Annotated in this window: 83 protein-coding genes, 1 tRNA gene, 1 rRNA gene, 1 riboswitch and 2 other annotated features (1 of these 88 running past the window's edge); of the genes, 66 read left to right on the top strand and 19 right to left on the bottom strand. The window is 45.8% G+C overall.

The features are described 5' to 3' along the window. Positions 1–10: 10 nt before the first annotated feature. Positions 11–127 (top strand): 5S ribosomal RNA (rrf, locus tag ACQCVH_RS16715). Between the two features lie 670 nt (positions 128–797). Here the strand turns inward: rrf and ACQCVH_RS16710 are convergent. Continuing rightward, positions 798–1,421 carry a LysE family transporter gene (locus tag ACQCVH_RS16710; RefSeq protein ID WP_426836765.1) on the bottom strand — a complete coding sequence of 208 codons (624 nt, stop codon included), beginning with the start codon at positions 1,419–1,421 and terminating at the stop codon, positions 798–800. 150 nt (positions 1,422–1,571) lie between these two features. Here ACQCVH_RS16710 and mgtE point away from each other — a divergent pair, with 150 nt between their 5' ends. The 4 genes from mgtE to ACQCVH_RS16690 all read left to right on the top strand — a co-directional run bounded on the left by mgtE (position 1,572) and on the right by ACQCVH_RS16690 (position 6,977). After that, entirely contained in the window at positions 1,572–2,918 is a 1,347-nt protein-coding gene (gene mgtE / locus ACQCVH_RS16705; protein ID WP_426836764.1) for a magnesium transporter, read from the top strand. Positions 2,919–2,984: 66 nt separating this feature from the next. Next, positions 2,985–3,164 carry an H-type small acid-soluble spore protein gene (locus ACQCVH_RS16700; RefSeq protein ID WP_224906367.1) on the top strand — a complete coding sequence of 60 codons (180 nt, stop codon included), beginning with the start codon at positions 2,985–2,987 and terminating at the stop codon, positions 3,162–3,164. 155 nt (positions 3,165–3,319) lie between these two features. Beyond that, positions 3,320–6,121, top strand: a complete 2,802-nt coding sequence (locus tag ACQCVH_RS16695) for a response regulator (protein WP_426836763.1) — start codon at positions 3,320–3,322, stop codon at positions 6,119–6,121. A gap of 64 nt (positions 6,122–6,185) precedes the next feature. Beyond that, positions 6,186–6,977, top strand: coding sequence for a CheR family methyltransferase (locus ACQCVH_RS16690; RefSeq protein WP_224906375.1), 792 nt, complete (start codon positions 6,186–6,188; stop codon positions 6,975–6,977). Between the two features lie 167 nt (positions 6,978–7,144). Here ACQCVH_RS16690 and ACQCVH_RS16685 read toward each other — a convergent pair whose 3' ends face one another. Next, the gene (locus ACQCVH_RS16685; protein WP_426836762.1) at positions 7,145–8,359 is read right to left on the bottom strand and encodes a SpoIIE family protein phosphatase; all 1,215 of its coding nucleotides are present in this window, start codon (positions 8,357–8,359) and stop codon (positions 7,145–7,147) included. 293 nt (positions 8,360–8,652) lie between these two features. Here ACQCVH_RS16685 and ACQCVH_RS16680 point away from each other — a divergent pair, with 293 nt between their 5' ends. The 4 genes from ACQCVH_RS16680 (at position 8,653) to ACQCVH_RS16665 (ending at position 11,618) form a co-directional block, all read left to right on the top strand. Beyond that, entirely contained in the window at positions 8,653–9,873 is a 1,221-nt protein-coding gene (locus ACQCVH_RS16680; protein ID WP_426836761.1) for an MFS transporter, read from the top strand. Positions 9,874–10,067: 194 nt separating this feature from the next. Further along, a complete protein-coding gene (locus ACQCVH_RS16675; protein ID WP_426836760.1) occupies positions 10,068–10,376 on the top strand; it encodes a hypothetical protein in 309 nt (102 codons plus the stop codon). A gap of 114 nt (positions 10,377–10,490) precedes the next feature. After that, the gene (locus ACQCVH_RS16670) at positions 10,491–10,754 is read left to right on the top strand and encodes a DUF2188 domain-containing protein (RefSeq protein WP_426836759.1); all 264 of its coding nucleotides are present in this window, start codon (positions 10,491–10,493) and stop codon (positions 10,752–10,754) included. A gap of 120 nt (positions 10,755–10,874) precedes the next feature. After that, complete coding sequence (locus ACQCVH_RS16665; protein ID WP_426836758.1) at positions 10,875–11,618, top strand: SGNH/GDSL hydrolase family protein; 744 nt, start codon at positions 10,875–10,877, stop codon at positions 11,616–11,618. Between the two features lie 87 nt (positions 11,619–11,705). Here the strand turns inward: ACQCVH_RS16665 and ACQCVH_RS16660 are convergent. From ACQCVH_RS16660 to ACQCVH_RS16650, 3 genes are all read right to left on the bottom strand, one after another. Next, positions 11,706–11,788 (bottom strand) — tRNA-Leu (locus ACQCVH_RS16660). A 77-nt stretch (positions 11,789–11,865) separates the two neighbouring features. Then, positions 11,866–12,237 carry a hypothetical protein gene (locus ACQCVH_RS16655; RefSeq protein WP_426836757.1) on the bottom strand — a complete coding sequence of 124 codons (372 nt, stop codon included), beginning with the start codon at positions 12,235–12,237 and terminating at the stop codon, positions 11,866–11,868. A 14-nt stretch (positions 12,238–12,251) separates the two neighbouring features. After that, positions 12,252–12,950: an aromatic acid exporter family protein gene (locus ACQCVH_RS16650; protein ID WP_426836756.1), complete on the bottom strand. Its 699-nt coding sequence runs from the start codon at positions 12,948–12,950 to the stop codon at positions 12,252–12,254. A gap of 158 nt (positions 12,951–13,108) precedes the next feature. Here ACQCVH_RS16650 and ACQCVH_RS16645 point away from each other — a divergent pair, with 158 nt between their 5' ends. The 5 genes from ACQCVH_RS16645 (at position 13,109) to ACQCVH_RS16625 (ending at position 20,004) form a co-directional block, all read left to right on the top strand. After that, positions 13,109–14,587, top strand: coding sequence for a response regulator transcription factor (locus tag ACQCVH_RS16645; protein WP_426836755.1), 1,479 nt, complete (start codon positions 13,109–13,111; stop codon positions 14,585–14,587). Positions 14,588–14,723: 136 nt separating this feature from the next. Further along, a complete protein-coding gene (gene hutU, locus ACQCVH_RS16640) occupies positions 14,724–16,403 on the top strand; it encodes a urocanate hydratase (protein ID WP_426836754.1) in 1,680 nt (559 codons plus the stop codon). Then, positions 16,400–17,662: an imidazolonepropionase gene (gene hutI / locus ACQCVH_RS16635; protein WP_426836753.1), complete on the top strand. Its 1,263-nt coding sequence runs from the start codon at positions 16,400–16,402 to the stop codon at positions 17,660–17,662. The genes hutU and hutI overlap by 4 nt, the downstream gene beginning before the upstream one ends. A gap of 1 nt (position 17,663) precedes the next feature. Further along, complete coding sequence (locus tag ACQCVH_RS16630; RefSeq protein WP_426836752.1) at positions 17,664–18,638, top strand: agmatinase family protein; 975 nt, start codon at positions 17,664–17,666, stop codon at positions 18,636–18,638. Between the two features lie 34 nt (positions 18,639–18,672). Continuing rightward, positions 18,673–20,004 (top strand): YjiH family protein, encoded by a 1,332-nt coding sequence (locus ACQCVH_RS16625; protein WP_426836751.1) that lies wholly within the window; start codon positions 18,673–18,675, stop codon positions 20,002–20,004. Between the two features lie 47 nt (positions 20,005–20,051). On the opposite strand, the gene ACQCVH_RS16620 is transcribed toward ACQCVH_RS16625, so the two are convergent. Beyond that, positions 20,052–21,161 (bottom strand): type I phosphomannose isomerase catalytic subunit, encoded by a 1,110-nt coding sequence (locus ACQCVH_RS16620; RefSeq protein ID WP_426836750.1) that lies wholly within the window; start codon positions 21,159–21,161, stop codon positions 20,052–20,054. Between the two features lie 213 nt (positions 21,162–21,374). On the opposite strand from ACQCVH_RS16620, the gene ACQCVH_RS16615 reads away from it, so the two are divergent. The 7 genes from ACQCVH_RS16615 (at position 21,375) to ACQCVH_RS16585 (ending at position 30,894) form a co-directional block, all read left to right on the top strand. Continuing rightward, positions 21,375–22,670 carry a Gfo/Idh/MocA family protein gene (locus tag ACQCVH_RS16615; protein WP_426836749.1) on the top strand — a complete coding sequence of 432 codons (1,296 nt, stop codon included), beginning with the start codon at positions 21,375–21,377 and terminating at the stop codon, positions 22,668–22,670. A 221-nt stretch (positions 22,671–22,891) separates the two neighbouring features. Continuing rightward, entirely contained in the window at positions 22,892–23,833 is a 942-nt protein-coding gene (locus tag ACQCVH_RS16610) for a carbohydrate ABC transporter permease (RefSeq protein ID WP_426836748.1), read from the top strand. A gap of 5 nt (positions 23,834–23,838) precedes the next feature. Further along, on the top strand, positions 23,839–24,675 hold the full coding sequence (locus tag ACQCVH_RS16605; protein ID WP_426836747.1) for a carbohydrate ABC transporter permease: 837 nt from the start codon (positions 23,839–23,841) through the stop codon (positions 24,673–24,675). A 39-nt stretch (positions 24,676–24,714) separates the two neighbouring features. Next, a complete protein-coding gene (locus ACQCVH_RS16600) occupies positions 24,715–26,058 on the top strand; it encodes an ABC transporter substrate-binding protein (protein ID WP_426836746.1) in 1,344 nt (447 codons plus the stop codon). 138 nt (positions 26,059–26,196) lie between these two features. Further along, positions 26,197–27,306 (top strand): glycoside hydrolase family 88/105 protein, encoded by a 1,110-nt coding sequence (locus tag ACQCVH_RS16595; RefSeq protein ID WP_426836745.1) that lies wholly within the window; start codon positions 26,197–26,199, stop codon positions 27,304–27,306. A gap of 242 nt (positions 27,307–27,548) precedes the next feature. Further along, positions 27,549–29,351, top strand: coding sequence for a sensor histidine kinase (locus ACQCVH_RS16590; RefSeq protein ID WP_426836744.1), 1,803 nt, complete (start codon positions 27,549–27,551; stop codon positions 29,349–29,351). Next, complete coding sequence (locus ACQCVH_RS16585; RefSeq protein WP_426836743.1) at positions 29,344–30,894, top strand: response regulator; 1,551 nt, start codon at positions 29,344–29,346, stop codon at positions 30,892–30,894. Before ACQCVH_RS16590 ends, ACQCVH_RS16585 begins: the two co-directional genes overlap by 8 nt. 136 nt (positions 30,895–31,030) lie before the next feature. Here the strand turns inward: ACQCVH_RS16585 and ACQCVH_RS16580 are convergent, their stop codons facing one another. The 3 genes from ACQCVH_RS16580 to ACQCVH_RS16570 all read right to left on the bottom strand — a co-directional run bounded on the left by ACQCVH_RS16580 (position 31,031) and on the right by ACQCVH_RS16570 (position 35,429). Next, positions 31,031–32,074 carry a ribonucleotide-diphosphate reductase subunit beta gene (locus ACQCVH_RS16580; protein WP_426836742.1) on the bottom strand — a complete coding sequence of 348 codons (1,044 nt, stop codon included), beginning with the start codon at positions 32,072–32,074 and terminating at the stop codon, positions 31,031–31,033. 17 nt (positions 32,075–32,091) lie between these two features. Then, positions 32,092–34,323, bottom strand: coding sequence for a ribonucleoside-diphosphate reductase subunit alpha (locus tag ACQCVH_RS16575; protein WP_426836741.1), 2,232 nt, complete (start codon positions 34,321–34,323; stop codon positions 32,092–32,094). A gap of 304 nt (positions 34,324–34,627) precedes the next feature. Beyond that, positions 34,628–34,824, bottom strand: a riboswitch (cobalamin riboswitch). A gap of 221 nt (positions 34,825–35,045) precedes the next feature. Continuing rightward, positions 35,046–35,429, bottom strand: coding sequence for a hypothetical protein (locus ACQCVH_RS16570; protein WP_426836740.1), 384 nt, complete (start codon positions 35,427–35,429; stop codon positions 35,046–35,048). Positions 35,430–35,650: 221 nt separating this feature from the next. On the opposite strand from ACQCVH_RS16570, the gene ACQCVH_RS16565 reads away from it, so the two are divergent. From ACQCVH_RS16565 to ACQCVH_RS16555, 3 genes are read left to right on the top strand one after another with little or no spacing between them, the layout of a single operon-like run. Further along, positions 35,651–36,403, top strand: a complete 753-nt coding sequence (locus ACQCVH_RS16565; RefSeq protein ID WP_426836739.1) for a DeoR/GlpR family DNA-binding transcription regulator — start codon at positions 35,651–35,653, stop codon at positions 36,401–36,403. Further along, entirely contained in the window at positions 36,400–37,311 is a 912-nt protein-coding gene (gene pfkB, locus ACQCVH_RS16560) for a 1-phosphofructokinase (protein WP_426836738.1), read from the top strand. Before ACQCVH_RS16565 ends, pfkB begins: the two co-directional genes overlap by 4 nt. Before the next feature lie 13 nt (positions 37,312–37,324). Next, the gene (locus tag ACQCVH_RS16555; RefSeq protein ID WP_426836737.1) at positions 37,325–39,199 is read left to right on the top strand and encodes a PTS fructose transporter subunit IIABC; all 1,875 of its coding nucleotides are present in this window, start codon (positions 37,325–37,327) and stop codon (positions 39,197–39,199) included. Positions 39,200–39,579: 380 nt separating this feature from the next. Here the strand turns inward: ACQCVH_RS16555 and ACQCVH_RS16550 are convergent, their stop codons facing one another. Next, on the bottom strand, positions 39,580–39,789 hold the full coding sequence (locus ACQCVH_RS16550) for a DJ-1/PfpI family protein (protein WP_426836736.1): 210 nt from the start codon (positions 39,787–39,789) through the stop codon (positions 39,580–39,582). Positions 39,790–39,948: 159 nt separating this feature from the next. On the opposite strand from ACQCVH_RS16550, the gene ACQCVH_RS16545 reads away from it, so the two are divergent. The 5 genes from ACQCVH_RS16545 to ACQCVH_RS16525 all read left to right on the top strand — a co-directional run bounded on the left by ACQCVH_RS16545 (position 39,949) and on the right by ACQCVH_RS16525 (position 42,564). Continuing rightward, positions 39,949–40,746, top strand: a complete 798-nt coding sequence (locus ACQCVH_RS16545; protein WP_426836735.1) for a DUF2935 domain-containing protein — start codon at positions 39,949–39,951, stop codon at positions 40,744–40,746. 92 nt (positions 40,747–40,838) lie between these two features. Then, a complete protein-coding gene (locus ACQCVH_RS16540; RefSeq protein WP_426836734.1) occupies positions 40,839–41,189 on the top strand; it encodes a hypothetical protein in 351 nt (116 codons plus the stop codon). A gap of 103 nt (positions 41,190–41,292) precedes the next feature. Then, complete coding sequence (locus ACQCVH_RS16535; protein ID WP_426836733.1) at positions 41,293–41,529, top strand: hypothetical protein; 237 nt, start codon at positions 41,293–41,295, stop codon at positions 41,527–41,529. Positions 41,530–41,672: 143 nt separating this feature from the next. Next, complete coding sequence (locus tag ACQCVH_RS16530) at positions 41,673–41,795, top strand: hypothetical protein (RefSeq protein WP_257991495.1); 123 nt, start codon at positions 41,673–41,675, stop codon at positions 41,793–41,795. A gap of 4 nt (positions 41,796–41,799) precedes the next feature. Continuing rightward, positions 41,800–42,564, top strand: coding sequence for an alpha/beta fold hydrolase (locus ACQCVH_RS16525; protein ID WP_426836732.1), 765 nt, complete (start codon positions 41,800–41,802; stop codon positions 42,562–42,564). 354 nt (positions 42,565–42,918) lie between these two features. On the opposite strand, the gene bcbE is transcribed toward ACQCVH_RS16525, so the two are convergent. After that, on the bottom strand, positions 42,919–44,190 hold the full coding sequence (gene bcbE, locus ACQCVH_RS16520; RefSeq protein ID WP_426836731.1) for a bacillibactin exporter BcbE: 1,272 nt from the start codon (positions 44,188–44,190) through the stop codon (positions 42,919–42,921). A 166-nt stretch (positions 44,191–44,356) separates the two neighbouring features. On the opposite strand from bcbE, the gene ACQCVH_RS16515 reads away from it, so the two are divergent. The 12 genes from ACQCVH_RS16515 (at position 44,357) to ACQCVH_RS16460 (ending at position 56,883) form a co-directional block, all read left to right on the top strand. Next, on the top strand, positions 44,357–45,001 hold the full coding sequence (locus tag ACQCVH_RS16515) for an MOSC domain-containing protein (protein ID WP_426836730.1): 645 nt from the start codon (positions 44,357–44,359) through the stop codon (positions 44,999–45,001). Between the two features lie 60 nt (positions 45,002–45,061). After that, positions 45,062–45,309, top strand: a binding site (T-box leader). A gap of 41 nt (positions 45,310–45,350) precedes the next feature. Beyond that, positions 45,351–45,598: a binding site (T-box leader), on the top strand. Positions 45,599–45,671: 73 nt separating this feature from the next. Then, entirely contained in the window at positions 45,672–47,075 is a 1,404-nt protein-coding gene (gene trpE, locus ACQCVH_RS16510) for an anthranilate synthase component I (protein WP_426836729.1), read from the top strand. Next, positions 47,059–47,670, top strand: coding sequence for an anthranilate synthase component II (locus ACQCVH_RS16505; RefSeq protein WP_426836728.1), 612 nt, complete (start codon positions 47,059–47,061; stop codon positions 47,668–47,670). Before trpE ends, ACQCVH_RS16505 begins: the two co-directional genes overlap by 17 nt. Further along, positions 47,642–48,667 (top strand): anthranilate phosphoribosyltransferase, encoded by a 1,026-nt coding sequence (gene trpD / locus ACQCVH_RS16500; protein WP_426836727.1) that lies wholly within the window; start codon positions 47,642–47,644, stop codon positions 48,665–48,667. Before ACQCVH_RS16505 ends, trpD begins: the two co-directional genes overlap by 29 nt. 1 nt (position 48,668) lies before the next feature. Further along, a complete protein-coding gene (trpC, locus tag ACQCVH_RS16495) occupies positions 48,669–49,457 on the top strand; it encodes an indole-3-glycerol phosphate synthase TrpC (protein WP_426836726.1) in 789 nt (262 codons plus the stop codon). Then, entirely contained in the window at positions 49,454–50,083 is a 630-nt protein-coding gene (locus tag ACQCVH_RS16490; RefSeq protein WP_426836725.1) for a phosphoribosylanthranilate isomerase, read from the top strand. The genes trpC and ACQCVH_RS16490 overlap by 4 nt, the downstream gene beginning before the upstream one ends. Continuing rightward, a complete protein-coding gene (gene trpB / locus ACQCVH_RS16485; RefSeq protein ID WP_426836724.1) occupies positions 50,080–51,288 on the top strand; it encodes a tryptophan synthase subunit beta in 1,209 nt (402 codons plus the stop codon). The genes ACQCVH_RS16490 and trpB overlap by 4 nt, the downstream gene beginning before the upstream one ends. Further along, entirely contained in the window at positions 51,281–52,069 is a 789-nt protein-coding gene (trpA, locus tag ACQCVH_RS16480; protein WP_426836723.1) for a tryptophan synthase subunit alpha, read from the top strand. Before trpB ends, trpA begins: the two co-directional genes overlap by 8 nt. 908 nt (positions 52,070–52,977) lie before the next feature. Then, positions 52,978–53,766 carry an ABC transporter ATP-binding protein gene (locus tag ACQCVH_RS16475; protein ID WP_426836722.1) on the top strand — a complete coding sequence of 263 codons (789 nt, stop codon included), beginning with the start codon at positions 52,978–52,980 and terminating at the stop codon, positions 53,764–53,766. Continuing rightward, positions 53,750–54,511, top strand: a complete 762-nt coding sequence (locus tag ACQCVH_RS16470; RefSeq protein WP_426836721.1) for an ABC transporter permease — start codon at positions 53,750–53,752, stop codon at positions 54,509–54,511. The genes ACQCVH_RS16475 and ACQCVH_RS16470 overlap by 17 nt, the downstream gene beginning before the upstream one ends. Before the next feature lie 11 nt (positions 54,512–54,522). Then, positions 54,523–55,518: an aliphatic sulfonate ABC transporter substrate-binding protein gene (locus tag ACQCVH_RS16465; RefSeq protein WP_426836720.1), complete on the top strand. Its 996-nt coding sequence runs from the start codon at positions 54,523–54,525 to the stop codon at positions 55,516–55,518. Between the two features lie 357 nt (positions 55,519–55,875). Beyond that, a complete protein-coding gene (locus tag ACQCVH_RS16460; protein ID WP_426836719.1) occupies positions 55,876–56,883 on the top strand; it encodes a YeiH family protein in 1,008 nt (335 codons plus the stop codon). A 131-nt stretch (positions 56,884–57,014) separates the two neighbouring features. Here the strand turns inward: ACQCVH_RS16460 and ACQCVH_RS16455 are convergent, their stop codons facing one another. Further along, the gene (locus ACQCVH_RS16455) at positions 57,015–57,623 is read right to left on the bottom strand and encodes a methyltransferase domain-containing protein (RefSeq protein WP_426836718.1); all 609 of its coding nucleotides are present in this window, start codon (positions 57,621–57,623) and stop codon (positions 57,015–57,017) included. A gap of 121 nt (positions 57,624–57,744) precedes the next feature. Here ACQCVH_RS16455 and ACQCVH_RS16450 point away from each other — a divergent pair, with 121 nt between their 5' ends. The 11 genes from ACQCVH_RS16450 (at position 57,745) to ACQCVH_RS16400 (ending at position 68,173) form a co-directional block, all read left to right on the top strand. Continuing rightward, the gene (locus ACQCVH_RS16450) at positions 57,745–58,554 is read left to right on the top strand and encodes an MBL fold metallo-hydrolase (RefSeq protein ID WP_257991480.1); all 810 of its coding nucleotides are present in this window, start codon (positions 57,745–57,747) and stop codon (positions 58,552–58,554) included. 18 nt (positions 58,555–58,572) lie between these two features. Beyond that, positions 58,573–59,181, top strand: coding sequence for a sporulation-specific diadenylate cyclase CdaS (gene cdaS / locus ACQCVH_RS16445; RefSeq protein ID WP_426836717.1), 609 nt, complete (start codon positions 58,573–58,575; stop codon positions 59,179–59,181). A 152-nt stretch (positions 59,182–59,333) separates the two neighbouring features. Further along, complete coding sequence (locus tag ACQCVH_RS16440; RefSeq protein ID WP_426836716.1) at positions 59,334–60,197, top strand: manganese catalase; 864 nt, start codon at positions 59,334–59,336, stop codon at positions 60,195–60,197. A 470-nt stretch (positions 60,198–60,667) separates the two neighbouring features. Then, positions 60,668–61,336, top strand: coding sequence for an SOS response-associated peptidase (locus tag ACQCVH_RS16435; protein WP_426836715.1), 669 nt, complete (start codon positions 60,668–60,670; stop codon positions 61,334–61,336). Between the two features lie 41 nt (positions 61,337–61,377). After that, positions 61,378–61,842 carry an STAS domain-containing protein gene (locus tag ACQCVH_RS16430; protein WP_426836714.1) on the top strand — a complete coding sequence of 155 codons (465 nt, stop codon included), beginning with the start codon at positions 61,378–61,380 and terminating at the stop codon, positions 61,840–61,842. A 19-nt stretch (positions 61,843–61,861) separates the two neighbouring features. Next, positions 61,862–62,200, top strand: coding sequence for a nuclear transport factor 2 family protein (locus ACQCVH_RS16425; protein ID WP_426836713.1), 339 nt, complete (start codon positions 61,862–61,864; stop codon positions 62,198–62,200). Positions 62,201–62,359: 159 nt separating this feature from the next. Continuing rightward, on the top strand, positions 62,360–63,883 hold the full coding sequence (locus tag ACQCVH_RS16420; RefSeq protein WP_426836712.1) for a gluzincin family metallopeptidase: 1,524 nt from the start codon (positions 62,360–62,362) through the stop codon (positions 63,881–63,883). Between the two features lie 83 nt (positions 63,884–63,966). Further along, entirely contained in the window at positions 63,967–65,682 is a 1,716-nt protein-coding gene (locus ACQCVH_RS16415; RefSeq protein ID WP_426836711.1) for an ABC transporter ATP-binding protein, read from the top strand. A 240-nt stretch (positions 65,683–65,922) separates the two neighbouring features. Continuing rightward, complete coding sequence (locus ACQCVH_RS16410; RefSeq protein ID WP_426836710.1) at positions 65,923–66,798, top strand: carbon-nitrogen hydrolase family protein; 876 nt, start codon at positions 65,923–65,925, stop codon at positions 66,796–66,798. A 4-nt stretch (positions 66,799–66,802) separates the two neighbouring features. Further along, a complete protein-coding gene (locus tag ACQCVH_RS16405; protein ID WP_426836709.1) occupies positions 66,803–67,480 on the top strand; it encodes a GNAT family N-acetyltransferase in 678 nt (225 codons plus the stop codon). 21 nt (positions 67,481–67,501) lie between these two features. Continuing rightward, a complete protein-coding gene (locus tag ACQCVH_RS16400) occupies positions 67,502–68,173 on the top strand; it encodes a GNAT family N-acetyltransferase (RefSeq protein ID WP_426836708.1) in 672 nt (223 codons plus the stop codon). A 297-nt stretch (positions 68,174–68,470) separates the two neighbouring features. Here ACQCVH_RS16400 and ACQCVH_RS16395 read toward each other — a convergent pair whose 3' ends face one another. Together ACQCVH_RS16395 and ACQCVH_RS16390 are read right to left on the bottom strand one after the other, a co-directional pair. Beyond that, positions 68,471–68,605 carry a hypothetical protein gene (locus ACQCVH_RS16395; RefSeq protein ID WP_426836707.1) on the bottom strand — a complete coding sequence of 45 codons (135 nt, stop codon included), beginning with the start codon at positions 68,603–68,605 and terminating at the stop codon, positions 68,471–68,473. Between the two features lie 16 nt (positions 68,606–68,621). After that, positions 68,622–68,783, bottom strand: a complete 162-nt coding sequence (locus ACQCVH_RS16390; RefSeq protein ID WP_426836706.1) for a hypothetical protein — start codon at positions 68,781–68,783, stop codon at positions 68,622–68,624. Positions 68,784–68,972: 189 nt separating this feature from the next. On the opposite strand from ACQCVH_RS16390, the gene ACQCVH_RS16385 reads away from it, so the two are divergent. Both ACQCVH_RS16385 and ACQCVH_RS16380 read left to right on the top strand, forming a co-directional pair. Then, positions 68,973–69,296: a MerR family transcriptional regulator gene (locus ACQCVH_RS16385; protein ID WP_426836705.1), complete on the top strand. Its 324-nt coding sequence runs from the start codon at positions 68,973–68,975 to the stop codon at positions 69,294–69,296. Between the two features lie 393 nt (positions 69,297–69,689). Then, on the top strand, positions 69,690–70,274 hold the full coding sequence (locus ACQCVH_RS16380; RefSeq protein ID WP_426836704.1) for a thermonuclease family protein: 585 nt from the start codon (positions 69,690–69,692) through the stop codon (positions 70,272–70,274). Positions 70,275–70,466: 192 nt separating this feature from the next. On the opposite strand, the gene ACQCVH_RS16375 is transcribed toward ACQCVH_RS16380, so the two are convergent. After that, on the bottom strand, positions 70,467–70,772 hold the full coding sequence (locus tag ACQCVH_RS16375; RefSeq protein WP_224898169.1) for an antibiotic biosynthesis monooxygenase family protein: 306 nt from the start codon (positions 70,770–70,772) through the stop codon (positions 70,467–70,469). Positions 70,773–70,936: 164 nt separating this feature from the next. On the opposite strand from ACQCVH_RS16375, the gene ACQCVH_RS16370 reads away from it, so the two are divergent. From ACQCVH_RS16370 to ACQCVH_RS16360, 3 genes are all read left to right on the top strand, one after another. Next, entirely contained in the window at positions 70,937–71,815 is an 879-nt protein-coding gene (locus ACQCVH_RS16370) for a MurR/RpiR family transcriptional regulator (protein WP_426836703.1), read from the top strand. A gap of 123 nt (positions 71,816–71,938) precedes the next feature. Further along, complete coding sequence (locus tag ACQCVH_RS16365) at positions 71,939–72,874, top strand: MBL fold metallo-hydrolase (protein ID WP_426836702.1); 936 nt, start codon at positions 71,939–71,941, stop codon at positions 72,872–72,874. 147 nt (positions 72,875–73,021) lie between these two features. Beyond that, on the top strand, positions 73,022–73,786 hold the full coding sequence (locus tag ACQCVH_RS16360) for a Cof-type HAD-IIB family hydrolase (RefSeq protein WP_426836701.1): 765 nt from the start codon (positions 73,022–73,024) through the stop codon (positions 73,784–73,786). Between the two features lie 102 nt (positions 73,787–73,888). Here the strand turns inward: ACQCVH_RS16360 and ACQCVH_RS16355 are convergent, their stop codons facing one another. Genes ACQCVH_RS16355 through fdhD form a run of 3 tightly spaced genes read right to left on the bottom strand, consistent with a single transcriptional unit; the run spans position 73,889 to position 76,184 of the window. Continuing rightward, positions 73,889–74,338: an OsmC family protein gene (locus ACQCVH_RS16355; protein WP_426836700.1), complete on the bottom strand. Its 450-nt coding sequence runs from the start codon at positions 74,336–74,338 to the stop codon at positions 73,889–73,891. Positions 74,339–74,371: 33 nt separating this feature from the next. Continuing rightward, positions 74,372–75,385 carry a GTP 3',8-cyclase MoaA gene (gene moaA / locus ACQCVH_RS16350; RefSeq protein ID WP_426836699.1) on the bottom strand — a complete coding sequence of 338 codons (1,014 nt, stop codon included), beginning with the start codon at positions 75,383–75,385 and terminating at the stop codon, positions 74,372–74,374. Positions 75,386–75,398: 13 nt separating this feature from the next. Then, positions 75,399–76,184, bottom strand: a complete 786-nt coding sequence (fdhD, locus tag ACQCVH_RS16345) for a formate dehydrogenase accessory sulfurtransferase FdhD (RefSeq protein WP_426836698.1) — start codon at positions 76,182–76,184, stop codon at positions 75,399–75,401. A gap of 236 nt (positions 76,185–76,420) precedes the next feature. Here fdhD and ACQCVH_RS16340 point away from each other — a divergent pair, with 236 nt between their 5' ends. Next, positions 76,421–77,680, top strand: a complete 1,260-nt coding sequence (locus ACQCVH_RS16340) for an L-lactate MFS transporter (protein ID WP_426836697.1) — start codon at positions 76,421–76,423, stop codon at positions 77,678–77,680. Positions 77,681–78,019: 339 nt separating this feature from the next. Here the strand turns inward: ACQCVH_RS16340 and ACQCVH_RS16335 are convergent, their stop codons facing one another. Then, the gene (locus tag ACQCVH_RS16335) at positions 78,020–79,150 is read right to left on the bottom strand and encodes an amidohydrolase (RefSeq protein WP_426836696.1); all 1,131 of its coding nucleotides are present in this window, start codon (positions 79,148–79,150) and stop codon (positions 78,020–78,022) included. Positions 79,151–79,333: 183 nt separating this feature from the next. Between ACQCVH_RS16335 and ACQCVH_RS16330 the strand changes: the two genes are divergently transcribed. The 8 genes from ACQCVH_RS16330 to ACQCVH_RS16295 all read left to right on the top strand — a co-directional run. Next, positions 79,334–79,780: an Lrp/AsnC family transcriptional regulator gene (locus ACQCVH_RS16330; protein WP_257991457.1), complete on the top strand. Its 447-nt coding sequence runs from the start codon at positions 79,334–79,336 to the stop codon at positions 79,778–79,780. Positions 79,781–79,806: 26 nt separating this feature from the next. After that, positions 79,807–80,868, top strand: coding sequence for a M42 family metallopeptidase (locus ACQCVH_RS16325; RefSeq protein WP_426836695.1), 1,062 nt, complete (start codon positions 79,807–79,809; stop codon positions 80,866–80,868). An 86-nt stretch (positions 80,869–80,954) separates the two neighbouring features. After that, entirely contained in the window at positions 80,955–81,803 is an 849-nt protein-coding gene (locus ACQCVH_RS16320) for a M55 family metallopeptidase (protein WP_426836694.1), read from the top strand. Positions 81,804–81,851: 48 nt separating this feature from the next. Beyond that, positions 81,852–82,778, top strand: a complete 927-nt coding sequence (locus tag ACQCVH_RS16315; RefSeq protein WP_426836693.1) for an ABC transporter permease — start codon at positions 81,852–81,854, stop codon at positions 82,776–82,778. A gap of 2 nt (positions 82,779–82,780) precedes the next feature. Continuing rightward, on the top strand, positions 82,781–83,725 hold the full coding sequence (locus ACQCVH_RS16310; protein WP_426836692.1) for an ABC transporter permease: 945 nt from the start codon (positions 82,781–82,783) through the stop codon (positions 83,723–83,725). Between the two features lie 12 nt (positions 83,726–83,737). After that, the gene (locus tag ACQCVH_RS16305; RefSeq protein WP_009795620.1) at positions 83,738–84,751 is read left to right on the top strand and encodes an ABC transporter ATP-binding protein; all 1,014 of its coding nucleotides are present in this window, start codon (positions 83,738–83,740) and stop codon (positions 84,749–84,751) included. Between the two features lie 2 nt (positions 84,752–84,753). Further along, positions 84,754–85,710 carry an ABC transporter ATP-binding protein gene (locus tag ACQCVH_RS16300; RefSeq protein WP_426836691.1) on the top strand — a complete coding sequence of 319 codons (957 nt, stop codon included), beginning with the start codon at positions 84,754–84,756 and terminating at the stop codon, positions 85,708–85,710. A 67-nt stretch (positions 85,711–85,777) separates the two neighbouring features. After that, a protein-coding gene (locus tag ACQCVH_RS16295) for a peptide ABC transporter substrate-binding protein (RefSeq protein ID WP_426836690.1) crosses the window boundary here: on the top strand, positions 85,778–86,029 show its 5' portion. The gene runs 1,368 nt beyond the window's last position; the window shows 252 of its 1,620 coding nt (coding positions 1–252); its start codon is at positions 85,778–85,780; its stop codon lies beyond the right edge, outside the window.

The following is an 86,029-nucleotide window of genomic DNA, read 5'->3' as shown; positions in this document are numbered from 1 at the left end:
ATCTAAATAGTCTGGTGGCGATAGCGAGAAGGTCACACCCGTTCCCATACCGAACACGGAAGTTAAGCTTCTCAGCGCCGATGGTAGTTGGGGGCTCTCCCCCTGTGAGAGTAGGACGCTGCCGGGCAAAACGAAGAACAGTCTGTGGGACTGTTCTTTTTTTGTGTTTTTTATGAAAAGGAGAAGATTTTAATAAGAAAAAGGTCCTGTGCTGAAATTATTGGCCGGGGCAGGCGCAAGAGCAAGGTTCCTGATTAAAATGGTGGGGAGAGCAGCTGCTTTGGTTGCGAATTAAATCATTTGGCTCGATAATCTACCAACTTGGCGATTTATTTAAACAAATCGCCCGATAATTTACCAATTTTCCCTATTATTTTACCATTTATCCTAAAAACAATGGGATCCATCAGCTTATCAACCGATATCATTGTTAATAGAAAGTCGATTGGACGAATGAGCAGTATTTTTGATTAGGATAATGGCGTGTGCTGCTGCTTAATAGCGAATTTAATTAATTGGCCGGATAATCTACCAACTTGGCAATTTATTTAATCAATTCACCCGATAATCCACCAACTTAACAATATATTCTACCAAATGCTGGCAGAATCCGTTTCCCAAGCCCCGGCAAAAGTACAGTCACCAATCTCCAGCAGAATCCCTTTTACCAAATCATCCAGAAAATCTGCCATCTATCCCAAACTATTTACTAACGGTATCCTCTGATTTCAACATTCAACGACTGCTGAATTTTCTACTGTTCAGGGGGACTTCACTTTCATGAATCGTATGTACTGTTAGAAAAACAGCTTATAGGCCTCATACCCGAAATAAAGTCCAAACCCAATAAGGGAGAGCCCGGATAAGGTTGAAATGAGTGCGAGTATCCTGCCTGTCATGAATCTTCTGAAACTGCTTGCTACCGCTGCCATCGTCAAATCCCATAACAGCAGACCTATAAAGATTGCACAGCTGTATATTAAAATTTGGCTTTTATCATATTCGGCGGCTGTTTTCGCCAATACAGAGCCATATATGCCAAGCCAGAAAAGAATTGTCAGAGGATTGGAGATGGACATAAGGAAGCCGGAAATAAAAGATTTTGCCGCCGATTCATCTTTAAGGCGGTCGTTGGATACTACCTTCCCTGCTGTTAAAAGGCTTTCAATTCCCGTATAAACGAGCACAAAAAAACCAAAAAGCCATAAAAATGATTTTACAAAAGGAAACTCCAAAAAATTCACTACCCCCATGTAGACGGCAATCATATATACTCCATCTGCTATCATGGCTCCAAACCCGACAAGCCAGGCATGAAAAAAGCCATTTTTTATGCCCTTGTCCAGCTGTGCTGCATTTATAGGACCAATAGGAGCTGCAAGGGAAAGCCCTAGAAAGATATAGCTTAAGAATATGCTCAAATAAAACAACTCCTTTTCATTTGCTGCTTGTACAATTCTATTCAGCATTTTAGGTTTGTACTACAGAAAAATGATTATAAATTGCTGATGGCTTTGCGAAAACAGAAATGGGGAATAGTAGTAGCGAGGCGAGGGGGAGGCTGATAATAGATGATTGACGAACAATATTTGGTCAAACTGATTAAACAACTAAAAGAAGCTGATAAACAGCAGTTCCAGGGAATGATTTCGGAATTGCAGCCTTATGATATTGCCAGGCTGTATGAGGAGCTTCCGGAGAAGCACCGGTCGCGATTCATTCTTCTGCTTGATCCCGAACAGATTGCAGATCTGCTTGAAGAGCTTGAAAGGGACGAACAGTACGGGGTACTAGTAAAACTTGGTGTGGAAAAATCGGGTCAGGTCATGGATCTGATGGATAATGACGATTTGGCCTTGCTTTTAGAAGGCCTCTCACCTGAAAGGATAGAAGAACTCCTGGCCGGGATGAAGCAGGAGGAATCCCAGATTGTCCAGAGCATCATGAATTACCCGCCTGAAACAGCGGGCAGGATTATGACGAACCGGTTTGTATGGATACCTGAAAGCTATACTGTCAGCGAAACGGTTGCCAAGATGAAATCATTTGCAGTATTTTCAGAAACAATCAACTACTTATATGTAATAGATGGAGACAAACGTTTAACAGGAGTTGTTTCTTACAGAGATTTGATTCTTGCAGAGCCTCATGAACAGATTAAAGATATTATGTTCAGCAGGGTGATTTCTGTGCAGGCGGAAACAGACCAGGAAGAAGCAGCCATGCTGATTGAACGCTATGACTTCCTGGCATTGCCTGTAGTAGAAGAAAATGATCGGCTGGTTGGCATCATTACGGTAGATGATATTATTGACGTGGTCATTAGGGAAGCCACAGAAGATATTGAGAAGCTCTCAGCTTCCGGAAAGTCGATTGATTTTGATACAAAAGCTTTTGTGGCTGCCTACCGAAGGCTACCATGGCTGATTTTGCTGCTATTTATCGGGCTTGTTTCAGGAACAATCATCAGCAGCTTTGAAGAGACGATTTCCAAGGTGGTTGCACTGGCATTTTTCATGCCGATGATAGCAGGGATGACCGGGAATACAGGAACACAATCCCTTGCTGTAGTTGTAAGGGGGCTGATCAGCAGAGAAGTCGATCGGGAGCTTGCAGCAAAGCTGATTCTAAGGGAGCTTGCTGTCGGGGTCATTATTGGGGTGACCTGCGGTATCCTCATATCTGTGATTGCATACATCTGGCAGGGTAATGCAATTTTGGGCCTGGTGGTCGGAAGCTCTCTGATTATTACCTTGATTATTGGCACTCTTGCAGGAACAATAGTGCCGCTTGTCCTCTATAAGCTGAATATTGACCCGGCAGTTGCATCTGGACCATTGATCACCACCTTGAATGATATTATCTCGCTATTCGTATATTTCGGCATTGCAACTGCCTTTATTTCAAAGCTGATGTGAATAGCGAATAAATTTCTTCCAGCTGCGAATGCTAAATCGACAATACTTATTTTGGAGGGATTGGCTTTGAACGCAAACCGGGTTAAACAGATCCTTTCTTCATCTGCGGACATAGAGGTTACTTATAATGGTGCGTCAGTATGGATCGATAGCCTCAATGAAGATGGCCGGACAGCAACAGTCCATTTGAGAGGTCCGCTAGAAGAAAGGTCGACTGTAGAAATTGGAGAATTGATGGAAAAATAAGATGGACGCCGCTCAGAAGTGAGCGGTGTTTTTTATATTTTTTTATATATTTTTAAAAAAGATGTTTAGAACATAAAAGAAAGGGTATAAAAATAGGTCGGATTCTGTCCGCTTTTCTAATATTAGGCAGCCAGTGCTGATGTGGGGGGGAAATCATGAGTTTTAGAAAGAAACAGTTCCTGGGTTTCGGAATCATTATGCTGTTTGTGGCAGCGATCCTATTCTTAACGGTCTTCTTTATGAATGGGATGAGAAGCAATCTTAGAGAAATCACTGAAGACAGATATGAAAAAGTCAAAACCGCAGCAGAAGTCAGGCAGGGATTCACCCAGGCTGACCAGGTGGTCCTGCAGCTGATTAACAGTGAAACTGACGCAGATGCAGAAAGCAAAGAAAAAATTGAGCAAAACAGAAACATGATTCTGCAGGGAATCTCCTATCTGGAGGACCGCCTCAACCGTGAAGAGGCTCGGGATCTCCTTATGCAGATACAGATTGAATACTCCTCTTTGATCAACACAGAGGATGATCTGTTAAGGGCGCAGGAGGGTGATGTCCCTGCAGCAGAAGTGCAGAGGCTTCTGGATAGCCGGCAGGAGCAGAGGGACAGCCTGATTAAACACTTGTCTGATTTCAGTGCTTTTCAGGAAAGCCTGATGGGTGCTGCCGTAGAGCAGTCCCGTGATACATATGATCAAATGATTATCAGCATTATCGCAGGATCAATCCTTTGTCTGGCAGCTGTCGTGGCAGCGGCTTTCTGGGTGATTAGAAGCACTTCTCTGAGCCTGAAAAAGATTATAGGTGTCATATCCAAGGTAAATTATGCCGATCTGTCCTCCCTTCCGAGGGTAGAAATTGATACAAAAGATGAAATAGGCGAAATCGGCCTTGCTTTCAACGGTATGGCTGCTTCGCTGGAAGATTACAGTTTAAAAGAAAAAGACTATACAAAGCATATTTCTGAACAAAACTGGCTGCAGACAAATATAGCTGAAATCGCTACGATGTACCAGGATATAACGGATATCAAGACGCTGGGCGAAAAATTTATTGCAGAAGCTGCTATTATTCTGGATGCTTCTGCCGGCGCATTTTATTTGCGCACTGGCGAAGGCAGAGACATGAGGTTTCTTAAGCAGGCAAGCTATGCTGGAGATGGAAAAGAAGCTGGCAGGGAAGAGTTCTACCTTGGCGAAGGCCTTATCGGCCAGGCAGCCCTGGATAAGCGGACCAGGGTGCTGAAGGAGATTCCTGACGACTACTCTCTTGTCAGTTCCGGACTGGGGCAAGTGAAGCCTAAGAGCATACTGATTGCTCCGGTTCTGTTTGAAGGGAATGTTACTGCAGTGGTAGAGTTTGCTTCCATCAGGGAATTCACAGCTCTTGAAGAAAAGCTTCTGACACAGCTGCTGGATACGCTCGGTATTACAGTCAACAGTGTTCTTGGAAGAATGGAAATCGAGCGGCTGCTAAAAGAATCCCAGATGATGACAGAAGAGCTTCAAGTACAGTCAGAAGAGCTTCAAACCCAATCTGAGGAGCTTCAGGTCCAGTCAGAAGAGCTTCAGTCGCAATCGGAAGAGCTTAGGATGATCAATGAACAGCTCGAAGAAAGAACTAGGGATGCAGAACAGAAATCCCGTGATCTTCAGCAGGCGAATAAGGACATTGAAGAAAAAGCAGAACAGCTCTTGTTAAGTTCAAAATATAAATCTGAATTCCTGGCGAATATGTCACACGAGCTAAGGACCCCGCTGAACAGCATCCTGCTATTGTCAGAAATGCTGTCAGAGGGGCAGGGTGAAGAAATACCGGAGGAACAGAAGGAAGTAGCCAAAGTAATCCATTCCTCAGGAAAAGATTTGCTTTCCCTCATCAATGATATCCTTGACTTGTCTAAAATTGAGGCAGGAAAGCTGGATATGCTTTTTGAAGAGATGAATCTGAGTGAATTGCCTTCATATCTGGAATATAATTTCAGCCATCTTGCACAAAAGAAGAACCTGGACTTTAATATTTCGATTGCTGAAGACCTCCCTGGAATCATGTATACAGATCAGCAAAGATTCCAGCAGATCATCAAGAACCTTCTTTCAAACAGCTTTAAATTCACAGAGAAGGGCTCTGTTTCAATCGAGGTAAATCTTGCTGATCCGGAAAAGACGAAAAATCTGCCATTAAAAGCAAAAGCAGATTTTTGGACAGAGATAAAAGTAGCCGATACAGGAATAGGCATACCTGAAAGCAAGCAATCCATCATCTTTGAAGCATTCCAGCAAGGAGATGGTGCATCTGTCAGGAAATACGGAGGAACGGGGCTTGGCCTTTCCATATGCCGGGAGTTTGCAAAGCTTTTGGGAGGCTGGATCTTTGTGGATAGCGAGGAAGGGAAGGGAAGTACTTTTACCCTGTTTATACCAAGCCTTCCTGATGGTCTCGAGGAAGAACAGCATACCCCAGCAGTACAGCTTGAAATAGCCGCTGCGGCTGCACCAGAAGAAACAATTCCGGAAACCGATGCAGAGGAACCAGAAGCCCCTGCAGGAGTTTCAAAGGAAATCCGTCATATCTTTAAGAATAAATCTGTGCTAATATGTGATGACGACAACCGTAATATCTATGCGCTTGAAAAGGCGCTTAAAGCTGAGGCGATGGAAGTTACCACGGTGCAGAACGGGCAGGAATGCCTGGAAATGGTCCAGCAGAAAAGGGATTTTGACATTATTCTGATGGACATCATGATGCCTGTAATGGATGGCTATGAAACAATGCATCGGCTGAGGTCCATGGATGGACTTGAACAAATGCCGATCATTGCATTGACAGCGAAAGCGATGAAAGGGGACAAGCAGAAATGTCTGGATGCAGGTGCATCCGATTATATCAGCAAGCCCCTGAAGCTTGATCAGCTTCTGTCCGTTATGCGGGTATGGCTGACAAAGGCTTCAAAGTAAATGGGAAAGGGGCATATGTGTGAAAAAGGATGTGCTTAAGGCGGATGAACGGGAAAAAATTGAGATGGATCTGCTTCTTGAGGCCGTCTATCTGATTTCCGGGTATGATTACCGCCAATATATGCGCTCCTCTGTGGAAAGAAGGATACAGCACAGGATGAGACTGGAGCAGATTCCGACAATCAGCAGGCTTACAGAGAAAATCCTGCACTATCCAGGTTTCATTAATAAGATATTGGACGACTTATCGATCAGTGTGACAGAAATGTTCCGGGATCCCTCTTTTTTTAAAGCATTTCGTGAGAAGGTTGTACCCCATCTCAGGAGACTCCCGGAAATCCGGATATGGCATGCAGGCTGTGCTACAGGGGAAGAAGCATATTCGATGGCGATTTTGATGGAAGAAGAGGGACTCGGCAATAAAACCAGGATTTATGCAACCGATATAAATGAAAATGTTTTGAAAAGGGCAGAGAGCGGGACATTTTCCCTTGCAAGGATGCAGACTTACACCAGGAATTACATCCAGGCGGGAGGAAAAAGAGCTTTCTCAGAATATTATTCAACTGACGAATTCAATGCCTATTTTCATCGTGATCTGGTGAAAAATGTAATCTTTGCCCAGCATAATCTCGTGACTGACGGCTCCTTCAACGAGTTCCATGTTATCATCTGCAGAAACGTAATGATTTATTTTACGCCTCATCTTCAGCAGGATGTACTTGACCTGTTCCATGAGAGCCTTTCTGATGGCGGGTTCCTGGGGCTTGGGAATAAAGAAACCCTGAGAATCGGACGTTCAAAGGAGAATTATGAGGAGTTTGATGGCAAAGAGAGATTATATACGAAAAAGTAAGGATTATTGCCCTGATCAGCAGGGCCTGAAAGTCATAATAAGGAGGGCGGAACCGATGCTGGTTCCGCCCTTCCTATTTGAATTTATCCGTAGCTTTTAGCAGGCCAGGGAATTTGGCCGCATAGAGAGAGAATTTGTTGAATGAGGTTTTGTTGACAGCTGCCTCTCTAAGCTAGTCCTGCAGCAGAATACTTCTCTGCGGCTTCAACAGCCGGATACTTCAGCACCTGCTCGCTTTCTGCCTTGGCTTTGATCATGACGACACACATATCATCCGGCTGGCACGCTTGGAGCTCTTTGGGAATGACCAGGTTGATGGGAGCATCAACTGTTTCTTTGTCCCATTTCTTGCCGGCAGCCTCTGCAAGCAGGGGAATGCCATCCTCAAACTTCCGTTCAATGGCTTCCATGACCCCGTCCGTGTATAACAGGATTTGAATGCTCTTTTCGTATTCAATAACAGATTTTTCGACTTTTATGTTATCCCAGAAGCCGATGGCGCAGCTGCCTTTTTTCATGGGGACCGTCTCACGCCCATCCACAAGGGCAAAGCATGGCGGATGCCCGGCGTTAACAAATTCCACTGTTTTCTTCTTCGTATCAATCACCAGATATACAGCTGTAAAATAGTAATGGAGGCCGCTCTTCTTTTTCTCAAGCATGACCATCCATTTATTCAGCTCCTTGATGACTCTTTCAGGATCACTGAAATTCCTGATGACGTCCCTCAGGACAGAAGAAATGAACATGCAGACCAGGGAGGCTGAAATCCCATGCCCCATCATATCCAGAACGATGGCTGCATATCTGTTCTCGTCGATTTTATGCCAGTAATACATGTCTCCAGCCAATTTAAAAGCCGGAATATAGGAAGCGTTAATATGTATGTGATCCTCCTGGACCATTTCGCTTAAAAGATTATGCTGGACCTGCTGGGCAAGGTCCAATTCATCCTTTATCTTCTTTTCGTGCTCTTTATGCCAGTCTTTTTCTTCCTTGAGCCTTAAGGCAACCCTTAATCTGGCTGTAAGCTCCACTTTGTTGATAGGCTTTGTTATGTAGTCAATGCCGCCCACATCCAGCGCTTCTGCGACCTTTTGGGAATCTTCTAAAGCAGTGACAAATATGACTGGAATATCCCGGTACAAGGGATTTTCCTGGAGGCGCCTGCAAGCTTCTAACCCGTCCATTTCGGGCATCATAATATCCATAAGAATAACATCCGCCTTGCTTTGAGGAAAAGCAGATTCAGCAGAATCCAGGTACTTGAACAGGTCTTTAGCTGACGTGAAGGACCGGTAATCCTCATATCCCGAATTTCTTAGGATCTTTTCAACGACAAACAAATTTACCTGGTTGTCATCAACTATTAAAATCGACATTCTCACTATCTCCTTTGGAAAGGAGCCTGGCAGCTCCTCATAAAAACAGTTTTAATTCTGACAGGCAGGGGAAATAACCTAACTGAATAAAATTATGTACGGTGGCGGTTCAGAAAAACCGTTCCGCTTTATATACCCCTTTCTTATAGCCGGCAAACATAATTTTCGGCATTTTTGTTATACTTTCCTGCTGCTGTACAAAGCATAAGTAATGAGAAGCCGTTTATTAGATAGTTATTTGACATTGCTGTAAAATAAAGGGTGATTTTTACACAGGAAGGAGAACCAATTATATGGATGAAGATCGCAGTAAAATGGGTCTCCAGCAGGATATAGGTAAGGACAAAATTTGGACGAGGGATTTTGTCTTAATATGCATCGCGAATTTTTTTGTGTTTTTAGGCTTTCAGATGACATTGCCAACAATTCCCCTATTTGTAGAAGAGCTTGGGGGCAACGATCAGCTGATTGGATTTGTGGTCGGCATATTCACGTTTTCTGCCCTGCTCCTAAGGCCGTATGCCGGACATGCTCTTGAAACAAAGGGCAGGCGCTGGGTGTACCTGCTTGGCCTCTTTATTTTTATGCTTGCAGTTGGTGCATTCGGATTTGTACCGGGAATCATATTTTTATTTTTATTAAGGATTATACAGGGAGTGGGCTGGGGGTTTTCCACCACTGCTTCCGGAACCATTGCAAGCGACCTGATACCGCCTAAAAGAAGGGGAGAAGGGATGGGCTATTATGGCCTTTCTGGCAATATCGCCCTTGCTCTCGGCCCATCGCTGGGACTGACTCTCGCAGGGGTACTTACATTCAAACAGCTGTTTTTAATATGCGCTGCACTGGGCGGAGCCGCCCTTTTGCTTTCATCCCGCATCCGCTATAAAAAAGTGGAAGAAAGCCCATCCGCTCCAGCTGCGGTTAAGTGGGATTTTTATGAGAAAAGCGCCCTGAAACCCTCAGTTCTGCTGTTTTTTATCACTGTCACATTTGGGGGGATTGCTTCCTTTCTCCCGCTCTATACAGCTCAGAAGGGAATCGGCGGAATTCAGTGGTATTTTCTGATTTATGCTCTATCCATCATGCTGACAAGGACCTTTGCCGGGAAGCTGTATGATTTAAAGGGTCATAAAGCTATATTTGTACCAGGCGCCTTTCTCATATTAATCGCCATGGTCCTGCTTTCATGGCTGCCGGGCACCGGCATCTTATATCTCGCTGCTGTGCTCTATGGGCTCGGATTTGGAAGTGTGCAGCCTGCCCTGCAGGCATGGTCAATTGAACAGGCACCAAAGAACAGAAGGGGAATGGCCAACGCAACATTCTTTTCTTTCTTTGATCTTGGCGTAGGAATTGGGGCAATGGCATTCGGCCAGATCAGCCACTGGTTCGGCTACAGCAGCATCTATTTAACAGCTGCAGTATCAGTATTGATATCAATGATCATGTATCTTATTTTTCTTAAAAAAGAGGATAAAGGGAAAAACGTAAAAGCTGGAGCGCTGCAATAGCAGGCACCAGCTTTTTTTGCTCTATAAATAGGCATTACCGTGTCTTAAGCTATGCTCCAGGCAGTAACGGCAGTATGATAATAACTTCAAAATCTTATTCATGGTTTTGGCAGAAGGAATTTGGGGAAAAGAAAAGCATAATGCGTCAATCTGAAAATTTCTGATGCGAAATTTATGTCCATGGGGGGATACATATGGCTAAAAGATTAATTCTTTTATCAATGCTGTCTGCTGTTTTATTTGTATTGATTTCCTCATTCGATTTCGATGCAAAAAAGACAAATGCCAACGTAGAAGAGAAAAAAGACTATGTTTCTTTTGAATATAGAATTACAAAGGTCGAAGAAGGGACATACTATGGGAAATCTGCTGATGGACTGGGCATTTCTTTTACACTGGATGACCTGGACCAGAACATCATCATAAAAAAAGAGGACATAGTAGTCTGTTATTTTGAGAAAGACAATATGAGGGACGGATTGGTCCGTGTAGAAAAGAAATAGCCAGTCGGTTGATTGGCTGTTTTTCTTTTGGCGGAATGATGTGAGCTGTGTTTTTTTCAATAATGAAAGGGTAATAGTGTAGTATAAAAAATTTAAAAGAAAGAGGCTGATCATATGGCAGACAATAAAAATAACGATGACCGCAACCAGTATTTCCAGGACCGCGCAGGGACAGACGAAGCAAACTTCCACGTTGTGCCAAATGATGAAGAGGGCTGGGCTGTAAAAAAGGAAGGCGAAGATGAGCCGGAATTAACAACAGGCTCCAAGTCCGAAGCTGTGGACAAGGCTAAGGAAATGGCAAAGGAAGCAGGTACAATGGCCATTATCCATAATGATGAAGGAAGGATAGAGGACCAGGAGAATTACCGCCAATAAGGATTAAAGGCTTCAGCCCGGGCTGAAGCCTTTTTGTTGGAATGCAGGACCACTGTACTCGTTTTTAAAGAGGTAATATGCTATTCTAAAATAAAGTTTGAATTGCAAAGGGTGTCCATCATGAAAATAGTTTGCTTTGGGGATAGTCTAACCCGCGGCGTGTCGTACCTAAAAGGGCGGCTGAGAATCTTGAAAAAGAATTATCCAGCTGTCCTCCAGGAGCTATTCAAAAATAATGGTGCACATGAGGCGGGGCCGGATATTGAAGTGTTGAACAAAGGTGTCTTTAATGATAATTCGAATCTTCTGCTGTCAAGGCTTAAACGGGATGTCACTGATGAGAAACCTGATTTTGCCATCATCAGCATCGGTGGCAATGACTGTAATTTTTCATGGGAAGAGGTCGCGCAAAATCCGGGCAGCGAACATATTGCTTCAGTTCCGCTGGACATGTATGCAGACAATCTCAGGTGTATGATAGAGAAAGTAAGGGACAGCGGGATCACTCCCATTCTACTGACCCTGCCCCCGCTTGATCCTGTCCGCTATTATGAGAATATCTCAAATAAGTTCAGTTCACAGATCAGCGGCTGGATCTGCAAAGTCGGCGGGATAGAGCACTGGCATGGGAAGTACAATCAAAGCCTCAATAAAATTGCCGACGAACTGAATGTATTGAAAATAGATGTAAGATCAGCGTTAAAACAGGCAGGGGACCTGGCAGATTTAATTTCTGCTGATGGTATCCACCTGACCGAGTGGGGATACAAAATCCTTGGGGCAGAGATTTACAATCATCTCGCCACCTTTATGCAGTCCGGCAATATGGATAATATGCGTTTAACTTGTGTATCAGAAAAATAAAGCCAGCCGGGCTGGCCTTTTTTTATCATGCAAGAATAGAAAAAAGCGATTTGCTTGAGCAAATCGCTTTTCCTGATATTTCTTATATGCGGCTGAGAGGACTTGAACCTCCACGGGGTTGCCCCCACTAGAACCTGAATCTAGCGCGTCTGCCATTCCGCCACAACCGCTTACTAGCAACTGAATTTATTATAGCATAATAATTATGTTTGTACACTATTTTTTGATGTTTTTTTTAAAAAAATTATCAGCCTTCACTGGCATTTCCATTTTCAAGTTGAAGCAGCTCTTTGCTGCGGTCCTCAAGTGACCTGATATGGATCAGCTCTTCAGCAAGGTCATGCAATGAAAGGATCTCATACAAAACCGCAGCCGCAGGTGAGATATGATGATGCTGATGTGGATGCAGATTAGCCAGGGCAAATGTTTCTTTCTGTTCATTGAACCATTTTGTAAGGGCATTGGCCTGGTTCTGATAATCCTCATCTGGCATAAAGCCTTTATCCTTGAATATGAATGAGACGGTTTCCAGGACCGGCATGGCAGCAGCTTTTGTTTTCAAATCAAGGCTGAAGCGGGATTTTGGCAAATAAACAAGGTTGCCAATATGATAAATCAATTGCCGGAGAATGATTAATTTTTTGTATTCAAGTCTGTAGCACCGTATTTCTTTGCGGGTAAAACGGTGAAACCTCCACTCATCCTTCTGATACAGGCATAATTTTTCAATTTTCTCCGTATCTCTTGACAGTTTCTGTAAATCTTCGAGAACTCCTGCTTTATCACGGGGGAACCTGAAATTTGAGTGAATGCCTTCATCAAAATAGAGGAAGCCTTTTCGAATGCTGAGTCTATTCCCAATGTAATGGTCTTAGAATACTGGGGAGGCAAGATGAAGATATTGACCAAGGTAGAGACGATCAGGCCTGTGCAGGTTGTTCCCAGACGTATGAAAAAAGAAGCTGCGTAATGGTCGTGAACAGTTGATATCATTGCAGCTCCAGTTAGCACAGCGACAACGGTGCCCTCATAGAGCCTCAGTCTATGGCAGGCAATGATTGTTGCAAGGGAAACGAATGCATACGAAAACGGACTGTCTCCGAAGAGGAATGCAAAAAAAACGGCAAAACCTGCTCCAATCGCAGAAGCGGGGAGGCGGATGAATGCCTTCCTTATCGAATCGGCAGCTGTTGGCTCTATTGTTACAATGGCTGTTATAACAGCGAACATTGCTGGCCAATCCAGCAGATGGCAGATGAAGGCTGTTAGAAAAACAGCAATCCCGGTTTTGACAATCCTCCCGCCTGCAAAATTAAATAAATAAGTTTTCAATTTTTTGCCTTCTTTTACTGTGTTGTGTATTTTCATGATATATATATTATATCGCAAATCTGATGCTCTATGGGGAAAATGAAGATGGAGCAGGTTTGCAGGCAAGCGTGTCATAATTCAAAGTCATTGCATAAAGAGGCAGAGAAAGGAGGGCTGCAATGCTCATTCATTTAGTTCCCAAAGATGACCTGGAGGCTCAGGGGATACGCTGGGTCCTGGAATCCCATTTAAGCGGGATAGATCTCAGGGTTTGGAAAAATATTCGTGATTTTTTGGCTGCCATTGAACAAGGTTCATCAGGACTGGCCATCATCAATATGGACAGCTGGGACCAATTCACCGATGAAGAGGCGGAAGAATTGAAGAATAAAAGATTATGCTGGCTGGGGATATCCTCTGAAAGGATATTTCAAACAGCATATCGCGCACTTAAATACAGGGGAGAGGATGTGCTTTTCAGGCCCTTTTCTTCTTCAGAACTGATTAGGGCTGTCCAGCAGATCAGGTATGAGCTGAGGAATAGGCCGGAGCAGGGGCAGGGGCAGGGGCAGGCCGGACAAGAGCCATTACAGGAACCCGGCTATCCGGATTTGTTTGTCTCAAACAATGAGGAGGAAAGCGGACTGACCGTGGCTGCTTACTTGACGCCTGACAGCTCAGCACTTGAGGGATTGTACAGGTTATTGTGCAGCCGCACTTCGGCTAAAGCCGGCAGAGTGTTCGCCTTGTCGGAGTTCGTCCTGTTTGTCCGAACTTCACCAAATGGAGGAGAGGCATTGGATGAGTACCACTCATTCATGGCAGATTGGAAAAAAAGCTATGCTGCCCCGCTTGCTGTTATCGTATATCAAACCAGGAAACCGCAAGCACTGAAGGATACCTACCAGCATGTACGGATGCTGACCAAACTTATTTTTTTTGAAGGCTATGACATTATCATTTCAGAAAATCATCCTTCATTAACAAAGAAAATGGACCCCCTCCTGACACCGGTCGAGCAGAGGGAATGGATAGAAATGCTTGAAAAAAGAGACGTAAAAGCCATTCGGTCGTGGTGTGAAAGGGAGTTCCTTGCCCTTGGATCCCCATATCCGGACCCGGAACTGGTCAGGGTCCGGCTTACAAGTGTGCTCGCCCAGGTGAGAAGATATATGAAAACCTACAAGCTGCAGTCTGAAAAATTGGAAGGAAATTATCACCTGGTTTTTCAGAAGATTGTCCATTTGCCGACAATCCATGAGATTGTCAATGAGCTGGAGCAATTTACGGCCCGGCTGTTTGTGGAATACAGCCATAAAACTATTGATCCTGTGTCGGCTTCTGAAATAGCCGAGGAACTAATAGAGTCAAACTATTGGAACGAGGGCTGGAATTTATCAGATTGTGCCGAATCGCTGGGAATACATAAAAGTACATTAAGCCGGCGTTTTGCTGCCGAGAAAGGGCTGACTTTCCGTGATAGGCTACATCAAATCAGAATCCGGGAGGCGAAGCGGCTTCTGCTGGAAACAGATCTGCCGATTGAAAGGATTGCGGGTATGTGCGGCTATTCACATCCCTCTTATTTTTCGTCCAAGTTTAAATCTATTGCATCTTCAACACCCGCTTCCTATAGGCGGAAAAGTAAATATAATTGAATTTTTAGAAATGTTTTATAAGAGGCTTCAAATTAGGATTCTTCAACAGCAATCATTTATAAAAAAATCATCAGATTATAAAATTATCTCCTCCTGTCCAGAAGTAAAATAAAAGAAACCATAACAGGAGGGAATTATGTTGGAAACAGCTGCTCAGAGAGTGAAAAGATACCGGGGAAATCAATTAAATACAAAAGGCTGGCAGCAGGAAGCTGCCTTGAGGATGCTGATGAATAATCTGGATCCGGAAGTAGCAGAAATGCCTGACAAGCTGGTCGTCTACGGGGGAATCGGAAAAGCGGCCAGAAACTGGGAATGCTTCGATGCAATAGTGGAGTCGCTTAAGAAGCTGGAAAATGACGAAACACTTCTTGTCCAGTCAGGCAAGCCTGTCGCCATATTTAAATCTCATAGTGATGCTCCGCGCGTATTGATTGCGAATTCAAACCTTGTGCCGGCATATGCCAATTGGGAAACCTTTCATGAGCTTGACCGCAAGGGGCTTATGATGTACGGGCAGATGACCGCCGGAAGCTGGATCTACATTGGCTCCCAGGGAATTGTACAGGGGACATATGAAACTTTTGCCGAGCTGTCAAACCAGCATTTTGGAGGTTCCCTTAAAGGCACTATTACTGTAACAGCAGGCCTTGGAGGCATGGGAGGGGCACAGCCGCTCGCTGTTACGATGAATGGCGGTGTCTGCATCGGCATTGAAGTGGATGAGACAAGAATTGACCGGCGGATCGAAACAGGATACACCGATATGAAAACGGATTCATTGGAGGAGGCCATTTCCCTGGCTGTGCAGGCAAAGCAGGAAGGAAAAGCACTGTCCATCGGCCTTTTAGGAAATGCTGCTGAAATCCTCCCGGAAATGCTGCTAAGGAATTTCATGCCTGATGTCCTGACAGATCAAACTTCTGCCCATGACCCGCTGAATGGCTATATCCCTGCCGGCATGACTCTTGGAGAGGCAGAGGCTTTAAGGGCGGCGAGTCCAGGCGAATATGTCAAAAGATCAAAATCGTCCATGGCAGATCATGTAAGGGCAATGCTTCAAATGATGGATAAGGGTACAATCACCTTTGATTATGGCAATAATATCCGCCAGGTGGCAAAAGATGAAGGGGTGGAAAACGCCTTCGCTTTCCCTGGATTCGTGCCCGCCTATATCCGGCCGCAGTTTTGTGAAGGAAAAGGACCTTTCAGGTGGGCAGCTCTTTCAGGCGATCCTGAGGATATTTATAAAACTGACCGGGCGATCCTGAGGGAGTTCAGCGATAATGAGCATTTATGCAATTGGATCAGGATGGCACAGGAAAAGATCCATTTCCAGGGGCTCCCATCCCGCATATGCTGGCTTGGCTACGGAGAAAGAGCCAGATTCGGAAAAATACTGAATGATATGGTGGCGAGCGGGGAACTGAGTGCTCCGGTAGTAATCGGCAGAGACCATTTGGATTCCGGCTCAGTCGCTTCTCCTAACCGTGAAACCGAATCAATGCTTGACGGGTCTGATGCTGTTTCCGATTGGCCGATCCTCAATGCGCTTATCAATGCAGTTGGGGGTGCTACTTGGGTCTCCCTTCACCATGGCGGAGGAGTCGGGATGGGTTATTCACAGCATTCGGGTGTAGTCATAGTTGCAGATGGCACGAAGGAAGCTGAAATCCGCCTTGAAAGGGTGCTCACCACTGATCCCGGCATGGGGGTGGTCCGCCATGCAGATGCAGGTTACGAATTGGCAAAGAAGACTGCGGCAGAAAAAGGAATTATCATGCCCATGCTAGGTAAAGGAAGTGACCGGACATGAGCAGCAGGATATTATGGATTAAAAATGCCTCTCAGCTTGCCACTCTCGCTTCAGATGCGATAGGGCCGCGCTCCAAAACTGATATGTCAGAGCTGGGTCTGATTGAAAACGGAAGCCTGCTGATTAAAGACGGAAAAATCATTGCTGCTGCGGATGCAGGGGAAGTTGAGAAAAAATATGGTGCAAACCTGAAGGATGCAGAGGTTATTGATGCTTCCGGCCGGCTGGTCACTCCCGGGCTGGTGGATCCCCATACTCATGCAGCATACGGCGGCAGCCGCGAACGTGAATTTGAAATGCGCCTTGAAGGTGCCAGCTATATGGATATCATGAACAGCGGCGGCGGAATCCACGCGACGGCTAGAATGACAAAGGAGGCATCGGAGGAGGAGCTGATGGAGCAGACAGCTGTCCGGCTTGATTCCTTCCTTGCTCATGGGGTTACAACTATAGAAGGAAAAAGCGGCTATGGAATGGAGCTCGAAACCGAGCTGAAGCAGCTGCGTGCGATGAAAAAATTGAATGAACAGCATCCGGTTGATATTGTCCAAACCTTCATGGGTGCACATGCAGTGCCGCCGGAATACAAAGGAAGAGAAGATGAGTTCGTCGACTATATTATTGATGTGATGCTGCCGGTGGTCTCTGGGGAAAAGCTCGCAGAATTCAATGATGTATTCTGCGAAGTGGGAGTCTATACTCCTGAACAGGCAGAGCGGATTCTTGAAGCCGGAAAAAAGTTCGGGCTGCTTCCTAAGATACACGCAGACGAGATTGAGTCCTATGGTGGCGCAGAGCTGGCTGCCAAGGTGGGAGCTGTTTCGGCAGAACATCTGCTGAAGGCTTCGGAAGCTGGCATTGAGGCGATGGCAAAGGCCGGTACAATTGCCTGCCTGCTGCCTGCAACAGCTCTTTATTTGCGGGAGGAAGCTGCCAAAGGGCGGATGATGATTGACAGAGGAGTGCCTGTAGCAATCTCAACAGACTGCAATCCTGGTTCATCGCCTACGACCTCCATGCCTCTCGTCATGAATCTCGCCTGCATCTTGATGAGGATGACGCCGGCAGAGGCATTGACAGCTGCAACCTATAATGCAGCATGCGCCATCAGGAGAGAAGACCGAATAGGATCATTGGAAGCAGGCAAGCAGGCAGATATTGTCATGTGGAATGTGAAGGACTACCGGGAGCTGCAATATTTGTTCGGGGTCAATCATGTCCATTCCGTCTGGAAAAACGGCATAAAGGTGGTGGGGTAAGATGGCGGCGCGCTGGCTGACAAAACCCGGCTGGTCCTGGAATACGGGGGCTGAAGGCAGCCCCCCTGAATTCGTCCATCAATGGGTCTCTCCGCTGGAGCGGATAGAGGGAGAACCCGATGTCATCATTTATGGAGCGCCTTTATCAAGATCATCCATCAGTGTTTCAGGGGCATCATTATACCCGGAGGAATTCAGGAAAATGTGGAAGGGATACGCAGCCTTTAATCTTGATGAAGACATCGATTTGACCTCTTATACTGCCGCCGATGCAGGAGATGTTCTTATGCATACAACTGATATCCCGCTTTCGCACAGCCGTATTCAGGAGACAGCCTGTTCACTGGCAAAAGGCTTCCCTGGATCTGTCAGCTGCCTGATCGGCGGGGACCATTCAGTCACAGCCTGCTCTGTTCGCGGAATTAAGGAAGCTTTTCCTGACGAAAGGATTGGGATTCTTCAGCTGGATACCCATCTGGATGTAAGGGACCCAAAGGAGCTCGGGCCCGCGAATGGCACACCGATCCGCCAGCTTATCGATGGCGGTGCTGTGAAGGGGGAAGATATAGTCAATATCGGACTCCATGGCTATTTCAATGCAAGGCCGCTGGTTGAATATGCAAAAGAACACAAAATCCGGATGGTCACCATGAAAAATGCCAGGAAGCGGGGGCTTATCCAAACTGTGCAGGAGTCACTGCATGATCTGGCAGCCACGACAGACCGTATTTATGTAACAGTGGATATGGATGTTCTGGACATCTCAGCAGCCCCGGGCGTGCCTGCCTCGACACCGGGCGGTATGATGCCTTCCGAACTGTTTGATGTCCTGCTTGAAGTTGGCAAGTGTCCGCATGTGCTGCATATTGACTTTGTCTGTCTTGACCCGACAAAGGATTCGAACGTGTCAGAAACGGTAAAAGCGGGTGTCTATGCCTGGCTGCAATTTATGACCGGCTGCACCTTGCGGAAATAAGGATTGAACACACACTGTTAAGGGAGAGATTGATATGGAAACCAATCTGCCAAAACAGCCTGGTACAGACATAAGCACCAGAACGCCGTATATGTGGAAATTCTTCGTTTACAGTTTCATAGGCGCGTTCATTTTCTTTGTCCCCATCACTATCGGCGAAAAGAAATCCATTATGCTTGATCATTTTGTGACCTATATCCAATCGGCAGCGGAACCTGCCATCCCTTTTTATACTCTGTTCATTTTGGCGGCAGGAGCTATTTATCCTTTTTGGACAGGAAAATGGAAGAAATCTGCGACAGATATAATTTTTTCTATTTTTAAAGTGGCCGGCCTGCTGACAGGCATCATGATTCTCCTGAATCAGGGTCCTTCCTGGCTGTTTGATCCTGATATGGGTCCGTTCTTATTCAACAAGCTTGTAGTACCCGTCGGCCTGCTGGTGCCGATAGGGGCTGTCTTCCTTTCTTTGCTGGTAGGCTATGGCCTTTTGGAATTTATCGGTGTCCTTGCAAGGCCGATCATGCGCCCCATCTGGAAAACGCCCGGGCGTTCTGCAATTGATGCTGTCGCTTCTTTTGTGGGCAGCTATTCGGTCGGCCTTTTAATAACCAACCGCATCTATAAAGAAGGCAAGTATAACGGCAAGGAAGCAAGCATTATCGCAACCGGCTTTTCAACCGTTTCTGCCACGTTCATGGTCATTGTGGCAAAGACGCTCGGATTGATGGAAATGTGGAATCTGTATTTTTGGCTAACCTTCTTCGTAACCTTCCTTGTAACAGCGATTACAGTCAGAATCTGGCCGCTATCGAAAATCAAAGAAGATTATTATGAAGGATCAGATCCGCAGCCTGAAAAAAATATACAAGGAAACCTTTTCGCTGCAGCATGGGCGGAGGCAAGGAAGACAGCGGAACAATCACCCCGCCTGCTGGAGAATATCCGGGTCAACTTGAAAGATGGGCTGCTAATGGCCATGGCCATCCTGCCATCCATCCTGTCGATCGGACTGCTAGGCCTGGTTTTAGCTGAATTTACTCCGGTCTTTGACTGGATTGGCTATATCTTTTATCCGTTCACATCAGTTCTGCAGCTGCCGGAGCCGATGCTTGCTGCCAAGGCAAGCGCTCTTGGCATAGCAGAAATGTTTCTTCCTGCCCTGCTGGTCGCTGAAGCTGCACTGGAACTGAAGGTTGTCATTGCTGTTGTCTCTGTATCAGGTATCATCTTTTTCTCGGCGCTGGTGCCTTGTATTGTATCGACGGAAATTCCTCTTTCAATTCCCGTGCTGATCGTCATATGGATTGAAAGGGTGATCTTAACGCTGATCATTGCTGCCCCTTTAGTCTATTTGCTGCTCTAGAATGAGGAAAAGCACGGCTTCGGCCGTGCTGTTTTTCTATACACCATTCAAACTAACGCCGGACCAAATAATCTCAAGCCTTTTAAGGGACTTTTCCCGGTAGTTTCAATTGAAAGGGTGACTGCTTTTGCAGGAATAAATAGCTGATCGCCTTTTTTAACATATTGCTCTATCTCGCCGGCTTTAATGACTGCATTCCCTGACAGAATATATAACCCGGAAAATACGCCGTCTCCCCCTAATGTAACCTCTTTTTCCACTTCAATAAGAGTCATTCGGAAACATGGTGTTTGCTGATAGCCAATTAATTCGGTTTCTTTAAATCCTGCAGTTTGCAATAATACAGCAGGAGGTATTTTCCACTTTTCCAAGGTTTCTTCGCTCGTATAAGTTTCGTACCGGAATATATCAAACATTTTTTCGAATCCCAGTCCCTGGTGAAGCAAGTAGTCCTCCAGCTTTAATCCGGAAGGGGAGGACTTTTCCAGGCGGATTGTATAATCAGTGGGTTCCTGGATTTCAACCAGCAGGCAGCCCGCTCCAATGGCATGGGGGATACCTGCTTCAATCAAGAAGGTATCTCCAGGGCGGACATAATACTTGTGCATGCAATCCAGCATGGCTTCAATATCTTGTACATTAAATAACTTTTTCCATTGTTCCTTTGTGACACCGGGTTTGAAGCCTAAGTACACATAAGGAGGCTCCCCGTTGATTTCTCTGCCCCCAATAAAATGCCAGCATTCAGTCTTGCCATAAGCGGAATTAAATAATTGCCGGGCCTTTTCCTTGTCAGGGTGTGCCTGTATGATTAAGCGCTCAGCCGAATCGATTAACTTTACGAGTACACCAGTCTGCTTTCCAAGTTTCTCAACATGCTGTTTGCCTAAAAAGTCTATGGGGTGCTTATCTACCATTTCCTTTAAAGTAATATCTATGCCAGGCAGATCCAGTTTATTTAATCCGTCCGCTTCCCGGCCTTCTGTTCTGCTTGAAACAATTGATATGATCCATTCTTCCGGGAAATGGCTATCCTCTGTATCTTCTTTTCCATGAATTTCATCAATCAGTTTTCCGCCAAGGTAGGTTCGCCATGATCGTGCAGGGGAGAGCTTTATGGGTGCTGAACCATTATAAATAATAGAATGTCTACTCAAATAGATTCCTCCTTATCATTTTTGTAAATAACTTTACATTAATAGTAAGTGAATGCGCCTCCATTAATAATTAAAGATTTTAAGATGAGTGAGTAAAATTTTAAGGAAATCCTGCAGCCGGCAAATAATTCATTGAGAGGCAGCAGAGATTGATTTACACTATCGGTACCAGTCGTATGGCAGTGCTAACAATACGTGGATGGAGGATGAGGAATGAAAAAATATGCTATTTGCGGTGTCAGCAATCGGGCTTTGGAAATGTTTATGCGGCCCATGATGAATGAATTTTCCAAAGAAACGGGGATTGCAGCGATATTGGATTCCGATCCTTATCGCTTTAAGGTATGCAAAGAGAAATTTCCGATGCTTGAACATGTGCCGACGTATAATCCGGAGCAATTTGAAGAAATGATAGACCAGACAAACCCTGATTATGTAATTGTCGCAGGCAGGGATGATACGCATGTTGATTACATTTTAAGGTCATTGAAGAAGCAGGTTGATGTCATAACTGAAAAACCGATGGTGACGAATGCGGCAGATGCCTGCAAGGTCATGAAAGCTGAAGCGGAAAGCGAAGCTAAAGTGATTGTCACATTCAATTATCGATACAGTCCATTTCACCGGAAGATTAAGGAAATGATACTGGAAGGCAAGGTCGGCCGAATTACTTCCGTGGATTTGAATTGGTATATAGATACATTCCATGGGTCCAGTTATTTCAGAAGATGGAATCGTGACAGGAATTTTTCCGGAGGCTTATCAATCCATAAATCAACGCATCATTTTGATTTGGTGAATTGGTGGCTGGATCAAAAGCCGGAAGAGGTATTTGCATATGGAAGCCTGAATTATTTCGGGCCTGAAGGAGAATTAAATCCGCGAAAAGTACCGAGCCGCTATTGCGGAACATGTGCTGATCAAAGCAGTTGTACCTATTACAGGCGCTGGAATCCCCGCAGCGGAACCAGTACTGTAAAAGATGACCATCTGCTTGCTGGAGTATATGAAGAAGTGCCTTATACTAAATACAGGCCGGATGCCTGTATTTATGATGAAGAAATCAGGATTGAGGATACCTATGTGGCTTCAGTTAGATATGAGGGAGGAAGCTTACTGAGCTATTCTATAAACTTTTCCTCTCCTTATGAGGGTTACCGATTGGCAATCAATGGGACAAAGGGGAGGATAGAAACGGCAGAATATCATGAGCCCTCACGGATTCATTTCAAATATCCAGATCAAACCATTGATTATTTTCCGCTCTTTGGTGCGAAAGAAACAATAGAGGTTGTTAAAAACCCTGGGGGCCACGGCGGCGGCGATCCGATTCTGCTGGAAGATCTTTTCCTTGGCCCTGACCCTGCAAGGAACTATCCGATCCTGGCAGGTTCACAGGCTGGTGCTTATTCAATAGCGGTTGGAGAAGGTGTCTGGCGGTCAGTGCAGGAAAAAAAGCCAATGAATATAAAAGGGCTCCTATTTTCCAGCGAGCAAGCCATCAGCTAATTAATCCTTTAAATCGAACCTGCCTGATCCTGTTAAGGAAAGGGCAGGTTTTTTGCTGGAACATCCAAGCCATTTTATGGGGATAAATTTCTGCTGAATGGTTTCTAATAAAATTGAATTAACTAAAATATCTTAAAATTTCAACTAATCATCTTAAAATCTTTGATTATTTTAGAAAACGTTTTCATTTACAATTAACTCAAGAGAAAGGGGGAAACTAGATGAGTTACTCGCCAGGGGTTCCTGAATCAGTAATCAACAGCAAAAAGGCAGTGGAAAAAAAGAAAATTAAAAAAGAGAAATTAATTCCATATCTGTTTATACTGCCATCTTTTCTTATCATCCTGGGATTTTTGTTTTACCCGATTGCGACTGTGTTCTATTATAGTCTGCAAAACTATGACATTTCAGCACCATATTATAATGGCTTTGCGGGGCTTGATAATTTCAAACACATCTTTACACAGGACGAATTATTTATCCCCAGCTTAATTAATAGTGTGAAATGGGTTGTTTCTGAGGTCGGCCTGCAATTAATCTTTGGGATGATCCTGGCCCTCCTGCTAAACCAGACCTTCAAGTTCAGAGGCTTCGCTCGGGCAGTTGCTTTCATCCCTTGGGCAATCTCAGGGGTATTGGCATCGGTAATGTGGTCAATGATGTTCAACGAACATATGGGTGTAATTAATGACATGCTTATAAAGGTGGGGATCATTGACGAGCCCAAGGCTTTCTTAGCCAGCACAGCCACCGCTTTCGGAGCTGTAGTGATTGCTGAGCTGTGGAGGGGGATTCCTTTCTTCGCAATCACACTTTTAGCTTCTCTGCAGAGCGTACCGGACGAATTATATGAAGCAGCAAGGGTGGACGGAGCAAACCGATGGAAATCTTTTATCTATGTTACTCTGCCTCAACTGAAAAATACGATAGTGCTGACAACCTTGCTAAGGGTAGTATGGGAATTCAATAACGTTGACCTCCTGTTCAACTTAACGGGCGGCGGTCCTGCACATGCTACAACGACATTGACGATGTATATTGCAGATTTGGCTGTTCACGGAAGCAACTTTGGATATGGTTCGGCATTAACGGTTGTTTCATTTGGGATACTTCTAATCTTTGCAATCCTTTATTTGAGGCTATCCCGTTATGAAAAGGAGTGAGTTGATTGTTTTCAAAAAATAAGAAATTAGACAAAATCCTAACCTTATATCTACCTTTAGCCATGATGCTCAGTTTTACCCTCTTTCCAATCTATTGGACAATCAACACTGCATTAAAGCCGGAAGGAGATATAGTAAAGAGGCCATTGCAGTATTTCCCAGCCAACCCGACTGTTGAAAACTTTGTCTATTCATGGACCAATATCGGATTTGCGACCTTTTTCAAGAACAGCTTGATTGTTGGCATCTGCACTGTCATTGTTGTTCTTATATGCTCAACATTATCTGGATATGCTCTGGCAAGATACCAGTTCAAAGGAAAAAAAGGGTTCTTGCTGATGCTGTTATCCACGCAGTTTATACCAAGGGCCATGATGATAATCCCGTTGTTTGTCATATTTAAGAATCTGGGATTAATCAGCCATCCGCTCGCTTTGATCATCACATATACGGCAGTAGAAATTCCATTTACGACCATCCTGATGAGCGGATTCATCGCAAATGTACCTAAGGAACTGGAAGAGGCTGCTATGATTGACGGCTGTACAAAATTGCAATCCTTGCGCCATGTAGTTTTTCCGCTATTGCTCCCAGGCATCGTGGCAACAGGCGTTTTTACTTTCATCTATACCTGGAATGAATTTCTGCTTGCTCTGATGCTGACCAATCAGAATTCGAAGTTTACGCTCCCGGTCGGATTAAGTACGATGCTGGGCGAATTCAATGTCAATTACGGGGCTCTGGCAGCCGGAAGTGTAATCGCTTTAATTCCTGCAGTGATATTATTTGCCTACGCACAGAAACACCTTGTCAATGGCATGGGCGGGGCTGTCAAAGGCTGATAAATACAAAAAAATATTAGTTTCTAAAAGGGAGGAAATATGATGTTGAAGCAAAAATGGGGGACTTCGGCACTTGCTCTTTCAATGGCTGCCGGATTAGTCCTGACAGGCTGCTCTGGCGGAGATGAGGCTTCATCTGATGGCAAAGATTCTGGCAGTAAATCCGATGGACCTGTCACTCTCCAATTCTGGGATGAAAACGCAGGACCGGCGCGTACGCCTTATTGGGAAGAAGTGATCAAGCGGTTTGAGGAAAAGAATCCTGATATTGATGTTGAATATGTCGGGATACCGAATAAATCAGCAAAATCCAAGTATGATGCAGCGATAGCGGCCGATGATACACCGGACATCGGTTCTGTCCAGACAACCTGGCTGCCGGAGTTCTCAATCCGCGAAGCACTGGCTCCGCTTGATTCTTACTATGAGTCATCAGATATCAGCGAAAAGCTGAACAGCAATGCAATAGAATCCAATAAATCCATTACCCAGGACGGGAAACTTTATGGCATACCCTATGCGCAGAACCTAGATGCTCTATGGATCCGTTCAGACTGGTTTAAAGAAGCAGGCGCCGCCGAACCTAAAACATGGGATGATTTCTTTACAACAATTGAAAAGATGACGGATAAAGACAACGGCCGTTATGGCTTTACAATCCGCGGAGGTGCTGGGGCATCCTTTACCATTCAGCGTGCCATGTTTGCCTACAGCGGCCTGGATTACTTTAACGAAGATGGAACAACCAACATCAATGATCCAAAGCACGTAGACTTCGTTGAGAAATATGTTTCTTATTATGATAAATTTACTCCAAAAAGCGATATTACCAACGGATACAAAGAGATGATCGCCGGCTTTGATACTGGTGTTGTCGCGATGGTCCATCACAACCCAGGTTCTTATGGAGAACATAAAAAAGCTTTGGAAGATGGCACATATCAGCTGATCCCGCTTCCAGCCACAGATGATGGCCAATATGTTGCTGAAGGCGGAAATGCAGTTAATCTGGCCATGTTTAAATCATCCGAACATCAGGACGAAGCGTGGAAATTCATTGAGTTTGTCAACTCTGAAGAAGCACAAAGCTACTGGAATGAACAAACTGGCCAAATTCCAACCAATTCAGATGTATTAGATGACCAATGGGTACAGGATGCACAGCATATCAAGGTAGCATTTGATGTATACAACAATGAGGATACAAAGCTTTATATGCCTCCATTCTATTTGCCGGATTACCGTTCTATACTTGATAACCTGGTAGACCCTGGATTCCAGGCAGTGATGACGGGCGACAAGTCAGCAAAAGATTTCTTGGATGAATGGGCAAAAGCCATTGAAGATTCAAAGAAGAAATATGACGACACTTTTAATAAGTAATCAGATGTAACTACTTGCCGGCATTCTTTCAATTGGAATGATGCTGCTGGTTTACAATCAGGACAAAGCGGGTGTTTAAGTTATTAGCACCCTTTTTGTTTGATTGCCTCAAATATTACAGGAAAAGGGGACAGAAAAATGGGAAAAACAATTGATAAGATTACAACTGAAACACCATTGATGATGGCAGAAAAGGCATGCCAGGCACTTATGCAGACATTTCGTGCAGAAGAGCTTCCGCCGGTTGGTGATTTCCATTATCACCAGGGGGTTTTTCTGTATGGCATGTATCGTGTCTATCAAGCAACTGGGAAAAAAGAGTATCTTGAGTATATAAAAGCCTATTTTGATAACTTGATTGATGAATATGGAAATGTCCGCTTTGAAAGGGACCAGCTTGACTCTACAATGGCGGGCATTCTTTTATTCCCGCTGTATGAAGAAACGAAAGATCAAAGGTATATGATTGCAGCGAAGCGTTTAAGAAGCGCGCTGGAGACGATTAACAGGACATCAGAGAATGGATTCTGGCATAAGGAAAAATATCCTTATCAAATGTGGCTGGATGGTCTTTTTATGGGAGGGCCCTTCATGCTGCTTTATGCTGAGCACTTCAATGAGGAAGAACTGATCCAGCATGTCCTGCTCCAGGAAAAGCTGATGAGAAAGCATATGACAGACGAGAAAACAGGTCTGCTTTACCACGCCTGGGATGAGAAAAAAGTCCAGCCATGGGCAGACCCTGAAACAGGCCTTTCACCAGAATTCTGGGGGCGTTCTGTCGGCTGGTATGGCACAGCATTGATCGACCTCCTGGAGATCCTTGGGGATAAGAAGCGGGGCCAGGAAGATTGGATCACTTCTCTTCAAGACTTCATCCCTGCGGTTGTCAATTTCCAGGATGAAAAAACAGGCCTGTGGTATAACATCATTGATAAAGGTGCCCTTGAGGATAACTGGCTGGAATCTTCATGTTCCTCATTATTCCTGTATTTTATTGCAAAAGGGATTCGGCATGGCTATGTTGATGACACATACCGCGAAAATTGTGATAAGGCATATAAAGGGCTGCTGGAGCATATGGTCGATGAAAAAGAGGAAGCGATTGACTTGAAGGGTATTGTGATCGGGACATCAGCAGGTGTGTATGACTACTATGCAGAACGTCCTACATCGGTCAATGACCTCCATGGGATGGGCGCCTTTATCTTGGGAAGCATGGCATACCATGATTTGCTGAAGGCATAGAAGAAAACTCCGGACATCGTTAAGTGTATGAAATGATAAAGAAATGAACCTTTTCTTAGCCGTAATCATGTGTTATAAGAAAAGGTTTCTTTTTTCAGGGTCTTCTGACTGAGCAGCAAGCATTGAAAATAGAAGAATAAATATTCCGAATTAAGAAAAAACTTATTTACCGTTCATAGAATATTAGATATTGTTTAAGCAGGGGATCTAATCTTCTATTTCTTCTAAGGGGAACAAAAAAGATGGTTATGAAAATAAAAAACTTAATTCGCAAATACTTCCTTTTCTCTATCAAATCAACGATCAACACCCTCTATTTACCGATCATTATTATTTTTATATCCGTTTCCGGGCTGGTTTCTTCCTTGCTTGCGACCGCTCAGGTTGAAGAAAATGCATATAAAAATGTCAATGATACTATTTTTCAGACAAAGAATTCATTGGATTATGTGCTCACAGATGTGTTTCAACAGCTTGTGGCGGTTTCGAATGATCCAATGGTTTTAAACCTAATTGGGATGAAACAGTCAGACATTAAACCAAAGTATTATGTGGAAATAGATAAAACATTGCAGCTTGTATATTCACGCTATAATATCATACTGGAATCAGTACTGATCGATCTCAATCAAGGAGAATTCTTGCTGTATCATAGTGATTACACAGCTAACCCAACAGTTTCCTATGATCAGTATTTTAATCATTATAAAGGCAGCAAAGAGGGATTTTACTGGAGGAATATACATCAGGATCAAATTTTTGATACCAATCATGAAGTGATGTCGGTATTCAGGCTCATTGAAAAGGAATACTATTCTGAAAAAGGAATCGTATTATTTAATCTTCGCGATGAATTCTTTGAGCAGGTGCTGAACAAATCACTCATCGGTGATAACGGCTATCTGACACTGATAAGCCCGAACGGCAAATATGAATCCAAAAACGTTAAAACGGAATACAAGCTGGATAACAAAACTCTTCGTTCCCTTCAGCAAACCGAGGAAGAGGACGGGCAATTTTTTTATAAAAGCGCTTCCGGGGAAGACATGATCGTTATCTATGATACTGTCGAACCGAACAACTGGAAGCTGGCAGCAGTAGTCCCGCAGGATGAAATATTAAACAAGGTGAATTATATAAAGCATTCTACTGTTTTCTTCATCTTATTAATGATAGTCAGTGCTATATTCCTTACCTATCTGGTAGGGAAATACATCTCAAAGCCTTTTGAGAAAATGGCGGAGCAAATGCGGACCGTAAATAAGAAAAGCCTTGATTTTTATCATGAAACATCAGGCCCGGAGGAGATGAAAATTCTTCATACCGGGTTTAAAGAACTGCTCCTTCGAATTCAGTCACTAATGGACCAGATCCGCCTGGAGCAGGAAGAGAAACGGCAGCTGGAGTTTGCCATTATGCATGCGCAAATTAATCCTCATTTCCTCTATAACACGCTGTATTCAATTAAGGGTTTATGTGATATGGGGCTGAATAAGGATGCAAGCAGCATGGTGAGTGCACTGTCCAGCTTTTTCCGCATTGGAATCAGCAAAGGAAAAGAAATTATTCCTATTAAAGATGAGTTAGAGCATATCGAACACTATTTATTCATTCAGGAGATGCGCTATGGCGATGACTTCTCCTACATGATCGACGTAGAAAAAGAAATCCTTTCCTATAATATTGTTAAGCTCTCTTTGCAGCCGCTTATTGAAAATGCCATATATCATGGCGTAAAGCAGAAAAGAGGGCAAGGGGAGATTATGATAAGAGGTTACCAGGATAAAGGGCTCATTCACTTAGAGGTTGCTGATAATGGCAATGGGATCGAAAAAGAAAAACTTCAGGATATTCTTAATGAAATGGAGTCTTCGTTTCAGAAAACCAAGAGCTTTATCGGGATTGGGCTAAAAAGCGTAAATGAACGGATTAAAATCCATTTTGGAAACGAGTATGGGTTAAGCATAGCCAGTGAACCAGGAAGCGGAACAGTGGCGAGTATCATTATTCCCAAGACAAAAGGGGAGTTCAGCGAGAATGTATAAGATGATTGTTGTTGAAGATGACCGTATTATCCGCAGAGGGATCTGCCAGTCCATTAAATGGGGAGCGCATGGATTCGTGATTGCAGGGGAAGCAGGAGACGGAGAGACGGCCCTGGGATTGATTGAAAAGGAGCAGCCCCAAGTTGTCATCTCGGATATAAATATGCCCTTTATGGACGGTTTGGAGATGGGGAAGAAAGTCAGGGAAATCAGCCCGGAAACCAGGATCATTTTTCTGACAGGATATGAAGAGTTTAAATATGCTCAGCAGGCCCTTAAAATGAAAGCGTTTGATTATTTGTTAAAGCCGGTAGATTCTGAGCATCTGCTCTTGAAAGCAAAGGAAGCAGCGGCAGACTGGGAACTGGAGGCCAGAAGAGAAATGAAAGTAACAGAGTCTCTTCCCTATCTTCAGCAAAAGTTTTTTCGGGAACTGATGAGAGAGGGTCATCAGCAGGTGGATGTGGAGAAGGAATTGAATGAGCTGGGAGTTGGATTAGAGGGGCCAACCTTCGCTGCTGTTCTCGTTCATTCAACTGCCGGTCTCCATGAGAATACAATTAAAAGACTCAAAGAGGCGGCTTCCTCCCTTTTTACAGCGGGACAATTTATTGTCATGCATATAGATTCCAATGAGTGTGCAGTCCTTTTATCACTTGATGATGAGAATGACTCAAGAAAAGGCAAGCTGGCCAATTTAATGCTTCATACACTTTATGAGCATGATGGAAAGTCTGCAACAATAACGCTCGGAAGAACCTATCAGAATCTGTTTGAACTCGGAAAATCACTGCTGGAATCAAGGCTCGCGATGGATTTAAGGCATATCATGGGGAACGGGAAATTTTTTTCTTTTGAAGATACCGTTTCAGGCGAGAAAGAAGCAGATGATTCTCTGCAAATGTTAGAGTCAGAATTAGAATGCCAAATCAAGCTCGGTATACCTGAAAAGGTTAGTGAAATCCTCGGCAGATTAAATAAGGCTATATTAGAGAGAAGAGCCCTCCCATTATCTGATTTAAAAGTTCTGGCGTTAAAGTTCAGCACTTTGCTGTTCTTTGAATCTGAAAAGTGGAAAAAGGAAGAAAGCATAAGTTTAAATTTTTCAGACGTTTATGAGAGAATTATGGAAATGGAAACGCTAGCCGAAATGATGGAGATTCTTCAATCACTGGTTTCACAGTGGGCAGATGCTTTGCATAGAAAACAAGACAAAAATCATTTCAGCCATGTTGACCAGGCGATAATTTACATGAAAGAACATTTTCATGACAGTACCCTGAGCCTGAAAAAAGTGGCTGAGATTATTCATGTCAGCACACCTTATTTAAGCAATTTATTCAAACTTGAAAAAGGGTTCAATTTTGGGGATTACCTGCTGGAACTCAGAATGAATAAAGCAATGGAAGAATTGCGCTTGAGGAATCTGAAAACGTATGAGATTTGTGAGAAGGTCGGCTATAGCAATCCCCAATATTTTAGTGTTTGCTTTAAAAAATATACAGGTTATACTCCTGCCGAATACAAGAAGCAGTTTGAATGAGCGATAATCCTGCCGGGCTGCTAAATGCCAATTCTGCAGCTTTGTATTTTCATATAGCGTCTTCGTCCGGATTTCTGTATTATCTTCAGTAAGAAGCACCCCTGCAGGCAAACAGGGGTGCTTCTTACTGAATCATTTATAGATCGTCAAACCCATTATCCACCGTATTCACCTTCACATACTGCCTCGGCTTTTGTTCAAAAAAGTCCGATTTCCCGAGATCGACTTCTTCATAGGCCTTGATCCAGCGGAGCGGATTCGTCCTTGATTCCTCAAAAGGGCGATTAAAGCCCAGCTGGTTGGAACGGACATTGGCATAGAATCTTATATATTCTTCCACATCCCCGATCAGGATGCCGCTTATTTTATCCCCAATGATGGAACGGGCCCACTCAATTTCAAGATAGGCCGCTTCCCTGAAAGTTGATTCTGCGAATTCCGCCAGCTCTTTGGTATTATGTTCAGGATATTCATCAAGGATTTCACGGAAAATTTTCACGAAAAGGTCCACATGCAGCTGTTCATCTCTATTTATATAATTGATCATCGTGCTGGTAGCGACCATTTTCTGGTTTCGTGCCAGATGATAGAAAAAGGCGAAGCCGGAATAGAAGAACAGGCCCTCTAAAACAACGTCGAATATGATTGACTTAAGAAGGCTGTCGACAGTAGGCGACTCTGCAAAATTTCTGTAGCCTGAAGCCACGAATTCATTCCGCTTTATAAGAGCAGGCTCGGTCCGCCAGAATTCAAATACCTCATCCTGCTGCTTTTTATCAACAATGCTTGAGAGCACATAAGAATAAGAATGGTTATGAATCACTTCCTGCTGGGCAAGGATGATCATCAATGCAGAGAGACTGGAATCTGTCAGATAATCAGCGACCTTACCGGCATAATCAGTCTGAATGCTGTCAAGAAGGGCCAGGAGGCCGATAATTTTTAAGAAAGCCTCCTTTTCTTCTTCTGATAAATCAGGAAACTGTTTGATGTCCTGTGACATATTAATTTCAAAAGGGGTCCAGAAATTGGCGAGCATCCGCTTATATTTAGGAAATGCCCATTGAAATCTGACATCATCCCAGTTCAGGATATTGGAACACTCTCCGTTGATAATTCCAGTAGAACGGTTTGGTGCTGTTTGGTTCATGATTACTCTTTTATTGACAGGGATTGTCATAGAATCACTCCTTTTCGTTAGCTTGAGCAGGAATCGCAGTCTTCAAAGTCAGACGAAGTAGAGCGGACATAATACGTTGTTTTCAGTCCGTTTTTCCAGGCAGACAGATGCAAATCCAGAAGTTCCTTTGCTTTAATATTGTTCTGCACATATAAATTAAAAGAGATTGCCTGATCGATGTGTTTCTGTCTTTTGCTATTCTGAAGAATGCTCCAATGCTGGTCGATTACGTAAGCCGATTTGTAATACCAGGTTGTATGCTCATTCAGGTCAGGTGCCGTTACCGGTATCTTATAATCTTTCTTTTCCTCAGAGTAGAATTTCCTGAATATCGGATCAATGCTCGGGCTGCTTCCTGCAATGATGGCTGTTGATGCATTTGGTGCTACAGCCATCAGGTATCCATTTCTGATTCCGTTTTTCCTGACAGCCTGCATCAATGAATCCCAATCATGCACCGAATTCAAACTGCTGTATCCCCGGGATGTAAAGTATTGCCCGGAATGCCAGTCAGAGCCTTCGAACCCCGGGTAGGATCCTTTTTCAATCGCCAGATTCATGCTTGCTTTAATCGTCAGGAAGGCGATTTTTTCATACAGTTCATCTGCCAGCCTGACGGCTTCATCGTTTTCCCAGCGCAGTTTTTTCAAGGCGAGCAGATGGTGCCAGCCAAAGGTGCCAAGCCCGATTGCCCTGTATTTCCGGTTCGTCGCCACTCCCTGCAGCACGGGAATGGTATTCAAGTCAATCACATTATCGAGCATCCTGACCTGAATGGGGATCAATCTTTCCAATACATGATCTTCTGCTGCCCTTGCCAGATTGATAGATGAAAGATTGCAGACAACAAAGTCGCCGGGGATTTTCTCTATGATGATGCGGCCATCTTCCTCATGCTGGCTTTTTGTTATCGTTGCGCTTTGATTCTGCACAATTTCAGTACATAAATTAGTGCAATATATCATCCCCAAATGTCGGTTGGGATTTTTCCTGTTTACTTCATCACGATAAAACATAAAAGGTGTGCCGGTTTCCAGCTGGCTGATCATAATTCTTTTCATAATATCGATCGCCGGCACTTTCTGCTTCGATAGCTCAGGGTTTGAGACGCATTCTTCATACCTAGTACGAAATGAACCTGCACCTGGCTTTTCATCATAAAAATCTTCAAGAGAGAAGCCCATAACACTGCGTACCTCATGGGGATCGAACAGATGCCAGTCCCCGCGGGCTTCCACCGTTTCCATGAACAGATCCGGCAGGCAGATTCCGGTGAATAAATCATGGGTGCGGTAGCGTTCATCACCGTTATTCAATTTGCTGTCCAGGAAGGAAAAGATATCTTTATGCCAGACGTCGAGGTAGACGCTGACTGCCCCTTTGCGCTGGCCGAGCTGATCGACGCTGACAGCTGTGTTATTGAGCTGCTTCATCCATGGAAGAACTCCTGATGAAGCCCCTTTAAATCCTTTAATATCACTGCCCCGGCTTCTGATTTTCCCCAAATAGACCCCGATGCCGCCGCCGTTTTTGGAAAGATTGGCGATATCTGTATTGCTGTCATAAATGCCCTGGAGACTGTCATCCACAGTATCAATAAAGCAGCTTGAAAGCTGGCCCCAATTTTTCCCGGCATTGGATAGGGTAGGGGTTGCTGCTGTCATATAAAGATTGCTCAAAGCCCAGTAGGATTCCTTAATAAGGGACAATCTGCGTTCTTTTGGCTCTGTACGATTCAATGCCATGCTGATAATAATGAATCTTTCCTGCGGCAGCTCAAAAAGCCTCTTTTTCTTATCCCTGCTCAAATAGCGGTCAGCCAGCATTTTCACTGCTATATATGTAAACAGCCTGTCCTTTTCCGGATCGATATAAGATCCAATTTCATCAATTTCTTCTTTTGTATAGGATTCCAGCAGTACTGGAGAGTAGACGCCAGCATCGGTTAAATCGGTGATGAGACCGAAAAGCGGGCCATACTGTCCTCCGGCGGCATTGCGCCGATTCTTGGCAGCCTCTTCATAAAGGCTGGATAAATAAAGGCGGGCAGCCACGTATGTCCAGTCAGGCTCCGCTTCGCTAATCATAGAAAGGGAATCAAGAATCAGCTGGTTTAGAAGCTCAACATTGCCTGGAGTGTGATTCTCCTGAAGCTGAATCTCCCTTTTATAGAGCGGCTGAAAGTCCAAATGCGGGAAATCTGAATCAATGGATGCCAATGGCAGCGGTTTTGCCGAAGAAATATTCATAGTCATACCTCCTGGGTTGTTCAGTATTTTGCCAAAAACAAAAGCGCATTGATCCCCCCGACAAGCATAAGGGGACCTCCCGGAAAGGGGTTCTTTCCCTTTTTGGGAGGTTTGCCTTGTGACCTCAAGGGGAGAGGCGCTGCTGCTGGACGTGGATCATGAATTGAATATCCACAAGTCTTACCATTTATAAATTCCTTGACAATAAAAAAATCCGCCCATATATTGGGCGGATCAAACGATGGCATAAAGGAAAAGAAAACGACTTATACCATCGTTTCATCTTCCCAATCCCCGAAGAACCGAAACTCGTACAAGCATGGCAGGTCTCCTGGCTCGTGCTTCATCCTACTTTAAGCCCTTCCCATATATGCGCCTTTTCAGCGTTCATATAAAGTGGATGCTTATTTCGTACACACTTACAGTTGCGGGGACAGCTCCGGCATTGAACCGGATTCCCTATTAAGCCCTTAGAGGGCACCATCACTTGCGGATTCTTATTCAATTAAAGGCAGGCGCCAAAAATCGGCAGCCTGAACGATTATTCGCTAAAATTCACAGACTCTCTGCAAAAAAAATCGCTTCCCGAGTTTCAGAAGCGAAAAAGGAAAAAGAGACCACAAACAAATTCATTCACAAGGACAACAATATGTAGTGCTGGTTCGTGGTGTGTTATCCATATGTTGTACCCTGATTGTAGCATAGTTGAATTCCGACAGCAATCATAAAGCGATAAAATAATAAAAATATGGAAGGAGGAGCATGGAACTCCCTGCAATAAGCAGAATCCGTGCTGTATTTGTCGAAAGCACTCCGCTGTTTTTCCACTTTTTATACCAGCTGTACCTCTGCAGCTTTGTCTTATATAGAAGGAAAAGAAGCATGAATAAAGCAGCAGACTGAATATAAAATGGCACCCCGAACGCTTTGGTTGTTATATCTTCACCTGCCGGGACCGCAAGTTCAAGGATCTTTTCATGGAAAGACCCAAAAAGGGCAAACGCGACAACAGCAATAATGATTACTTTAATCAGTTCTAGATAAAAACCGCCAATATTTTTCACTGAAACACTCTCCAACACATTTATATATTTTTGCTTCTTCATTATAGCTCTCCTTTTGAGCTCAAACAAAATATTAGTATTATGTAATGAAATATGAATTTTGTAAAAACAGTCAATACCGTTCAAAATTTGAATCTTTATGGTTGTTAATGATAGAAAATGATTGATTTTTGAAATCGATTCCATTACAATTGGCTTACATAATAAATCAAAATCTTATAAGCAAAAGCCAAGAAGCTGTAAATAGCCGGGAGGTGCCGTTATTGCTGACACCAGAGAGACATCAGCTTATCCTGCAGATGCTGAAAGAAAAGAATACAGTTAAAATACAGGAACTCGTTGAAATGACAGATTCCTCTGAATCAACTATCAGACGGGATTTGTCCCAGCTTGAAAATGATAAATTCTTGAAAAGGGTGCACGGGGGTGCTGCCAGGCTGCAGGGGAAGCTTCAAGAGCCGAGCATGGTTGAGAAAACCTCCATAAACCGTCATGAGAAAAAGGATATTGCCAGGTATGCTGCAGGCCTTGTAGAAGAAGGAGACTGCATCTATCTGGATGCAGGTTCAACCGTTCAGGGGATGATTCCCTTTCTGCCTCTGAAAGACATTGTTGTCGTGACAAATGGCCTTATGCATATTCAAAGCCTTATGGAAAGAGGGATTAAGACCTTCCTGGTGGGCGGCTATGCCAAGCCGCAAACAAACGCCATCATAGGAAGGGGAGCCTTAGCCAGCCTTGGCCAATACAGATTTGATAAATGCTTTATGGGTGTTAATGGAATCCATCCTCAGTTCGGCTATACCACACCGGACCAGGAGGAAGCGATGATTAAGCAAACAGCTATTTCACTGTCCAGGGAAGCGTATGTGCTATCAGATAGTTCGAAGTTTTCTGAAATCGCTTTCGCAAAAATTGCCGAGCTTCATGAAGCCTCCATCATTACAAATGAACTTGATGCAGACAGCAGGGAACAATATATCAGTAAAACAAATATTAAGGTTGTGACAGCATGATTTATACATTGACACTAAATCCTTCTGTTGATTATATTGTCGAGCTCGATAATATCGAGCTAGGCGGTTTGAACAGGACAAAAACTGAATCTAAATTTCCTGGAGGAAAAGGCATTAATGTTTCCCGGGTCCTGAAAAGGATGGGAGTCGACAGCGAAGCAATCGGGTTTGCCGGCGGGTTTACCGGCAGCTATATCACAGACTCACTCCAGGAAGAGAATATTAAAACCCGTTTTGTACAGGTAAAGGATGACACAAGAATCAATATCAAATTGAAAAGCGGTCAGGAAACTGAAATCAATGCCCGGGGGCCTGAAATCAGCGCAGAAGACCTGGATGCATTGACTTCTGAGATCAGCCGCCTGGGACAGGGAGACATGCTGGTGCTTGCTGGAAGCATCCCTTCCACAATGCCGGACAATACCTATGAAGCATTCGCAAAAATGTGCCATGAAGCAGGAGCAGGATTTGCTGCTGATGCAGAGGGCGAGCTGCTTAAAAAGGTTCTTCCATACCGTCCTTTTCTGATCAAACCCAATCACCATGAACTTGGCGAATTATTCGGCACAGAAATCCATACGTGCGAAGAAGTGCTTCCATACGCCAGGAAGCTTGTTGAAATGGGTGCGCAAAACGTCATTATTTCACTTGCAGGGGAAGGTGCTGTATTCGTGAATGAAGATGTGGCCATCGCTGCGACTGTTCCAAAGGGCACCTTAAAAAGCTCAGTGGGAGCAGGCGACTCTATGGTTGCCGGATTCCTGGCCGAATTCAGCCGGAGCGGCAGCTATGAAGCTGCCTTTAAATACAGTGTAGCTTCCGGAAGTGCTACAGCCTTTTCAATCGGCCTATGCACTATTGAAAAAATAGAAGAACTGCTGCCCCAGGTAGCGGTAAGAACAATTTAAAGGAGAGAGCTTTATGAAAATTACAGAGCTATTGACAAAAGAAACAATCCTGCTCTCTATTAATGGCAGGGATAAGCGCGGGGCGATCGACCAGCTGGCAGAGACACTTGATAAAGCTGGAAAGCTTAATGATGTTTCCGCTTTCAAAGATGCCATTCTTAAAAGAGAAGAACAGAGCACGACCGGGATCGGGGACGGGATCGCCATTCCCCATGCTAAAACCGCGGCTGTTGCCAATGCTGCAATTGCATTCGGCAAATCGGCGGAAGGGGTGGATTATGAATCGTTGGACGGACAGCCGTCACATCTATTCTTCATGATTGCTGCCCCAGAAGGTGCGAACAATACCCACCTTGAGGCACTTTCCCGCCTTTCTTCCATCCTTATGAGAGAAGAAGTGCGCACGGAGCTTATGGAAGCGGATTCTGCGGAAACCGTTTTGAATATCATCAATGCCCATGATGATGAAGGTGAAGAAGAAGAGCAGAGTATGGAAAATAAAAAAGATTTCATCGTCGCTGTTACAGCCTGTCCCACAGGTATTGCGCATACCTACATGGCCGCAGACTCCCTGAAAGCGAAAGCGGCTGAACTGGGCATCGATATAAAGGTAGAGACCAATGGTTCCGGCGGGGCGAAGAATGTCCTGACCAGGGAAGAAATTGAAAATGCAGCTGCTGTTATTGTGGCGGCAGACACAAAAGTGGAAATGGAACGCTTCAGAGGGAAGCATGTCATCCAGACTGCCGTAGCGGACGGCATCCGCAAGCCGAAGGAGCTTCTTGACAGGGCTGTCAAGAAGGATGCGCCGGTTTACCAGGGTTCAGGCCAGGCTGCATCTGAAGGCGACGGCAGCAAAGAGAAAATGGGCGGCATTTACAAGCATCTGATGAATGGTGTTTCCAATATGCTTCCGTTTGTGGTCGGCGGGGGAATCCTGATTGCGATTTCCTTTATGTTCGGCTATAACTCTGCAGATCCGAACGATCCTTCCTACAATGAATTTGCAGCGGCACTTATGACAATCGGCGGCGGCAATGCCTTTGGCCTGCTGGTTCCTGTGCTTGCCGGCTTCATTGCAATGAGCATCGCAGACCGTCCGGGCTTTGCACCTGGTATGGTCGGAGGTTTCATGGCAGCGAGCGGCGGGGCCGGATTCCTCGGCGGCTTGATCGCCGGATTCCTTGCCGGTTATATCGTCGTACTGCTTAAAAAGCTATTGTCCGGGCTTCCAGCAGCTCTAGAAGGAATCAAGACGATTCTGCTTTATCCGCTCCTTGGAATATTACTGACCGGTCTTGCCATGCTGTATGCTGTAAATGAACCTGTCGGTGCTCTGAACAATGCGATCACAGACTGGCTTGCCGGACTCGGCACTGCGAACGCTGTAATGCTTGGAATTGTATTGGGCCTTATGATGGCCTTTGATATGGGAGGCCCTGTAAACAAGTCAGCATATGTATTCGGAACAGGCCTTCTTGCAAACGGCGTGTATGAGCCGATGGCGGCCATCATGGCCGCTGGTATGGTTCCGCCGCTTGCCATTGCTCTGGCAACTACTTTCTTTAAGAATAAATTCACGAAACAGGAAAGAGATGCAGGAACTGTCAACTATATCATGGGCTTATCTTTCATCACGGAAGGGGCGATCCCATTTGCGGCAGCAGATCCGATCAGGGTCATTCCGTCGATCATGGTGGGTGCTGCCACAACCGGCGCATTGTCCATGCTGTTCAATATCGGCCTCCGTGCACCTCACGGCGGAGTGTTTGTTTCCTTCCTTGTAGAAGGAAATGCGCTGCTATACCTTTTGGCCATCCTGATTGGCTCGGTTGTATCTGCCGTCCTTTTGGGAATCTTCAAAAAGCCAGCAGCTCAAGTGAAGTAAAAATGACCGGAAAGCCCATGTGCTTTCCGGTTTTTTCTTTTCCAGCAATAACTTCTCACCGTTACCAGCCAGGATTGAACTCAAGCTCCAGCACCTGTCAGAATTTAGTGGCGAAGTCCACAAAGGCATTGCCCTTTGCTGTCGATATTCCTCTGTCAAACACATATGGAGCGTCTACAAATCTTTCTTCGTTAAAAACCCCTAAAAACTCTCGAGCTTGTTTTGAAATACCTGCTGTGCCCAAGACCGGTCATACAAGATACCAAGTTGGGCCAGAAGGAATAGTGCACTTGATATTGCGGCAATAAACTGCATTTGTTCGCAGCAGCTCCGGATAAAACTGTATAAGGCATTTTCCTCAAGCAGGTGCTGAAAATCATCTACACCGGGAGTATTGAACTCTGGTATTGGGAAACCTCTGCCTCCTTAAGAGAAATATCAGGCATGCAGGAAAGTCCTGCTTCTCCTTTAACAGGCTCATCATCCAGGCCGATGAAGACCTTCGGATGGTTTGCCTGTTTCAACACAGAAATGACGGCTGATAATTCGTATTCGCTGAATCTCGGATACAGGATAATGGCTGTCGTCAACTTTCATACCTCCATACAAGGGAAATTTACAATACTATTCGCCGCTTCTGCCGGAAACCCTTTTCAGTCTGTATTATGAATCATGCTATCCGAGCCAGGCATATTTTGAGGCAAGTGTAATATGAATGAGAGAAGAAGTTTTAACAGGGAGGGGAACATATGGCAAAAACATTCGAAGTATCAGCAAAGGAAGAAAACGGATTCTGGCTGCAGATCCTCGGTGATCATGCGCGGTTCATTCATGACGCACTGGCGCCGTCTGAAAAGGAATATATCCGGACAGCGGAATACTTTATAACGGTCTTCGATGAACTGCTCGCACAGGCAGGAGGCGCAGATCCTATACAATTAAGCATGCTGGCAGAAGCAGAGGCAGAAAAGCTGCGGAGCTTTAAGCTGAAGCTGATTGAAGAGCATCTGACCGGCAAAATTAAAATCCAGCTTGGCCCGACCTTCATCAACCATATGGTGAACGAGCTTGAGGAATACCTTCTTGTGCTGGGTTACTTGAAAAAAGGTGAAGCTCCGCCTGTATTTCATGAGCTTCATCATCATCTGATCTGGCTGCTTGATGCCGCCGGTCATGCCGGTGCGATTTCAGACAATATGGACCGTATCGAGAAAATGATCAAAGAAAAAAGCGATGACTATACAAAACATTTTGAGGGTTTTTATTTAAAGGCTGTGGAGCTTACCGGTTTTTTGCGGACAAATATCCAAAGCTTTCCGGCACTGGACCGGTTTAACAAAAACGTCAAGCTCGAGATGAGGTTATTTATGAATTTCCTGGATGAAATTGAAGAGCTTGAACTCTCAAACCAGGCTCTCGGAACGTTTGCTCCCCTGATGGCCGACCATATGTTCAGGGAGGAATGCTATTACTTGACTAAGCTTGCGGAGTCGCAGTCCGAAGAAAAGCCGGAATGCAATCCGGCGAAACCCCGGCTTCAGTATTAGCAAGCATTTCCGGGACTGATAATTATTATGCCTTTTAACCTTCTCTAATGTGAACATACTAAGGTTGATCACATTTTGAGGAGGCATTCTTAGTGAAAAAAAGAGCAGCAGCCATTCTGGCGATATTGACCATTGTCCTGCCTTTGTCAGCCTGCGGCACAAACAACAATCAGATGAATGAACCTGAAGAGATGAATTATACACCGATGCGCAATAATGGGGATGGCTTTGATAACGACCAAGTCAACCAGCCTAATAATGACAGCAACAGAGTCATTCCTTCACGGTATGTTGATCCTGCTGACATGAGGCAGCTCGATGAACAAATCGAAGAGCAAAATCAAAGCAGCGAAGACTGGAGCGACCGGGGAATGCGAAATGATGAGACGCCTAAGACTGAAGATAAACCGGATCTTGGCGGCAATTTGTCTGGCGAAAGATAAAAGGATGGGGATAAGCCGCAGAAATGCGGCTTTTTTTGTTTATGTGATAATTTCCATTAGATTGGGGTAAAGGGTAAAAAACTAATCAGATTGCAGGGATTGTATGGACATTTTAAGATGGGGCTATATGCGGAGGGGGCAGAGAAAAGCAGTCTTTGATAAGTACCCGAATACCTCTGTTATTTTCCGCCGGGTCAGGGGATATTTCCTTGTCTATAGCATTGGGTGGAATGAGAAAGATGGCGTTGTAGAGCGAAGCGATATTGAAGAGATGGAAGTCCTTCTGAATAATGAGCTGGGTCTGCTCGGAAACTACAAGGAACGAGGAGGCAGGATCTAGCCGGCCGGTAAATCACGGCAATCCCTTTTAGGTGCATGGCATTTCTGTGATACGAGCCATACTATAAAGGCAGCCAGTGATAGATCTATGCATTACACAGACGTTATGGCTGTCCAATCATGCTTCAGAAGGAGACTAACTTCATGACTAAGCGCAATAGAAAAACAAAATCCGGCCTGCAAAGCGCCAAAAGCATAAATGATATGGAATTCTCAAAGGAAATGACAGCTTCAGAAAAGAAAGCTGAGAAACAGAGGCCTCACTAACTTTATGGCCAATTTTGAATATCGGGGCGGGAGGGTTTTTTATGAAGAGATGGGCAGCGGGATTCCGATTGTCTTCATTCACCCGCCTGGTATGGGAAGCATGGTCTTTGAGTGCCAAAAACCCCTTTCCAAATGGTTCAGGGTTATTCTTCCGGATCTCAGCGGGCATGGGAGATCGCCGGTCTGTCAGACAAACATTTCTATCAGCGGGTATGCCAATGAAATAGCCGCGCTGCTGGATACCCTGGAGATTAAAAAGGCTGCAGTACTTGGCTATTCTGCCGGGGGGCTGATCGCACAGGAATTTGCCCTAAGTCATCCGGAGAGGACGGCTGCGCTCATCCTGGCAAGCGGCTACTCCGAGGTTCAATCTGCTGCATTTAAGTATGAACATCTTGCAGGCATGTATTTGATCAAGCACCATCCGGAGGTCCTGAACCCGCTGCTTGCAGCAAGCCATACGAGTGATCATGCTTATCGCGCCAGGCTCGTGGAGCATATGGAGCTGGCAGACAAACGGGTGTGGTTTCAGTATTACGGCGAGTCACTGCATTACAATTGCACAGACAGGCTGAAAAAGCTCAAGGCTCCATTTCTTCTGATGTATGGGTCCCGCGATTTTGCCAATCAGCATATCAGATCATACAAAAAGCATACTGATTTTCAATCAGCTGTCATAAAAAAAGTGGCCCATCAGCTGCCAACTAAAAAATGGCATGCTTTTAACCAGATTATACTTGGCTTCCTTTTTTCGGAGGCAAAAATCTAGAACAGCCAGAGTGCTGTTCTTTTTAGCGTGAAAAAGCTTTTTTTTTAGGTATTATTTCTCATTATAATAATAAAGTTACGAATGTATGCTGAGTAAATTTGGAAATCATCTTACCAGGAGAATAATATGACAGAATCTTGGCTGACCTGCATAAACAAAATCGGCTGAAGAATGGCTGGCAAGCGCTGAGGTGCAGGAACAGCGGGTAGTGGGAATCGCCGAAAACATCAGTGAGCTGAACGAGATGACAGGCAGCCTGCAAGAAGCAATAAACTGACTAAAAAGCCCGGCTATTTTGCCGGGCTTTTGGTTTGCGGATTAGCTCTTTTTCGGAAGCCTCATTGTATGGCTGGCCTACCCATTTTTATCAGGCTTTATTGCAAACAGGACTGCAAGTGCAGCGAGGATCGAGACTCCGCATAATATATAAAACAAAAGCTGTTCTGACTGCTTTACGATGATGGCGATAGCTGGCGGGCCGGCTGCTACGCCGATGAATCTCATCGAGCTGTACAGTGAGCTGATAGTCCCTCTCTCTTCCTTCTCAATGCCTTCAGTGATCAGCGCATCCAGGCAGGGCAGGCTGACACCTATGCCGATTCCCCCCACAGCAAACATGGCCATGAGAAACCAGAGGTTGGTCGAGAATCCAAGTATTCCTACTGAGGCAGCCAGCAGGATGCTGCCGGAAAAAGTAATCCACTTCATCAGGATCTTATTTTCTTTGATCAGCTTTCCGGTAATATAGGACGATAAACATAGGGCGCCTAATGGAATGGCAAGAAACAGCCCTTTTTTCACATCTTTGATATCATACTGCTTTTCAAGGATATCAGAGAGGTGAAACAGCACTCCGAATAATACGAACATTAATATGATGCCTGCCACAAAAATGGCGTAAAGCCATTTGCCATTATTTTTGAAAATTTCCTTGATTTTTTTGAAAAAGGCTTTGAAGGGAATAGGCTCTGTGCGCTTTTCTGGTGTTTTAACCAGCAGGACCATCAGAAGGACAGAAATGGCACAAAATACTGGAAAAGCAAAAAAAGGCAAAAACCATACAAAGCCTGCCAAAAAGGCGCCGAGAATAGGGCTCAATACCTTCCCGAAGGTGTTTGAGGTTTCTATCACCCCAAGAGAACTGCTGACTTCTTCCTCATTCTTGAACATATCCCCAACCAAAGGCATGACAATGGGCGCCCCTCCAGCAGCACCAATCCCCTGGAGAGATCTTCCAATGAGGATGAGCCAGTAGGGATCGGCCATCTTCCAGGATGCCCAGCCGGAGATAAGTCCTCCAATAGCGGCGATCAGGAGACTGGGTATAATAACTTTTTTCCTTCCGATATGGTCTGAAAGGTATCCGGCAAGCGGTATCAGGATAATGGCCACAATGCTGTACACCGTAATGATCATACTGGACTGGAAGGAAGAAATGCCAAGCTCCCGCTCCATAACGGGCAGAACTGGAATAAGCATGGAATTCCCCAGAGTCATAACTAGAGGGATTGAGGAAATAGAAAGGACAGCCCATTTTTGATTATGCGCGTCATTATTCTTCTGGCTCTTCTTTTCCTTTGCTTTTTTCTTGGATTTCTTTATAACGACTTTCTCCACATGCTCCATTTGAAAACCTGCCTCCTGTGTTGATACTATTACTATTAGCAAACAAGCGAACTTCTTTCCCTGCTATTTTTTGGCATAGAGAGGGGTTGGAACATTAAGCCAAAAGAGATAGAATAGGGAATAATGCCAGTGGGCAGACTAATTGGGTTCATGGAGGGAAAAGAGCATGAGAGGCCGGATAATTGAATTCAGCATTGGCAAACCAAAGCAATTTGACTGGAAAGGAAAAAAAGAAATTTCTGCAATAGGGAAAATTCCACTGGAGGAAGCCAGCCTGACGCCAGAAGGTTTTGCCGGCGACGGTGTCGCTAACTCTGATTTCCATGGCGGCCCTGACAGGGCAGTTTGCCTGTACCCATATGAGCACTACAGCATGTGGGAAAAGGAATTTGGAAAACCATTACAGCCTCCGGCATTTGGAGAGAATATCTGTGCGGAAAATATGAAGGAAGAAGATGTATTCATTGGGGATATTTTCGCATTGGGCGATGCAGTCATCCAGATCACCCAGGGGCGGGTTCCGTGCTCGACGATCTCTAAGTTCAATGAAGCAGATCAACTGCTGGCAAGAATCGTGGAAACAGGTTTTACAGGATATTTTTTCAGGGTGATTGAACCAGGCATGGTCCGGAAAGATTCACAAATTATCCTTCTTGAACGGAAGCAGGAGGAAATTTCGGTTTTGGAGGGAAATGAGATTTTTTTCCGCGGGCGAAAAAATGCCGAAGCCATGGAAAAGATGCTGCGGATAGAGGCGCTGGCGGATGTCTGGAAAACGAAGCTCCAAAAGGCTTTGTACAATATTACATAAATATTTTTAAAAATGATTTGACAAACGGATATTTCCGATTTATCATAATAATCAATATATCGAACGGCCATGACGAAGAGTAGTAGCTTTTGCAGATGCTTTAGAGAGCTGATGGATGGTGTGAATCAGTGCAGATGCAATCGTGAATGGACTTCCGAGCCTCCAAACCGAACCTTTTAGAGCAGTAGGCTTTGGCGAACAGTCTCATCGTTACAAGAGACAGATGGCAGGAATTTTGTCTGCTGTCTGCAAAGTGAGCTGATTAAATCAGCTAATGAAGGTGGCACCACGGGTTTCTCGTCCTTTTTATAAGGATGGGGGACCCTTTTTGTGTTGAAAAAAAAGAATATTCAAATCGCTGAACAAGAGTAGTAGCAGTGCTTAATTTCGTTCCAGAGAGCCGGGTGTGGTGGAAGCCGGCACGAACAGTATTGTGAATGGACTTGTGAGAGGCATCCTGAAAAAAGTAGGGATGCACGGGATTCCGCCGTTATCAGGATAGGGTCTGCAGGGCTGAAAGCTTTGCGCATCCGAAAAGAGAGAGCATCCCATGCTCTAACCTGAGGTGGCACCGCGGTCCGGAATATCGTCCTCTATATGCACAATACCTGTGCGTATAGGGGACTTTTTTTATAGGAGCCGAGCCGAGAAAAGCATAGGAGGAAAGAAAATGAGCAGAGCAGAGGCAGTATCAGGCATGATCATTGAAGAACTGGAAGGAGACATACTGACGCCCATCAGCATTTATCAGCGGATCAGCGGAGAGAAAAAATTCCTGCTTGAAAGTTCGCTGAAGCATGAGCGCTCAGGAAGATATTCGTTTATAGGCGCAGATCCTGTATTTGAATTAAAGGGGACTGGCGGCACTAGCATTCTGATCAGGGGAGGAGAAGAAACCGAACTGGCAGAGCCCGCCCTTGAGATGGTAAAAAAACTGCTTCCTGAAAAGGCCATGCAGGCGCCCTTTCCGCTGGCTGGAGGGGCGGTGGGCTATGTCGGGTACGACAGCATCAGGCAGTATGAGGATATCGGGAATATCCCGGAAGATGAATTGGGAGTCCCGGATGTGCATCTGATGTTCTTTGAAATCATGGCTGTCTATGACCATGCTGAACAGAAGGTTTACCTGATTGGCACGCGCCTGTCACCCGATACGACAGATGAGAGCCTGAGGGTCAGGATTGCCGGGCGGAGGAAGGAAATAGAAGAAGGATCCGGCACTCCTTCTGGCAGCCTTATAAAGATATCAAGATACTCGGCTTCAGAAACGAAAGAGTCTTTTGTTGAAAAGGTAAAGAAAGCCAAAGAGTATATCATCCAGGGAGATATCTTCCAGGTGGTGCTTTCACAGCGTATGCAGGCAGACATTGAAGGAGATCCGTTCTCGTTCTACCGCAGGCTCCGTATTCAGAATCCTTCACCATATATGTATTTTCTGAATTTTGGGGAATATGCAGTCGCCGGCGCATCTCCGGAAAGCCTGATCAAGGCAGATGCTGGTAAGGTAACCACAAACCCAATTGCCGGGACTAGGCCAAGGGGAAGAGACGAGGAAGAAGACGAAAGGCTGTCAGCCGACCTGCAGAATGATGAAAAAGAGCTTGCCGAGCACCGGATGCTCCTGGACCTGGGCAGAAATGACCTTGGCAGGGTTTGTGAATTTGGTTCGGTTAAGATAGAGAAATATATGCAGGCTGAAAAATTCAGGCATGTCATCCATTTGGTTTCAGAGGTATCCGGAAAGCTGAAGCCGGAATATTCACCCGCAGATTCACTTGCTGCCTGCCTGCCGGCAGGGACAGTATCGGGGGCCCCGAAAATTCGAGCCATGGAAATCATCAATGAACTGGAAGAATATAAGCGGGGCGTATATTCGGGGGCAATCGGCTATTTCTCGGCCGGCGGCAATATGGACTTTGCCCTCGCGATCCGCACCATGCTGATCAAGGGGAAAAAGGCCTATATCCAAGCTGGAGCAGGCATTGTACATGATTCGGTGCCCGAAAAAGAGTATGAAGAAACCATTCATAAATTAAGGGCATTTCTGGAGGATCAAGATGATTTTATTAATTGATAACTACGATTCATTTACGTATAACCTGTATCAGTATTTGGGAGAGCTTGGCGAAGAAATAAAAGTTGTCCGCAACAACAAAATCAGGCTTGATGAAATCAGCGCAATGAACCCTGAAGCCATTGTTCTGTCACCAGGGCCTGGCAGGCCGGAAAACGCAGGCATTTGCATAGATCTGATCCAGGAATTCGGCAGCAGCATCCCGATCCTCGGGATTTGCCTGGGGCATCAGGCCATTGGCCAGGCATTCGGGGCCAGAATCGAGAAGGCTTCCAAAATTATGCATGGAAAAACATCAAAGCTTAGGCATACCGGCTCACATTTGTTTCAATACATGGAGCAGCCGATCGATATTATGAGATATCACTCACTTGTCATACAGACCGGAACGCTTCCGGCACAATTCAAGGTGCTGGCAAGATCGATGGATGATCAGGAAATCATGGCCATCAAGCATGAAGACTACCCGCTCTTCGGCCTTCAGTTTCACCCGGAGTCAGTCGGGACGATAAACGGTAAAAGGTTGCTGGCAAACTTTTTAACGGAAATCAGAAAGGAGAATAGGCATGAGGCACATACTGGAACGCTTATCTGAACGCACGGAACTGACGGAATCAGAAATGATGGAGGCGATGGCCCATTTGCTGTCCGAAGAGGTGACTGACAGTGAAATTGCCGCTTTCCTGGTCGGGCTGAAAACAAAGGGAGAAACGGTTGCTGAGATTGCAGCGCTTGTAAAGGGGCTGAGGGGAAGGAGCCTTAGATTTGAAAGGAAAATACCAGGTGCCCTGGACAATTGCGGTACTGGCGGGGATGGATCAAAAAGCTTTAATATCAGCTCAACCAGTGCATTTGTGATCGCAGGAGCGGGAATTCCTGTTGCCAAGCATGGTAACAGGAGCGTCTCCAGTAAGACAGGGAGCGCCGATGTACTTGAGCACTTAGGAATCAACTTGAACCTGCCGCCGGAGCGTCTTGAGGAAATTCTCCAGGAAATTGGCATCGCCTTTCTTTATGCTCCGCATGTCCATCCTCAGATCAAAAGGATTATGAAGGTAAGGAAGGATTTACGGATCCCGACAATTTTCAACCTGATCGGGCCGCTCACCAATCCGATGGAGCTTGATTCACAGCTTCTGGGTATCTATAGGAGAGATTTGCTTTCCATGTTTGCAGAAGTACTGAATGAACTGGGGCGGAAAAGAGCGGTTGTATTGAACGGAGCCGGATACATGGACGAAGCTTCCCTCCAGGGCGAGAACCATTTGGCAATCCTGGATAATGGGATTATCACAGAGAAAATCCTTCTCCCTGAGGAGACTGGGCTTGGCACTTATATTAATGAAGAAATACGGGGCGGAGACTCAAAGGAAAATGCGGAAATACTGCGGAAGGTGCTCAGCGGCGAAAAAGGGGCATACCGTGATACTGTCCTGCTGAACAGCGGGATTGGCATTTTCGCCGGCGGAAAAGCGGACACCATCCAGGAGGGAATTAAGCTTGCCGCAGAAAGCATTGACAGCGGTGCTGCAATGGAGAAGCTTGAACTCCTGGTCAACGCCGGCAGCAAGTCCAAACAAGAGGTGATATAGAATGGAAACCATTTTAGATAAAATTATTGAAGAAAAAAAACGTGAAGTTGAAAGGCTGAAAGTGCTTGGGCTGCCAGAAATCTCTGATACACCAAAAAGGTCTTTTATTTCCAGGCTTGAATCAGCCGAACATTTGAGCATTATTGCCGAATTCAAGCGGGCTTCGCCTTCAAAAGGCGTTATTAGCATGAATGCCTCCCCGGCCGAACAGGCTGCCAAATATGTTGAATATGGAGCCGATGCAATTTCCGTATTAACTGATACGTCCTTTTTCAAAGGAAGTTTTGAGGACCTGGCAGCAGTCAGAGGCGCTGTCGACGTCCCAATTCTCTGCAAGGATTTTATGATTGATCATATTCAGATTGCCAAAGCAAAAAGCGCAGGAGCCGATATCATTCTGTTGATCGCGGCAGCGCTTGGGGAAGGGCAGATGAATGAGCTATACCATTATGCTGCCAGTTTGAATCTTGAAGTACTGGTAGAGGTTCACAATGAGGGGGAAGCAGAAAGAGCGATAGCAGCAGGCAGCAGGCTGATTGGGGTTAACAACCGTGATTTGCGGACATTTAATGTAAATCTCTCTGTCACAGAAAGGCTTGCCCCGGCGATTAGAGAATCTGGTGCATTTCTGATCAGCGAAAGCGGCATGAAAACGATCGAGGATGCTAAAAGGGCCGCCCTTGCAGGGGCAGGAGGAATTCTTGTCGGGGAAACCTTCATGAAAGCACCTGATCTTGAATCATCGCTCCGCGGCATGAAGCTTCCTTTAAAGGAGGTGCGGATTCCGTGAAGGTGAAAATCTGCGGCATCACTGATCTGGAGAACGGGCTTTATGCAGCCAAAAGCGGGGCAGATGCATTAGGATTTGTTTTTGCCGAAAGCAGGCGCCGCATCGCGCCTGAGGAAGCCGCCGAAATAATAGCAAAGCTTCCCGGCGAGCCCCTGAAGATTGGCGTCTTTGTTAATGAATCCAAAGAAGTAATTAAAAAAACGGCGGAAATTGCCGGATTGGATATGGTCCAGCTTCATGGTGATGAGACTCCGGAATTCTGTGCAGGAATCAATCTGCCAGTCATTAAAGCCTTGAGTGTACAAGGCGAGGAAGATCTTGCCCGGATTGCCGAATATCCTTGTGATTATATACTCCTGGACAGCCCAAAGGGAAAATACAGGGGCGGGAACGGAATCGCCTTTGACTGGAGTATTCTTGAAGGCAGGGATTTTGGCGGTAAAAAAATTATTCTTGCAGGCGGATTGAATCCAGAAAATGCGAGAGAAGCAATTCGTAAAGCAGCCCCTTTTATGGCTGATGTCAGCAGCGGCGTGGAAAAGGACGGAAAAAAAGACCCTGCCCTGATCGCGGAATTTATAGCAGAAGCAAAAAATGCGCTCAAAAATGAGGAGGAAGTAAAATGACAGCAGTCTATACGATGCCAGATGAAAAAGGGCATTTCGGCATATACGGAGGAAGATATGTGCCTGAAACACTTATGCAGGCAGTTACAGAACTGGAGGAAGAATACAAAAAGGCCCTCCAGGATGAAAGCTTTACAAAGGAATTGAACAGTCTTCTGAAAGACTATGTTGGCCGGGAGACGCCGCTTTATTTTGCTGAAAACCTGACGAGGCATGCCGGAGGGGCTAAGATTTTCCTGAAAAGGGAGGATTTAAACCATACCGGCGCTCATAAAATCAATAATACGATCGGCCAGGCTTTATTGGCAGTCCGCATGGGGAAGAAGAAAATCGTTGCAGAAACGGGGGCGGGGCAGCATGGCGTAGCCACTGCAACCGTCTGTGCCCTGCTGAATCTTGAATGCGTCATTTATATGGGGGAAGAAGATATCAGAAGGCAGGCTCTGAATGTATTCAGGATGGAACTCCTGGGAGCGAAGGTCGTCGGTGTCAGCTCAGGCAGCAGCACACTGAAAGACGCAGTCAATGAAGCGCTGCGCTACTGGGTAGCCAATGTATCAGACACACACTATATACTCGGCTCTGTAATGGGGCCCCATCCATTCCCGATGATTGTAAGGGACTTCCAAAGCGTGATCGGGGCAGAAACGAAGCAGCAGTATCTTGAAAAAGAAGGAAAGCTCCCGGATGCAGTTGTAGCCTGCATCGGAGGGGGAAGCAATTCCATGGGGATGTTTTATCCATTCATAGAAGACGAAAGTGTCCGCATGTATGGTGTGGAAGCAGCTGGTCTTGGGGTGGATACCGGAAACCATGCAGCTTCATTGACTAAAGGAAAACCTGGTGTGCTCCACGGAGCCCTCATGTATCTGCTGCAGGATGAGGACGGCCAGATACAGGAAGCCCACTCGATCTCGGCAGGCCTCGATTATCCGGGAGTAGGCCCTGAACACAGCTATCTAAAAGATACTGGCAGGGTAGTCTATGAATCTATCACAGACGAAGAAGCCCTTGACGCTTTAAAGCTGCTGTGCAGGCTCGAAGGCATCATTCCGGCACTGGAAAGTGCCCATGCTGTGGCATATAGCATAAAGCTTGCAGCAGGGATGCCTAAAGATGCAGGAATTGCCGTCTGCCTGTCAGGGCGGGGGGACAAGGACGTAGAAACGGTGAAAGCCAGATTAGGAGGGAAGAAGGATGAATAGAATCGAAAAAGTGTTCCGCCTTTTGAAAGAAAAAGAGGAAAAGGCCTTTATTCCCTATATTATGGCAGGAGATGGCGGTCTGGCCACACTGGGGGACAAAATCACTTTTCTTGAAAAATGCGGTGCAACAGCGGTGGAGGTGGGCATCCCCTTTTCAGATCCGGTAGCGGACGGCCCGGTCATTGAGAAGGCGGGAATCCGCTCGCTGAAAGAAGGGACAACGCTCAAAACGGTCCTTGAAACCTTGAAAACAATCAGGCCGATTGTCCATATCCCTATCATTATCATGACTTATGTAAATCCTGTTATGGCTTATGGAATCGAACGGTTTACCATGGAAGCAAGCAAAGCTGGTGTAGACGGCCTGATCCTTCCAGATCTCCCTCCCGAAGAAGAAGATTTGATTGCACCCTATGCAGAAAGGGACGGCCTGGAAATTATCAGGCTTGCTACATTGACAAGCCCGATCGAGCGGATAAAGCAAATTTCGGAAAAAGGGAATGGCTTTCTATATGCGGTTACAGTCAAAGGGACAACGGGAGTAAGAAGAGATTTTTCCGGAGAGCTTCAGGAGCATTTGCAGAAGGTTAAGAATGTCAGCAGGCTGCCGGTGCTCGCTGGGTTCGGCATCTCGACCCCCGAACATGTCAAGGCAATGAATCAGATTTGCGATGGTGTGATCGTCGGAAGCAAAATCGTCCAGCTCTTTGAAGAAAATAACCTGGAAGAGATCGAGAAGCTCATTAAAGCATCCAAAAAAGAAAATGCCTTTCAGCCATGAAGAAATGCCTCTCCCTAATTAAGGCAAGCAGTTCAGTTTTTGTAGAGTCAGCATGCCTTTCAGCGCATAAAACAAATGGTTGTGTATATTGTATAAGACAGCAATACTAGAATAGCATAGCAACAGCACCCCAAATAACACCTTGACAATGAATATTGCCATCGTGCAATTTCGGGTGCTATTTTTTTGCTGGTTGGGAAGTGATTTCAAACTGCCCCAGTAAAACTATAAGACTATTTGCTCTTAGCAAATACGACAGATGGGAAGCTGAATAGTGAGAAACCAGTAATAGAAAAATAAGGGGAGATGTTACTCTTAAATGCATAGTAGAAACAGTTTTTGTTGAAAATTAGGGGAGTTTTTCCCTCTAAGCAAAGAAAAACTATCTTCTTTCACGTTTTAGAATCAATTAAGAGGAATTTCTCCCTCTATTTAAGGTGCTTTCAGTACTATTCGCTAAATAAGGGGAATTGTTCCCTCTATAAATCTTCATTAAGAGAACCTAGTTTGATTATTTAAGAATGAAAGTTTAACGGGAACTCGGCTGTTCAACTATTCAGGGAATGAGTGCGAAAATTGAATAAAAACCCTATTTAAAAGTAAATGCCTGGGATATCCCAAGCTTTTTTAGTTTGTTAATTCCAGTGCTATTTACGTTACGAAAACGAATGTTATTGGGGCTGTGATTTTCTGTTTTCTCCACATTATTGAACTGCCTGCGATTAAGTTGGAGGCTATTTTTTTTACCATACCCAGCGTGTGAAATACCCCGCTTTCCTTTGTATAAATCATCCATTTACCCCGGTTTTTAATTTAATTTAGAAAGCTTGACATGCCCGTTGAATACATTATAATTACATACTATATCCGAGTATTATAATAAGATTTCTTAGAATAGGTGGTTTTCTGTGTTTATTGATGTTCAATCTGTAAATAAACAGTATTATGATAAAAACGGCATGGCCGCAGATGTGTTGAAGGATATAAATCTGAGCATTGAAAAAGGCCAGTTTATATCGATTCTCGGCCCATCCGGCTGCGGTAAATCAACACTGCTGAATATTGTGGCAGGCCTTACCTCGGCCACGAGCGGAAGTGTCCTGATCGATCAGCAGAAGGTGACGAAGCCGGGCAAGGACAGAGGTATGGTTTTTCAGCAGGCCGCATTATTTCCATGGCTTAATGTAATGGAAAATGTAACATTCCCGTTGAAAAAGGAAATGTCAAAGAATGATGCGAAGGAGACAGCACTCAAATATTTGCAGATGGTGCAGCTCGGCAAGTATCCCGGCCATTATCCGCATGAGCTGTCGGGCGGCATGCAGCAAAGGGTTTCAATTGCACGCGCCCTTGCTATGAATCCTGAGATCCTGCTCATGGATGAACCCTTTGGGGCCCTTGATGAGCAAACAAGGTCAAGGCTTCACCAGCAGCTTGAGAAGATCTGGATGGAGACAAAGAAAACGATCCTCTTTGTCACCCACAGCATCTCTGAATCTATTAAGCTCTCTGACCGCATCATCGTGATGGGCACCAAGCCGGGAACGATCCTCCAGGACATCAAGGTGGATCTCCCCCGTCCCAGAGATCAATATAAGAAGGAAATGCTTGAAATAGAAGATCATATCATGAGCTATCTCAAGAAGGAAATCGACAAAGTCGTAAGCGAGGAATTAGCCAATGAAACCAGCAATTAAACGAATCATCTTCTTTGCAATCATCATTGGCTTATGGGAGCTGGGCTCAAGGCTGGGCCTTTGGCTGCCGACCATCCTTCCATCACCTACAGATGTGTTCCAATCACTAGTGACAGGAATCAGCGATAAAACGCTTCTATATGATCTTGCGGCCAGCTTCAGGAGACTGCTCATTGGCCTTGGCATCAGTTTAGTGCTGGGCTCAGCCCTCGGAATCCTGCTTGCCAAATCAAAGACGGCCGATGAAACACTGGGTACGGTCATCCTTGCCCTCCAAAGCGTGCCGAGCATTGTCTGGCTGCCGCTGGCGATTATGTGGTTCGGATTAAATGAAGTGTCTGTTATCTTTGTTGTTATCCTTGGCGGCACCTTTGTCATGACTCTGAATATGAGGGTCGGAATCAAGAATGTTTCGCCGCTGTTTATTCGAGCGGCACAGACTATGGGTTCCTCTGGAATCGACTTGTTCACAAGGGTCATCTTCCCAGCCTCAATCCCTTATGTAGTGACAGGGGCAAGGCTTGCATGGGCATTTGCATGGCGTGCACTGATGGCAGGGGAACTGCTCAGCACCGGTCCGGGACTCGGGTATACGCTGAGATATGCTTCTGATTTCGGGGACATGAGCCTCGTAATCGCTGTCATGATCATCATCGGTGTCATTGGTTCAATTGTGGACCAGCTGATTTTCCAGCGTATTGAAAAATCGGTCCTTGAAAGATGGGGACTTGAAAATAATAAATAGGGGGAAATAAAATGAAAAAGAAAGCCTTTATGTTCATGGCTTCATTATTGACAGCTGCAGGGATCCTGTCAGGCTGCGGATCCTCAGAAAACAGCTCAGGCTCAAAAGAAAAAATCGTTATCGGCTACTTCCCGAATATCAACCATGTGCCGGCGATGGTTGCAAAGGATCAGGGCTTCTTCCAGAAGCGCCTTGGCGATGGCACAACGATCGAATATAAGACTTTTGCCGATGGAGGCCAGTTCATGACTGCTCTCAAAACAGGTGATTTGGATGCAGGTCTGGTCGGTCCCGGCCCTGCGATGAATAATTATTCCACTGGAGCAGACGTTAAGCTGATTGCCGGGGCTTCTACAGGCGGCACGGTCGTTCTGGCAAGTAAAGACAGCGGCATCAAGACAGCAGCTGATTTTGCAGGAAAAACATATATTACTCCTGCAGTCGGATGTACACACGATGTTCAGTACGAAACATACCTGGAAGAGTCCGGCATCACATCCGAAAGGATTGGCGGAACAATGAAGCACCTGACTGGAAATCCTGCACAATATGCCAATATGCTGAAAGCAGGCAAAATTGATGTAGCGGTTGCCCCTGAACCATGGGCAGCAGTGATAGAAGAAGAAACCGATGCAAATGTTGTCATTGGCTGGGATGAAGTCGCTTTTGGCGAAACCCTGCCAGCGTCCGTCATGGTAACATCTGGCAAAGCTGTTGAAGAAAATCCTGAACTTATCCAAAAGATAGTGGAAGCCCACAAGGATGCTGTGAAATATATCACCGAGAATCCGGAGCAGGCTAAAGAAATCACAATTAAGGACATCAAAGAGGTAACTGGCCAGGAGCTGGAAAAGTCAGTTGTAGACAAAGCCTGGGAACGCATCGGCTTTACTTATGAAGTGGATGAGGATACAGTCCAGGCATTTGCAGACTCTTCTTATGCATTAAAATTCCTGAAAGAGAAACCTGATTTCTCGAACTTTATTGATAAGGAATTTATTGACTAGAAAAGCGGAGGCTGCTCGCTCAGAGCCGACAAGCATAAGACGCCCGAGAATAAAAGATGCTCTTTGCCTTTAATTCTCGGGTGACTTATGACTCGAGGCTCTAGCCGCCGGAGCTGGACGGGTAGAGAAGCGGAAAATCCTTTCTAAGATTAAGGAACGCTCACTATACTAATTGGTTTAAGGAGCATCAGGCTTTCGGGCCTGATGCTTTTTTCTCGGAATTTTCTTGCTTTTCCCGCAGATTTTACTAAGAGGCCTTTTATGTTAAGATTATCTGTGGATTTTAACAAAATAAGAGAAGAGCAGTTTTATAGAAGCTATAAATTTGCCTTATCATCAGGAAGTAGTGAGAGAAAGATGGAACGGCTACAGCAAGCGGCCGCCAGGCTTCCTAAATGGGTGCCTGGGGTCATTTTGGCTATTGCGATTGCATTAGCAGCAAAATATCTGGGCGGCATTTTCCCTTTGGTCGGCGGAATATTATTTGCCATCCTGATAGGGGCAGCAGTCCGCAACACAGCAGGCATAAACTCTGTTTTTGAACCAGGTCTTACACTGACGGTTAAAAGGCTTCTCAAAGCCGCAGTCGTATTGCTCGGGGCCGGGCTGAATATTTTTGATATTTTTGAAATAGGGAAACAGTCTCTGCTCGTTATTTTTGTATCTGTCTGCTCAGGCATACTCCTTACCCTTTGGTTCGGGCATTTACTGAAGCTTGGAAAAACCTTATCACTATTGATTGGGGTGGGGACGAGCATCTGCGGGGCAACGGCTATATCAGCTGTGAAAGGTCTTGTTGGGGCAAAGGACGATGAAACAGCCTATAGCATCTCGACTATTGTTTTTTTCAACCTGATTGCCTTTTTTCTATATCCGATCATCGGCCATATATTTCAGATGAACGATCAGGCTTTCGGAATATGGGCAGGGACGGCCGTACATGATACATCCTCTGCAATCGCTGTCGGCTATGTTTATGGAAATGAAGCGGGAGATGTTGCGACTACGGTCAAGCTGGGAAGGACTTTATTCCTTCTGCCGCTGATCCTCGTCCTGCCTTTTCTGATGGGATCTGCAGATAAAAGCAATCGTGCCGGTTCTTTCAAAAAAGCCTTTCCTTGGTTCATCGTCTGGTTTCTGGCTGTCAGCATCCTGAATTCATTCGGCGTATTTCCAGCAGCAGTCCAAGAGTTGCTGAGCAGCATCTCGAAGTTTGTCATCATTATGGTCATGGGCGCTGTCGGCCTGCAGACAGATCTGAAACAGTTTGCCAAACTTGGCGTATCTCCCCTGCTTACAGGGCTATTTGCATCTGCTGCGGTCTCGCTGATCAGCTTTGCAATGGTCTATTGGCTGATTCTTTGACTCTTAATATTAGAAATTAAAAGATGGAGCCCTTCAATGAAGGAGCTCCATTTTTCAGTATACATATTTCCTGAATCATTATTCCTTGAAGTGTTAGAAATAGCAGCAATGGCTGTTGCCCTCAGCTGCTTTTATTGCCTGCCTTTTTTTGCAGTTACGCATACAGCCAGTACCGGCTGCACATCCTTAAAGGATGACTGTATTTCTTCATAGCCTGCAGAGGCAAGATCTGCTTCAATGATTTTTGCCAGATTCTTTGTAATAAGGCTGTCAGCATCTTTCTCACGCGGCTGCACAGTTATGGCAATTTCTCCTCCGGCTTCCGTTTTTTCATAAAGCATGCCCAGGGTTTCTCTTGGTTTCGTCCAGAGGGGATAATTGTTTATTGAAATGATCTTATGATAGGTGTCCAGATTTGATGCAATGCTGTGTATATCTCCTGTAAACAGCCTGAGCCTGCCCTCATCTATCCATTCTTTATTCCTTTTTTCCGCGGCTGCTGCCATGTCTTTTGAAAGGTCAGCTCCATCCATATAGACACAGCGGCATCGGTTCATTATATATTTTATGCAATAACCAGGGCCGTATCCGACTTCCAGGATCCGGTCCTTATTTTTAATGTCAAGCTTCTTGACCGTCCAGCTGTTAATGGTCCGGTTTTCACTGTACATAATTTTGCCTGCCAGCTTGCCAAGCATACCCTTAGGGTTTTCAAATTGTCTTGCGAGTATATTGAACATGGGGTTCACCTCTAGAAAGAATATTTATATATAAACCATCCGGCTGCTTGTTAAACCTTTCTATCGAAGAAAAACAAAAAAACGGGGATAGTAAGAATAACTCATCATCAGGAGGGACGAAATGGAACAGCAAAAAACATATGTCGAGAGGCACAGCATTGCAGAAAATGTATACGTTTATAGAACGGCGATTGCGAATATTGCTTTTATAACCGGGCTGGGTCCCAAAGGGAAAGACTGGATTCTTATCGATGCAGGCATACCTTTATCCGGCGGATTTATCATCAGGTTTGCAGAGAAGATGTTCGGAAGGGAATCCAGGCCTCTTGCCGTCATGATGACACATGCACATTTTGACCATATAGGCGGGCTGAAGGCGATACTTTCTAAATGGGATGTTCCAGTTTATGCACACAGAGCTGAGCTTCCTTATCTGACAGGAAAAGAAACCTATCCGCCGGCAGACCCTGCTGTCGGGAGAGGATTGATGGCCCTGATATCACCTTTATATCCCCGGAGGCCAATCAATATAGGAGAGAACGCAAAGGAACTCCCTGAGGATGCTACCCTGCCCGGTCTTCCGGGATGGAGGTGGATCCATACCCCGGGCCATACCCCTGGTCATGTATCTTTTTTCAGAGATGATGACGGTGTTCTGCTTGCAGGCGATGCCTTTATCACCGTCAAACAGGAATCACTGATGGCTGTGATGAGCCAGTCTAAGGAGATACATGGGCCGCCGGCCTATTTTACGCCTGATTGGGACACTGCTGGGCAATCGATCCGCAAGCTGGCTGCACTTAATCCAAAAGCGGCTTTAACGGGACATGGGCAGCCATTTTACGGCCAAGAGCTCACGGAAGGCCTGGAAAAGCTAATTAAAGGGCACGAAACGTTTGTGGTGCCCAAGCAGGGTAAATATGTTCATTAACAAATAACTGTTAAAAGGATGGATAGCGTGAAATATAGCGAAAAGCATTATAGGAGTGACCTGGCCCGCTATTTCCGCGATATAGAAGGACAGCTGGGTACGGTAGAGACTACGATGAAAGAGCTTGACTGCTGTATATTGACAGAGTTTGAAAAACTGCAAAAGCTCGTATCTGATGCGCAGAACCTGGCTTCAACCTATTATCTCCAGACCTTCCTCTCTCCGTTCAGCAAAGAGTATGCAGGCATTTCGCTTGCTGCCCAAAGGCTGTCAGAGAAAAGGCACGGTGCCCTCATCGTCGTGCAGCGGGAAGAATCGCTGTCAGCCTTCCTTCATAATGGGATTCCGGTTACGGCTAATGTAAGCCCTACCTTAATTGAAACAATTTTCTATCCAGGCAACCCTCTTCATGACGGCGGGATGCTGATTGAAAAGGATAAGATCATTTCAGCAGGCAATATCCTTCCGGTGGCGGATACAGAGCTTCAAGGCAAGAAGATCGGAACGAGGCACCGTGCTGCCATGGGGCTGTCGGCACAGACAGATGCACTGGTCATTGTTGTTTCTGAGGAAACCGGCCGGATTTCCTTTTCGGTAAAAGGAAAATTATACAGTGTAAAGAACTGATTCCAGCAGGGGTCAGTTTTTTTGTCAGCCCATTTTGATGGGTATTTACCATTGTACGTGCAATATCGGCTGATTATTCCATAAATATATAAGGGCTGATATCACGGAATATACAATTCCAGATATATAGAGGGAATTTGAGGAGGGTATTTATGTTTTATCATATTAAAGAGCTTCAGTATCAGGCAAAGCCTGATCGGCCGGATCCCATTTTTGCCAAAAAGCTCCAGGAAATCCTGGGCGGGCAGTTTGGCGAAATTTCAGTTGCCCTTCAATACCTGTTCCAGGGATGGAATACAAGAGGAAATGGGAAGTATAAGGATCTGCTCATGGACACAGGAACGGAAGAACTCGCACATATTGAAATGCTCGCGACAATGATTGCCCGCCTGCTTGATAATGCTCCAGTTGGCGACCTGGAAGATGCCGCTAAGGACCCAATTATCGGGGCGATTCTCGGCGGGATGAATCCTCAGCATGCCATTGTCTCAGGCTTGGGAGCAATGCCTGCAGACAGTGTAGGCAACCGGTGGACAGCAGATTATATCATAGCGAGCGGAAATCTCCTCGCTGATTTCAGGGCCAACCTGAATGCGGAGTCACAGGGACGCCTTCAGGCTGTAAGGCTGTATGAGACAACAAATGACAGAGGCGTAAAGGATATGCTGTCATTCCTGATTGCCAGGGATACGATGCACCAGAACCAATGGATAGCAGCTATTAAGGAATTAGAAGCTGCTGAAGGCGGAATCGTAGTTCCTGTTTCTTTTCCAAAAGAATTGGAAAAGCGCCAGGTCAGCTATACGCTGTTTAATTTCTCCCAAGGAAACCAGAGCGCTGAAGGCCGCTGGGCGCATGGCGTCAGCATGGATTGCCAGGGAACCTTTAATTATGTGGAAAATCCGCAGCCGTTTGGCAAGGCGCCGAAGCTGAAGCCGGCACCTCCGTATATATACGATACACCGCCTGCTGCACTTAAAGCGAATCCAGCCAATATCCCGCCTAGCATGTGCTGAGGAATGCCGGCGCTCTTTCAAAGGTTGATGCGATTAAATAAAGCCTAATCTCTCAATATAGAGAATTTCCTTCTTTGCGGCAAGCATGATATGCTTACCGGAGAAGGACTTACATAACGTAAGAAAGTCAGAATGCCTCTCAGCAGTTCCAATCGGTGCTGCCGGATAACCATCAGGTCTGGCAAGAGGCTGCTAATGGATATTTGGCTGACCAAAAAACAAAATATTAGGAAAAAAAGACTGGTTTCTGGTTAAATAGATATTAGTACGGCACATGAAAAAATGTGCTTATAAACCAGACAACCTGTCTATACGGACAAAGTATACGAGCATATGATACAGTAACCACTAACCACTAGTACCCATTAACACCTTCCTTTTCAGCGGGGGCTCTTCCTCCGCTGCTTTTGCTTGTCCTTGAGAGGGTTATCTGGGCAGGGGAAATCCAGACAGAAAGCGGGATGATCATTTTGTGCGGGAGGTTTACATTAACAGAAGGGATACATGAGCTTCAGTCACAATTTAATTTTTCCTTTAGGGAAGAAACAGCACCAAGATACAATATTTCCCCAAGTCAGAATGTTCTGGCAATAGCGGCTGGGAAAGACGGAAGGAAAGCTGCTGAATTGAAGTGGGGACTTATTCCATTCTGGGCGAAAGATCCGAAAATCGGCTATAAATTGATAAATGCCCGTTCAGAAGGGATCGAAAGCAAACCGAGCTTCAGGAATGCATTCAGACAAAGGCGCTGCCTGATACTGGCTGATGGATTTTACGAATGGAAGAAAACGGCGGACGGAAAGCAGCCTTACCGTTTCATCTTGAAAGGGGGCAGGCCATTTGCCTTTGCCGGGCTGTGGGAAAGATGGGAGGGGCAGGATGCACCCATTTTCTCCTGCACAATCATCACAACAGGACCTAACAGCGTGACAGAAAAAGTTCATGACCGGATGCCTGTTATCCTGAAAAGCAGTGATTATGATACATGGCTGAATCACAGCGAAACTGACCTTGGGAAGCTTAATGAGCTGCTTGCGCCTTATCCCTCGGAGGAAATGGAGGCCTACCCGGTATCAACGCTCGTGAATTCACCAAAGAATGAGCTGGCTGAGCTGATATCGCCTCTAAACAGCCAGTAAGAGCGCACTATAAATAAACAGAGGAATGGTGAAGAGTAACAATGACGAAAGAAAACATAAGAATGCTTGAAGAAAAGATAAAGGAATATGAAGAAGTAATCTCACTGATGTCGGCACCGGTCATTCCGTCCATCATTCCCAGTACAATCCTTGTCCCGATAACAGGATTGCTGGTTGCTGAAAGGTTTGAGAAAATCCGGGAGAAGATCATGCAGTATATACAGAAAAATGAAGTGGAAACGGCTATTATCGATTTCACAGATATTACAATCGACCGGATCGAGCAGATGGGCCTGTCAGAGCTGGGCATCGAAATAGATCAGCTGACAAAGTCGGTGCGCCTCATGGGAGTTGAACCTTATTTTGTCGGACTTTCTCCGGTTCTGATACGCGAGATTGTCCTGACTGGGATCAATCTTCGGGCAGAAACTTTTTCTGATTTCCAGGCAGCCCTGAAATATCTGATGAAAAAAAAGGGACTTTCCTTCTCAGCTTCTGATAACTGAAAAGAATGGGGGAATAAGGGTGGCTATAGTAGAGCAATTAGCAGACAGGCAGCTTGATGCCTATAATCGCCAGAATCTTGAAGAATTCCTTGAAGTGTACAGTGAAGATGTTGAAATCCGCAGCTTTCCTTCCCAGGAACTGCTTTATGCGGGAAAAGTTGAAATGCGCAAAGTGTATAAAAGATTGTTTGATAGCAATCCCCGCCAGAAGGCAGTCCTTTTGTCGAGAATGATAAAAGGCAGCATCTGCATCGACCATGAAAAAGTGAAGGGCAGGGCGAGCGGAGAAGAAACAGAAGCAGTTGCCATGTATGAGGCGGAAGCCGGCAGGATTAAAAGGGTATGGTTTGTTATATGATCAAATTGAGAAGCGGCGTTGGATGACGCCGCTTTTTACTATGAAAAGGCATCATAAAAGTCCCAGGCAGCAAAATCCTTCTTGCTGGCAGAATATTCTTTTAATATAATAGAGTCAATGTATTTCGATTATAGAAATAAAATTATTGGGGGAATCAGCTTGGGACAGCAAATGGATAAGATTGAAGGAATATACAGGGAAGTGCATGAAGCACAGACTCAGTACGGGCGCCTCCTTTGGACACAATATACCGCCGGATATGATTTCGGCCTAAAAGGCCAGTATCAGAAAATAACCAGCCTGCTGAAGAATGAGAAAAGCTATGAATTGGTGAGGGAAGCATTGGAAAAAGAGCAGGACCCTCTGAACAAAAGAAAACTGCAGCTGGTTTTCAATTTATTCAAACCTTACCATTTGTCACAGGAGCTGAATGAGCTGGACGAGGAAATCCAGGGGAAAGTCAATGACCTGTCCAAGCTTTTGAACCAGTTTCGATATACTTTTCAGGGCAAGGAGGTTTCCTCTGTTGAGCTCGGCCAGGTAATGAGCCGGGATGATGATAAGAACAGGAGAAGGGAAGCGTTCTTTGCCAAAAATCAGATCAATCAGCCTATGGTTGATGCAGGCTTCCTCGATCTCATCAGTCTTAGAAAGTCCTATGCCAAAGAATATGGATCAGCCAATTACATAGCGCATCAGCTTGAGATGAATGAATTAGACAATAACCTCTTCTGCAATTGGCTCCCTGAGCTCCATCAGGCCCTGCCTGCCATGGACAAGGCGAGGGGCGGATTTGCGGAGCAGTTCCTTCATGAAGACAGAATCATGCCCTGGGATGAGCAGTATATCGATGCAAAGATTGCTCCCCTGCTGAACCAGGAAGTGGATATGTCCAACTATTTTGGAAATATCAATAAGCTATTTTCTCTATTCGGCTTTGATATTAGCGGCTATAATATTACGTATGACATTTTTCCGAGAAAAAACAAATCGGAATGGGGCTATAACTTCCCGATTGAAACGGCAAAGGATTCACGGATACTGGCCAATGTGAAAAATAAATTCCATGAGTATGGTGTGCTTCTCCATGAAACAGGCCATGCTGTCCATTCCTTCCTGCTGGAGCCGGAAGAATTGATTCTGAATACAGGCGTGAGCGGGATCATCAGTGAAGGGATCGCGAACTTGTTTCAGGGATTTCTTTACAGCCCGCAGTTTTCCGGGAGCTTTTTCAGCGGCTCTGAAAGTGCGGCAGAGCAATTTTCCAGGCTGAAGGAGTACCGGAGGACAAACTCGCTGCGTGCCATCAGCCGGATCTTTTTTGACCACAGCTTTTACCTCAATGAAGCTTCTTCGCTGGATGATGTTTACCAGCTTTATTGGAGGAATCACAAAAAAGTGCTGCAGGAGGAACCGTTCGGGGAGGAGCCTCCTTGGGCTTTCACGATCCATTATACTACCCATCCGATTTATCTTCACAATTACTTTATGGGTGATGTGACATGCGAAATGCTCAAGCAGGTTTTCGAGAAGAAGCATGGAGCAGGTCTTCTCGAGAAGCCTGAAGCTTTCGGGAACTTTCTTCTGGATGAGGTTATCAGGCCGTCCGGCAGCCTGAAATTCGGGGATCTGTTCAGGAAGATAAGCGGGGAAGAGTTTTCTTTAAAATTCATGCGGTCATAACAGATTCCGCAACGCTGCAGCGCTGGCAGAGCCTGCTCCGCAGCTGTATTTGAAGATACACCACGAAAAGGAGAAAGAGAAAGATGCTAAAACGCTTTTTTTCATATTATGTACCTCATAAAAAACTATTTACGCTCGATTTCAGTTCGGCTGTGATAGTCGCCCTTCTGGAGCTCGCCTTCCCCCTTGCTGTACAATGGTTTATCGATAAGCTCCTGCCAAGCGGCAACTGGTCGATGATTGTATCAGTCAGCGCAGGTCTGCTGGCTTTATATATAGCGAGCACTTTTCTGCAGTATATCGTCAACTACTGGGGCCATAAGCTGGGCATCAACATTGAAACAGATATGCGCCATCAGCTGTTCACCCATGTCCAAAGGCAGTCTTTCCGTTTTTTTGACAATACCAAAACAGGGCATATTATGAGCCGGATAACCAATGATTTATTTGATATCGGCGAGCTTGCCCATCATGGGCCGGAGGATCTGTTCATTGCGGTCATGACCTTTGTCGGGGCCTTCTGGATCATGCTGACCATCAATGTGAAGCTTGCTCTTGTAACGATCCTGATCGTTCCTTTCCTCGTATGGCTGATCACTTTCTGCAATATCAGGATGAACAAAGCATGGAAGCAGATGTACAGCGATATAGCAGATGTCAATGCCAGGGTAGAGGACAGTGTGTCCGGAGTACGCGTTGTCCAGTCATTCACCAATGAAGACTTTGAGATCTCCCGCTTCTCCGTCAATAACCGGAAGTTCCGGAAAGCAAAGCTTGCGGCATACAAGATCATGTCCTACAGCTCATCAGGCATTTATATGATGACAAGGATGATGGTGCTGATCGTCCTTGTTCTGGGAGCCTGGCTAAGCTACCAAAATCAGCTCTCCTATGGCGAGCTTGTCGGATTCGTTCTGTATGTGAATGTCCTATTCAAGCCGATTGACAAAATCAGTGCACTGATGGAGCTTTATCCAAAAGGCATGGCAGGATTCAAACGATTTATGGAACTCCTGGATACAGAACCGGAAATAAAGGATGCTCCTGACGCTATTGAAGTAGCTTCCCTTACGGGGAATATAGCATTGGACAATGTATCATTCAGCTATGATGACAGCAAACAGGTGCTTAAAGACATTGATTTAACCATTAGAGCAGGGGAAACAGTGGCTTTTGTCGGGCCTTCGGGAGCGGGAAAAACAACCATTTGCTCGCTGATTCCGAGATTTTATGATGTAAATGGGGGAAGGATCACCATCGACGGCATGGATGTCCGGGATATGACACAATCATCATTGCGGAAGCAGATCGGGATCGTTCAGCAGGATGTATTCCTCTTCACCGGGACTTTAAAAGAGAATATCGCTTATGGAATGCTGGATGCAACCGAGGAGCAGATCCGTGCAGCCGCCAAGCGTGCCCACCTGGAAGGATTTATCCATTCCCTGCCTGACGGGTACGAAACCCAGATCGGAGAAAGGGGACTCAAATTATCCGGCGGGCAAAAGCAAAGGATTGCGATTGCAAGGATGTTCCTGAAAAATCCGCCTATCCTTATTCTTGATGAAGCCACATCCGCCCTTGATACCGAAACGGAAATGATCATTCAAAAAGCCCTTTCAGAGCTTGCACAAAATCGGACGACGCTCGTGATCGCTCACCGTCTGGCAACCATCCGCAATGCAGACCGGATCGTTGTTGTGACAGAAGACGGGATCGCTGAGCAGGGAGGGCATGATGAACTGCTTGCGAAAGGCGGCATTTTCGCAGGCCTTCACCAGGTCCAGTTTCAGCAGTGATCATATCACCAAAGAAAGAAGCAGCCAGTGCATAGCGGCTGCTTCTTTCTCGTTTTCTATAATATCTGTGCTTTCCTTCTGCAGCAGACCCAATGCCCTTGACCGATGCTGAAGAAGGATAGTTACAGGGAAGTAACCAACTTACTTGAAAGTGAGTACTTGTTAAAAAGCAAAAAATATTCCATAATCAAAAAGATAGTGCATGATAGGCTGGCCCATCAATTTTTAGGGGGTTTTTTTATGAAATTAAGAGTTTCTGCAGTACAATACCACTTGCATACTATTCGTTCATTCCAGGACTTTGCTGACCAGTGTGAACATTATATAAAAACAGCACAGGAATATGGATCAGAGTTCGTCCTGTTTCCAGAGTTTTTCACAACGCAGCTTCTGTCAATCGGGAGTGAGCAGGGAACAAGACTGACCATCAATGAACTCCCCGGGTTCACAGACCAGTACAGGGAGCTGTTTTCCCGTTTCGCAATTGAAACAGGGATGCATATCATCGGAGGCACCCATGTTGTCAGCCGAAATGGAAAATTGTACAATGTGGCCCACCTGTTCTATCCGGACGGCAGGATAGGGGAGCAGGCAAAGCTCCATATCACGCCGACTGAGGTGCATGAATGGAATATGTCCCAGGGAGACGGCCTAAGTGTATTTGACACAGATAAGGGACGCATTGCAGTCCTTACCTGCTATGATATTGAGTTTCCTGAAATCGTCAGGATGGCAAAAGCGAAAGGGGCGGATGTGATTTTCTGTCCTTCCTGCACAGATGACCGCCATGGCTTTCACCGTGTCCGCTATACCAGCCATGCAAGGGCGATTGAAAACCAGGTATATGTGGTTGTGACTGGCACTGTCGGATCTCTTCCAACAGTTGACTTCATGCGTGCCAACTTCGGGCAGGCCGCAGTCCTGACGCCAAATGATATTCCGTTTCCGCCAAAGGGCATCATGGCCGAAGGAGAGCTTAATAATGATATGATCGTAACTGCTGACCTTGATCTTAGCCTGCTGTATGAAGTGAGGGAAAGAGGTTCAGTGACGACCTGGCGCGACAGGCGCAATGACCTGTATACAGACTGGGAAAATACCGGGATAGAAGGCTGAGTAGATGGGATACGACAGCCGTTTCTATGTTCGGGATGGTGAAAAGGTGCTGCAGGCGGCAGTCAGGAATTATCTAAGAAAAGATTTTCCTGAGCTGATCAGCATCCAGGCGGAATGCTTTCCGCCGCCTTTTCCAGAAGAACTATGGTGGAACAGGGAGCAGCTGGAAAACCATGTTTCGCTCTTTCCGGAAGGTGCGCTATGCATAGAGATTGATGGGGAGCTTGCCGGCTCAATGACAGGGCTGCTCGTCCAATTCGACCCTTCTTCACCTTCTCACACATGGGAAGAAGTGACAGACGGAGGGTATATCCGCAATCATGACCCGAATGGAAATACTTTATATATTGTGGATATCAGCATCCGTCCAAAATACCGCAAACTGGGCCTGGGCAAGCTTCTGATGCAGGCTATGTATCATACGGTCATCGGCCTTGGGCTGGAGCGGCTGCTTGGGGGAGGGCGCATGCCGGGCTATCATAAGCATGCAGCGCTCATGAGGCCAGAAGAATATGTCCGGAAGGTTACAGCTGGAGAACTGAAGGACCCGGTCCTTTCATTTCTGCTGGGATGCGGCCGGGTCCCCCTTGCTGTAGCGGCCGGATATCTGGAGGATGAGGAATCCCTGGATTATGCTTGCCTGATGGAATGGAGAAATCCTTTTAAACAGGAGAATAAATAAACTTTTTTTGGAGTGTGTCAGATGGAGTATATCCGCATTACAAGCATTGAGGATCCATTATTCGTAAAAATGCATGATTTAATGAAGGACGTTTTCCCTCCGGAAGAGGTGCTGGAATATGAATTGTGGAAAGAACCGCTTGAGGATCCCGGCATCAGGGTGTTTATTGCCCTCAAGGATGGCGAAGCGGTAGGCGCAACAGAGTACCGCTATTATCCTGACTGGAATATCGCCATGACCGATTTTACCATCATCGGCAAGCCGGGCCTGAGCATCGGGCACTTCCTTGCAGTTAACAGGCAGAAAGACCTTGAAGGGCTTGCCAGGGAAAATGGCAAAGAGCTTTATGGAATGTTTGCAGAGATTTATGACCCTTATCAGGCCGGCAGCCACGAGTTTGGCGGGGTGAAGGCGATGAATCCGTTTGTCCGCCGGGAAGTGCTTTCACATCTGGGCTACAGACGCCTGAATTTTGAATATGTCCACCCATCATGGAAGAATGACGGTGAAGCAGTCAAAGGTCTTGATCTGTGCTTCATGCCCGCAAATGAAGAAGCGCAGGAAATACCTGCTTCCCTTGCGGCAGATTTTCTTGAAACCTATTACAGCGTCCTTTCCAACAAGCCTGCCGAATGGCTCGCAATGGTTGAAGGACTGAAGAAAAAAGAAAGCATCGAACTGCTTCCATTGTAGAAAAAGCCCGCTGCCGCGGGCTTTTTTTATACAAGGTAAGAAATATATATTTTTCTAATTTGATCACTGTCTAGCTCCAGCGCCTACCCCCTCGAGGTCACAAGCCAATCCTCCCATAAAGGCAAAGAACTCCTTTCTGGGAGGATCGTCTTGTGCTTGTCGGGGGTGACCAAGGCGCTTGCGCTTTTCTTATAGGTGACAGGCACCTATACCACTCCTATACCGCTCAAGGTACATCTTTCTGCTTAGGTGTATAACCCTTCTTGAGAGCAGCACTTAATCATGTTCCATGCCTTCTCAGCTGTTCTGGGCTATTCTGAGCAATTCGTGGGCACGGTCTCCTGCAAGTTCTGCGAGCACTTCCCAAATTTCATCACGGAGCAAGTCAAGTTCAATGATCTTCTTCGCAAGTTCTGCTGCTTCTCTTTCCACCAATTTCCCCTCCGAGTCAGTGTTTGTTGGAATCCCTTTCTCTCTGCAATTTTTTATACTCTCCCTCAAGTTCTGTCAGTGTCAGTGATTTTACATAAGAATCGAGCAAACCGCCTTTTACGAGCAACTGAATGAAATACTTCTTCTTTTTCTCAACTGCCTCGCGAAGAAATGGCACCGGTCCTCATCCTTTCTTTCGTTTTTTATAGTGTAGAAAAAAGCAGGAGAATTTTCATGTGCTTTGTAAGAAAATCTGCCTGATTTTTCATAAAAGGGTTAATTAATGTTAGATTTTCTTACATAACTCTGTAAAAATCTGTTTCTGCTTATATAATGGAAGAAAGATAAAGGCATTCGGGGTGAGTGTATGAAAGAAGAACCTTCGTACAAAAACAGAAAAGTCATTTCAATTGGCGTGGTCAGCGAGCTGACAGGACTGAGTGAGAGGCAGATCAGATATTATGAAGAAAGAAGTCTTATTTTTCCCGAAAGAACTGAAAAGGGGAGCAGGAAATATTCCTTCTCAGATGTTGAACAGCTCATTGATATTGCCAACAAAAGGGAAGAAGGGGTAAGAACAGATGAAATCAGGAGCGATTATCTGAAAAAAAATATTGCCAAAGATGAGAACCTCCGCGAGCAGATGCTAAAAGGGCAGATTAATGCCCGCTTTGGGATCCGCAGGAAATAACAGTTGTCCACTGCATTTTATAGGTTTGTCTGCCTTTGAAAGTTATACTGGCATAAGAGATTACAACATGAAAAGGCAGTGATATTCAATGAAGCTCTTAAATATTATTTATGCAGCGTTCCTGCTGCTGATGCTAAGCAGCTGTACTGAAACTATGAGCGCACTGAAATCCGGCAAGCAAAAGTCCGATGTATAGCAGAAGGCTGGACAGGAAAGCGGAAAGGGTTCGCATACTGCAGAAGAAAACAATCGGGCAAACGGGGAAAAGGCAGCTGCCAAGCTTGGATTCGAAGAAGCAATTGTGAAGAGAGCGGTCGATGGGGCTACCGTGGAATTAGCTGTCGGCCGGAGGATCAGGCTCATCGGGGTAAACACTCCTGAGTCACTACAAAGGTGGAGGAGTACGGAAAAGAAGCCGGCAGATATACTTCTGAGAGCCTAAAGGGCAAAAAAGTATGGCTGCAAAAAGATGTATCAGAGACTGACCGCTATGGCCGCTTTCTGCGGATTGTCTGGCTGGAAGTGCCTTCCGATGATTTTGTCGAAAAGGAAATCCGCTTAAAAATGTTTATTGCCCGCCTAATACTGAATGGCTATGCAGAGCCTTCAACGTACAATCCGGATGTCAAATACAGTGTGCTGTTTGCTGAATTTGCGCGAGAAGCACGGAGCAGCAGTACTGGCCTGTGGGGGGGCAAAATGCACAACAAAGGAGATCTAGACAGTCGGGATTTAGAAGGAGCGGGAAGTTCAAAGAAAGATCAGGGTTCCGGAGACAAGGCGGATGGCACTGTGCCAAATGAGCAGGAAAGTTTCAAAAACTGCACCGAACTGAGGAAGGTGCATCCGAACGGCGTCCCATCCACACATCCGGCTTATGCTTCAGGCATGACCGTGATAAAGACGATTGGGCTTGTGAGAAATAATGATAGAAGTTCTCCTTTTTGGGGAGCTTTTTTGTTGGGCAGGAAATTATAAATTGTAACCACTTGGATAATTATCAATACTTGATCAACATCCAGCAGATGAGCAGAGGCCTCAAGACGTTCCTGCAGGGCAGCATTCTTAGTCTGCGTTCCTTGGGGTAATCAAGGCGCTTTAGCTTCAGTTAATGCCGTGCAGAAAGTGACCCCCGCTCCAAAAATTGGAGCGGGGGTCCTGGTTGAGGTGCTAGTCTCCAACAACCTCGAATTGGGTTACCTTTGGAATGACCGCGGCAAGCTCCTGGTCGGGGTATTTCTTTTCAAGGTCATGGATTTCCTTGAATTGGGCGCTTTTGACCCAATTTAAATAACTTTCCTTCGTATCCCATTCCATATGGACGGTGATGTCTCCCGGGCGTTTGCTGTTCTGAAGCAGAAGGAATTTTTTGAACCCTTCGGACTGATCGACTTTCCGGGATCGGTTATGGTAGATTTCTATTACCTCTGAGGCCTTTTCGGCCGGAACGGTAAAGGTAGAATGGACAATATACATTTTAAGCACTCCAACACTTCTTTTTGTCTATCATAACATGGCGGGTTTTTGCAGGCAATGAAGCAGCAAAGCACATTTTACATCTTCTGCACTGCTCAAAAATGATAGAACAGGGAAAAGGCGTTATAATATAAATAATAAATTTTATGCAAGTGAGGTATTCCATGTCTTTTATTAATGGCGGGCTTGTCATGCTTTCCGAAATGCTGGGAAAGCTGCCTCCTTCAGAGAAAAAAATTGCATCCTTCATCCTTGAATATCCAAAGGAAGCGATCGCATTGACAGCCAGTGAGCTGGGCAAGCGGAGCTCCACAAGCAGTGCGGCCGTAATCAGGCTCTGCAAGTCGCTTGGACTGAAAGGCTACCAGGAATTGAAGCTGAGGATTGCCGGAGATCTGCAGAAAACCGACCACCCCGGTTTCAGGGATATTGAGCCCAATGAATCACAGCATTCAATCATTGAGAAAATGTCGAGCAACAGCATCCAGACAATCAGGGAAACTGCCGACCTGTTGAGCACTGAGGAGCTTTCCAAGGCTGTCGAAGCTATCCAGAAGGCTGAGACTGTACATTTCTTCGGAGTTGGCGCCTCCAGCATCATCGCGCAGGACGCCCAGCAGAAATTCCTTCGCATCAATAAGCATGCTACAGCCTTTGCTGATATCCATATGACAGCCACACTGGTTGCGAATGTTAAGCCGGATGATGTGCTGTTTGGGATTTCTTTCTCAGGCAAAACGTTTGAGGTTGCCAAAATACTTGAGCTTGCCAACAAGCGGGGCGCTGTAACAATTTCCCTTACAAAGTACGGAAGCTCCCTCGTTTCAGATCAAGCTGGCATCAGGCTTTTCACATCTTCCACAAAAGAGCCAACTTTCAGGAGCGGTGCAACTTCCTCGAGGATCGCACAGCTCCATGTGATTGATATTCTTTTCATGTGTGCCGCTTCCCGGCAGTATGATGAAAGCATTGCCTATCTGGATGAAACCAGAAGTGCCATCGATTTTCTGCGGGAGAATGTTAAGTCTAAGCCTTTGAAGTAGTTGGACCGGGTGAAATACCCGGTCTTTTTCTTTACAGAAAAGTGCAATCTTTTGCCGCTTCCCAGCCGCACTAGTAAAATAAAAGAATCAAAGCCATATTAGGCGGTTAAGGAAGGTAATGGGATGAAAGGCTCCAGATATGAAAATTATGACGGTGTGAAAAATGAACATGGGTTCAGGGATATGCTGCGCTGGTCGCGGGAGAGGCGGAGGAATAAGAAAGATTTAAATGCGCAGATAGCACAGGCTGAAGAGAAGGAAACGGAAAAGCTTAAGCAAAACCGGGAGTCCGTGTCAGTGACTTGGATAGGACATTCTACATTTCTTTTACAGAGGGGTGGATTGAATATGATCACTGACCCTGTTTGGGCTTTGAGGATGGGGGTGCAAAGGAGGCTGACGGATCCTGGCATGCCCATCGCTTCTCTGCCTCCCATTGATATGGTTCTGATATCTCATGGCCACTATGATCACCTTGATTTCCCTACTATCAGAAAGCTTGCAGGGAATCCGGCTTTCTATGTGCCGGCAGGCTTGAAGAAGGCTTTTACTAAGCGCGGCTATAAGAATATCCACGAGGCAGACTGGTGGGACAGCTTTGAAGCGGGTGCTCTCAAGCTTACCTTTGTCCCGGCCCAGCATTGGACAAGGCGGGGCCTGAATGACACCAATACCTCCCACTGGGGAGGCTGGATCATTGAACATCCTGAAGAAGAACAATCAGTATATTTTGCAGGTGACACCGGCTATTTCAGGGGCTTCAAGGATATAGCGGAAAAGCACAAGCTTGATATTATCCTGATGCCGATCGGCGCATATGAGCCGGAATGGTTCATGTCTGTTTCCCATATCAATCCTGAGGATGCAGTAAAAGCCTTTCTTGAGCTGAAAGGAAAGCTGTTCATTCCCATGCATTATGGTGCGTACCGCCTTGCAGATGATACTGGTCCTGAAGCATTGGAGAGGCTTGAAAAAGAATGGGACAGGCTCGCCTTGCCCAAGGAACAGCTAAAGGTCCTGAAGCTTGGGGGAACATTCTGGCCCGGAGAGAATTTGTAAAGTTTATGCTAAGATTGGCTGACAGAGCTTCTTCCCGGTGCAGAGTATATATAGGATAAAAAAGAGCGGGGAAGTCTATCATTGGATAGACATGCCATTTTTTTATTATAATAATATAGACATAATTCGAGAGAGGACTGAGCCGCATTGCAAAACAGAGAAGATAGTCCAGAGATTAAACTGATTGCATTGGATATGGACGGAACATTATTGAATGAAAAAGGCGAAGTATCGGATGGAAACCGTAAAGCTGTAAAGGAAGCCATTGAAGCAGGCATTAAAGTGGTGTTAAGTACTGGCAGGACAAGGCTTACTTGCAGGGATCACGCAGATTCCCTCGAGCTTGACTCCTATTTGGTGACTATCAACGGAGGGGAAATTTGGGGACCGGACGGAAGCCTTGTGGAAAGGAATCCGGTATCTGCGGAGCTGATCAGCTGGATGTGGGATTTGTCAAAAGAGCATAAAGCCGGCTTCTGGGCGGTTAACAGCGAGAAGGTGTACCGTGATGAAATGCCGGAGGATCTGCTGTCAAACGAATGGCTGAAGTTCGGTTTTAACATTGAGGATGATGCGGCAAGGGAAACGGTTCTGCAGACATTGTCAGAACGGGGAGAGCTGGAAATAACGAACAGCGCTCTGACCAATATTGAAGTCAATGCACTTGGAGTCAATAAGGCTAATGGCATCAAGAGGGTCTGCGAACTTCTTGGCTTAACCATGGATCATGTGATGGCTGTCGGGGACAGCCTGAATGATATTTCAATGATCAGGGAATGCGGCTGGGGTGTAGCAATGGGAAATGCCCAGGAGACAGTAAAGGTCGCAGCCGACGCAGTGACCGCAGCCAATACTGAGGATGGAGTGGCGGCAGCTATCAGAAAGTTTGCCCTCAAAAAGCAGCTAAGCTAGTTGAAGAAAAAATAAGGCACTCTTCAAGTTCAAAAATGCCCGGGAAATCTGAGTTGGCCACATATAGTGGTACAGTTCAGTTTCCCGGGCATTTTTTTATCTTTAGTCAGCTCTTTTTATATCCGTATAAAGTGAGATTTCCACATTTCCTTTTACAGCCCTTGAAATCATACAGGATCCCTCAGCTTTTTGGGCAAGCCGTTCGGCAAGCTGAAGGTCACGGTCTGACGCGTCCGATTTCAAAATAATATGGGGACGGTGGATGATTTCTTTATAAGTTATGACCCCGTTAGTGACATCAACAATTCCTGTAGATTCTATCGTTAAGTCCTCTTTTTCGAGCCTGCTTCTCTCCATCATGGCTGCCAGAGTAATAATATAGCATGTTGCGGCCGCGCCGAGGAGCATTTCATCCGGGTTTGTCCCTATGCCAGGCCCGTCCATTTCCGGGGGGATGGAAATGCTGGTCGACAGCCCTTTTGTCTTGAGCGTCCCGGCATCATTGCGCAATCCGGGCCAGTGGGCTTTTAGTTCAAAGCGGTGTTCTGCCATTGTGCATCCTCCTGTACGTAATAGAGACCGGATTCAGCCTCCAATATGGGACATTTCAACTTTCTTTCGTGGAGTTTGGCTGGTTTTCAGCTCATCCCTTGTTTCAGAATACCGGTCATCCCTGGCATTCCAGATACCAGAGATGATGCGTTGGAGCTCATCGTCGGTTTTACCCGCCCTGAGCGGCTCTTTGAGGTTATGCCCTGCAGAAGAAAACAGGCATGTATACAGTTTGCCTTCAGCAGAAAGACGGGCTCTGTTGCATGATGAGCAAAAAGCGTCAGTGACAGAAGAGATGATTCCAAATTCAGCTTCTGAGCCTTCATATACATATCTTTTTGCAACTTCCCCCGGATAATTCGGCGGGGCAGGCTGGAAGGGCAGGACTTCGGCTATATCGCGGAGGATGTCCTTCTTTGTATAAACTGTGTCCATATTCCATTGATTTGTGTTGCCGACATCCATAAATTCAATGAATCTAAGGGCATGTCCTTTTTCTTTAAAGAATTTGGCCATTGGGATGACATGCTTATCATTGACGCCTTTCTGGACAACCATGTTAATTTTTACTTTTAAGCCGGCATCGGCTGCTGCATCAATGCCTTTCAGCACTTGATCAACCTTGATACCGCGGCCGTTAATTTTTCCGAACAGGTCATTATCCAAAGAATCGAGGCTTATGGAAACCCTGCGAAGCCCTGCGGATTTCAGTTCTTTTGCATAGCGGGGAAGCAGTATTCCATTAGTTGTCATGGCTATATCATCAACCCCGGGAATGCTGGACAATTTCTCGACGAGCTGGGGGAGATCTTTTCGCATTAAAGGCTCACCCCCGGTGAGCCTGAATTTTTGGATTCCAAATGCCTTCGCAAAAACGGACGCAAGCTTCTCTATTTCCTCGAACGAAAGGAGCTGGTCCTTCGGCATGAAGGCATAACCGGGGCCAAATATTTCCGCCGGCATGCAGTATGTGCAGCGCAAATTGCATTTATCGGTAACGGAGATGCGCAGATCCCGCAGATTTCTGTCTAGTTTATCTTTGAGCATGGGATGGCCTCCTTTAAATTTCTGTAATCCGTTCCGGGCAGGAGTATACGTTAAAGGAATTTCCCCTGATAAACCCTGCGGCAGTTATGTTCAAATCTTCCGCAAGATCAATCGCAAGACCGGTTGGCGCGGACTTGGACAATAAGATGCCGACCCCGATTTTGGAGGCCTTCAGAAGCACTTCCGAAGAAATCCTTCCGCTGAACGCAATCGCTTTATCCCGTACAGGTATCTTATTTATTATACAGTATCCCAGGATTTTATCTAAAGCATTATGCCTGCCAATATCTGTACGGCTGATGATCATCCTGTCACCTTGGAATAAAGCAGCATTGTGGACACCGCCGGTCTGCCGGAAGTCAATGCTCGCCTCCTGCAGCTGCTTCATCGCTGACAGGCATTCCTCTGCTGTCAGAGATGCGGTTGAAGTGGAGGTCTTGGCCGTATTTACATCACTGAGGAGATAAAACTGGCGGCTTTTGCCGCAGCAGGAGCCAATGAATCTTTTGGAATGGGCCGGCTTTAAGGCTGGACTGTACCTGCTTACCTCGGCATAAGCAAAGCCCTTGCTGCTGTCTACCTGGAGGCTTGTCAGCTCTCTGCTGCTGCGTATGACTCCTTCGGAAGCAAGGAATCCGACCGCCAGCTCTTCCAGTCCGTCCGGGGAACAAACCATCGTGGCAAATTCTTCGCCATTGATAAAGATGGTGAGAGGGAACTCTTCTGCTATCAGGTCTGCACCCTCTGTAAGCTTCCCACCTTTGTATTGAACAATTTTTCTTTCTTTACTTATATTCATCCTTTTCACCCGTTCTCTTGAATTACCACAAATATTAGCATATATAAGAAAGAAAGCAAGAATTTAAACCGTGGTAATTCAATACTGTTTATCCAGCGCAAAATAAAGGGCATTGCCTTGCCCATTTTATATAATCCACCTAATATTTGACTATTCTGTTTGATATGAAGCTTTTAAGGGAATATAGCAATGCTTGTTCATGAAAGGGTTTTCTAATTGAGGAGGGAGATAGAGTGATGGAAAAAACCAAAAACAGGTGGCTGATTGCGGCTTCGGCAGTGGGAATCCATATATCGATTGGGTCGGTATATGCCTGGAGTGTGTTCACAAAGCCGATTGTCAGCGAATTTGGCTGGGACTTAACAGAGGTCAGCTTTACGTTCAGTCTGGCAATTTTATTCCTGGGCCTTTCAGCTGCATTTCTGGGCCACTTTGTTGAAAAATACGGGCCGCGCAAAGCGGGAATATTGGCTGCCGTTTTTTTTGGAGCAGGAATAACAGGCTCAGGGCTTGCCATCCAAATGGAATCATTAATGCTATTATATATCTTTTATGGGGTGCTTGGAGGCATAGGACTTGGTGTGGGCTATATCGCTCCGGTTTCAACTCTTGTAAAGTGGTTCCCTGACCGCCGAGGACTTGCGACAGGGCTTGCCATCATGGGATTCGGATTTGCTGCCCTTATCAGCAGCCCGATCATGCAGAGCCTCATCAATTCTGTGGGGATTGCGAGTACCTTCTATATCCTTGGAATCTCTTACTTTATCATTATGATCGCTGCCTCTCTCTATCTGGCACCGCCCAAGGAAGGCTGGGTGCCGAAAGGCTTTGAAGGAAAAGGGGATCGAAAAGGAAAGGGAAGGGAAGATTTATCGCAGCTCACAGCCAATGAGGCAGTGAAAACGAAAAGATTCTACTTTCTTTGGATCATGCTTTTCATCAATGTCACCTGCGGCATAGCCATTATCTCTGCTGCGTCTCCTCTCGCGCAGGAAAGCATCGGCCTTACCGCCGCCGCGGCAGCTGCTCTTGTCGGTGTGCTTGGCGCGTTTAATGGATTCGGAAGGATCGGGTGGGCATCGATCTCTGACTATATCGGCAGGCCCAATACCTATACGCTCTTTTTTCTGATCCAGATCATTGCATTTCCGCTTGTCACCATGGTTGATAATCCGCTGCTGTTTCAGATTATCCTTGCCATCATCTACACATGCTATGGCGGAGGCTTTGCCTCCATACCGGCTTACATCGGGGATCTGTTTGGGACAAAACAGCTTGGTGCCATCCACGGATATATTTTAACAGCGTGGGCTGCTGCCGGCCTGGCCGGACCGATGTTTGCTTCATGGGTAAGGGAAACGACAGGGAGCTATTCTCAGAGCCTCTATGTTTTCACAGGACTCTTCGCCGTTGCGCTTGCCGTTTCATTATTGATCCGCCTTGATATTAAAAGGCTCAGAGAAAAGAAAGCAAATAAAAAGTCAGTAGCCGTCTAGTTATTAAAAAGGCGTTTTGGATCCAGGTTAGCCGCCATAACAGCTGATTGCTGTGCAGGGCGGCTATTTGGCGTGTGCCGGCGATAGAAACAGCAGGCTTTTCCACGAGGCATATAAAATCCTTTGAAGGCAGATTCGTTTGGAGTTAAACGTTTTTAAACCAACTAAAAAAGCCGATGTTTTCTATTCATCGGCTTAAAATAGCAGGGGAGCTGGCCTTTAATAATGCCGCGCCAATTCCCCGGAGAGATTTCTGAATCTGAAGATATCCTTTCTGAACAGTCAGCCGGCTGATCATTTGACAGCAAAACTGCCGGCAAAGAAGACTAACCGCCTGGTTCAGACTCTTATCCCATTGATATAAGTTTCCTCCACAGAGGAACGCAAATCAAATGGATCCCCGCTCCAGATGACAAAGTCGGCGTCCTTTCCAGGTTCGAGCGATCCGACACGGTCTTCGACTCCGAGATGCCTTGCCGCATTAATCGTAATCGCTTCTAGTGCCTGCTCTTCACTCAGGCCGTTTTTGACCGCCAGAATCGCACTGGTCATCAGGTGTTCGATTCCGACGACAGGGTGGTCAGTGGTAAGGGAAAATGCTATCCCCTCTTTTGCAAGGGCAGGAAGTGTATGCCAGCCTTTATCTGCAAGCTCCACTTTGGATCGGGAAGACATAGTCGGACCGACAGAAACCCGGACTTCATGCTTGGCAATGAATGGGGCAATCAGATGGCCTTCTGTACAATGCTCGATGGTCAGATCAAAGCCGAACTCCCTTTTAAGCCTTAAGATCGTAATTATGTCATCGGCCCGGTGCGCGTGGACGCGAAGAGGGATTTCTTTATTCAGCACCTTAGCAATGTTCTCAAGTTCGAGCTTGCGGTCTGCTTTTCCGGCTTTGCGGTTTTCAATGTAGCTTTGTGCTTCAATAAATTTTTCGCGGAGAATCGCGGCCACCCCCATCCGGGTAGTCGGCATGATGCCTTTCCCGCCATGGAATCTTTTCGGATTTTCTCCGGTTGCCGCTTTCAGGCCGGAAGGGTTCCTGATGACCATTTCATCAATGATTTGCCCGGCTGTTTTCAGGACAATCATCTCTCCGCCGATGACATTGGCGCTTCCAGGCATCACCTGGACAGTCGTTATCCCAAAGCGCCTTGCATCCTCAAAACCTTTCTCCATCGGGTTGATTCCGTCAAGGGCCCTCACCTGGGCAGTGGCAGCTGCGCTAGTTTCATTAAAATCCTGTCCTTCTTTTCCGACACCCTCTTCATGCACACCCAGATGAGTATGTACGTCAATCAAACCTGGCGTGACAATTTTGCCTGCTGCGTCGATGACTGTATATTCTTCCCCGATTTCATGATTTTCTCCTATTCTTTGAATTTTCCCGTCCTGAATAAGAAGATTGGCATTCTCATATTTTTTCCCTGTACCATCAAAAATTTTCGCATTTGTAATCGCTAACATGATTTTTTCGCTCCTTTTTTAATAAAAAATGTTGATTTCTGAAAATTCTTTTTCTATAATTACCCTTAATTCCTTTTTTCGATAATAAAGTATTTTTAAAATATTGTAAACAGTACCTGTTTTGATTTGGTATTCCCGTTTTTGTTACTTGCTTTATAAATTTATACCGAAAGGAGGTAATTTATGAAATACGAAATTGATGAACTGGACAGGGGTATTATCAAGCTGCTCTCCAAAGACGGAAGAATGTCATTTACGGAGATTGCCGGCAAGATGAATGTGACTGAAAAAACAGTCAGGCTGCGCTACAAGAATCTGATAGACAATCATATCCTTGAAGTGGTCGGAGTTGTAAACCCAATTGCCCTTGGCTTAAAGGCAGGCGCAATCATACAGCTGAAAGTCCGGGCGCAGAGCATACATAAAGTGATTGATGAACTGAAAACCTTCCGGGAAATCAGGTATGTTACCCTGACCTCCGGCCAATATTCGCTTCTTGTCCAAATTGCGGTGCCGAGCCAGGATGAGATAACCGATCTGCTGCTAAGGCTGAACGGGCTGGAGGATATCACAGAAGTAAACAGCATTGTCCAGCTTGAAGTGTTTAAAAATACCTTTGAATTCATTTAAAAGCCAAATAGATTAGGAGAGATATTATGCTGGAGATATTAAAAAAATTAACGTCCCTTTCCGGTCCATGCGGGTACGAGCATTCAGTGTCCTATTTTTTAAAAGAATACCTTGAAGATAAAACAGATTCCGTCACCATCGATCCGATCGGCAATGTGATCGCCAGGAAAAAAGGGGATAAGCCGGGTCCGGCAGTTCTGCTGACGGCCCATATCGATGAAGTTGGATTCATCATCAAAAAAATAGAACAGAACGGCCTTCTCCGCTTCGAGAAGCTTGGCGGAAATGATGACCGCATCATGCTGGCCCAGCCTGTCAGGGTGATGGGCAGCAAAGGGGAAGTCAGCGGTGTGATCGGCACGATTTCCGCACACTATGCGAAATTTGACGACCCGGGAAAGGTTCGGAAGCATACGCAAATGTATATTGATATCGGTGCTTCATCTATTGAAGAAGCAGCTGAAATGGGCGTCGGGATCGGCACGCCGGTAACCTGGGGAACGGAATTCCAGGTATTCGGGCCGGAAAAGAAGCAGCGTGTCCGCTCCAAGGCACTGGATGACAGGGCAGGCTGCGCAGTATTGCTTGAATCTCTGGAAGAGGTCAAGGATGGTTCCTTTGCCGGAGAGCTTATTTTCCTTTTTGCAGTCCAGGAGGAAGTCGGGCTAAGGGGGGCAAAGACAGCTTCCGAGCATCTGCAGGCTGATGCGGCTATTGCCGTCGATACGACTGCAGTCAGCGATACGCCGGAGGAAACAATGGACGGAAGCCTCGGACTTGGAAGAGGCACTGGCATTAAAGTCATGGATTTCAGCCTGATTGTACATAAGACGGTGAAGGACCTGTTAGTAAAACTGGCGGAAGAAAACAAGATTCCGTACCAGCTTGAAGTATTTCCTGGCATTGGCACTGACGGAGGAGCCGTCAATTATGCCAATAAAGGGATCCCGACTGGCGTCCTTTCCATTCCATCCCGCTATGCACATTCACCTGTTGAGGTTGCCGATATCGGCGATCTGGCTGCAACCAAAGACCTTGTCACAGCCTTTATCAGGAATTTGACTGAAGACCAGACCTTCCCTTTTTAAAAGGGGAGGCTGAATTACCCAAAACACACTCCGAAAAGACTGAAAAATTAAAATAATGAATAGTTATTCATTTGGGAGGATATTTAATGAAAATTTTTATTTCAGCAGACATGGAAGGCATTTCAGGAGTAGCGACAAACCAGCAGCTAAAAACGAATTCAGAATACCAGCGGTTCAGGAAGCTGATGACAGCCGATGTGAATGCAGCAATCGAAGGAGCTTTCAATGGAGGGGCAGAGGAAGTGGTCGTGGCAGACGGCCATGGCAATATGTCAAATATCATCATTGAAGAAATGGATCCGCGTGCCCGCCTCGTATCAGGGAACAACCGGGTCATGTGCCAGCTTGAAGGTCTGGATGAAACGTTCAGCGGGATCATGTTCGTCGGCCATCATGGCAGGGAAGGCGGTTCTGATCTGACTGTCATTTCCCATACACTTGCAGGCATTTGTGTGAACGAAATGAAAATCAACGGAAAGATCGTTGGTGAAACAGAAATGAACACAATGGTGGCAGGGGCCTTCGGTGTCCCGGCAATCTTTGTTTCCGGTGATGACGCTTATGTAAAAGAAGTGCAGGAAACACTTCCGCATGTAGAGGGAGCCGTAACGAAAAGGGCGGTTGACAGGTTCGCTGCCGAATTGATCCACCCTGAAAAAGCAAGGGAAGAAATCAGGGCCAAGGCTGAGGCTGCCGTTAAAAAGGCAAAGGACCAGCAGGCTGTCGAGACGGAAGGGCCGGTAACATTTGAAATCGAAATGAAGGGGCCGCAGCAGGCAAAAATGACAACAACCCTCCCGACAGTTGAATTGATAGGGCCAAAGAGAATCAAGTTTACTTGCGATGATATGGTCACTGCCTATAAGCATATGTGGGGCTGCGTCATCATAGCAATGACTGCTACCAATGGAGTTCTGGGCCAGGTGAATGCGTAAAAAGAAAAAGGAGCTCTACTGCTCCTTCAATGCTGTGGAGGTGAGCAAATGTACATAGTCAAACGATTCCTCATCATGCTCTTAACGATTTGGGTAATCGCTACACTGACATTCGTCATAATGAAATTCATACCCGGGGATCCATTTGCTTCAGACGGCGATGTGCTGCCTGAGGAAGTTCTACAGAATATCAGAGCCAAATACAATTTGGATGAACCGCTGCCCGTACAATATGCACTGTTCATGAAAAATCTTGCGGTAGGTGACCTTGGGCCGTCCATCCAGTCGGAAACAAGGAGCGTCAACTCGATCATAGCTGAAGGCGCACCGGCTTCTGCACTGCTTGGGATCCAGTCTATCACGATCGCTTTAATATTCGGCCTTGCGCTCGGGATTATAGCGGCACTGAACCATAATCGTTTCATCGATTATGCGAGCATGATGGTTGCCATCATCGGCATCTCTGTCCCAAGCTTCATCCTGGCGCCGCTCCTGATTAAATATTTTGCGGTGGATTGGAGGCTGCTGCCTGTTGCTTCATGGGGAACATGGGAGCATACAATCCTCCCGTCACTCGCACTGGCTGCGACCCCGCTTGCAGTCATCGCCAGGTTCATGCGTTCAAGCATGCTGGAGGTCATGAACCAGAATTATATTAAGACAGCCAATGCTAAGGGTCTTTCAACGTTCCAGCTTGTACTTAAGCACGGTATCCGGAATGCCATCATGCCGGTCGTTTCCTTTATCGGCCCATTATTTGTTGCGCTGATAACCGGTACCTTTGTTATTGAAAAAATCTTTGCCATACCTGGAATCGGCCGCTATTTCGTTGACAGTATCTTCAACAGGGATTATCCCGTTATCCTGGGGACAACGATTTTCTTCAGCGCCATTCTTGTCATCACCCTGTTTTTAATTGATATTTCCTACAGGCTGATCGACCCACGAATAAAACTATCGAGCGGAGGGGAATAAACATGCAGCCGAAACAATCAGAAGAGCTCCTGTTCAGGCCTGTATCGCCCGATAAAAAGAGCCTTGATGAAATCCAGAGGCCGTCCTTGAGCGTCTGGAAGGAAACGGCACTGAATATTGTAAGAAATAAATTGGCATTGCTTGGCTTCAGCCTCCTTTTGGTGATCATCCTCCTTGCGGCTTTCGGACCATCATTTGTCCCGTACAGCCCTTCTGACCAGGATCTGACTAAAGGCAATCTTGCCCCATCTTCAGAGCATTGGTTCGGGACAGATGATCTGGGGAGGGATATGTGGACGCGTACCTGGTACGGAGCAAGGGTGTCCTTGACTATCGGTTTTGCCGCAGCCATCATCGACCTGATCCTCGGTGTAGCGGTAGGCGGGATCAGCGGCTATATGGCCGGGAGAGGGAAGTTCGGAGACCGGGTGGACAGCCTGCTTATGAGGCTTGTTGAGATTCTTTACGGCATCCCTTATCTGCTCGTCGTCATCCTGCTTATGGTCATCATGGAACCTGGCGTCACAACCATTATCATTGCCCTGTCTGTCACAGGTTGGGTCGGGATGGCCAGGATCATCAGGGGTCAGATCCTTCAGCTGAAGTCACAGGAATATGTCATGGCAGCAGAAAAATTGGGGACCTCCCACGGGAAAATCATCATGCGCCATCTGCTGCCAAATACGATGGGCATCATAATCGTCAATCTGACATTTACAATCCCGCAGGCCATCTTTGCCGAATCTTTTCTCAGCTTCCTTGGATTGGGTGTTCAAGCCCCATTTGCAAGCTGGGGGACGATGGCCAATGATGCATTGGGTGTCATCCTGAGCGGACAATGGTGGAGGCTGTTTTTCCCGGGGCTGATGATTTCCCTGACAATGTTTGCATTCAATGCATTCGGTGACGGACTTCAGGACGCGCTGGATCCAAGAGTACGGAAATAGGAGGCATGACAGATGAGCCATTTGCTGGAAGTGAAAAACCTCGAAGTTAATTTCAAGACATACGGAGGAGAGGTAAAGGCAGTCCGGGACGTTTCCTTTCATATCGATAAAGGCGAGGTACTGGCTATCGTAGGAGAAAGCGGAAGCGGAAAAAGCGTGACTGTCCAGACGATCATGGGGCTGATACCCACTCCTCCCGGAAAAGTAAAGAATGGGCAAGTACTTTTTCAGGATAAGGATTTGCTGAAAATCTCCAAAAGGGAAATGCAAAAAATCAAAGGCTCGAAGATCAGCATGGTCTTCCAGGATCCAATGACTTCCTTAAATCCGACAATGAAAATAGGCAAGCAGATAGAAGAAGGTCTTCTCATCCATCAAAAGCTGGGAAAAACAGAAGCTAAGGAAAAGGCAATCGAGATGATCAAACTCGTCGGCATCCCAAATCCTGAAGAGCGGTACAGCCAGTATCCACACGAATTCAGCGGGGGGATGAGGCAGCGTGCCATGATTGCGATTGCCCTTGCCTGCAATCCGGAGCTTCTGATCGCAGATGAGCCTACCACTGCACTTGATGTAACGATCCAGGCCCAGGTGCTGGATCTGATGAAGGATCTGCAGAAAAAAACAAATACTTCTATTATATTAATCACGCATGATTTGGGAGTGGTCGCTGAAACGGCCCAGCGTGTGATTGTCATGTATGCAGGGATGATGATCGAGAGCGGGACTGTCGCTGAAATTTTCGAGAATCCTAAGCATCCCTACACCTGGGGACTTCTTGAGTCGATTCCCGATACAGACTCTCCTGATAAGAAAAGGCTCGTGCCGATTGAAGGCTCCCCTCCGGATTTATTTTCGCCTCCAAAGGGATGTCCTTTTGCACCAAGATGCAAATATGCAATGGAAATCTGCCTGCAGCAAATGCCGCCAGCATTTGGAGAGGAAAATGGGCATCAGGCCAAATGCTGGCTGAATGACCCAAGGGCCCCTAAGGCCGAAGACTTCGTTGCAGCAGGGAGGGAATGAAAATGGCTGAAACACTTTTAGAAATAGAAGCTATGAAAAAATATTTCAAAATTAAAAAAGACCAGACGGTAAAGTCAGTCGATGATATCACGATTTCCATAAAAAAAGGCGAAACCTTCGGCCTTGTCGGTGAAAGCGGAAGCGGAAAATCAACGCTCGGCAAAACCATCGTCGGACTTCAGAAGCCAACAGAAGGAAAAATCATTTATAACGGCAGGGACGTAGAGTCGCTTGATAAAAAGGAGATGCAGGAGGTCAACAGGGAAATGCAGATCATTTTCCAGGATCCCCACGCATCCCTTAATCCAAGGATGAGGGTCGGCGATATTATCGCGGAAGGCATGGATGCACACAAACTGGCCAGAGGAAAGGAGCGCCAGGAAAGGATTTATGACCTCCTTGAAAGGGTGGGCCTGCGCCCCGAGCATGCCAAACGCTATCCGCATGAATTCAGCGGCGGGCAGCGCCAGCGCATCGGCATTGCCAGGGCTCTTGCTGTCGATCCGAAATTCATTGTTGCCGATGAACCGATTTCTGCGCTCGATGTCAGCATCCAGGCACAAGTCATCAATCTTCTGGAGGATCTGAAGGAAGAGCAGGGGCTCACCTATTTATTCATCGCCCATGACCTGGGGATGGTCAAGCATATCAGCGACCGGATTGGTGTCATGTACCTTGGCAGGATGATGGAGCTGGCCGAAAGCAGAGAGCTTTTTGCCGAGCCGCTCCATCCTTACACACAGGCGCTTCTTTCAGCAATCCCGGTGGCTAATCCGACCGCAGCCAAGCGGGAGCGCATCACACTTCAGGGAGATCCTCCGAGCCCGGTGAATCCGCCAAGCGGCTGCCGTTTCAGGACACGCTGTCCGCATGCAATGGACATCTGTGTGAAAAAAGTGCCGGAATGGAAGGAAGCAAGGCCTGGCCACTGGACAGCCTGCCACTTGTACAACGATTGATCTTCACTTCTCTGCAGGAAATGAGAGAGGATAAGATAAATATAATGGATGAGAGGGGAATGGGAATATGAAGAAATGGTTATCAGGAATTGCCGCAGCTCTTTTTGTCTCTTCAGCTTTAGCTGGCTGCAGCGGTGATGAAGGAGCTTCCGGCAGCGGAAGCGGGGAAGATGTTAAACAGGAAATCGTACTTAATGCGATGAGCGAGCCGCCGGATTTGGATCCTGCACTTGCAACAGATACAACATCAGGCTGGATCATGGACCATATTTTTGAAGGCCTTTATACAAAAGATAAGGACGGAAAGCCGGTATTAGGC

This window comes from Bacillus infantis, from assembly GCF_050107595.1.
Classification (GTDB): domain Bacteria; phylum Bacillota; class Bacilli; order Bacillales; family Cytobacillaceae; genus Bacillus_AB; species Bacillus_AB infantis_C.
The sequence above is the reverse complement of the archived record's forward strand: the minus strand, read 5'-3'. Positions and strand labels throughout refer to the sequence as shown.

Excerpts from the sequence above, each read along its gene's own strand:
- mgtE (WP_426836764.1), top strand. The coding sequence starts at position 1,572 with ATGATTGACGAACAATATTTGGTCAAACTGATTAAACAACTAAAAGAA.
- ACQCVH_RS16695 (WP_426836763.1), top strand. The coding sequence starts at position 3,320 with ATGAGTTTTAGAAAGAAACAGTTCCTGGGTTTCGGAATCATTATGCTG.
- ACQCVH_RS16690 (WP_224906375.1), top strand. The coding sequence starts at position 6,186 with ATGGATCTGCTTCTTGAGGCCGTCTATCTGATTTCCGGGTATGATTAC.
- ACQCVH_RS16685 (WP_426836762.1), bottom strand. The coding sequence starts at position 8,359 with ATGTCGATTTTAATAGTTGATGACAACCAGGTAAATTTGTTTGTCGTT.
- ACQCVH_RS16680 (WP_426836761.1), top strand. The coding sequence starts at position 8,653 with ATGGATGAAGATCGCAGTAAAATGGGTCTCCAGCAGGATATAGGTAAG.
- ACQCVH_RS16675 (WP_426836760.1), top strand. The coding sequence starts at position 10,068 with ATGGCTAAAAGATTAATTCTTTTATCAATGCTGTCTGCTGTTTTATTT.
- ACQCVH_RS16670 (WP_426836759.1), top strand. The coding sequence starts at position 10,491 with ATGGCAGACAATAAAAATAACGATGACCGCAACCAGTATTTCCAGGAC.
- ACQCVH_RS16665 (WP_426836758.1), top strand. The coding sequence starts at position 10,875 with ATGAAAATAGTTTGCTTTGGGGATAGTCTAACCCGCGGCGTGTCGTAC.
- ACQCVH_RS16645 (WP_426836755.1), top strand. The coding sequence starts at position 13,109 with ATGCTCATTCATTTAGTTCCCAAAGATGACCTGGAGGCTCAGGGGATA.
- hutU (WP_426836754.1), top strand. The coding sequence starts at position 14,724 with ATGTTGGAAACAGCTGCTCAGAGAGTGAAAAGATACCGGGGAAATCAA.
- hutI (WP_426836753.1), top strand. The coding sequence starts at position 16,400 with ATGAGCAGCAGGATATTATGGATTAAAAATGCCTCTCAGCTTGCCACT.
- ACQCVH_RS16630 (WP_426836752.1), top strand. The coding sequence starts at position 17,664 with ATGGCGGCGCGCTGGCTGACAAAACCCGGCTGGTCCTGGAATACGGGG.
- ACQCVH_RS16625 (WP_426836751.1), top strand. The coding sequence starts at position 18,673 with ATGGAAACCAATCTGCCAAAACAGCCTGGTACAGACATAAGCACCAGA.
- ACQCVH_RS16615 (WP_426836749.1), top strand. The coding sequence starts at position 21,375 with ATGAAAAAATATGCTATTTGCGGTGTCAGCAATCGGGCTTTGGAAATG.
- ACQCVH_RS16610 (WP_426836748.1), top strand. The coding sequence starts at position 22,892 with ATGAGTTACTCGCCAGGGGTTCCTGAATCAGTAATCAACAGCAAAAAG.
- ACQCVH_RS16600 (WP_426836746.1), top strand. The coding sequence starts at position 24,715 with ATGATGTTGAAGCAAAAATGGGGGACTTCGGCACTTGCTCTTTCAATG.
- ACQCVH_RS16595 (WP_426836745.1), top strand. The coding sequence starts at position 26,197 with ATGGGAAAAACAATTGATAAGATTACAACTGAAACACCATTGATGATG.
- ACQCVH_RS16590 (WP_426836744.1), top strand. The coding sequence starts at position 27,549 with ATGGTTATGAAAATAAAAAACTTAATTCGCAAATACTTCCTTTTCTCT.
- ACQCVH_RS16585 (WP_426836743.1), top strand. The coding sequence starts at position 29,344 with ATGTATAAGATGATTGTTGTTGAAGATGACCGTATTATCCGCAGAGGG.
- ACQCVH_RS16580 (WP_426836742.1), bottom strand. The coding sequence starts at position 32,074 with ATGACAATCCCTGTCAATAAAAGAGTAATCATGAACCAAACAGCACCA.
- ACQCVH_RS16575 (WP_426836741.1), bottom strand. The coding sequence starts at position 34,323 with ATGAATATTTCTTCGGCAAAACCGCTGCCATTGGCATCCATTGATTCA.
- ACQCVH_RS16570 (WP_426836740.1), bottom strand. The coding sequence starts at position 35,429 with ATGAAGAAGCAAAAATATATAAATGTGTTGGAGAGTGTTTCAGTGAAA.
- pfkB (WP_426836738.1), top strand. The coding sequence starts at position 36,400 with ATGATTTATACATTGACACTAAATCCTTCTGTTGATTATATTGTCGAG.
- ACQCVH_RS16555 (WP_426836737.1), top strand. The coding sequence starts at position 37,325 with ATGAAAATTACAGAGCTATTGACAAAAGAAACAATCCTGCTCTCTATT.
- ACQCVH_RS16545 (WP_426836735.1), top strand. The coding sequence starts at position 39,949 with ATGGCAAAAACATTCGAAGTATCAGCAAAGGAAGAAAACGGATTCTGG.
- ACQCVH_RS16535 (WP_426836733.1), top strand. The coding sequence starts at position 41,293 with ATGGACATTTTAAGATGGGGCTATATGCGGAGGGGGCAGAGAAAAGCA.
- ACQCVH_RS16530 (WP_257991495.1), top strand. The coding sequence starts at position 41,673 with ATGACTAAGCGCAATAGAAAAACAAAATCCGGCCTGCAAAGCGCCAAA.
- ACQCVH_RS16525 (WP_426836732.1), top strand. The coding sequence starts at position 41,800 with ATGGCCAATTTTGAATATCGGGGCGGGAGGGTTTTTTATGAAGAGATG.
- bcbE (WP_426836731.1), bottom strand. The coding sequence starts at position 44,190 with ATGGAGCATGTGGAGAAAGTCGTTATAAAGAAATCCAAGAAAAAAGCA.
- ACQCVH_RS16515 (WP_426836730.1), top strand. The coding sequence starts at position 44,357 with ATGAGAGGCCGGATAATTGAATTCAGCATTGGCAAACCAAAGCAATTT.
- trpE (WP_426836729.1), top strand. The coding sequence starts at position 45,672 with ATGAGCAGAGCAGAGGCAGTATCAGGCATGATCATTGAAGAACTGGAA.
- ACQCVH_RS16505 (WP_426836728.1), top strand. The coding sequence starts at position 47,059 with ATGATTTTATTAATTGATAACTACGATTCATTTACGTATAACCTGTAT.
- trpD (WP_426836727.1), top strand. The coding sequence starts at position 47,642 with ATGAGGCACATACTGGAACGCTTATCTGAACGCACGGAACTGACGGAA.
- trpC (WP_426836726.1), top strand. The coding sequence starts at position 48,669 with ATGGAAACCATTTTAGATAAAATTATTGAAGAAAAAAAACGTGAAGTT.
- trpB (WP_426836724.1), top strand. The coding sequence starts at position 50,080 with ATGACAGCAGTCTATACGATGCCAGATGAAAAAGGGCATTTCGGCATA.
- trpA (WP_426836723.1), top strand. The coding sequence starts at position 51,281 with ATGAATAGAATCGAAAAAGTGTTCCGCCTTTTGAAAGAAAAAGAGGAA.
- ACQCVH_RS16470 (WP_426836721.1), top strand. The coding sequence starts at position 53,750 with ATGAAACCAGCAATTAAACGAATCATCTTCTTTGCAATCATCATTGGC.
- ACQCVH_RS16465 (WP_426836720.1), top strand. The coding sequence starts at position 54,523 with ATGAAAAAGAAAGCCTTTATGTTCATGGCTTCATTATTGACAGCTGCA.
- ACQCVH_RS16460 (WP_426836719.1), top strand. The coding sequence starts at position 55,876 with ATGGAACGGCTACAGCAAGCGGCCGCCAGGCTTCCTAAATGGGTGCCT.
- ACQCVH_RS16455 (WP_426836718.1), bottom strand. The coding sequence starts at position 57,623 with ATGTTCAATATACTCGCAAGACAATTTGAAAACCCTAAGGGTATGCTT.
- ACQCVH_RS16450 (WP_257991480.1), top strand. The coding sequence starts at position 57,745 with ATGGAACAGCAAAAAACATATGTCGAGAGGCACAGCATTGCAGAAAAT.
- cdaS (WP_426836717.1), top strand. The coding sequence starts at position 58,573 with ATGGATAGCGTGAAATATAGCGAAAAGCATTATAGGAGTGACCTGGCC.
- ACQCVH_RS16440 (WP_426836716.1), top strand. The coding sequence starts at position 59,334 with ATGTTTTATCATATTAAAGAGCTTCAGTATCAGGCAAAGCCTGATCGG.
- ACQCVH_RS16430 (WP_426836714.1), top strand. The coding sequence starts at position 61,378 with ATGACGAAAGAAAACATAAGAATGCTTGAAGAAAAGATAAAGGAATAT.
- ACQCVH_RS16415 (WP_426836711.1), top strand. The coding sequence starts at position 63,967 with ATGCTAAAACGCTTTTTTTCATATTATGTACCTCATAAAAAACTATTT.
- ACQCVH_RS16410 (WP_426836710.1), top strand. The coding sequence starts at position 65,923 with ATGAAATTAAGAGTTTCTGCAGTACAATACCACTTGCATACTATTCGT.
- ACQCVH_RS16405 (WP_426836709.1), top strand. The coding sequence starts at position 66,803 with ATGGGATACGACAGCCGTTTCTATGTTCGGGATGGTGAAAAGGTGCTG.
- ACQCVH_RS16400 (WP_426836708.1), top strand. The coding sequence starts at position 67,502 with ATGGAGTATATCCGCATTACAAGCATTGAGGATCCATTATTCGTAAAA.
- ACQCVH_RS16385 (WP_426836705.1), top strand. The coding sequence starts at position 68,973 with ATGAAAGAAGAACCTTCGTACAAAAACAGAAAAGTCATTTCAATTGGC.
- ACQCVH_RS16375 (WP_224898169.1), bottom strand. The coding sequence starts at position 70,772 with ATGTATATTGTCCATTCTACCTTTACCGTTCCGGCCGAAAAGGCCTCA.
- ACQCVH_RS16370 (WP_426836703.1), top strand. The coding sequence starts at position 70,937 with ATGTCTTTTATTAATGGCGGGCTTGTCATGCTTTCCGAAATGCTGGGA.
- ACQCVH_RS16365 (WP_426836702.1), top strand. The coding sequence starts at position 71,939 with ATGAAAGGCTCCAGATATGAAAATTATGACGGTGTGAAAAATGAACAT.
- ACQCVH_RS16355 (WP_426836700.1), bottom strand. The coding sequence starts at position 74,338 with ATGGCAGAACACCGCTTTGAACTAAAAGCCCACTGGCCCGGATTGCGC.
- moaA (WP_426836699.1), bottom strand. The coding sequence starts at position 75,385 with ATGCTCAAAGATAAACTAGACAGAAATCTGCGGGATCTGCGCATCTCC.
- fdhD (WP_426836698.1), bottom strand. The coding sequence starts at position 76,184 with ATGAATATAAGTAAAGAAAGAAAAATTGTTCAATACAAAGGTGGGAAG.
- ACQCVH_RS16340 (WP_426836697.1), top strand. The coding sequence starts at position 76,421 with ATGGAAAAAACCAAAAACAGGTGGCTGATTGCGGCTTCGGCAGTGGGA.
- ACQCVH_RS16335 (WP_426836696.1), bottom strand. The coding sequence starts at position 79,150 with ATGTTAGCGATTACAAATGCGAAAATTTTTGATGGTACAGGGAAAAAA.
- ACQCVH_RS16330 (WP_257991457.1), top strand. The coding sequence starts at position 79,334 with ATGAAATACGAAATTGATGAACTGGACAGGGGTATTATCAAGCTGCTC.
- ACQCVH_RS16325 (WP_426836695.1), top strand. The coding sequence starts at position 79,807 with ATGCTGGAGATATTAAAAAAATTAACGTCCCTTTCCGGTCCATGCGGG.
- ACQCVH_RS16320 (WP_426836694.1), top strand. The coding sequence starts at position 80,955 with ATGAAAATTTTTATTTCAGCAGACATGGAAGGCATTTCAGGAGTAGCG.
- ACQCVH_RS16315 (WP_426836693.1), top strand. The coding sequence starts at position 81,852 with ATGTACATAGTCAAACGATTCCTCATCATGCTCTTAACGATTTGGGTA.
- ACQCVH_RS16310 (WP_426836692.1), top strand. The coding sequence starts at position 82,781 with ATGCAGCCGAAACAATCAGAAGAGCTCCTGTTCAGGCCTGTATCGCCC.
- ACQCVH_RS16305 (WP_009795620.1), top strand. The coding sequence starts at position 83,738 with ATGAGCCATTTGCTGGAAGTGAAAAACCTCGAAGTTAATTTCAAGACA.
- ACQCVH_RS16300 (WP_426836691.1), top strand. The coding sequence starts at position 84,754 with ATGGCTGAAACACTTTTAGAAATAGAAGCTATGAAAAAATATTTCAAA.